Raw genomic sequence first — 114,426 nt, forward strand, 5'->3', positions numbered from 1 at the left:
TACGAGGAGGCGGACTCACGCTCGGGGCGCAGCGCGGTCACGCCGTGGCCCTGCCCACCACCGGGGCGAGCCCCGCCGACCTCGCCACGGCACCCTGGTCGCCGCACTCCACCAGCCAATTGGCCAGCATCCGGTGACCGTGCTCCGTCAGGACCGACTCCGGGTGGAACTGCACGCCCTCGACCGGGAGTTCACGGTGCCTGAGCCCCATGATGATCCCGTCGTGCGTCCGCGCGGTCACCTCCAGCTCGCCCGGCACCGTCTCCGGCTCCGCGGCCAGCGAGTGGTAGCGCGTCGCCGTGAACGGCGAGGGCAGCCCGGCGAAGACGCCCCTGCCCTCGTGCTCGACCAGCGAGGTCTTGCCGTGCAGCAACTCGGGCGCACGGTCCACCACACCGCCGTACGCCACCTGCATCGACTGCATCCCCAGGCAGACACCGAACACCGGGACACCGGTCGCCGCACAGTGCCGCACCATCTCGATGCAGACGCCCGCCTCCTCCGGCGTCCCCGGACCCGGCGACAGCAGCACACCGTCGAAACCGTCCTGGGCATGCGCCGTCGACACCTCGTCGTTGCGCAGCACCTCGCACTCGGCACCCAGCTGGTACAGGTACTGCACCAGGTTGAAGACGAAGCTGTCGTAGTTGTCGACGACGAGAATCCGCGCACTCACTGGTTGTCCACCGTCACATCGTTGAAGGGCAGCAGCGGTTCGGCCCACGGGAAGACGTACTGGAACAGGACATAGACCACGACCAGGACCAGCAGGAGTGAGATCAGCGCCTTCACCCACGCGTTGCCCGGCAGATGCCGCCAGATCCAGCCGTACATGCCGTCCCTTCCGTTCCACCACGGCATCAGACTCACGCCGTACCCGCACCAGACTAACGGCGCAGCGCCTCTGGTTTCCCGGCCTCCACAGGCTGTGTGGAATCCAGATGCGCCCACACGATCAGCCGATGGCTGTGCCCCCACTCCGGATCGCACGTGGTGAGCGTCAGATAGCGGCCCTCACGCGTGTACCCCGACTTACGTGGCACAGGATCGATCACCTCAACGTCCGTCGGAACAGTTTTGTAGGGCCCTTTGTCGATCCGATACGTGAACCAGGTGGTCCCGTCCGTCAGCACCACCGCGTCACCCGGCCTCAGCTCGGGGAAGTCCACGAACGGATCTCCGTACGTCCGCCGGTGCCCCGCCACCGCGAAGTTGCCCTCCTGCCCCAGCTGCGCGGTGTTCGCGTAGTGACCCAGACCCTTCTTCAGCGTGTTCACCGCAGTGTCCTCGAGCACGGGCTTGTTCCACGTGAAACCAAGCCGCGGGATGTACATGATCGCGAAGGGCTTCCCCCCGACATACGGCGCCGGCTTTTGGGGACCGGCCGAAGCCCCGGATGCGACAGGGGCCGCCGGATGCGCCGACTGCTTCGCCCACTGGTCATGCAGCACATCGATCTGGTGGTTCATCGCACCGTCCGCCCGCACACCCGTCCAGAACAGCACATAGACGACGAAAAGCACGATCAGGCTGCCCACGGTGATACAGAGCTCACTGACGGTCCTCACGACGACGCGCACCGGCAGCTCCCGAAACGACTCAGTTCACTCGGCTCAGTTCACTCCACGGGCTGGGCGTAGTGCAGATCCACTGTGCCCGAGTACCCGGGCAGAGTCACCGTCCCGTCGTGGGTCACTTTCCAGCCGAGGCCGTACACATTCACGTAGACCATGTAGTTCTGGATCGCCGTGGAATCCGACAGCGCCTTGTTCAGCTTGTCGGGATCCCCGATCGCCGTGATCTTGTACGGCGGCGAGTAGACGCGCCCCTGAAGGATCAGGGTGTTGCCCACGCAGCGCACGGCACTGGTGGAGATCAGCCGCTGGTCCATCACCTTGATGCCCTTGGCACCGCCCTGCCACAGCGCATTCACCACGGCCTGCAGATCCTGCTGGTGGATCACCAGGTAGTCCGGCTGCGGCTCGGGATAGCCGGGGAGCTTCGCGGTGGCGTCCGGCGGGGCGTCGTTGAGCGTGACGGTGATCGCCTCACCCTTCAGCTTCTGCGTTCCCGCACCCTTCTCCAGTCCCGCGAGCTTCTCGTCCTGCGCCTTGGTGCTGCCGTCGTCACGCTCGGCGAAGGACTCGACCTCACGGCGCAAAGAGCCGTTGGACTGGTCCAGTTCGCCGTTCTTGCGGCTGCGCTCCTGGATGAGGTCGGAAAGCTTCAGCAAGGACGTGTCCGTACGGATATTGGTGCCCTTGGCCGTATTGAAACTGGTGAAGAAAATGAGCCCCGCGAGAGCGAAGACGGCCACCGTGAGCACCCGCACCGGCCGGAAACGGCGCCCGCGGGCAGGACTGGATCCGTCCTGGGGGGAGTCGGCAGAATTGCTCAACGTACCCTTATCTCCTTCGGCGCCGCGGAAGCACTACGCTAACGGACGCCCGGGGGAGCGCTAAGAGTCCCCTTGTACGCTGCTCCGGAGCCAGCCACAGTTCCCTGCGCGGCCACGCAGCGCATCGACAGGAGAGACCCTCGTGCCGAAGTCACGTATCCGCAAGAAGGCCGACTACACGCCGCCGCCGGCGAAGCAGGCGACCAGCATCAAGCTGAACAGCCGCGCCTGGGTCGCGCCCGTCATGCTGGCCATGTTCCTCATCGGCCTGGCCTGGATCGTCGTCTTCTACGTGACCGACGGTTCCCTGCCCATCGATGCGCTGGACAACTGGAACATCGTGGTGGGCTTCGGCTTCATCGCCGCCGGATTCGGCGTCTCCACGCAGTGGAAGTAACGGCCACCTCCCGGTGAACATAGCCCTGCCCACGGCTATCCGCTGAGTTATCCACAGCCTGCAGAAAAATCCACAGCTCCTGGGGAAAAGAACGACCATCTGTGGATAACCAGCCGCCCATTGACGCCGATACGACCATCCCACCCAGCTTCGCAAACCTGTTCGCCCCCTGCCTGACCTGCGGAAACACTGGTCGGTGACAGGGGGCACAGCTGTTCCCGCACGCTATGCACAAGACCGGCCACCCGCTGTGGACAAGTGGGCACGTCAGGTGAGCTGAGCCGTCCTGAGCAGGGTCAAGGCCACTACGACGACCAGGACCAGGGCGCAGGTGCCGTACTGGACGAGGGCGCGGTGTTCGCGTGGGGCGTGGACCATGGCGTAGCCGGTGATGACGCCGGCGACGAGGCCGCCGATGTGGGCCTGCCAGGCGATGTTGCTCCAGCCGAAGGTGAAGATCAGGTTGATCACCAGCAGGGCGATGATCGGCCGCATGTCGTAGTTGAGGCGGCGCATGAGGACGGCGGTGGCGCCGAAGAGGCCGAAGATGGCGCCGGAGGCGCCGAGGGAGGCTTCGGTCGGTGAGGCGAGCAGATAGGTGAGGGCGCTGCCGGCGAGGCCCGAGACGAAGTAGAGGCAGAGGTAGCGGGCGCGGCCGAGGGCTGCTTCGAGGGGGCCGCCGAGCCACCAGAGGCTGAGCATGTTGAAGCCGATGTGCCAGGGTTGCTGGTGCGTGAACATCGCGGTCACCAGGCGGTACCACTCGCCGTCGGCGACGCCCTGGGTGGCTTTGAAGGGCGCCGGGGGCCATTCGCCGATGAGGACGAGGTGGTCGAGGAGCGAGCTCTGGACGTGGACGGCGATGAACACCGCCACGTTGATCCCGAGGAGGATCTTGGTGAGCAGTCGCGGGTCGGCCGTGACGGTGCCGCCGGCGATGGTGCGGGGTCGGGTGGCGGCCGGGTGGTGTCGGGTGCCGGAGTCGCCGCGGGCGCAGTCGGGGCATTGGAAGCCGACGGAGGCGTTGACCATGCATTCGGGGCAGATGGGGCGTTCGCAGCGGGTGCAGCGGATGCCGGTCTCGCGGTCGGGGTGGCGGTAGCAGCCGGGCAGGCTCTGGGCGTGCTGGGGTCCCTGGTCGTCCGGGCCTTGTGGGCTGCCTGGCGCCTGGTCCATGAGATCCCCTAGGTCGTGGTTCGGGTGGTGTGCACAAATGCACCGCCCCGCCCATCTTTACGGATGGGCGGGGCGTTTGGTTCCTGCTGTGCGGGGACTCGACCGTGCGGTGGGGTCCTCGTGGGTCTCAGCCCTCGCGGGTTTCGACGACGACGGACTCGATGACGACGTCGTTGACCGGGCGGTCGGTGCGGGGGTTGGTCTGGGTGGTGGCGATGGCGTCGATCACCTTCTGGCTGGCGGGGTCGGTGACCTCGCCGAAGATGGTGTGCTTGCGGTTCAGCCACGTCGTGGGGGCGACGGTGATGAAGAACTGGGAGCCGTTGGTGCCCGGGCCGGCGTTGGCCATGGCGAGCAGGTAGGGCTTGTTGAAGGAGAGGTCGGGGTGGAATTCGTCCTCGAACTGGTAGCCGGGACCACCGGTGCCGTTGCCCAGCGGGTCTCCGCCCTGGATCATGAATCCGCTGATCACCCGGTGGAAGACCGTGCCGTCGTAGAGCTTGTCCGTGGACTTCTGGCCGGTGGCGGGGTTGGTCCACTCACGCTCGCCGGTGGCGAGTTCGACGAAGTTCCGGACCGTCTTGGGCGCGTGGTTCGGCAGCAGCCGGACCTCGATGTCGCCGTTGTTGGTCTTCAGGGTGGCGTAAAGCTGCTCGGCCACGATCTGCCTTCCGTTGTCTTCCTGTGACTCCCTGATCCTCGCACGGTCTGCGTCGTGCGTCGCCCGGCGCCCGTCTGTGGGGGCTTGTCGGGGGGTGTTGCTTGCAGAAATCCGGTCGAGTGTGTTCGGGCCGGGGGCGCTGGGCGGCGATCCGTGGCATTGTCGACGACAAGCGCCTGTTGCCCCGTATTCATCCTCTATTGGACTTGATCGGCTCTTGATCGGCTCTTGCTGGAGATGGTCGGAGTCGGTGTGCATGACCCGGATGCCCGCCCTCACATGCCCCGGTGTCTGTTGACAGGCATGATCCGTAAAAGGGTGGAAAGTCGAAATACCGTACGCCACCGAGGAGGAGGAACCCGTGACCCGCATCGACAGCGTGCGCGCCGCGACCGGTTCGGCGAAGGACAGCGTGCTGCACGCCGCGGAAGTGGTGGCGCCCTACGCCGACACGGCCAAGGACAGGGCCGCACACTACGCACACGAGGCACGCGTACGGCTCGCGCCGAAGGTGTCCCAAGCCGCGGATCAGGCCCGCGTCCAGTACGACGCGCATGTCGCGCCGCGTCTGGAGCAGGCCCGTACGCATGTGCCGCCGAAGGTTGACCAGGCCGCCCATGAGGCTGCCGTCCGTACCCGGCAGGCGGCCAGGCAGGCCGCCGACTATTCCCGGCCGAGGCTGGAGCAGGCGGTGGCCGTGGCCGGGCCTGTCAGGGACGAGGCCGCCGCGCGCGGTGCTGCCGCATTGGCTGCGCTGCGTGGTCAGGTCTCGCCGAAGGAGATTCAGAAGCTGGTTCGTCGGCATGAGCGTCGGGCGAGGGCCGGGCGTGCCGCGAAGGTTTTGCTGGTGCTCGGCGCTCTGGCGGGCGGTGCTTTTGCTGCCTGGAAGTGGTGGGACAAGCAGGCCAACCCTGACTGGCTGGTCGAGCCGCCTGCTGCGACGGAGGTTCCGGAGTCGAGCCGGTTGTCGTCGGTGGATGGCAGTGGTCAGTCGTTGCTCGACCCCGAGGTGGAGGCCAAGGAGGCCGAGGAGGAGGCCGCTCAGCGCGACGACGGCCGGTGACGTGCTGTGGGCTGAACTATGGCGTGGGGCGGGAGACTTGAGGGTCTTCCGCCCCACGGCTGTGTTTCACGTGAAACACGTCCGGCGGCGCAGTCACCTCGTGGATGGCGGCCGCGGTGTCAGCGCCTTTCGCGCGGGCGGAGGTCACCGAGGGCGCGATGTACTTCCGCTTCCCGCCAGGCAGGGTCGGCCGCGTTAGCGAAAAATCCCCTCCGCACTGCGTTTCCGCAGGTCGGAGGGGATCTGGCGTGGAGCCTAGGGGAGTCGAACCCCTGACATCTGCCATGCAAAGACAGCGCTCTACCAACTGAGCTAAGGCCCCGGAAAGGGGGCATCCCCCGGAAGAACCGCGTACCGGTGGGTGCCGCTGACCAGAGTACCGGGTCACCCCCGGGATCTCGCAAAAAGATTGGGGGTCCCCGTGGACGACCACTCTCCGTAAGATGCTCGGCGTGGTTCGCTACAGCGAACCACAGTACTTGGGGAAGCGATGGGGAGACGCAATGGACGCCGCACAGCAGGAAGCGACCGCAAGAGCGCGGGAACTGCAGCGGAACTGGTACGGGGAGCCGTTGGGGGCGCTCTTCCGTAAGCTCATAGAAGATCTCGGACTCAACCAGGCTCGTCTCGCGGGGGTGCTGGGGCTGTCCGCTCCGATGCTGTCGCAGTTGATGAGCGGGCAGCGGGCGAAGATCGGAAACCCGGCTGTCGTGCAGCGGGTGCAGCTGCTGCAGGACCTGGCGGGGCAGGTCGCGGACGGCAGCGTGAGCGCGGCCGAGGCCACGGAGCGCATGGAAGAGATCAAGAAGTCGCAGGGGGGCTCGGTGCTCAGCAACACCACGACCACGACGAGCAGTTCGGGGGCGCCCACGGTCAAGCGGGTGGTCCGCGAGATCCAGTCGCTGCTGCGTTCGGTGGCGGCTGCGGGGGACATCATCGACGCCGCAGACACGCTCGCCCCCAGTCATCCGGAGCTGGCAGAGTTCCTCCGGGTGTACGGCGCCGGCCGGACTTCCGACGCGGTCACGCATTACCAGTCGCACCAGAGCTGAGTCCGTGGCCCGGTCGCCGAAGGGGGTTCGGCAGCCGGGTCGACGGCCGAGGAGGGGCGCGGGGAGCCCGGGGCTCGTATCGCTCATCACACTCGTCGAGGAACGGCGCTGGGGGGAGTCGTACCACCTGTCGAGGGGCAAGCAAGGGGGGTAGCCGAAGGGGGAGGAGCGACGCACAGCCATGGGTGAGGTCTTCGCCGGCCGGTACGAACTGGTCGACCCGATCGGGCGCGGAGGGGTCGGCGCTGTCTGGCGCGCCTGGGATCACCGCCGGCGCCGCTATGTGGCCGCCAAGGTGCTGCAGCAGCGCGACGCGCACTCTCTGCTGCGTTTCGTCCGCGAGCAGGCTCTGCGTATCGATCATCCCCATGTGCTGGCGCCGGCCAGCTGGGCCGCCGACGACGACAAGGTCCTGTTCACGATGGATCTCGTCGCCGGCGGTTCGCTGGTTCATCTGGTCGGGGACTACGGTCCGCTGCCGCCGGCCTTTGTGTGCACCTTGCTGGACCAGCTGCTTTCGGGGCTGGCCGCGGTGCATGCGGAGGGTGTGGTGCACCGCGACATCAAGCCGGCCAATGTCCTGCTGGAGGCCACCGGCACGGCTCGGCCGCGGCTGCGGTTGTCCGATTTCGGCATCGCGATGCGGCTGGGTGAACCGCGTCTGACGGAGACCAATCTCGTGGTGGGGACGCCGGGTTATCTGGCGCCGGAGCAGATGTTGGGCTCGGAACCGGACTTCCCCGCCGATCTGTTCGCGGTGGGTCTGGTCGCGTTGTATCTGCTGGAGGGGGCCAAGCCGGACGCCAAGGCGCTCATCCAGTACTTCGCGGCGCACGGGACGCCGAGCGCGCCCAAGGGCATTCCCGAGCCGCTGTGGCAGGTTGTGGCGACGTTACTGCAGCCCGACCCGCTCGCCCGGTTCCGTACCGCCACAGGGGCGCGCAAGGCGCTCGCCTCTGCCAGGGAGTTGTTGCCGGAACCCGGCCCCGACGACGAGTTGATCGAGATCTTCGACCAACTCGGCCCGCTCCCACCGGGGTTCGTCCCCTCGGGACCGCTCAAGGCCGCACCGGGAGTGGAGGCGAGGAGGGAGGCCGACACTGACGGAACGGGTGTAAGTGGGGCCTTTTCACGGCCCGTTGAGCGGTCTGTTGAGGCAGAGGCGTCCTCCGTGTCGTCCGCGTCGGACGCTGAAGCCGTGGCGTCCACCGGCGTGACACCGCTGCCCGACCCGCGTCAGCGGCCCGGGCACCAGCCGGAGCCGTCCGTCCCCATGCAGCCGCCCAGCATGTCGGACACCGGCAGCTTCCATCTGCCGCCCCCGCAGGCCTCCGCCTCCTCCACCCGGACTCCCCCTCCACAGCCGCCGACGCCCCCCGCACAGGCGCGCACCGACCAGGACGGCCGGCACCAGCCCGCCTACGCCTCCCCCCATGACCCCACGCATGTACTGCCCTCCCGCCAGTCGTACACGCCGCTGCACCCCGCCCAGGCCCCGACGCCGACACCAACGCCGTACCAGCGCGCTGACGTCTCCACTGTTTCGTACACCGCCCAGGCCCCTCGGGTTCCGCCTCCCGTGCAGGCGATCCCGCAGGAGACGACGCGCCGTAGCCATCGCGCCCGCCCCGCACAGCGTCCCGGCCCGCCCGCCAAGGTGGCGATCCCGCTCCTGTTTCTCGCGCTGGCCTGCTACGCCGTGGGGTTCTGGGCGCTGACCCGTATCTGAACAACCGTCCGCCGGCTCGCGATCCGAGGGCCGCAGGGCCTCACCGGGCCGCTGCCCCGCGCCGGGCCGTGGGCGTCACCAGGTCCGTGCTCTTCGCCGGGCGGCGACCGTCCATGCTCCGAGTACGGCGAGCACGACGGTGCCCGCTCCGATCCCGCCCGCGGCGACGGCCTTCATCGTGGCGTGGGCGTCCGGGGTCGCGCCCTGCGCGGCTGCCTGCCGGTCCTGTGCGGTGACCTCGAAGACGTTCGCCGGCACGGACTGCCCCTCGTAGTCGGGGCCGTCCTGCGCCGCGCCGTCGATCCCGATGCGCAGGGTCAGCCGGAAGGGCCCGTCGCCGAACTTTTGGGCCACTCCCGCGGCGAGGTGCACCACCAGGTAGTACGAGCCGGCGAACCGCATCGCGTTCACGCGGTCGGGGATGGCATAGCGGTTGCTGTAGTCGACGGCAGGCACCGCGGCGAGGGAGGCCGACTTCTGCTTGCCGTCGTAGCCGGTGTTCGCGTCCTCCACGTCGGCGCGGACGGGGTTGTAGAGGGTGAGGGCCAGGGCGTCGATGGCGTAGCCGTGGCCGTCGCCGTTCACGCTGCCGAGTTCGGCCGTGGCGGACGGCTGTTGGCCCCAGCCGACCGGGATCTTGTAGAAGAGCGTCTGCCCGGGCGTGATGCCGGCGCTCCAGACGCCCTGTCCCACGGAGACCGCCCGGGAGAAGCCCGCGCCGCCCTGGCTGTGCTCCACCGGACCCGAGGCAGGGGTGGGTGAGGCGGAGTTCCACACCTTGGGCGGGCTCGTCGCAGCGGCCTGCTTCAGGCGCGGTTCGGTGGTGGTGGTGATCTCCAGGTCCCAGGCGCCGGGCGAGGAGTCCGCCGTACCGGTGCGTTCCACGACGACGTAGTAGGTGCCGGCGCCCCGGCAGAAGGGGGCGGCCGGGGAGGTCGTTCGTGCGCCCCATGCCGTGATGGGGTGCGGGCTCCTGGCGGCGCCGAAGCGGGCGCGTTCGTTGGAGCAGGAGTGGTTGTCGGCGTCCTGCACCGACACCCTGATGCCGTCGGTGATGGAGAGCGTGGCGTCCGCGCGGGGGATGGCGGTGACGGAGACATATGCGTCGGATGCGGCGTCGAGATGCAGGCGGTAGTAGAGCTCCGCGTCTCTGGGGAGGGAGCTGCGGTAGGTCCTGCCGGCTTCGAGCAGTTCGGCGCCCGTGGTTCCTTTCGCGCCGTCCACAGGTTGTGCGTCCTGCGCAAAGGCGTAGGAGGAAGCGGCGGTGCTCTGGGCTTCGGCTGCCACGGCGGCGGCCGGCCGGGGCGCCGCAGCTGTCGTGCACAGCACCGCTGCCACGGCCGCCACGCGCGCGCGTGCCGAGGTACGCCAGCGCCATGCTCTCGCGCGCCACCACGCCGTACGCCGCCCCATCACGCGCCACCCCTCGCCGTCGTCCGGACCGCTGGACCGTGGCCCATCCTGCCCCGCGAGGCCGGGCCTCATCCGGGCAACACAAAACCCCGACCGTAAGGACGGCCGGGGTCTGTTCAGATTCGGTTGTCGATACTCACGAACCCGTGGGCACGGAGTCGGTCGCCTCCGTCCACAGATCCTGCTCGGCGCGATCCGCCTGGATCTGGCGGTACACGAGGAGCCCGCCGATGGCGGCCAGTGCGACCAGGAGAAGCTTCTTCACCGCGCGACCTCGTCTTTCCTTGACGTAGGGGACTTCTGGCGCCCGACTATACACACCGACCGATACCGATCGGTGACCTGCGTGGGCCCTCAACTCCCCTCCGGCACACCGCAGTAGAACCGGAGGTCACCGCTCCGATCTAAGGGTGATCACATCCCCACAGACGGTGACTTTGTTCTTCATTCTCCTATTTACGAGCAGTTTGCGCCCATCCGGGTGTTGTTCATCTGAACATCGCCGCGCCACGGGCGTCGGTCCACCACTTCGCGGCCCCGATACACATCATGAGGAAAGTACGCAAATCGCCCGACCCGAAAGTGAGGGGCCATGGCCCAGAACCAGGTCATGAAGCTGTGGAACGTCCTCGTCACCGCCTTCCTGGCGCTGTGCACGACGCTCGGACTCATCACGACGACCGCCGCCGCGGCGGTACCGCAGACCGAGGCGACCGGCAACTGCAGCGCGCCGGTGACGATCCCGACGGCGTCCCACTGGTCCTGGACCTACGCCAGGGCCCTGCCCCCCACGATGAAGCAGCGCATTCGCGCCGAGGCCCACGGAAAGTCCCCCAGCTGCCGCCACAGCCCCCTCACGGAGACGGAGGCGGGCACGGACCTCTCCGAGCCGGCCACTCCCCTCCAGCTGTGAGGCACCGCACCTGCAACCCGGCGTAACGGCGAACTTGCGTACCCGAACCGCCCATGAAGAAGACCCCCGACCGGAAACGGTCGGGGGTCTTCTTCATGCTGTGGGGCTGACAGGACGGGAAGGACTGCTCGGACCGTCACGGTCCGGCTTGCCCGGCACACCTGCGGCTGAAGTCATCCGGTGATGCCAAAAGACCCCCGATCCGTGTGGACCGGGGGTCTTTTCGCTGGTGGGGCTAACAGGATTTGAACCTGTGGCCTCATCCTTATCAGGGATGCGCTCTAACCAACTGAGCTATAGCCCCGCCGCGCTTTGCGGTGTGTGTCCCGCGCGCTGACCCCTGAAGATTAGCGCACGACGTGGGCAGTCCCAAAATCGGTTGTCTCAGGGACGGGGGCAGGGCCGGCGGCAGAGGTTTTGGGCGACGTTCGCGGTTGGTGTCACTCGTCCTCGGCGAGCGTCAGCTCGATGCCGCCGACGAAACCCGCGGAGAGGTTGTAGATGAACGCGCCGAGAGTCGCGAGAGCCGTCGCGAGGACGACGTCGATGACCGCGATGATCGAGGTGAACATCAGGACGTGCGGGAGCGACAGGAACGACTGCAGGTCGAAGCCATTCGACTCGTTGGAGCCGGTGGCTTCCGAGATCGTCCCGCCGACCGTCGAGAAGACTCCCATCGCGTCCATGACCATCCACAGCACCGCGGACGCGACGATCGTGCAGATGCCCAGCGCGATGGAGAGCAGGAAGCTCACCTTCATGACCGACCACGGATCGGCCTTCGCCACGCGCAGACGTGCCTTACGGATACGGGGCGTGGTGCGCGCGCCGGTGCGCGGCCGCCGTACGGCTCCGGTCGGTGACTGGGCGGGCGCCTGGGCCTGGGTCTGGTAGGCCTGCGGCGGGTGGTAGGGCCCGGCGGGCTGCTGCGGCTGCCGCTCACCGGGGAGCGGAGAGGCCGCCTGGGGCGGTGCGGGCTGGGCCGGAGGCTGCTGCGGCTGGGCGGGAGCCGCCCCGGCCTTCTGCTGCTTCGTCTGCGGGCCTCGGGCTTCCGTCACAGTTCCCCCCTGGGATCCATGAGTCTCCGACGAGGGCGAGTCGGTCTCGGCTGCGTCGATCTTGCGCAGTTGGGTCGTGTGCGGATCCGTCGCACGCGCGGCGGAGCCACGGCCGCCTCCGTCCGATTCCGTACCCGTGGGGGTAGCGGCCGATCCGGCGCCCGTGGCTCCGCTCACGATGACTCACTCCTCGTGCTACTCGGCCGAGGGCGCCTCACCCTCGTCCGTGCCGGTGGTCGCGGCACCTTCGGCGGTCTCGTCGACGGCCACATCGCCGTCGACCTCCTCCGCCTCGCGTCCCGCCTCGGCGTTACGAGCGATACCGACGACGGCATCGCGCTTGCCCAGGTTGATCAGTTGGACGCCCATGGTGTCACGGCCCGTCTCCCTGACCTCGTTGACTCGCGTACGAATCACACCGCCCGACAGCGTGATGGCGAGGATCTCGTCGGTCTCCTCGACCACCAGCGCGCCGACCAGCGAACCGCGGTCCTCCACGATCTTGGCAGCCTTGATACCGAGGCCGCCGCGACCCTGGACGCGGTACTCGTCGACGGCAGTCCGCTTCGCGTACCCACCGTCCGTAGCAGTGAACACGAACGTACCGGGTCGAACAACATTCATCGACAGAAGTTCATCGCCCTCACGGAAACTCATGCCCTTGACACCGGAGGTGGCACGGCCCATGGGCCGCAGGCTCTCGTCCGTGGCGGTGAACCTGATCGACTGTGCCTTCTTGCTGATCAGAAGCAGATCGTCATCGGGCGAAACGAGTTCGGCGCCGATCAGTTCGTCGTCCGAACCGTCCTCCGTCTCCCGGAGGTTGATCGCGATCACACCGCCGGAGCGGGGTGAATCGTAATCCTTCAGCGGCGTCTTCTTGACCAGGCCGCCCTTGGTGGCGAGGACCAGGTACGGCGCCGCCTCGTAGTCGCGGATCGCCAGGATCTCGGCGATCGCCTCGTCCGGCTGGAAGGCGAGCAGGTTCGCCACGTGCTGGCCGCGGGCCTCACGGCCGGCGTCCGGAAGCTCGTAGGCCTTCGCGCGGTAGACGCGGCCCTTGTTGGTGAAGAACAGCAGCCAGTGGTGCGTGGTCGAAACGAAGAAGTGGTCGACGATGTCGTCCTGCTTCAGCTTCGTGCCGCGCACGCCCTTGCCGCCGCGCTTCTGCGAGCGGTAGTCCTCCGTCTTGGTGCGCTTGATGTAGCCGCCGCGCGTGATGGTGACGACGATGTCCTCTTCGGCGATCAGGTCCTCGATGGACATGTCACCGTCGAAGGGCACCAGCATCGTCTTGCGGTCGTCGCCGTACTTCTCGACGATCGCGGCGAGTTCCTCGCTGACGATGCCGCGCTGGCGGACCGGGGAGGCGAGGATCTCGTTGTACTCGGTGATCTTCGCCTGGAGCTCGTCGTGCTCCTGGATGATCTTCCGGCGCTCCAGGGCGGCCAGTCGGCGCAGCTGCATCTCGAGGATGGCGTTCGCCTGGATCTCGTCGATCTCCAGGAGCTCCATCAGGCCCGCGCGCGCGATCTCGACGGTGTCGCTGCGCCGGATCAGGGCGATGACCTCGTCGATGGCGTCCAGGGCCTTCAGCAGGCCGCGCAGGATGTGCGCCCGCTCCTCGGCCTTGCGCAGCCTGAAGCGCGTACGGCGGACGATGACCTCGATCTGGTGCGTCACCCAGTGGCGGATGAACGCGTCCAGGGAGAGCGTGCGCGGGACACCGTCGACCAGCGCCAGCATGTTGGCGCCGAAGTTCGTCTGCAGGTCCGTGTGCTTGTACAGGTTGTTCAGGACGACCTTCGCGACCGCGTCCCGCTTGAGCACGATGACCAGCCGCTGGCCGGTACGCGAGCTCGTCTCGTCGCGGACGTCCGCGATGCCGCCGATCTTGCCGTCCTTCACCAGGTCGGCGATCTTCTGCGCGAGGTTGTCGGGGTTGACCTGGTACGGCAGCTCGGTGACCACCAGGCACTGGCGGTTCTGGATCTCCTCGACCTCGACGACCGCGCGCATGGTGATGGAGCCACGGCCGGTGCGGTATGCCTCCTCGATGCCCTTGCGGCCCACGACCAGGGCGCCGGTCGGGAAGTCCGGGCCCTTGATGCGCTCGATGAGGGCGTCCAGGAGCTCCTCGTGCGAGGCGTCCGGGTTCTCCAGGTACCACTGGGCGCCGGCCGCGACCTCGCGCAGGTTGTGCGGCGGGATGTTCGTCGCCATGCCGACCGCGATACCGGCCGAACCGTTGATCAGCAGGTTCGGGAAGCGGGCCGGCAGGACGGTCGGCTCCTGGGAGCGGCCGTCGTAGTTGTCCGTGAAGTCGACGGTCTCCTCGTCGATGTCACGGACCATCTCCATCGACAGCGGCGCCATCTTGCACTCGGTGTAGCGCATGGCCGCCGCCGGGTCGTTGCCCGGAGAGCCGAAGTTGCCGTTGGAGTCCACCAGCGGCATCCGCATCGACCACGGCTGCGCGAGGCGGACCAGCGCGTCGTAGATCGAGGAGTCGCCGTGCGGGTGGTAGTTGCCCATGACGTCGCCGACGACACGGGCACACTTGTAGAAGCCGCGCTCGGGGCGGTAGCCGCCGTCGTACATGGCGTACAGGACGCGGCGGTGGACGGGCTTGAGGCCGTCCCGGACGTCGGGCAGCGCACGCGAGACGATGACGGACATCGCGTAGTCGAGGTACGAACGCTGCATCTCCGTCTCGAGCCCGACGGGCTCGACACGCTGGGCGATGTCGCCGCCCTCTTCAGGCGTGAGGGGGGTGTTCTCGTCGGCCATTGCTGGTGAAGATCCTTCCTGGTGCGGTCAGCTGAGACCGACTCAGATGTCGAGGAAGCGGACGTCCTTGGCGTTGCGCTGGATGAACTGGCGGCGCGCCTCGACGTCCTCGCCCATCAGGACCGAGAACAGGTCGTCGGCCTGTGCGGCGTCGTCCAGGGTGACCTGGCCCAGCACCCGGTGCTCCTGGTCCATCGTCGTGATGCGCAGCTCCTCGGCGTTCATCTCGCCGAGGCCCTTGAAGCGCTGGATGGAGTCCTCACGCACCCGCTTGCCGCGCTGGCGGCCCAGTTCGAGCAGCGCGTCGCGCTCGCGGTCCGAGTACGCGTACTCGGTGTCGTCCCGGCCCCACTTGATCTTGTAGAGCGGGGGACGCGACAGGAACACGTGCCCGGCCTCGACCAGCGGCCGCATGAAGCGGAACAGGAACGTCAGCAGCAGGGTGTTGATGTGCTGACCGTCGACGTCGGCGTCCGCCATCAGGATGATCTTGTGATAGCGGAGCTTCTCAATGTCGAAGTCCTCGTGCACGCCCGTGCCGAACGCCGAGATCAGCGCCTGGATCTCCTGGTTCTGCAGGATCTTGTCGATCCTGGCCTTCTCGACGTTGAGGATCTTTCCTCGGATCGGGAGGATCGCCTGGTACTGCGGGTTGCGGCCGGACTTGGCCGAGCCGCCGGCGGAGTCACCCTCGACGATGAAGATCTCGCACTTGGTCGGGTCGTTCGACTGGCAGTCGGAGAGCTTGCCCGGCAGGGACGCCGACTCGAGCAGGCCCTTACGGCGCGTCAGGTCACGGGCCTTGCGGGCCGCCACGCGCGCGGTGGCCGCCTGGATGCCCTTGCGGATGATGTCCGCCGCCTCGTTCGGGTTGCGGTCCAGCCAGTCGTTGAGGTGCTCGTAGACCGCCTTCTGGACGAAGGTCTTCGCCTCCGTGTTGCCCAGCTTGGTCTTGGTCTGGCCCTCGAACTGCGGCTCGCTCAGCTTCACCGAGATGATCGCCGTCAGACCCTCGCGGATGTCGTCACCCGTGAGGTTGTCGTCCTTCTCGCGCAGCAGCTTCTTGTCGCGCGCGTACTTGTTGATCAGGTTGGTGAGCGCCGCGCGGAAGCCCTCTTCGTGCGTACCGCCCTCGTGCGTGTGGATGATGTTGGCGAAGGAGTAGACGCCCTCGCTGTAACCGCTGTTCCACTGCATCGCGACTTCGAGGGAGAGGCTCTTCTCCTTGTCCTCCGCCTCGAGGTCGATCACCGTCGGGTGCACCACGTCGCCCTTGCGGGAGTTGAGGTACTTCACGAAGTCGACGATGCCGCCCTCGTAGTGGTACGTGACGTGCTTGACCTCGGCGGTCTCGTCGGCACCCGCCTCGTCCGCCCCGGAGGTGGCCTTCGCCGACTCGCGCTCATCAGTGAGTTTGATCGTCAAACCCTTGTTGAGGAACGCCATCTCCTGGAAGCGCCGCGAGAGCGTCTCGAAGGAGTAGTCGGTGGTCTCGAAGATGTCGGCGTCGGCCCAGAAGGTGACCGACGTGCCGGTCTCCTCGGTGGCCTCGTGCTTGGCGAGCGGCGCCGTGGGGACGCCCATCTTGTAGTCCTGCGTCCAGCGGTGACCGTCGGTCCTGACCTCGACCGCGACCTTCGAGGACAGCGCGTTCACCACGGAGACGCCGACGCCGTGCAGACCACCGGAGACCGCGTAGCCGCCACCGCCGAACTTGCCGCCCGCGTGCAGAACGGTCAGCACGACCTCGAGTGCCGGCTTGCCCTCGGAGGGCACGATGCCCACGGGGATGCCACGGCCGTTGTCGACGACGCGGACGCCGCCGTCGGCGAGGATCGTCACGTCGATGGTGTCCGCGTGGCCGGCCAGTGCCTCGTCGACGGAGTTGTCGACGACCTCGTACACGAGGTGGTGCAGCCCTCGCTCACCGGTCGAGCCGATGTACATACCGGGGCGCTTGCGGACCGCGTCCAGGCCCTCGAGGACGGTGATGGCGCTGGCGTCGTACGAGGCGGTGACCTCGCCGTTCGACGAGGTCACCGCGCCGCTGGCGCCGGCGTCGGTGGACGGGATGTTCTCGTTGGGGTTGCCGGAATCGGCCACGAAGCGCCCTTTCTGGCACAGCACGAGCCGGGCTCGTCGGCGGGTTGCCGGAGCGGCTGCGGCATGTTGCGTTGGTAAGCCTTGTTCAGCGTTGCTCAGCTTTTCCCGGACGTCCCCACGACTGGGGCGGGATTGTCTTCCAGTCTACCGGTAGCGCCGACAGTGATGGGGGTTTGCCGGTACCTGAGTCCTCATGTGGCGCCCTGAACCGGCGTCTGCCGGGTCCCCATATACGGAGCAGGGCTCCAAGAGGCTCACAGAGGCACTCAGCGCTTCCGACTGTCAACCCTTGGCTACTTGGGAGTCAGGTCGCAATTCGCAACCGTGTGCGGTGGCACGACACAGAGGCCGCCGACGCCACGACCGGACCGCCGACGGCCTGCAGATGTGAGGTCTGTCACCCATACGTGTCGCCGGGGCCCGTGCTGCCAGGGGCACGCAGGGGACCGTAGCGACGGGCGGGGCCACCGGGGCCGTTCACCTTGATCATCTTCACCGCGCCGTGCCCGAGGTCCTCGTTGAGCCGGGCCACGAGCGTCGGGGCGAGCAGGCGCAGATTCGTCGCCCAGGCCGTCGAATCGCAGCGCACCACCAGGACACGCTCGTCCTCGTCGTACTTCTCCGGCTCGCAGTGCTTGGCCACGTCCTCGCCCACGATCTGCGGCCAGCGGCCCATCACCCCGCCCACCGCCGCCGGCGTCTCCCAGCCGCGCTCGGTGATGAGCCGGTTGATCGCAGCACCGAGCGCCATGGGGTCGCGCCCGTCAGCGCGCGCGCCGGAGCGCAGACCACCGCGCCGCGCCTGCTTCTTCTGCTGCGCCGCGTCCCCACGCGCGCGTGCCTGCTCCTTCGCCGCCCTCAGCGCCACGCGCGCGAGGTCGACACCGGACGGCTCGGGGGCCGCCTTCCCGGGCGTGGGCTGTTCGTCCGTCATGCGCGCTCCACCGTCCCGTCCGACACGGAGTACCGCGTCCCCGTCAGTACGTGCGGTACGTCGTCGTCGACCGCGGCCGTCACGAGCACCTGCTCACCGGGCGCGACCAGCTCCGCCAGGCGCTCCCGGCGCCGGGTGTCGAGCTCCGCGAAGACATCGTCGAGGACGAGCACCGGCTCGTTGCCCTCGGCCCGCAGCAGGTCGTACGAGGCGAGACGCAAGGCCAGCGCATACGACCACGACTCCCCGTGGGAGGCGTACCCCTTGGCGGGCAGCTGACCGAGTTTGAGAAGCAGATCGTCCCGGTGCGGTCCTACGAGGGTGACGCCCCGCTCGATCTCCTGCTTGCGCGCCTCGGCGAGCGCCCCCATCAGCTGCTCGTAGAGATCCTCGCGGGTATGGGCCTCACCGGGCGCCGACGGCTTGTACTCCAGGCCGACCGGGCCGCCCCCCGGCGCCAGCTGCTCGTATGCCTTGTCGGCCAGCGGCTGGATCGACGCGACCAGATCCAGCCGCTGGGCGAGCAACTCGGCGCCCGCGCGCGCGAGATGCTGGTCCCAGACGTCGAGCGTGGACAGGTCCATGGAGCGGCCGCCGTGCCGGCGGGCCAGCGCGGCCGACTTCAGGAGCGTGTTGCGCTGCTTCAGGACCCGCTCGTAGTCGGAGCGCACGCCGGCCATGCGCGGGGAACGCGCGGTGATCAGCTCGTCGAGGAAACGACGCCGCTCACCGGGGTCCCCCTTGACCAGGGAAAGATCCTCGGGCGCGAACAGCACGGTCCGTACGATGCCCAGCACATCACGCGGCCTGACCTGCGAGGACCTGTTGATGCGGGCGCGGTTGGCCCTGCCGGGGTTCAGCTCCAGCTCGACCAGCTGCTGCCGCTCGCCCTGTTTGACCTGCGCCCGGATGACCGCGCGATCCGCGCCCATGCGCACCAGCGGGGCGTCGGAGGCCACCCGGTGGCTGCCGAGGGTGGCGAGATATCCGACGGCCTCGACGAGGTTCGTCTTGCCCTGGCCGTTCGGGCCGACGAAAGCGGTGACGCCCGGGTCGAGCGGGACTTCGACCCGGGCGTACGAGCGGAAGTCGGCCAGCGACAGGTGCGTGACGTGCATGGTCGGTCGCCGACCTCCCCCAGGTTGCGGGCTGACTTTTCAACAGCCCTGTGGATTACTTTTTCTCGACCGCGTGGCCGCCGAACTGGTTCCGCAGCGCCGCGATCATCTTCATCTGCGGAGAGTCCTCCTGACGCGACGCGAACCGCGCGAAGAGGGAGGCCGTGATCGCGGGCAGCGGCACGGCGTTGTCGATGGCGGCTTCCACAGTCCAGCGTCCCTCACCGGAGTCCTGTGCAAAACCTTTCAGCCTGTCCAGGTGCTCGTCCTCGTCGAGGGCGTTCACCGCGAGGTCCAGCAGCCAGGACCGGATGACCGTGCCCTCCTGCCAGGACCGGAAGACCTCGCGCACATCCGTGACCGAGTCGACCTTCTCCAGCAGCTCCCAGCCCTCGGCATAGGCCTGCATCATCGCGTACTCGATGCCGTTGTGAACCATCTTCGCGAAGTGCCCCGCACCGACCTTGCCGGCGTGCGCCGAGCCGAACTTCCCCTCGGGCTTCAGCGCGTCGAAGACCGGCTGCACCTTGGCGACGTTCTCCGCGTCACCGCCGTACATCAGCGCATAGCCGTTCTCCAGGCCCCAGACGCCGCCGGAGACACCGCAGTCCACGAAGCCGATGCCCTTGGCCGCCAGCTCCTCGGCATGCCTCTCGTCGTCCGTCCAGCGGGAGTTGCCGCCGTCCACGACGACGTCTCCCGGCTCCAGCAGCTCGGCCAGCTCGTCGATCGTCGACTGGGTGGCGGCACCGGCCGGGACCATCACCCAGACCACGCGGGGCCCGCTGAGCTTGCCCACAAGCTCTTCCAGGCTGTGGACATCGGAAAGGTCCGGGTTGCGGTCGAATCCGATCACGGTGTGGCCTGCGCGGCGTATCCGCTCACGCATGTTGCCGCCCATCTTGCCGAGGCCGACGAGACCGAGCTCCATCAGTTGATCCTTAGGTTGCTGTGTGGCGTGTGGGGCACGTTCGTACCTGCGTCCGAGCCTAAACCCGGACGCTCGCGCACACCTGTGGGCATACCCGCTCATAAGTACGCCCCGACCTGCGGATTCTCTGAGGACAGCGATCAGCCGCTGAGCCGCACAGGCATGATCAGGTACTTGTAGGCCTCGTCCGCCTCGGCGTCCAGCGCCGGCTTGCCGCTGAGCAGCGCGGGCTTGGTGGACGTCGTGAACGACAGCTGCGCCACCGGCGAGTCGATGGCGCTCAGGCCGTCCAGGAGGAACGTCGGGTTGAAGGCGATCGAGATGTCGTCGCCTTCCAGCTGCGCGTCCACACGTTCCACAGCCTGTGCATCGTCACTGGAGCCGGCCTCCAGGATCAGCACGCCCTGCTCGAAGCTCAGCCGCACCGGGGTGTTGCGCTCGGCGACCAGGGCCACACGCTTGACGGCCTCCACGAAGGGGGCGGTCTCGATGACGGCGACGGTGTTGAACTCCGTCGGGAACAGCGTGCGGTACTTCGGGAGGTCGCCCTCGAGGAGGCGGGTGGTGGTGCGGCGCCCGGCGCCCTCGAAACCGATCAGCCCCTCGCCCGCGCCCGAGCCGGACAGCGCCAGGATCACGCTGTCGCCGCTCGTGAGGGCCTTGGCGGTGTCCAGGAGCGTCTTGGCGGGCACCAGGGCGACCGCGGAGGCCTCGGGGTTCTCCGGCTTCCACAGGAACTCGCGGACCGCGAAGCGGTAGCGGTCGGTGGAGGCCAGGGTGACGGTGTCGCCCTCGATCTCGATGCGCACACCGGTGAGGACGGGCAGCGTGTCGTCACGGCCGGCCGCGATGGCCACCTGGGCGGCGGCGGAGGCGAAGACCTCACCGGGGACGGTGCCCGTGGCGTTCGGCATCTGCGGCAGCGCCGGGTACTCCTCCACAGGCAGGGTGTGGAGTGTGAATCGGGAGGAACCGCAGACCACGGTCGCCCGTACACCGTCTGTGGAAATCTCTACGGGCCGGTTGGGCAGCGCGCGGGAGATGTCGGCGAGTAGCCGGCCTGAGACGAGGACGGTGCCCTCCTCCTCGACCTCCGCCTCCACGGACACCCGCGCGGAGACCTCGTAGTCGAAGCTGGAGAGGCTCAGAGCACCGTCCTCGGCCTTCAGCAGGAGGCCGGCGAGGACAGGCGCCGGCGGACGGGCCGGGAGGCTGCGCGCCGCCCAGGCAACTGCCTCCGCGAGTACGTCGCGTTCCACCCGGATCTTCACTGTTGCCGCCTCCTGCTGTTGCCGGCGCTTCTCGCCCTGCCTGGCTTCGTCGTCTGTCTCGGTGTCGTCGGTCCCTGCGGTGGGAAGGACACCGGGGAACAGTCTGACGCACGGCACTGACAGTAGGTGCCTCTCGGGGTCAAGTCGTGACGAGGGCCAGCCGGGAGCCGAGCGGCAAGTTGTGCACAGGACCCCCTTCGAAACGAACTTCTCGCTCTCTCTAGTCGGGAGTAGTAGTAGGGGCTGTGGAAACCGTGGATAACCTCGTTTCCCCAGCTCAGAGGCGAGATTTTGTCCACGGCCCCTGTGGGCGGAGACAGTGGACAACTTTGCAGATCTGTGGAGAACGGAAAGTTCTGCACACTCCGTGCACAGCCTGAGGTGAGTTCTCCCCAGCGCCGTCCCCAGCTTTGGCCCCGTTGCCCACAGCCCGCCCCGGCAGCTTTGTGTGACGCCTTTCACTCGACGCGGTGATCAGGCGCGTCACGTTGCCGAACAGTGGACAGCGCTGTGGAGAAGGTGGTGTTTGCTGGGGACAATCAAGCCCAGCCTGTGGGTTGCCGGTGGACAACTTCGTGCACAGCTTGTGGATCAGTTCTCCGTCCACAGTCTGTGGAGATCGTTCGTCCACCGTTCCACAGCCCCTTGAGCTGCTTGGATGGTTGTTCAACAGGCAGGCTGTGGACCGAGCTCTGGACAACTTCGCAGTCCCCAGCATGTGGACAGCAGAAAGTTCACGAATCTGTGGAGAGCGGCCGTAACTCGGCAGGTAATCGAACAGCGGGCATCCCCGGCATGAAGAAGGGCGCCCCGGGAGCGTGTCCCGGAGCGCCCTCGACGAGGTGCGTCTGTGGCTGTCAGCCGTTCTTGATGCGGTTCGTCAGCTCGGTCACCTGGTTGTAGATGGAGCGTCGCTCGGCCATCAGATTGCGGATCTTGCGGTCGGCGTGCATGACCGTGGTGTGGTCGCGGCCTCCGAACAGTGCACCGATCTTCGGCAGGGACAGATCCGTCAGCTCCCGGCACAGGTACATGGCGATCTGGCGGGCCGTCACCAGCGCGCGGCCGCGTGAGGTGCCGCACAGGTCCTCGACGGTGAGGCCGAAGTAGTCGGCGGTCGCGCTCATGATGGCCGTGGAGGTGATCTCGGGTGCCGAGTCCTCACCGCCGGGGATCAGGTCCTTGAGGACGATCTCGGTGAGGCCCAGGTCCACCGGCTGCCGGTTGAGCGACGCGAACGCCGTCACGCGGATCAGCGCGCCCTCCAGTTCGCGGATGTTGCGCGAGATGCGGGAGGCGATGAACTCCAGCACCTCCGGCGGGGCGTTGAGCTGTTCCTGCACGGCCTTCTTGCGCAGGATCGCGATGCGGGTCTCCAGCTCGGGCGGCTGGACGTCGGTGATCAGACCCCACTCGAAACGGTTCCGCAGCCGGTCCTCCAGCGTCACCAGCTGCTTGGGCGGTCGGTCGCTGGAGAGCACGATCTGCTTGTTGGCGTTGTGGAGCGTGTTGAAGGTGTGGAAGAACTCCTCCTGCGTCGACTCCTTGTCCGCGAGGAACTGGATGTCGTCGACGAGCAGGATGTCCATCTCGCGGTAGCGCTTGCGGAAGCTGTCGCCCTTGCCGTCGCGGATGGAGTTGATGAACTCGTTGGTGAACTCCTCCGAGCTCACATAACGCACACGTGTACCCGGGTAGAGGCTGCGCGCGTAGTGCCCGATGGCGTGCAGCAGGTGGGTCTTGCCGAGTCCCGACTCCCCATAGATGAACAGGGGGTTGTACGCCTTCGCCGGTGCCTCGGCGACGGCGACCGCGGCGGCGTGTGCGAAGCGGTTGGAGGCGCCGATGACGAACGTGTCGAAGAGGTACTTCGGGTTGAGGCGTGCGGTGGGCTCGCCGGGACCGGTGGCCGGCGCGGGCTTCGCGGCCAGCGGGCCGGGGGCGCCGCTGGAGGCGGGCAGCGAGGAGCCGACGGGGCCGCCGCGGTGGACGTGCCCGGAGCCGGAGGGCTGCTCGGGCAGTTCCCGGCGGGCGTCGCGCTGGTCGTAGTCGGGGCGCGGCTGGTCGTAGTCCGGGCGCGGCTGGTCGTAGTCCGGGCGCGGCTGGTCGTAGTCGGGTCGCGGCGCTTCGTACGGCGGGCGCTCCATCGACTGCGGACGGTAGTCCTGGGGGGGTGGGGCGTACGAGTCCTGGGCCGGGGAGCCGTAGGAGTCCTGGGGCGGCGATGCGTACGGGTCCCGCTCGGGGAAGCCGAGGCGCTGCTGCTGCCAGCTGTACTCGTCCTGCGAGGGGCGCGGCCAAGCGCCGGGCTCGGGGCGCTGGTACTCCGAGGGGTAGGCCGGGCGGGCGGTGGGCAGCTGGTCGCCCGGGTCGCCGGGGAGTTGCTCGGCGCGGTTCACCCGGTGGTCGTCGGCACGGTGGCGGCCGTAGCCGTCGTACTGCCCGGAGGGGAGTTCGGGTTCCTCGTAGCGCGGCTGGGGGCGGGCCGGGGGTGCCGGCGGGGCGGGGGGTTCGCCCGCGGAGTCGTCGACGGTGATCGCGATGCGGATCGGGCGGCCGCACTCGCGGCTCAGGGTTTCGCTGACGATGGGGGCGAGGCGGCCTTCGAGCACGCCCTTCGCGAACTCGTTGGGGACGGCGAGCAGGGCGGTGTCGGCGACCAGCGCGAGTGGCTGGCAGCGCCGGATCCAGTGCTCGTCCTTGGTCTCTACGCCCTGCCCTCGGCCCTCGCCGAGAAGTTGTTCCAATACTCGTGGCCACACTGCGGCAAGATCGGCAGGTACGTCAGCCACAGGGCACGCTCTCTCACGGGTCCCACGAACGTGTGATTGTGGGACGGGTCGGGATTCAAATGGGGTGGGGCAGGTACAAGGGAACGAATCGGAGTTCAGCCACGGTAGTCAGGGCGACGGGTGCGGTTCAAGTTGTTGTCCCCAGGCTGTGGATAGTGTCTCCCAGTGACCGCTGGTTTGACCGGATGGCGTAGCCCCGCGTACCGTAACCAGGTCGAGTTGTCGATGGCTGCTGCCGCCTGCCTCCGATGGGCACAGATCATTTGGGTGATCGGGAAGCGGTGCACTCGGGCGTTACTGCGAGCTACTCGTGGGCGCACGGTGACAGCCAGGACGGCACCCCGCCACTACCGATTGATTTCTGGAGCCCCCGAGTGAGCAAGCGCACCTTCCAGCCGAACAACCGTCGTCGCGCCAAGACCCACGGCTTCCGGCTGCGTATGCGCACCCGTGCCGGCCGCGCGATTCTCGCGTCCCGCCGTAGCAAGGGTCGCGCCCGCCTTTCCGCCTGATCCCGGTCAGGTCATGCCGTCGTGCTGCCCACCGAGAACCGGCTGAGGCGGCGCGAGGACTTCGCGACCGCGGTACGACGGGGGCGCCGGGCCGGACGCCCGTCCCTCGTCGTCCATCTTCGTAGCGGTGCCACGGACCCGCACGCGCCTGGGGAGAGCGCTCCCCCGACGCGTGCGGGTTTCGTCGTGAGCAAAGCTGTGGGTGGTGCGGTGGTACGCAACAAGGTCAAGCGCAGACTGCGCCACCTGATGCGTGACCGAGTCGCCCTGTTGCCCCCCGGTAGCCTGGTAGTCGTACGAGCGCTGCCCGGTGCGGGCGACGCCGACCATGCACAACTGGCCCGAGACCTGGATGCCGCCATCGAGCGGCTGCTGGGAGGGGGCGCGCGATGAAGTACCCGCTGCTGGCTCTGATCAAGCTGTACCAGTGGACGATCAGTCCGCTGCTCGGGCCGGTGTGCAAGTACTACCCGTCGTGTTCCCACTACGGCTACACGGCCATCGACCGGCATGGTGCGATCAAGGGCACTGCGCTCACCGCGTGGCGCATCCTGCGGTGCAATCCGTGGTCGCTGGGCGGTGTGGATCATGTCCCGCCGCGCAAGCGCCCGCGGTGGCACGAAATGCTGCGTGGCGCCTGGCGTGCACGCAAGGGCGGGCCCTCCGCCGGCGAACCGGCCACCGAGGAGAATCTTCCTTCGAGCCCGGCCGCAGAGACCTCGTCCCATGCCCAAGGAGCATGATTAGTGGACACGATTGCCAGCCTCTTCAGCTTCATCACGACACCCGTTTCATGGGTCATCGTCCAGTTCCACTCGATGTACGGGAAGATCTTCGGTCCCGACACGGGCTGGGCCTGGGGCCTGTCCATCGTGTCCCTGGTGATCCTGATCCGTATCTGCTTGATCCCGCTCTTCGTGAAGCAGATCAAGTCGACCCGGGCCATGCAGACCCTGCAGCCTGAGATGAAGAAGATCCAGGAGCGCTACAAGAGCGACAAGCAGCGCCAGTCCGAAGAGATGATGAAGCTGTACAAGGAGACGGGTACCAACCCGCTCTCCTCGTGCCTTCCCATCCTGGCGCAGTCCCCGTTCTTCTTCGCCCTGTATCACGTGCTCAACGGCATCGCGACGGGCAAGACGATCGGCGTCATCGACGATCAGCTGCTCGCCAGCGCCCGTCACGCGCACATCTTCGGCGCCCCGCTGGCCGCCAAGTTCTTCAGCAGCGAGAGCCAGATCACCGCTCTCGGCGCCTCGCTGACCGACGTCCGTGTCGTCACCGCGATCATGATCGTGCTGATGTCGGCGTCGCAGTTCTACACGCAGCGCCAGCTGATGACGAAGAACGTCGACACCACGGTGAAGACGCCGTTCATGCAGCAGCAGAAGATGCTGATGTACGTCTTCCCGGTCATGTTCGCCGTCTTCGGTGTGAACTTCCCGGTCGGTGTCCTCGTCTACTGGCTGACCACCAACGTGTGGACCATGGGCCAGCAGATGTACGTCATCCACAACAACCCGACCCCGGGTTCCAAGGCCCAGGCCGCTTATCTGGAGCGCCTGACCAAGCACGTCACGCAGCACGGCAAGACCCGCAAGCGGAGCGAGAAGACCATCGTCAAGGCGATCGTCGCCAAGGGCCGGGACCGCAACGAGTTCGAGCGCAAGTTCATCAACGCCTTGAACAAGGCGGGTCTCGTTGCCCAGACCGACGGCACCGTGATGAAGAGCGAGAGCGCTGCCGCCGCCCAGTCCGAGGACGGTACGGCGACCACCGGTGGCGCCGCCGCTCCCAAGCGCCAGCAGCCCAAGCGGCAGAGCAAGGCCCAGCGTCAGTCGGGCACTGCGAAGGTGCCCGGCGACTCCGAGCCGAAGACGTCGCTGAGCAAGTCCGACGAGCCGGAGGACGCCAAGCCCTCCGCCGCTGCGAAGAAGGCCGAGCCGAAGCCCGGCGGCGGTACCCGCAGCAAGGCTCAGTCCGGGCAGCGCAAGGGCCCGCAGCGCCCCAAGTCCCCGTCCAAGAAGTAAGAAGGAGCCCATCCCGTGACGGAAGGCACCACCTCCGCCGCTGCCGAGGGTGCAGACACCCTTACCCGCCTGGAGCAGGAGGGCGAGATCGCGGCGGACTACCTCGAGGGTCTGCTGGACATCGCCGATCTCGACGGCGATATCGACATGGACGTCGAGGCCGACCGCGCCGCTGTCTCGATCATCAGCGACGCGGGCAGCCGAGACCTGCAGAAGCTGGTCGGCCGTGACGGTGAGGTGCTTGAGGCGCTGCAGGAGCTCACGCGCCTGGCCGTGCACCGGGAGACCGGGGATCGCAGTCGGCTGATGCTGGACATCGGCGGCTACCGTGCAAAGAAGCGCGCCGAGCTTTCCGAGCTGGGTGCGAAGGCGGCCGCCGAGGTCAGGAGCACCGGCGAGCCCGTGAAGATGAAGCCGATGACGCCGTTCGAGCGCAAGGTCGTGCACGACGCCGTCAAGGCTGCGGGCCTGCGCAGCGAGTCCGAGGGCGAGGAGCCGCAGCGCTTCGTCGTTGTGCTCCCGGCCTGATCGGTCCGTACGTTCCTCCGGCCCCGTCTGTAGCGCAGGCGGGGCCGAGCTTTGTCAGCCTGATAGTTCTGGTGGTCTCGGCGCTCGGTGCGCTGATGCGGTACGGAAGGACGGTCCCCGTGACGGAGGCAGCGGAGCTTCCCCCTGCGCCCGAGCAGGCGCGCGCGGTGTTCGGTGATCGCTTCGCGGACGCGGTCCGCTATGCGGAGCTGCTCGCTGAGGCGGGTGTGCAGCGCGGTCTGATCGGCCCGCGTGAGGTGCCTCGGCTGTGGGAGCGCCATCTGCTGAACTGCGCGGTGCTTTCCGAGGTCGTGCCCGAGGGCGTGACGGTCTGCGACGTCGGCTCGGGTGCCGGCCTGCCGGGCATTCCGCTGGCACTGGTCCGTGAGGACCTGAAGATCACACTGCTGGAACCGCTGTTGCGGCGTACGAACTTTCTCACCGAGGTCGTGGAGTTGCTCGGGCTGGACCATGTGACGGTTGTCCGCGGCCGTGCCGAGGAGGTCATGGGCAAGGTGCCGTCGGTGCATGTAGTGACGGCGCGGGCCGTGGCTCCGCTGGACCGGCTGGCCACGTGGGGCATTCCGCTGCTGCGGCCGTACGGGGAGATGCTTGCGCTCAAGGGTGACACCGCTGAGGAGGAGCTCAAGAGCGCGGGCACGGCGCTCAGCAAGCTGGGTGCGGTGGAGACGTCCATCTTGCATGTGGGTGAAGGGGTGGTGGATCCTCCGTCCACGGTCGTGCGGGTCGAGGTCGGGGAGAGCCCCGGCGGTGTCCGCTTCGCTGCGAAGAAGGCCAAGGCCGCACGGGCGGGGCGGGCACGCCGGCGCCGCTGATCCGGCCTGACGACGAGACGTACTCCACACAAGCTGCCAAACCTACGCACGCCGGAGTGTCGCGACAGTTCGGCCACCGCTGCTGTGCATCGTGTTTCACGTGAAACGTCGCTCACTGCTCCACGGCATCATCAGTCGCGGCCGCGCCGCTGCCGAACCCCGCGACCGTAAGCCTCTCGGTTCACTCGGAGAGGCACCCGTATCCGACGAGATCCGGTCCCCCGTGAGGGGGGTCGAGTTGTCCACAGAGGTGGATTTCTCCACAGAACAACAGGCCTCACTGGTTCACGACCCCGAAGACATGGGAGGCTCTGTTCATTGCGAGCCTGAAGTCGAGGAGAGTGAATCCTTGCGGTCCGACGCCAACATCGCGGGACCGATGACCGATCCGGTCCCCGGTCCCCGTACCGAGTCGATGGGGGAGGATGTTTCACGTGAAACACCGCCTCCGATGGACGACACTCCGATCGGTCGTGCTGCCCAACTGGCGGTGGAGGCTCTGGGCCGCGCAGGCGAGGGCCTGCCACGGCCCGAGCAGACACGCGTCATGGTGGTCGCCAACCAGAAGGGCGGTGTCGGCAAGACGACGACCACCGTCAATCTTGCCGCCTCCCTGGCCCTGCACGGCGGCCGCGTCCTGGTGATCGACCTCGACCCTCAGGGCAACGCATCCACTGCGCTGGGGATCGACCATCACGCCGAAGTGCCGTCCATCTACGACGTCCTGGTCGAAAGCAAGCCCCTCGCGGAGGTCGTCCAGCCGGTTCCCGATGTCGAGGGTCTCTTCTGTGCCCCCGCCACGATCGATCTCGCCGGTGCGGAGATCGAGCTGGTGTCCCTGGTGGCACGGGAGAGCCGACTGCAGCGAGCCATCCAGGCCTATGAGCAGCCGCTGGACTACATCCTGATTGACTGTCCCCCTTCGCTCGGCCTGCTGACGGTCAACGCGCTGGTGGCCGGCGCGGAGGTCCTCATCCCCATCCAGTGCGAGTACTACGCGCTGGAGGGTCTGGGCCAGCTGCTGCGCAACGTCGACCTGGTGCGGGGGCACCTCAACCCCACACTGCATGTATCGACGATCCTGCTCACCATGTACGACGGCCGGACGCGCCTCGCGTCGCAGGTCGCGGACGAGGTGCGCAGCCACTTCGGCGACGAGGTGCTGCGGACGAGCATTCCCCGCTCGGTCCGTATCTCCGAGGCGCCGAGTTATGGGCAGACGGTGCTGACCTACGATCCGGGATCGAGCGGTGCTCTGTCCTATCTTGAGGCGGCACGAGAAATCGCGCTGAAGGGTGTGGGTGTGTCCTACGACGCGCCGCATGCCCATATCGGCGCCCAGAGTGATCCAAGCATGGTGGAGGGGATTCAGTGAGCGAGCGACGGAGGGGTTTGGGCCGTGGTCTCGGCGCGCTGATCCCTGCTGCCCCGACGGAGAAGACACCGACTCCGGCCGCGATGGGGGGCGCAGGTTCTGCGTCGCCGTCGGCGGTGCCGGTGCTGACCACCGACCGGGGTGTGGCCGCGGCGAAGGTGACAACGCTGCCGCCTGTTTCACATGAAACCGAGGAGCCGTCGCTGAACGGCCTCGCGGAGGCGCCCGCGTCTCCTGTGGGCGCCCACTTCGCGGAGCTTCCTCTCGACGCGATCACGCCGAACCCGCGCCAGCCGCGTGAGGTCTTCGACGAGGACGCGCTGCAGGAACTCGTCACCTCCATCAAGGAGGTGGGCCTCCTCCAGCCGGTCGTCGTACGGCAGCTGGGCCCCGCCCGCTACGAGCTCATCATGGGCGAGCGGCGCTGGCGGGCCTGCCGTGAGGCCGGCCTGGACGCGATCCCGGCGATCGTGCGGGCCACGGAGGACGAGAAGCTTCTCCTGGACGCCCTGCTGGAGAACCTGCACCGGGCGCAGCTGAACCCGCTGGAAGAGGCTGCTGCCTACGACCAGCTTCTGAAGGACTTCAACTGCACGCACGACCAGCTGGCCGACCGGATCGGTCGGTCCCGGCCCCAGGTCTCCAACACGCTGCGGCTGCTGAAGCTCTCGCCGGCGGTCCAGCGCCGGGTGGCTGCCGGGGTCCTGTCCGCCGGTCATGCGAGGGCGCTGCTCTCCGTCGAGGACTCGGAGGAGCAGGACCGGCTGGCCCACCGGATCGTGGCCGAGGGACTGTCCGTGCGAGCCGTCGAGGAGATCGTGACTCTGATGGGGTCGCGGCCGCAGACGGCCCAGCGGTCCAAGGGCCCTCGGGCCGGCGCGCGGGTCTCTCCGGCGCTGACCGACCTCGCGACCCGTCTCTCGGACCGTTTCGAGACGCGCGTGAAGGTCGACCTGGGGCAGAAGAAGGGCAAGATCACCGTCGAGTTCGCCTCCATGGAGGACCTTGAGCGGATCCTGAGCAGCCTTGCTCCCGGCGAGGGACCGGTCCTGCAGAAGAGCCTCCTGGAGGACGATTCCGAGGATCCCGAGGCCTAGGCGGTCTGTGGGCGAGGGGCGGTTTCGCTCGCTGGGCCGTAAGAGTGGGCCGTGTCCGGTGTGTACCGGAACACGGCCCGCTCTTTGCTTTCAGGCAGTATCGATGGAATCGCTTCGTGGATACGATGCGTTCGGGTATGGCGCATCCACCTGGCAGTACCTCTGAGAGGGAGGCAGGGGCCATGCGAACGATGAGCCGCACCGGACTGGTGAGCGCAGGTCTCGGAGTGGGCGCGGTCGGCGGCTTCGTCGGCAGCCTGCTGAGGGAACGGAGCGCTCTGACAGCCGCCCGCGACGCTGCGGGCGAGGGAAGCGAGGAACAGGCTTCATGGGGCGTCGGCTCGTACCGCTCACGCTGGACAACCTTCAGGACCTTCCCAACCGCTGTCGCGCGTGTGTCTTCTGGGAATTGGACCCAGTCAGCGGTGAGGCCGCGGTAAAAGCGGGCACGTCCGCCCTGGAGAAGGAAGCGTGGATTTCCGCGGTCCTGCTGGACTGGGGGTCCTGCGGCCGGGTCGTCTACGTCGACGATGTACCGGTGGGCTTCGTCCTGTACGCCCCTCCGGCCTACGTTCCGCGTTCCACGGCCTTCCCCACGAGTCCCGTTTCGTCCGACGCAGTGCAGCTGATGACCGCGTTCATCATGCCGGGCTATCAGGGGCAGGGGCTCGGGCGGGTCATGGTCCAGACGGTAGCCAAGGATCTGCTGAGGCGGGGCTTCAAGGCGATCGAGGCGTTCGGGGACGCACGGTGGAAGGAGCCCGCGTGCGTCCTGCCGGCCGACCATCTTCTGGCCGTGGGCTTCAAGACGGTCCGTCCTCACCCGACTTACCCGCGTCTGAGGCTGGAGCTGCGGACGACGTTGTCCTGGAAGGAAGACGTGGAGATGGCGCTCGACCGGCTGCTGGGGGCTGTGCAGAAGGAGCCGGTGCTGAGGCCGCTGTGAAGGGGGTCCGGACAAGCGAATGGGCCGACCCTTCCGGGTTGGCCCATTCGTGTTTCACGTGAAACATCCACCGCCGACTCGACGGCTTTGCCGACTACTCGGCGATGAAGTCCTCGAGGTCGCGGACGATCGCGGCCTTCGGCTTCGCACCGACGATGGTCTTGGCGACCTCTCCACCCTGGTAGACGTTCAGCGTCGGGATGGACATGACGCCGTACTTGGCGGCCGTACCCGGGTTCTCATCGATGTTGAGCTTGACGACCTCGATCTTGTCGCCGTACTCGGCGGCAATCGCCTCGAGAGACGGCGCGATCTGGCGGCAGGGGCCGCACCAGGCGGCCCAGAAGTCCACCAGTACGGGCTTGTCGCTCTTGAGGACGTCCTGCTCGAAGGAGTCGTCGGTCACATTCTTCAGGGTGCCGGCCACGGCGGGCTCCTTAACTGGTTGGTGCGTGGGGCGGATGGAGGTCAGACAGAGGTCTTCTCGGGCTCGGCCTGCTCCTCGTCCGCAAGGGCGGCGAGGAAGCGCTCGGCGTCGAGCGCGGCGGAGCAGCCGGTACCGGCGGCGGTGATCGCCTGACGGTAGGTGTGGTCGACCACGTCACCGGCGGCGAAGACACCGGTCAGGTTGGTGCGGGTGGAAGGAGCGGCGACCTTGAGGTAGCCCTCCTCGTCAAGGTCGAGCTGGCCCTTGAAGAGTTCGGTGCGCGGGTCGTGGCCGATCGCGATGAACAGGCCGGTGACCGCCAGATCCGAGAGCTCGCCGGTCTTGATGTTGCGCAGCTTCAGACCCGAGAGCTTCTGCTCGCCCTGGACTTCGGCGACTTCGCTGTCCCACACGAACTTGACCTTCGGGTCGGCGAAGGCGCGCTCCTGCATTGCCTTGGAGGCGCGCAGGGTGTCCCGGCGGTGGACGATCGTCACGGACTTGGCGAAGCGGGAGAGGAAGGTCGCCTCCTCCATCGCGGTGTCGCCGCCGCCGATCACGGCGATGTCCTGGTCCTTGAAGAAGAAGCCGTCACAGGTGGCACACCAGGAGACACCGCGGCCGGAGAGGGCGTCCTCGTTCGGCAGGCCGAGCTTGCGGTGCTGGGAGCCGGTGGTGACGATGACGGCCTTTGCCCTGTGCACGGTGCCGGCGGTGTCGGTGACGGTCTTGATCTCACCGGTCAGATCGACGGAGACGACGTCGTCCGGGACGAGCTCGGCACCGAAGCGCTCGGCCTGGGCACGCATGTTGTCCATGAGCTCCGGGCCCATGATGCCGTCCCGGAAGCCGGGGAAGTTCTCCACGTCGGTGGTGTTCATCAGCGCGCCACCGGCGGTGACGGCGCCCTCGAACACGAGCGGCTTCAGCGACGCGCGCGCGGTGTAGAGCGCCGCCGTGTAGCCGGCGGGCCCGGAGCCGATGATGATCACGTTACGGACGTCGCTCACGGCTTGTTTCCTCGTCTCTGGACTGCGTCGTCGGACCGGGGGAGCTTCTCTCAGAACTCTCACCCCACCCAACGGATCCTAAGGGGCGCGCATTCCCACTGTGTCCGGGCACACGGAGACGCGACACGGTACGGGATACCACGCAATACGGAGACGAAGCGTGTGCGTTCAGGGACGGGTGTAGGAGTGCGTCAGGAGAACCTTCGCCTTGGCGGCGGACGCATGACTCACACAGCTCGCATCCACGATGTATGCGGTCACCTCGTTACTGGCGGAGGCGTCGGACATGACCACGAGCAGGACGTCCGTGCCCTTGTAGGTCCCTTCCTTCGCCGCGAGGGCCGGGTCCGTGCGCCCGATGCCGTTACGGACGCAGTCCGGGATCGTGGGCTCCTTGAAGATCTTGGGCTGGTTGCTCCCGCCCTCCACGCCGAGACTGTGCGGAGCATGCGAGGCGCTGCCCGAACCCTGGCTCTTGAGGAGACCGGCGACCTGGGCCTCCAGCTTGGCCTCCGAGAAGGTGTCCGGAGCGGCGGACTTCCCGCCATGGGCCTCACTAGCGGGTGGTTTCCCGTCGTTCAGCGATGTCAGCAGGACCGAGCCGAAGCCCAGTGCGGCGACGGTGAAGACGGTGCCCAGGATGGCGATCCTGCGGCGGCCGCCCCGCTTGCGCTGCTTGCGACCCGGACCGGTGGTGGAGGCGCGGGAATGTCCCGCGGTACGGTCTGCTGTTGCCGATGTTTCACGTGAAACACCCGCGCTGTCACCGGCGTCGTTCGCGACACGGGACGCACCGACGAGCGCCGGGGCGTCCGTGACACCGGGTGCCGTCGCGTTCAGCAGTGCCTCGGCCGCGAGAGCGGCATCGATCCGGCCTGCGACATCGGCGGGCATGCGGGTCGGACCCGGCACCGAACCGAGCAGTCCTCGAATCTCCTCCAGGGACGCGTAGACGTCCGCGCAGAGCTCGCACTCGTCCAGGTGCCGTCGTACGTCGGCAGCCCGGGACGGCGGAAGCAGCCCCTCGGTGAGGTCGGAGATTTCGGCGACGTCCGGGTGTCCGGCCATGTCCGTCGTGGATGTCACGCTCGCCCACCTCCGCCCTTCACAGCAGCTGAATCGCTTGGCCCGGTATCCGGCCCTCTGCCGCGTGGACCGGCAGTCGGCGGTCCCGCTGCCGGTGGGACGGATGTCCCCTGGGTCCGGTTCCGCCCCTCGCCCTGTTCCTTGGGGCCACCGGCGTTTTCCGGCCGGAGATGGGTGAGGAGCGGCAGAAGTCTGGCTCTGCCACGGGCGCAGCGGCTCTTCACCGTGCCGGTGGGGACTTCGAGCACGCGGGCGGCTTCGGCGACCGGGTACCCCTGCATGTCCACCAGGACGAGGGCGGCGCGCTGGTCGGGCGGCAGGGTGCCGAGTGCCTCCAGCAGCTGCCGGTGCAGATCGTTGCGCTCCGCGGGAGCCGATGCCTCCTCGTGCGGCTCCAGCAGCTGCTCCAGCCGCTCGGTGTCGTCGACCGGGGAGGTCTTGCGTGAGGCGGCCTTGCGGGCGCGGTCGAGGCAGGCGTTCACCGTGATCCGGTGCAGCCACGTCGTGACGGCCGACTGCCCCCGGAAGGTGTGGGCGGCCCGGTAGGCGGACACCAGGGCGTCCTGAACCGCGTCAGCGGCCTCCTCCCGGTCCCCCAGCGTCCGCAGGGCCACCGCCCACAGCCGGTCACGATGACGCCGCACAAGCTCGCCGAAGGCGTCCGGGTCGCCTTCTACATGGCGGGCCAGGAGGTCCTGATCGCTTGCGTCGCCGTATGCGGTGTCATCTGCCATCGGACCCCCTCCCCTGGGATGCGGTGAGCTTTCAGCCGGTGAACTTCAGGTCCGTCACAGCCTGCTTGTAGCCCGGGTCGCTGTATGAGTCCCCCGGCGCGTACGGCAGCGCCGTGAACCACACGAGTACATACCGGCTCTTCACCGGCTTGGCGACTGTCACCTTGGCAGACGTGCCGGAGGTCGTCGTGGATCCCAGTTTCGTCATCGAAGTCAGCGGAACCGACGAACTCATGGAGTCCGTCGCGTAGAGCGTGACTGTCGTGTGGTTGCCGCCGAACAGGAGCCCTATCGAAGCGGCGGAGACCTCCTGCTCCGAGCCGAAGTCGTAGACGATGCCGACACCGGGCTTGAAGGACGGTTTCATGTCCGGGCCGTCCTTGTAGCTGGCGGTGCGCCAGTACGTGGAGCTGTTGTTGTCGTACGTCTTGTCGACGTCGTTGGGGTGTTGGGCGTCACCCGTGGCGACGTACTCCTGGGCCCTCTGGATCTGGAGTGCTTTGGTCGGCTTGGGTGCGGCGCTGTTCTTGTCGCCCCCGTCGTTCGTCTGCGTCTTGTTCGTGTCGTCGGACTTGTTGCTGCTGTCCATGAGCGCGTCCGCGAGTTGCCAGCTGCCGAGGCCCAGGGCCGCGATGAGGAGAGCCGAGACGGCCCACTTCAGGGCCTTGCCGGTGCGGCTCTGCAGCGGGGCCGGGGGAGCCGGCACCGGCTGGGTGGCGCCGGGGTGCGGGGCGGGGCGGCCGTACGTGCCCTGCTGATAGGTGGTGCGCTGGTACTCCGGCGGCGCGGTGAACGCGGGCTCCGGCGGGCGGATGCGGGGCATCTCACCGATCGCCTTCACCAGTTCCTCCGGCGTGGTGCACGGGGATTCGTGGCGGGAGGCGGTCGCCCCGTCGTTGGCGAGTGCGCGCATGGCCAGCTCGGACAGACCGCGGTGGACACCGGCCCGCACCTGGTCGGGTGCGATCAGACCGACGTCCTTGGGCAGCCCCGCCAGACCGTACGCGTCGTTCTCGTACGGCCAGCGCTGGGTGAGCCCCGCATACAGGAGCGCGCCGACGGACTCCGTGTCGGTGCGCTGCGGGGTGTCCGAACTGATGCCACGCAGCGCGGCGTTCACGGCAAGGCCACGGATGCGCCACTGGCCGCTGGAGGTACGCAGCACAGCGTTGGGGTTCAGCCGCAGATGGGCCAGGCCCTCACGGTGCGCTGCAGCCATTGCGGAGGCGATCTGACTGACCATCTGGTAGGCGTCGTGCGGCTCCAGCGGACCGGAGGCGAGCAGCGTGGTCAGCTCGGCGGCGTCGGGCAGCCACTCGTGGACGACGTAGACGAGGTCGTTCTCCTCGACCGCGTCCAGCACCTGGACGAAGCGGGGATCACCGAGCAGCGCCGAGGAGCGGGCCGCGGCCAGCACCGAACGGGCCCGTGCATGGTCCGCGGGCAGGATGTGGACGCCGACGGCGCGGCGAAGCTTCTCGTCCACGGCACGCCAACTGCTGAATCCGTCCAGACGGGTGACGCACTCCTCGAGCCGGTACCGTCTGGCGAGTTTGTGGCCGCTGTGCAGCTCGGGTGGTGAGGCCTTCCCGGGACCTTCCGTCCCGCCACTCCCCTGTGCCTCGTCGATCTCCGTGTCCCGCTCCCGGTTCTGGGCCACCCCGTCGGCCGTGGACTGGTCCGCCTCTGCGGTCAGCGGTTGGTCGCCGCTGTTGTCTGCCACGTCGACGGCAGCCGTGCTCCGTTCCGCCACCGTCGTTCCTGCCTCCCCATTCAATGCGCGCCGGCCAACACCCGTGCGCGCTGTCCGACGCCGAAACCAATTGTGCCCACAGTCCGCCGCTATGCACGACACACGGTGGCGGACGATGGTTGTGCGCGTACCCCCGCGTCAGCGCCCCAGACGCCCGCGGACCATGCCGACCAGTGAGTTCAGTTCCTCGATGCGCATCTTTCGGGCAGCCAGGAAGAAGATCCCGAGCAGCACTGCGCCGCCGGCCAGCAGGGCCGCGAGAGACCCGACGACGCCCTGGCCGAGCGTGTGGCCGATCTCGTAGCAGGCGGCGCCGCTGAGGGCCGCTGCGGGCACCGAGGCGATGCAGAGCCTGGCGTACGTACGCAGGACGCGGGCGCCGTCCAGGTCGCCGCCGAGCCGCTTGCGCAGCCGGTTCCAGGCGACGCCGACTCCGATCGCGTAGGCGAGGCCGTACGAGGCGGCCATGCCGGCCACGGCCCAGCGGGGCGGCAGGGCGACGTAACACAGCGCCGAGGCGCCCGCGTTGACCGCGGCCACGATGACCGTGTTGTAGAAGGGTGTCCGGGTGTCCTCGTAGGCGTAGAACGCGCGCAGGACGACGTACTGCACGGAGTACGGGATCAGGCCGAGGGCGAACGCCATCAGCATGAAGCCCATGTTGGTGGCCTCGCTGACGCCGGAGGAGCCGAAGATCAGCGTGCACATCGGGATACCGAGGGCGAGGAAGCCGAAGGCGATCGGCACGATGGCGACGGCCGTGGTGCGCAGGCCCTGGGAGATGTCGTCGCGGACGGCGCCGCTGTCGTCCTCCGCCGCCGAGCGCGAGATGCGCGGCAGCAGGGCGGCCATCAGGGAGACGGTGATGATGGCCTGCGGCAGGCCCCAGATCAGCTGGGCGTTGGCGTAGGCGGCGAAGCCGGTGCCGTCGACGGGTGAGGCCTTCCCGGCCGAGGTGGACAACTGGGAGACGACGATCGCGCCGGCCTGGTTGGCGAGGACGAACAGGACGGTCCACTTGGCGAGCGTCACGGCCTTGCCGAGGCCGTGGCCCCTCCAGTCGAACCGGAGCCGCAGCCGGAACCCGGTCTCGTGGAGGTACGGGATCATCGCCAGGGCCTGGACGACGAGGCCGAGCAGCACACCGATACCGAGGAGCCGCTGGCCCTCCGGCGGGATGGTCGTGACCTTCATGCCGGAGTCGGCCGCGCTGCCATAGACCCACATGAACATGCCGAGCGTCACGATGATGACGATGTTGTTCAGGACCGGCGTCCACATCATGGCGCCGAACTTCCCACGGGCGTTGAGGATCTGACCCATCACCACATGGACGCCCATGAAGAAGATCGAGGGCAGGAAGTAGCGGACGAAGGTGACGCCCACCGCGTTGGCCGCCGGGTCGCTGGCCACCGAGTCCGACAGCAGGCGGATCAGGAGCGGCGCGCCGAGGACCGCGAGGACCGTGAGGGCGCCCAGCGCCACCATGACCAGGGTCAGCAGACGGTTGGCGTAGGCCTCGCCGCCGTCCTCGTCCTCCTTCATGGCGCGCACGAGCTGCGGCACGAAGACCGAGTTGAGGCCGCCGCCGACGGTCAGGATGTAGATCATCGTGGGCAGCTGGTACGCGACCTGGAAGGTGTCACCGAGCAGACCGACGCCCAGCGCCGAGACGATCAGGGCGGAGCGGATGAAGCCGGTGAGGCGGGAGACCATCGTGCCCGCGGCCATCACGGCGCTCGACTTGAGCAGGCCCCCGCCCTTCTTCGCCGGGGCCACAGGAGCTGCTGGCGGCACCGGCGCCGCGGGCGGCGTGGTGCCGAGGTTCATGGTCTGGTCGCTCGCGGGCGTGGGCGCCGCCGCAGCCTGGTACTGCGGGGTCGGCGAGGACGCGCCCGGCGCGGCCGCCGGTCCGGGCACGGACGGGGTATCCGACGGGGGGTATCCGCCGTTCTGTTGCTGGTCCCGGAAGAGATGCGCGAAGGCGTCCGGCTCGTGGAGCTCCTCGCCCGCCCGGGTGACCAGGTCGTCGACGCCCACGTACTGGGTGGTGCGGGGGTCGTCGCCGTAGGGCAGGTACTGACTCGGGCCGTCCGGCTCCGGCGCCGGTGTCTGGGCCCAGACCCGGGAGTCGGGGGCGTACGGGGACTGAGGCGGCTGGGAGTACAGCGGTTGCTGCGGCTGGTAGGTCCCCGGGGGCGGCGGGGGGTGGGCGGCACGGTCGTAGAGGGCCTCGGCGACCGGGTCCTGCGCCGAGAGGTCCTGCGCCCGGTAGGGGTCCTGGTCGTAGGCGTCCTGGAGGTACATGTCCGCGGGGGGCTGCGGCGGTACCTGGCCGTGCTCGGGCAGCGGGCCCTCGGGGGGGCCCGAGCTGCCCGCGGCCTGGCCGCGGTCACCGTCGTACGGCGCGTTCATGGTTACCCCACCTCATCGTCCCGGGCCCACCGGCCACGACATCCTCAACGGTCCACTCTCTCACCCGTGCCGGACGGGTCGGTGCTTTCCGGTGCGGTGTCCGGTGTCGGGTCACTCGGCTGCTCAGGGTCGTCTGCCCGGGCGTCGGTGCCGGACTCCTCCTTGAGACGGTCTTCGGGGCCCTCGGGGTTCTCCGGGTCCTCGGCGGTCTCGCCGGCCTCGTCGGGACCGCCCTCCTCGGCCTCACGCGCGGCCGCGCGCTTGCGCTGCGTGTACATCCGGAAGCCGGCGAGGACGAGCAGGAGGAAGCCACCGCCGATGACCAGCATCACGGTGGCCGTGAACTCGGTGACCTTGACGTCGAAGGTGACGGCGTGGCCGTATTCCTGGCCGTCCTCCGTGTACAGCTGGGCGACCACCGTGGCCTGGCCGTTGGCCTTGGCCGACGTGGTGAACTTCACCGTCTGGCTGTGCCCGCCGGAGACGGTGACGGGCTGCTCCTGGTACGCGTGACCGCCGATCTGGAGGCGGGTGGGGCTCGTCGAGGTGAGGCGCAGCGTCAGGTGCTGGACACCCTGTACCAGATTGTTCTGGACGGTCACGGGGATGGTGGCGCTGCGTCCGGAGAGCTTGGTGTCGGACTTGTCGATCAGCTTGACCTGGCCGGTCAGATCGGTGAGGTGGTTGTCGACGTCGTCGCGGAAGCTCGCCGCGGCGGCCGCGCTGCCCCGCCACGACGTGGACATCCCGCGGTTCATGGCGCGCCCGAAGGGGGTCACCACGCGGGACTCGTCGCTGAGGATGACCTTGAAGTTGTCGAGTTCGTCCTGTGTGGTCGCGATCTCCTCGAAGGCCGAGCGCGGCAGCTCCTGCTTGCGCAGCGAGGACGGATACGCGGACGTCGACGGCACCTTCGTCGTGGCACCCGGGTCCGGTTTGGCATGCGCGGCCGAGGTGAGCTTCTGGACCTCGGACCAGTTGCCGCCCTCGAGTGCCGACAGTGCGTCGGCCATGGCCTGGGCCTGGTGGGTCGTGGGCATGCGCTGCGGAGCGACGACGATGCTGCGCTGCTGGTTCGTCTGCAGGTTGAGCGCGAGGCTCTGGGCAAGGAACTGCTGCACGGCGAGCGTGCTGTCAGAGGCCGTCGTGAGGTCGCCCTCGAACGCCTGCGACAGGCGGGCGTCCGCGACCACCGCCGTGGTGCCGCCGCCGATCGGGCGGGCTGCGGAGGGGGTGTAGGACAGGCCGCCGGTCTCCTGGAGGCTGTCGCTGCGCGCGATGACCTGGTCGGCGCCGGCGGAGGTGGCGACCTTCACGATCGACGGATCGACGGCACCGTCCACGGGCCAGGCGAAGTCCGTGCTCGGTTTCACGTGGAGGATCGGCTCCACCGTGTTGGCGACGACGTCGGTGGCCTCCTTGAGGTGGCTCAGCGAACCGGTCACGCTCGTGCCGTTGTGGGCGAGGGAGGCGAGGTCCGGGTCGGCGAAGGGCAGCGCGACGACCTCCTTGTCGGCCACCGCCTTCTGCAGTTCGGCGAGCCACTGCTTGGCGACCGCCTGGTGCGTGCCCGCCGTGGTGGTGTTGCCGGCGGCCCGGACCCGATAGCTGCGGGTCATCGCGTCGACCGAGGCCAGCAGATCCGGGTCGATCACCCAGGTGACATCGAGGCTCTCGCCCAGAGACAGCATCTCGTCCAGGCGGCCGCCCGGAGAGATCTCCTTGGCGAGATCATCATTGAGGAAGACCGGTGTCTGCTGCTCGTTCGATCCCGTCTCCGCCGTCATGTGGACGGTGGACACCAGCGGCCACAGAAAGGTCGTCTTCGTCTTGGTGCCGGCCTCGTCGGGCTGCCAGGGCAGGAAGGTCCGCTGGATCCCGAGGACCTGGTCCCACGGCTGAGCGGCGGTCTGGCCGGACAGCGAGACGGCGAACTGGTAGACCCCGTCGTCACCGAGGTTCAGCTTGTCGACCGGCACGGAGATGCTGAAGGGCTCGGCGACGCCCGGAGTGAGCTGGGAGAACTTCTCGACGTACTTGCCGCCGATCTCCGAACCGGTTGCGCCCTGGAGGCTGTCACCGTCCTGGGCGACGTCCGCGACGGCCGAGCGCGTGTTCAGCTGAGGGCCCACGCGCAGTCCCACATGGGCGCCGGTGACCGTCTGCTTGCCGTTGTTGGTCACAGTGCCCGACACGGTCAGCGTGTCCCCGTCCGTGGGGACCTCGGGGCTGAGCGAGTCGAGGGCGACGGCCACCGAACCCGAGCCCGAGGCGTCCTGAGCGACGGTCTGACCAGCCGCGTTCGCTGAAGCCGCGGAGGGCAGCTGGAGGAGACCGGCCAGCAGAGGCGCTCCTGCGAGCAGTGCTCCGGTGCGCCGCAGCCACCGGCGGGCAGGTGAGGGACTCGTCCCCTGGAAGTCTGCCGCCTCGGCCACGCGCTCGCCCGTCCCTCGTCGTCGTCAGTGGTCGTCGGAATGTGCGTCCACGCATGGTAACGATGCGCGCTGAGGGGAAGTGCCGCGGACTGCCGCACAAGATCGGGAGCCAGGGTCCACCTGTCCTCTATCTGTACGTATAAAGAGAAGTGCGACCCGTACGCCCCAAGAGCAGAGTTTGTGCACCTCTTTACTGAAGTGTCCGTGGACGTTTAATGGAGGCGCCTGCGGTCGCCCGGGGCACGTACCCTCTTCTGTTGTGCCGAACGTCAACGAAGCCAACCTCAGTGCCCCGAGCCAGGAGCCGCACCGCGTGCCGAGTGAACCGCTGCGGGTGGATCCTGTCGCCGACGACCTCGCCCGCCGTTTCCAGGAGGCCGGGTTCTCGCTCGCCCTGGTCGGCGGCTCGGTCCGGGACGCGCTGCTGGGCCGGCTCGGCAACGACCTCGACTTCACGACCGACGCCCGTCCCGAGGACGTCCTCAAGATCGTCCGTCCGTGGGCGGATGCCGTCTGGGAGGTGGGCATCGCCTTCGGCACCGTCGGGGCCCAGAAGAATGCCCGCGTCGGAGACGCTGATAAGCACTTTCAGATCGAGGTGACCACTTACCGGTCGGAGGCCTACGACCGCACCTCCCGCAAGCCCGAGGTGTCGTACGGAGACTCCATCGAGGAAGACCTCGTCCGGCGCGACTTCACCGTCAACGCGATGGCCCTCGCGCTCCCGGAGAAGAAGTTCATCGACCCGCACGGCGGACGGGACGACCTCGCTGCGCGTGTCCTGCGTACCCCCGGCACTCCTGAGGCGTCCTTCTCCGACGATCCCCTGCGGATGATGCGGGCCGCACGCTTCGCCGCGCAGCTCGACTTCGAAGTGGCTCCTGAGGTCGTGACGGCCATGAAGGAGATGGCCGGTCGCATCGAGATCGTCTCGGCCGAGCGGGTACGGGACGAGCTGAACAAGCTGATCCTGTCCGCGAACCCGCGCAAGGGTCTGACGCTGTTGGTCGAGACCGGTCTCGCGGACCATGTGCTGCCCGAGCTGCCGGCCCTGCGGCTGGAACGTGACGAGCACCATCGGCACAAGGACGTCTACGAGCACACGCTGATCGTCCTGGAACAGGCGATCGCGCTGGAGGAGAACGGCCCGGACCTGACTCTCCGCCTTGCCGCGCTGCTCCACGACATCGGCAAGCCGCGCACCCGCCGCTTCGAGCAGGACGGCCGGGTCTCGTTCCACCACCACGAGGTGGTCGGCGCGAAGATGACCAAGAAGCGCATGGCGGCTCTCAAGTACTCCAATGAGCTGGTGAAGGACGTCTCGCGCCTGGTCGAACTCCATCTGCGCTTCCACGGGTATGGCACCGGCGAGTGGACGGACTCGGCGGTTCGCCGCTACGTCCGTGACGCCGGCCCGCTCCTCGACCGCCTCCACAAGCTGACCCGCTCGGACTGCACGACGCGGAACAAGCGCAAGGCGGCGGCGCTGTCGCGGGCGTACGACGGTCTGGAGGAGCGCATCGCCCAGCTCCAGGAGCAGGAGGAGCTGGACGCGATCCGTCCCGACCTCGACGGCAACCAGATCATGGACATCCTGGGAATCGGCCCCGGGCCGGCCATCGGCCAGGCGTACAAGTTCCTGCTGGAGCTGCGGCTGGAGAACGGGCCGATGGAGCATGGTGCGGCGGTGGCGGCGCTCAAGGAATGGTGGGCTGAGCAGAGCTGAGGCTGTGAAACGAGGTCATGTTTCACGTGAAACATGACCTCGGGGATGCGCGGTGGGGCGGTGTTTCACGTGAAACACCGCCCCAGGCGTGTGGGTGAGCCCTTACTACTTGGCGGAGTACGGCGTGAGGCAGAGGGTCAAGTCGCTCCTGCCGGTCTCCGTGTACTCGGCGTACTTGGTGCGGTCGCAGCCGGAGTCGTCGCTCTTCTTCTGGGCCACCTTGTACTTGGCCTTCGAGCTGCTGCAGTCCACGACCTTCAGGCCGGGGTCGGTGGTGCTCTCCGGATTGCTGATGCTCATGCAGTCGCCGACCTTGGCGGTGTCGGGGTCATGGCGGCTTGCGAAGTAGCCGACTCCGGCGGCTATGAGGGCGACGATGGCCACCCCGATGCGCAGGTACTGCTTGATGCCGCGCTTCGGCCGCTGCGGAGGAAGCGGCGCGTACGGCGCGGTGGCCTGCTGGGGGAACCCGGGCTGGCCCGGCTGCTGCGGGTAGCCGCCCTGGGGCGGATACGGTGCCTGGCCCTGGGGTGGGTACGGTGCCGAGCCCTGCGGCGGGTACGGTGCCTGGCCCTGGGGCTGGCCGTAGGGCTGTTGACCCTGCGCGAACGGGTTCTGGCCCTGGGGCGGAGTGGTCACTTGAGGGTCCCCCTGAAGAGTTGGTGAGCGGCCGACATAAGAGCCGCATAAGACCCCGGTAAGTTATCGGCTGCCACTGACACTCCTGTAACCCGGAGGGTCTCTGTGGCCTTGATGTGACACTTACCGGCGCTCAAAGCGGGCCATAGCCCCAGCAACCACCGCGTAGACAACGGCGACCGTGACCACCAGCGGGACGGAGCGACCGTCTGGTGGCAGCATCAGCGCTGCCACTGCCGCGGCGCCGACGAAGGCGACGTTGAAGAGGACGTCGTAGACGGAGAAGATCCGGCCCCGGAAGCCGTCGTCCACGGAAGACTGCACGACCGTGTCTGTCGCGATCTTCGCGCCCTGGGTGGTGAGGCCGAGGACGAATGTCGCGACCATCATCGGAGCGGCGGCGAACGGAAGACCGAGGGCAGGTTCCAGGACGGCGGCCGCCGCGGCGCACACCACGATCCAGCGGCCCGGCCCGAGACGTCCCGCACCCCAGGGCGTCACCACGGCCGCCGCGAAGAAGCCGGCGGCGGAAGTCCCCAACGCCAGCCCCAGCAGACGCAGTCCGTCGTCCGTGGTCGAGGCGAAGGTGTACCGGCACAGCATCAACAGCATGACCAGCAGCGCGCCGTAGCAGAACCGCATCAGGGTCATCGTGACGAGTGCCCAGGCGGCCTCCCGGCGCGGCGGTGCGGCGAGGTGTCGTACCCCTGCCGTCAGGTCACGGGCCGTGCCGGTGAGTGCCGTGGCCAGTCTCGGCTGCACCAACTCGTCCTCCGGCCCGAGCAGTTCCGGCGCCAGGCGCAGCGATGCGAGCGCCGCGCACAGGTAGAGGAAGGCGCCCAGCAGGACTACGGCGGCGTCGGAGTCCGCCACCACCAGCCGTACGACGAAGGCGAGACCTCCGCCCGCGGTCGCGGCGAGCGTACCGGCGGTCGGGGAAAGGGAGTTGGCCATCACCAGCCGCTCGGCGTCGATGACGCGCGGCAGCGCGGCGGAGAGTCCCGCGAGGACGAAGCGGTTGACCGCGGTCACGCACAGCGCGGAGGCGTAGAAGAGCCCGTCCGGGGCGTGACTGAGGATCAGGACGGCTGTCGCCGACGCCAGCAGGGCGCGCAGCAGGTTGCCGTAGAGGAAGACCTGGCGGCGGCGCCAGCGGTCCAGGAGGACACCTGCGAAGGGTCCCACCAGGGAGTACGGGAGCAGCAGGACCGCCATGGCGGAGGCGATCGCGGTGGCCGAGGTCTGTTTCTCCGGCGAGAAGACGACGTAGGCGGCGAGTGCGACCTGGTAGACGCCGTCGGCGCCTTGGGAGAGCAGGCGTATGGCGAGCAGGCGCCGGAAGTTCGCGAAGCGCAGAAGAGTGCGCAGATCACGGACGACGGCCATGGGGCACAGCCTCACATACGGGGAGGGTCCCCGGGCGGGCAACCCGGGGACCCTCTACGCCCTGGCAGGAGCAGTTGTGTCAGCGCTTAGCGCTCGACCTCGCCCTTGATGAACTTCTCGACGTTCTCGCGGGCCTCGTCGTCGAAGTACTGGACCGGCGGGGACTTCATGAAGTAGCTGGAGGCCGAGAGGATCGGGCCGCCGATGCCGCGGTCCTTGGCGATCTTCGCGGCGCGCAGGGCGTCGATGATGACACCCGCGGAGTTCGGGGAGTCCCAGACCTCGAGCTTGTACTCCAGGTTCAGCGGGACGTCTCCGAAGGCGCGGCCCTCGAGGCGGACGTAGGCCCACTTGCGGTCGTCCAGCCAGGCGACGTAGTCGGACGGGCCGATGTGGACGTTCTTCTCGCCGAGGTCCCGGTCGGGGATCTGGGAGGTGACGGCCTGTGTCTTGGAGATCTTCTTGGACTCCAGGCGCTCGCGCTCGAGCATGTTCTTGAAGTCCATGTTGCCGCCGACGTTCAGCTGCATCGTGCGGTCCAGGACGACGCCCCGGTCCTCGAACAGCTTCGCCATGACGCGGTGCGTGATGGTGGCGCCGACCTGCGATTTGATGTCGTCACCGACGATCGGGACGCCCGCCTCGGTGAACTTGTCCGCCCACTCCTTGGTGCCGGCGATGAAGACCGGAAGGGCGTTGACGAAGGCGACCTTGGCGTCGATGGCGCACTGGGCGTAGAACTTCGCCGCATCCTCCGAGCCGACGGGGAGGTAGCAGACGAGCACGTCGACCTGCTTGTCCTTGAGGACCTGGACGACGTCGACGGGATCGGCGTCGGACTCCTCGATGGTCTGGCGGTAGTACTTGCCGAGACCGTCGAGGGTGTGGCCGCGCTGGACGGTGACACCGGAGGTGGGCACGTCGCAGATCTTGATGGTGTTGTTCTCGGAGGCGCCGATGGCGTCCGCGAGGTCGAGGCCGACCTTCTTCGCGTCGACGTCGAACGCGGCGACGAACTCGACGTCACGGACGTGGTAGTCGCCGAACTGGACGTGCATCAGGCCGGGGACCTTGGACGCCGGGTCGGCGTCCTTGTAGTACTCGACTCCCTGAACCAGCGACGCGGCGCAGTTGCCCACACCGACGATGGCTACGCGAACCGAACCCATTCCGGTTGCTCCCTGTGTGTACGAGTGAGGCCCTGACTGGACTCTCACGTGGCGGTGTCGTCGGGCGTATCCGTCCCGGGGGTGTCCCCGGGACGGGGCAGGACGCCCGGCGCTCCAGATGTGTTGTTCTGCTGAGCGGACCCCCCGGAGGCGGGACCCTTCAGGTCCCGTCCGGCCCGCTCGCTCTCGATGAGCTCGTTCAGCCAGCGCACTTCGCGCTCCACGGACTCCATCCCGTGGCGCTGGAGCTCAAGCGTGTAGTCGTCGAGGCGCTCCCGGGTGCGCGCGAGGGAGGCGCGCATCTTCTCCAGGCGTTCCTCCAGCCGGCTGCGGCGGCCCTCCAGCACGCGCATGCGTACATCGCGCGACGTCTGCCCGAAGAAGGCGAAGCGGGCGGCGAAGTGCTCGTCCTCGTACGCGTCGGGGCCGGTCTGCGAGAGCAGCTCCTCGAAGTGCTCCTTACCTTCCGCCGTCAACCGGTAGACGATCTTGGCGCGACGCCCGGCGAGCGGCGCCGCGAGGGCGTCCTCGGGGGTGTGTCCCGGCTCTTCGATCAACCAGCCGTTGGCGACCAGCGTCTTGAGGCAGGGATAGAGCGTTCCGTAGCTGAACGCACGGAACACACCCAGTGATGTATTGAGTCGTTTGCGCAGCTCATAGCCGTGCATCGGGGACTCGCGGAGCAGGCCGAGTACGGCGAACTCAAGGATCCCGGAACGCCGGCTCATCCGCTCGCCTCCTTGCCCTATCTCGCTCCGATGTATCGACTCGATACATCACGACGATAGAACGGCCTTCCGGATGCGACAAGTGGGGAGACGGTGAACGGGATCACATCACTTATTCATCCGAGGCAAGTTGCCTGATTTGGGGTGAACTCTGGGGCTCAGTGGGTTTTGGCGGTGCGTAGTCTGTGCGGCATGCAAACCACCGGGAGCCGAGTGACGCCAGGGGGCGTCATCGCTCCCGGCGCGGTACGGGTGAATGCGGGATCGACCACATCCGTACTTCGGGGGGACCGGAAACCAGCCGCCGTTTCCAGGCGCGCAAAGGTGCGCCTGCCCGAGGAGTAGTCGTTCGATGAGCGAGCACCGTCGCAAACCGCCGCAGCCGCAGGGAGGCGGACGTGCCGCGGCCCGACGCGGCCAGTCCGGCTCGTCCTCCGGCCGCCGCGCGGCACCGCGAGGCGCAACCGGGTCCCCGGCCGATTACGGACTGGGCCAGGGGTCGACTGACGAGGAGCGGTCGTACGGCGGCCGCGCCGAAGCCCGCCGCGCGGCACAAAGAAGCGGAGGCGGCCGTCGCAGAGCGGCCGAGCCCGGCCGCGGAGGTCGACCCGGCGGCCCCAGCGGGCCGGGGCGAGGCAGAGGGCGAGCACCCGATCCCGGCAGGAAGCGCCTCATCGACTATCCGCGCGCGGGCAAGTACGGCGTGGCGCGCTGGATGCCGTCCTGGAAACTGGTGACGGGCCTTTTCATCGGCTTCATCGGAAGCCTGGTGGCCGTTGCGGGCATCGGGTACGCCATGGTGAGCGTCCCGAACGTCGCCGACACCGCGAAGGCGCAGAACAACGTCTTCTACTGGTCCGACGGCAGCGAGATGGTCGCTACGGGTGGTGAGACGAACCGGCAGATCGTCAACCTCTCGCAGATCCCCAAGGCAATGCAGTTCGCCGTCGTCTCGCAGGAGAACAAGACCTTCTACACCGACAGCGGCATCGACCCGAAGGGCATCGCCCGCGCCGTGTTCAACATGGCTCGGGGCGGCGAGACGCAGGGTGGTTCCACCATCACCCAGCAGTACGTCAAGAACGCGCGACTGGATGACCAGTCACAGACGATCACGCGTAAGTTCAAGGAGATCTTCATCTCCATAAAGGTGGGTGCCACGGTCTCGAAGGACGAGATCATGAAGGGCTACCTGAACTCCGCGTACTACGGGCGCAACGCCTACGGCATCCAGGCGGCCGCCCGCGCGTACTTCAACAAGGACTCCGTCGAGCTGAACCCGGGCGAGTGCGCGTTCCTGGCGGCGATGCTCAAGGGCGCCACGTACTACGACCCGGCGGGCGCCACTTCCATCGACCCGGCGGCCACGCCGGAGGCCAACAGCAAGCGTGCGCTGCGCCAGATGCAGAACACCCTCGACAAGATGGTCCAGTACCACCACCTGGACGCGGCGACCCGGGCGAAGTACACCACGCTTCCCAACGTGAAGAACCCGCGGTCGAACACCCAACTCGCCGGGCAGGTCGGCTACCTCGTGGACCTGGCGAAGGCGTATCTGATCAACAACACCAACATCACCGCAAACGACCTGCAGCGGGGTGGCTACTCGATCTACACGACCTTCGACAAGAAGAAGGTCAACGAGCTCGAGGCCTCGGTCAAGAACGTCCAGAAGGCCAACATCAAGCCCAAGGAACGTCCCAAGACGGACACACACGTCCAGTTCGGCGGCGCTTCCGTGGATCCGACGACCGGCGCCATCAAGGCCATCTACGGCGGTGAGGACGCGACCAAGCACTTCACCAACAACGCCGACGTCACGGGTGCCCAGGTCGGTTCGACGTTCAAGCCGTTCGTGCTGGCGGCGGCGATGAAGTGGGGGGTGCGGGACAAGAGCCTCGGCCCGGAGCAGGCGCAGGACGAGCGCACCCAGGTCTCCCCGAAGAGCCTGTACAGCGGCCAGAACAAGCTGAAGATCAAGGAGTACGACGGGTCGTTCTGGAAGAACGACAAGGGTGAGGAGTGGCTGCAGACCAACGACGGCAACGAGTCGTACGGCAGTCCGCCCAAGTACCAGATCGACTTGCGTGAGGCGATGCGGGAGTCGGTGAACTCCGCCTATGTGCAGCTCGGCATGGACGTCGGGCTGGACAAGGTGAAGGAGGCGGCCACCGACGCCGGCCTCAAGGACAACAGCCTGGCCGGTACCAGCTATCCGTCGTTCTCGATCGGTATCTCCGACCCGAGTGCGATCCGTATGGCGGGTGCTTACGCCACCTTCGCGGCCAGCGGCCAGCAGCGTGAACCGTTCTCCGTCACGAAGGTCACGAGCCAGGACGGCACGGTCTACACCCACACGGACCAGCCCCACGACGCGTTCACCCCGAAGGTCGCCGACAACGTCACTGACGTGCTCAAGACCGTGGTCGACAAGGGTACGGGTACCGCCGCCCAACTGCCCGGCCGACAGGTGGCCGGCAAGACGGGTACCACCGACGGCAACAAGTCCGCCTGGTTCGTGGGCTACACCCCCCAGCTGTCCACGTCGATCACGATGTTCCGCTACAACGACGACGAGTCGGAGAAGAACCGCACCTTCCTCGAGATGTATGGGACGGGCGGTCAGAAGAAGATCCACGGTGCGTCGTTCCCCGCCGAAATCTGGCACGACTACATGGCGGAGGCCTTGAAGGGGGAGCCGGCGAAGGACTTCCCGACGCCGGAACCCATCGGTGAGGTCATCAACGACGTGCCGAGCGCGTCCCCCGTTCCGACGCCCAGCCAGACACTGACCAGCCCGAGTCCGAGCCCGTCCCCCAGCGAGACGCTGACCAGTCCGTCGCCCTCGGCGAGCCAGTCCTGCAAGTTCGGCTGGCAGTGCACGAACACCGGCGGCACGGACACCGGCGGCACCGACGGAGGCGTGACCTCGTCGCCGACGGCCACGGACACGTCCGGGACCGGAAACAACAGAGGCAACGGCAACGGAGGGCTCTTCGGAGGCCCCGCCGGCTAGTCGCCACAGCACCCGACACGGGCGTTTCACGTGAAACACGTCGATGTTTCACGTGAAACAGGGGCCGCCGCACCTGAGTGGTTGCGGCGGCCCTCGGCATATACCTAGACACGTACGGCAGGATGTGCGGCATGGCCAGCGCAGAATCGACGCAAGCGAGCGTGCACGACCAGGACCCGGTGCGGCCGACCAAGGAGGACGAGGTCGCCGCGTCCGGCAGCGAGCTGATCGGCGGCCCCATTGGGCGACGTGCCCTGCTCGGGACGTCCTGGTGGACTCCGGTGCGGGTGGTCGCGCTCGTGGCGATCGGCATGTTCGCCCTCGGACTGATCCAGAAGGCGCCCTGCTACAACGGCGCCTGGTTCTTCGGCGCCAGCTCGCAGTACACGAAGGCGTGCTACTCGGATATTCCGCATCTGTATCAGGGGCGCGGTTTCGCCGACGGGCTCGTGCCGTACTTCGACAAGCTCTCCGGCGATATGCCGTACCTCGAGTACCCCGTGCTGACCGGCGTGTTCATGGAGGTTGCCTCCTGGCTCACGCCGGGCAGCGGCAGCATCCAGGACCAGGAGCAGTGGTACTGGATGGTCAACGCCGGGATGCTGATGGTGTGCGCGGCCGTGATCGCGGTCTGCGTGACCCGTACGCACGCCCGGCGTCCCTGGGACGGTCTGCTGGTCGCCCTGGCGCCCGCCTTCGCGCTGACCGCCACCATCAACTGGGACCTGCTGGCGGTCGCTCTGACGGCCGCGGCGATGCTGATGTGGTCCCGGAGCCGCCCACTCGCGTTCGGTGTCCTCCTGGGCCTTGCCACGGCGGCCAAGCTCTATCCCGTGTTCCTGCTGGGCCCGCTGCTCCTGCTGTGCTGGCGTGCAGGAAAGTGGCGGGACTTCGGCAAGGCCGTGGCAGGAACAGTCGTCGCCTGGTTCGTCGTGAACCTGCCGGTGATGCTCTTCGCCTGGGACGGCTGGTTGCAGTTCTACAAGTTCAGCCACGACCGGGGGGTGGACTTCGGGTCGTTCTGGCTGATCATGGCTCAGAACTCGACGGACCCGCTCAGCACAGACACCGTCAACAATCTGGCCACGGCGCTGGTGGCGCTGTGTTTCGTGGGTCTCGCCGTGCTCACCATGACGGCTCCGCGTCGCCCGCGCTTCGCCCAGCTCGCTTTCCTGATCGTCGCGGCGTTCATCCTCACCAACAAGGTCTACTCCCCGCAGTACGTCCTGTGGCTGGTCCCGCTCGCTGTGCTGGCCCGGCCGAAGTGGCGGGACTTCCTGATCTGGCAGGCGTGCGAGGTCGCGTACTTCCTCGGTATCTGGATGTATCTCGCGTACACGACCAGCGGGGACGCTCACAAAGGGCTGCCGCAGGACGGCTACCACTGGGCCATCGGCGTGCACCTGCTGGGGACGCTCTACCTGTGCGGTGTCGTCGTGCGCGACATCCTCATGCCGGAGCGGGACCCGGTGCGCCGGGCAGGCGACGACGACCCGTCAGGGGGTGTGCTCGACGGCGCGGAGGACGTCTTCGCTCTTGGCGCTGCGGCCCATCCGCCGCGGCATGCGGCCCACTTCGACGGGCCGCAGGTGGAGTGGGGCAGCCGTGGAGCGGCACCGTCCACGGACGGTTCGCTCTGAGCGAACAGACATCGGCGACGGTGGGTGCCTCGTAGAGGCCGCCTCACTCGATGCGCGAAAAGGCCGTACACGGAGCTCCGTGTACGGCCTTCCGGTTGGCTGACGCCTGTGCTCAGCGGTCGACGATGCGGTCGAACTGCGTGGTGGTGTGCCGCAGGTGGGCCACCAGTTCCTCGCCGACCTTCGGTTCCGGTGCGTCCGCCGGCACGAACAGAATGGAGACCTGCATGTGCGGCGGCTCCGCGAACCAGCGCTGCTTGCCGCCCCAGACGAACGGAGAAAGGTTCCGGTTCACCGTGGCGAGGCCGGCCCGGGCGACGCCCTTGGCACGCGGCATGACGCCGTGCAGCGCCTTCGGGGCCTCCAGACCCACCCCGTGCGACGTGCCGCCCGCCACGACCACCAGGAAGCCGTCGGAGGCGGCCTTCTGCTGGCGATAGCCGAAACGGTCCCCCTTGGAGACCCGCGTGACGTCCAGAACCGCGCCACGGTACTCGGTGGCCTCGTGGTCCCCCAGCCACAGCCGGGTGCCGATGCGGGCACGGAAGCGCGTCTGCGGGAACTGCTGCTGCAGCCGGTGGAGTTCGTCGGCCTTGAGGTGGCTGACGAACATCGTGTGCAGGGGCAGGCGGGCGGCACGCAGGTGGTCCATCCAGCCGATGACCTCCTCGACGGCGTCGGAGCCGTCCGTGCGGTCCAGCGGCAGGTGGATGGCGAAGCCCTCGAGGCGGACGTTCTCAATGGCGGCGTGCAGCTGCGGCAGGTCCTGGGCGCTGATGCCGTGCCGCTTCATCGAGGACATCACCTCGATGACCACACGGGCTCCTACGAGGCCGTACACGCCGTCCACCGACGACACCGAGCGGATGACCCGGTCGGGCAGCGGGACGGGCTCCTCGCCGCGCCGGTACGGCGTCAGCACCAGCAGGTCACCGCCGAAGAAGTCCTTGATGCGCGCGGCCTCGTACGTCGTGCCGACGGCGAGGACGTCCGAGCCCAGCCGCGTTGCCTCCTCCGCCAGCCGCTCGTGCCCGAAGCCGTAGCCGTTGCCCTTGCAGACCGGGACAAGGCCCGGGAACTGGTCCTGCACGTGCTTGTGGTGCGCACGCCAGCGCGCGGTGTCGACGTAGAGCGTGAGCGCCATGGCCGGACCTGGAACCTTTCTCGTGGCTGCGGTGTATCAGAGGTGTGGAAGCGAACGAAGCAGTCGTACGTATCGAAGCAAACAGCCGGGGCCGACCGGGCTCAGCGGCGCGACATGTAGATGTCGAGCGCCTTGTGGAGCAGCTTGTTGAGCGGGAAGTCCCACTCGCCGAGGTACTCGGCAGCCTGGCCGCCCGTGCCCACCTTGAACTGGATCAGGCCGAAGAGGTGGTCGGTCTCGTCCAGTGAGTCGGAGATGCCGCGCAGGTCGTAGACGGTCGCGCCGAGGGCGTATGCGTCGCGCAGCATCCGCCACTGCATCGCGTTCGAGGGCCGGACCTCACGGCCGATGTTGTCGGAGGCGCCGTAGGAGTACCAGACGTGCCCGCCGACGATCAGCATCGTCGCCGCCGACAGATTCACGCCGTTGTGCCGGGCGAAGTACAGCCGCATGCGGTTGGGGTCCTCGGTGTTGAGAGCCGTCCACATGCGCTGGAAGTACGACAGCGGGCGCGGCCGGAAATGGTCACGCACGGCCGTGATCTCGTACAGCCTCTGCCATTCCTCAAGGTCCTGGTAACCGCCCTGGACGACCTCGACGCCGGCCTTCTCGGCCTTCTTGATGTTGCGGCGCCACAGCTGGTTGAAGTTCTTGTGGACCTCTTCCAGGGAGCGGTTGGCCAGCGGCACCTGGAAGACATAGCGGGGCTGTACGTCGCCGAAGCCGGCCCCGCCGTCCTCGCCCTGCTGCCAGCCCATGCGGCGCAGCTTGTCGGCGACCTCGAAGGCGCGCGGCTCGATGAAGTCGGCCTCGATGTCACGCAGCCGCTTCACGTCCGGGCTCTGGATGCCCTGCTTGATGGAGCCGGCCTCCCAGCGTCGGATGATCACCGGCGGGCCCATCTTCACGGAGAAGGCACCCTGCTGCTTGAGGTGCGCGAGCATCGGTTCCAGCCACTCGGTCAGGTTCGGTGCGAACCAGTTGATGACCGGGCCCTCGGGCAGATACGCCAAGTAGCGCTTGATCTTGGGCAGTTGGCGGTAGAGGACGAGGCCCGCGCCGACCATCTCGCCGGTGCGCTCGTCGAACCAGCCGAGGCTCTCGGAGCGCCACTCCGCCTTGACATCGGCCCAGGCCGGAACCTGCATGTGGCTCGCCGAGGGCAGGCTCTGGATGTACGCCAGATGCTGCTCGCGGCTGATCGTCCTCAGGGTCAGGCTCATTCGGGGCGCTCCTCGGGCTGGTGTGTCCCCATGGGTACAGGGGCTCCGGCTCTCGCGCCGAAGCCTACTGCGCCTTGCGAGCGCCTCGACTGGGCGTACGGAACCTGCGCCCCGGCCTGTTGGCCGCCGGGGCGTTCAGTGGTGCTTTGTCTGGGGTTGGAGAGCCGGTGTCCCTGGCTTCAGCCGATGACCCCGCCGAAGAGGCCGCCGTGCGCCATGCCGAGGAAGAAGCCGACCGCCGAGGCTCCGAGACCCAGGATGAGTCCGAAGCGTTCGCGGGTCGTCTCCGAGATCCACTGGCCGTACGCACCGGTGAGGATCCCCACCAGGCCGGCCCAGGAGCTGAGCAGGTGCAGGTGGTGGAAGAAGCCGGTCACGAACGCCGTCACTCCGACCACCAGGGTCACCGCGAGCAGCGTGTCCTGGAGGGGGTGGGGCTTTCCGTCCGTGGCGAAAAGGCCTCCGACGGTGTTGGGTCGCAATGCCTGTGCCATAGGGCACCTCCTGCGGAAGACGGCGCATCGTAGCGCCATGCACACCCGATGTGTACAGATTGACGGTCCTCGGGGCCGGATTTCAACCGGAAGCGGGTGTGCAGGTAGTCTGTAGCGTCTGCACCGGTGTCTGCCCAGGCAGAGCCAGGGAACCGTCCAGGCCAGGCCGGGGATGTCGCTCGCGACCCCCGATTGTCAGTGGCGGCCGATACCGTTGCGTACGCATCACGACCCTCCTGCCACGGAACGACCGTGGCCGCTGAGTCCAAAGGAGGTGGGTTCCACATGCGTCACTACGAGGTGATGGTCATCCTCGACCCCGATCTGGAGGAGCGCGCTGTCGCCCCCCTGATCGAGAACTTCCTCACCGTCGTCCGTGAGGGCAACGGCAAGGTCGAGAAGGTCGACACCTGGGGCCGTCGTCGTCTCTCGTACGAGATCAAGAAGAAGCCCGAGGGCATCTACTCGGTCATCGACCTGCAGGCCGAGCCTGCGGTCGTCAAGGAGCTCGACCGCCAGATGAACCTGAACGAGTCGGTCCTCCGGACCAAGGTCCTCCGCCCCGAGACCCACTGAGCTCTCCGCTCAGCTGATCCCGGGATCCGAGTAGCAGCACCACAAAGCAGCCAGCAGCAAACCCGCCGAGAGGTTCCCCCATGGCAGGCGAGACCGTCATCACGGTCGTCGGCAATCTTGTCGACGACCCCGAGCTGCGCTTCACCCCTTCCGGTGCGGCGGTCGCGAAGTTCCGTGTCGCGTCCACCCCCCGCACCTTCGACCGTCAGACGAACGAGTGGAAGGACGGCGAAAGCCTGTTCCTGACCTGCTCGGTCTGGCGTCAGGCGGCGGAGAACGTCGCCGAGTCGCTCCAGCGAGGCATGCGCGTCATCGTGCAGGGCCGGCTGAAGCAGCGGTCCTACGAGGACCGTGAGGGCGTCAAGCGCACGGTCTACGAACTGGACGTCGAGGAAGTCGGCGCCAGCCTGCGCAATGCCACGGCCAAGGTCACCAAGACCGCCGGCCGCGGTGGGCAGGGTCAGGGCGGTTACGGCGGCGGTGGCGGCCAGGGTGGCGGCGGCTGGGGTGGAAACTCCGGCGGCGGCCAGCAGGGCGGCGGAGCTCCCGCCGACGACCCGTGGGCGACCGGCGCTCCCGCCGGTGGCAACCAGGGCGGCGGCGGTGGCGGCTGGGGTGGAAACTCCGGCGGCGGTGGCGGCGGCTACTCGGACGAGCCCCCCTTCTAGGCCTTTGGCCGGAGGGCGGGTCGTACCCAAACTTCTTGATCACACAGGAGAAACACCATGGCGAAGCCGCCTGTGCGCAAGCCTAAGAAGAAGGTCTGCGCTTTCTGCAAGGACAAGGTCACGTACGTGGACTACAAGGACACGAACATGCTGCGGAAGTTCATTTCCGACCGCGGCAAGATCCGTGCCCGCCGCGTGACCGGCAACTGCACGCAGCACCAGCGTGACGTCGCCACGGCCGTCAAGAACAGCCGTGAGATGGCGCTGCTGCCCTACACCTCCACCGCGCGATAAGGGAAGGGTGACCGAAACATGAAGATCATCCTCACCCACGAGGTCTCCGGCCTCGGTGCCGCGGGCGACGTCGTCGACGTCAAGGACGGTTACGCTCGCAACTACCTGATCCCGCGGAACTTCGCGATCCGCTGGACCAAGGGTGGCGAGAAGGACGTCGAGCAGATCCGTCGTGCTCGCAAGATCCACGAGATCCAGACGATCGAGCAGGCCAACCAGGTCAAGGCCCAGCTCGAGGGCGTCAAGGTCCGTCTGGCCGTTCGCTCCGGCGACGCCGGTCGTCTCTTCGGTTCCGTCACCCCGGCCGACATCGCCTCGGCGATCAAGGCCTCCGGTGGCCCCGAGGTCGACAAGCGTCGCATCGAGCTGAGCGCGCCGATCAAGACGCTGGGCGCTCACGAGACGTCGGTGCGTCTGCACCCCGAGGTTGCCGCCAAGGTCAACATCGAGGTTGTCGCGGCCTGACCGCCGCGCTCGGCTGAACAGCTGGGAGAAGGGGCGGCACCCATACAGGGTGCGGCCCCTTCTTCCTGCTCCGGTTCAATCCGGGACCGCCCATGTTTCACGTGAAACGCCGGTTTCACGTGAAACATGTCAGCGGGTGGCGCCTGTGACGATCCAGCGGCCCGAACGGGTCCGCAGCCAAAGGGTCAGCATGCGCACCGTCATCATCAGCGTCATCGCGGTCCACAGCGCGGTGAGGCCTCCGCCGAGTGCCGGGACCAGCAACGCCAAGGGGGCGAAGACAGCGAGGGTGAGCACCATGGCCCAGGCCAGATAGGGGCCGTCGCCGGCTCCCATCAGGACGCCGTCCAGGACAAAGACGACGCCGCAGATCGGCTGGGAGAGAGCCACTACGAGCAGGGCGGGCAGCGCGGCGTCCTTCACCACGGTGTCGCTGGTGAACAGTGGCAGGAACACCGGCCGGGCGACCACTACCAGGACACTGAGGACGACACCGACCGCGATTCCCCACTGCACCATGCGGCGGCAGGCCTCGCGAGCACCCCGGGTGTCCTCGGCACCCAGATAGCGTCCGATGATGGCCTGACCGGCGATGGCGATGGCATCGAGGGCGAAGGCGAGCAGGCTCCACAGGGACAGGATGATCTGGTGGGCAGCCATGTCGGCGTCGCCGAGGCGGGCGGCGACGGCTGTGGCGATCATCAGGATCGCTCGCAGTGACAGCGTGCGGACCAGGAGGGGAACGCCGGCTTGGGCGGAGGCCCGTATCCCCGCTGCGTCGGGACGCAGCGAGGCGCTGTGTCTGCGGGCTCCGCGGACGACCACGGTGAGGTAGACGGCTGCCATGCCGCACTGCGCCATGACGGTTCCCCAGGCGGAGCCGGCGATGCCGAGGCCCGCGCCGTAGACGAGGCCGGCGTTGAGGGCGCCGTTGGCGACGAAGCCGGCGATGGCGACGCGGAGCGGTGTCCTGGTGTCCTGCAGCCCGCGCAGCACACCGGTTGCAGCGAGAACGACGAGCATCGCCGGGATGCCGAGAGACGAGATGCGCAGATAGGTGGTCGCGTAGGGGGCCGCACTGTCCGAGGCCCCGAAGAGTTCTACAAGGGCCGGTGCCGTGGGCAGCACGGCGGCGATGACGGCGGCGCCGAGCAGAAACGCCAGCCAGATGCCGTCCATGCCCTGCCGGATGGCGGCCTGGAGATCGCCGGCGCCGACCCGTCGGGCCACGGCCGCGGTGGTCGCGTACGCAAGGAAGACGAAGATGCTGACTGCTGTCGTGAGGAGGGCCGAAGCGACGCCCAGGCCGGCGAGTTGTGCCGTTCCGAGGTGACCGACGATTGCGCTGTCGGCCATGACGAAGAGGGGCTCGGCGACGAGTGCACCGAAGGCCGGGACGGCGAGCGCGACGATCTCTCGATCGTGCTGTCGCCGGGTGACCCTGGGGGTCGCAGGAGCCTGTGTCATGAGCACCAATCTAATCGTCCACAGGTAAGAGATGCAAAGCTTTTGCACCCCTTACTTCACTTCAGGCTGCATGGTCTTTCGTGCGCCGTTCGAAGCGATCTTGGCCCGACTGGGGAAGTTTTTCTTCTGCACAGCCGGTGGATGGGAAAAGTGCAGGTCAAGGCGGTCGTGGCGGAAGAGGCTGTTGCTTGTTCACAAGGCTGTCCACCGTGTCGTGCACAGGTTTTGCAGAGTTCTCCACAGCATCCGGGCCGTCGTCCACATGGCCTGTGGATAACCAGATTGGCTGACGGTGCCCGCAGGCCTACCGTGGTCCGGCGCCCACTCCGTTCGTCGGCAGGGAAACCAGCCCAAAACCGACGTGCACCAACCGGAGTTGGGCCTCTCATTTGTCAGTGCCGTGCCGTAGAACAGAGGGCATGGCTAGGTCCGCCCGGCGGCGGACGGGAGGAGGTGGCTCGGTGAGTATTTCCGAGCCCTTGGACGATCCCTGGGCCGACAGCGGTCCAAGCGATCGCCTGCCTGCCTCCCGCCGACGCGGCGACGGGGGCCGGGGCCGTGACGAGCAGCACGACCGTGGCCGGGACAGCGGCGCATGGGACGGCGGAGGTACGTCCTTCGAGCGAGTGCCGCCCCAGGATCTCGATGCCGAGCAGTCCGTCCTCGGCGGCATGCTCCTGTCCAAGGACGCCATCGCCGACGTCGTGGAGATTCTCAAAGGCCACGACTTCTACAAGCCGGCACACGAGACGATCTTCCAGGCGATTCTCGACGTCTACGCCAAGGGCGAGCCGGCCGACCCCATCACGATCGCCGCCGAACTCACCAAGCGCGGTGAGATCAACAAGGTCGGTGGCGCATCGTATCTGCACACGCTCGTGCAGACCGTGCCGACTGCGGCCAACGCCGAGTACTACGCGGAGATCGTCCACGAGCGTGCGGTCCTGCGTCGTCTGGTCGAGGCCGGCACCCGCATCACCCAGATGGGATACGCGGCCGACGACGACGTCGACGAGATCGTCAACCGCGCCCAGGCCGAGATCTATGCGGTCACCGAGCAGCGCACCAGCGAGGACTATCTGCCGCTCGGCGACATCATGGAGGGCGCTCTCGACGAGATCGAGGCGATCGGCTCCCGCAGTGGCGAGATGACCGGTGTGCCCACGGGCTTCACCGACTTCGACTCGCTGACCAACGGCCTGCACCCGGGGCAGATGATCGTCATCGCCGCCCGTCCCGCGATGGGCAAGTCCACGCTCGCGCTGGACTTCGCCCGGGCCGCGTCGATCAAGCACAACCTTCCGAGCGTCATCTTCTCCCTCGAAATGGGGCGCAACGAGATCGCGATGCGTCTGTTGTCCGCCGAGGCCCGTGTGGCCCTGCACCACATGCGCTCGGGCACGATGACCGACGAGGACTGGACGCGGCTGGCCCGCCGGATGCCGGACGTCTCGGCCGCGCCGCTGTTCATCGACGACTCCCCGAACCTGTCGATGATGGAGATCCGCGCCAAGTGCCGCCGTCTCAAGCAGCGCAACGACATCAGACTGGTCGTCATCGACTACCTCCAGCTGATGCAGTCCGGGGGCTCCAAGCGTGCCGAGAACCGACAGCAGGAGGTCTCGGACATGTCCCGTAACCTCAAGCTCCTCGCCAAGGAACTGGAGATTCCGGTCATCGCGCTGTCCCAGCTGAACCGTGGCCCCGAGCAGCGCACGGACAAGAAGCCGATGGTCTCCGACCTGCGTGAGTCCGGCTCCATCGAGCAGGACGCCGACATGGTCATCCTGCTGCACCGCGAGGACGCCTACGAGAAGGAGTCACCGCGTGCGGGCGAGGCCGACCTGATCGTGGCCAAGCACCGCAACGGCCCGACGGCGACGATCACGGTCGCCTTCCAGGGCCACTACTCGCGGTTCGTGGACATGGCGCAGACCTGATCAGACAGATCCCCGTCCCGGACAAATGAACTCGACGGCCGAGTGTCCCGCGGGATGGACTTGGGCCATGACAACACCTCAGGAAGAGCTGCTCCCCGGTACGCGTCGGGCCCTGCTGCACCGGATCGCTGTGGCGCAGTCCGAAGGACGTGCCCCGTCGCTGGTTGCGGCGGTCGTGAGGGGTGGGCGGCCCGTGTGGCACGGTGCGCGTACCTCGGTGGACGGGCATGGTCCGGACGAGACCGTGCAGTACCGCATCGGTTCGATCACCAAGACCTTCACCGCGGTTCTGGTGCTCCGGTTGCGCGATGAGGGCCTGCTCGATCTCGGTGACCCCCTGGAGAAGCATCTGCCGGGAACTGGTGCGGGGGAGGCCACCATCGCCGACCTCCTCGCCCATACGGGCGGGTTGGCGGCGGAGTCGCCCGCCCCGTGGTGGGAGCGCACGCCGGGATCCCTGCGCCCCGAACTCTCCGACGTTCTGGGAGAGCAGCCGCTCCTGCATCCGGTGGGCCGCCGCTTCCATTACTCCAATCCCGGCTACACCGTGCTGGGGGCGCTGGTCGAGAAGCTGCGTGCAGCACCGTGGGAAGAGGTACTTCGGCGTGAAGTGCTCGAACCTCTGGGCCTCGACCGTACGAGTGGTCACCCGCAGGCTCCCCATGCGGGTGGATGGGCCGTGCACCCCTGGGCCGATGTCATGCTGCCCGAACCCGCCGAGGACCTCGGGCGGATGGCTCCTGCGGGTCAACTCTGGTCCACCACGGGTGACTTGGCGCGCTTTGCTGCCTTCCTGGCTCAGGGTGACGACCGAGTACTGAGCGCCGAGACCGTGAGGGAGATGCGGACGCCCGCTGCGCCGGCCGAAGCGGTGGATGTCGTGGACGGAGCCGCCTACGGGCTGGGGCTGCAGATCCAGCACCGGCACGGCCGGCTGCTCGTGGGGCACTCAGGGTCGCTGCCGGGGTTTCTGGCGAACCTCACACTCAGTGTCGAGGACGACGTCGCTGCTGTGGTGCTGGCCAACTGTACGTCCGGCCCGCTGCTGTCCACTGTCGGAGCCGATCTCGTGCGCATCGTTGCCGAGGCCGAGCCCCGCATTCCGGAGCCCTGGCGGCCGCTGCCCGAAGTCGAAGCATCGTTGCTGGAGTTGGCGGGGCCGTGGTACTGGGGAACGCATGCGTTCGCCCTGCGACTGGCGGCCGGGGGTGTCTCACTGGAGCCGCTGTCGGGAAGCGGTCGCCGCTCGCGTTTCAGGGCGAACGGCGACGGTACGTGGACCGGACTGGAGGGCTACTACGCCGGAGAGCTCCTGAAGGCCGTACGGCGCCCGGACGGGACCCTGAGCCATCTGGACCTCGGGTCGTTCGTGTTCACGCGTCAGCCGTACGACGAGGAGGCTTCCGTGCCCGGTGGGGTGGATCCGGACGGCTGGCGGGGGATCGGCTAGACGCAAGGGTCCCGAGACACGCTGTTTCACGTGAAACGCGACCCTTCATGCACGGCCTCACAGGTGGAGCTTGAAGCCCACGTGTGAGGCCGTGAAGCCGAGCCGCTCGTAGAAGCGGTGGGCGTCGCTGCGGGTGTTGTCGGAAGTCAGCTGCACCAACTGGCAGCCCTGTCGCCGGGATTCGTCGATCGCCCACTCGATGAGCTGTGCGCCCAGGCCGCTGCCGCGCTCGTCGGCGTGGATGCGGACTCCCTCGATGATCGATCTGACGGCGCCGCGTCGCGACAGACCGGGGATGACCGTGAGCTGGAGTGTGCCGACGACGCGGCCCTCACGAACGGCGACGACCAGGTGCTGGTTCGGGTCGGACGCAAGACGTTCCAGTGCGGCCAGGTACGGGGCCAGGTCGTCCGGTGACTCGCGCTGGGCGCCCAGAGGGTCGTCGGCGAGCATCGCGACGATCGCGGTCACGTCGTCCGCCGTAGCGGGCCTTATTTCAAGATCTCCCATGCCCCGCACCTTACGCACCGGCACCCCGAAGGCGGGCTCAGCCCGCAGCCACCGTCAGCGGAGCAAATCGTCTGGTCCAGTCGCCGGGCAGTTCCAGGATCCCGTAGGTCATGACCGTGTTGAAAGCGACGGACGCCAGCCCCCGCTCCTTCACCCACGCCAGCAGCTCTTCGTGCCGTACGTCGATGTCCGTGCGCAGGGGGCGGTCGGTGTGGGCGGCGAGAGAGGCGATGAGCGCCTTTGCCGTCTCCGTGTCCCTGGCAATCAGGGGACCCACGACATGGGTCTCCATGTTGGGCCAGGCGGCCGCGTAGCCGATGAGCCGGCCGTCCTCCTCGGCGACGTGCAGTCGGTCGGCGAAGGCGGGCAGCCGCGTGATGACGGGTGTGCGGTCGGCGCCGAACACCTCCTCGTCGAGCCGGAGGATCGAAGGGAGGTCCTCGGCGGTGGCCGCCCGTGTGACCACCTCGGGCTCGGGCCCGCGGGGCATGAAATGCCCGCGCACCATCTCGGCCCGGCCGGTGGCCTTGAAGCCGAGTTCCTCGTAGAGCGGACGGCCGTTCGCAGTCGCGTGCAGCGTCAGAGGGGTCGTGCCCATGGCCGAGACGATGTGTCGCATCAGGTGGCGTCCGATGCCTCGGCGGGCATGCCGTTCGGCGACCAGCACCATGCCGATGGCCGCGAGAGCGGGGTGGTGCTGCGGCCCGTACTCGGTGACGACGCAGGCGCTGACGAGGCCACCGTCGGGGTCGTCGATGCCGTATCCCTTCCCGGCTGTGAGGAGCAGGCCCCACTTGTGCTCCTCGCGTGGCCACCCCCGGTCTTCGGACAGGTCGGCGCAGGCGGTGAGATCGCGAAGCGTCAGACGGCGGACGGCAAGAGGCGGGAGAGAAGGAGTCGGCACGCAGGTCAGGCTGTCCGACGGCTGCCCTCGACGTCCACTTCTTTCCGGTGAGAAGCAGGAGCTTTTGGCCATGTCACGGGCAAGTGCGCAGGGTGCCGACAACCCTTCGGTGTTTCACGTGAAACTCGGGCGAACGCCGGGTATCACGCTCCCTCCGGAGGAGCACGCCACAGGTCCCGTTAGCCTCGGGTCCCATGCCAAGACTTCACCTCTTCGATCTCGACGGCACGCTGCTGCAGGGCACTTCGGCGCCCGTGGAGATCTCGCGGCAGCTGGGGCTGGAAGCCGAGACGGTAGCGCTCGATCAGGCGATCTCGGCGGGACTGATAGGCCCGCCGGAATATGCGGCGCAGGTGTACGAGCTGTGGACGGAACTCACCGAGATGCATGTGTCGGCTGCCTTCGAAGGTGCCCCGTGGCTGGAGCGCATCCGGGAGGTCTGGAAGGAGATCCGGCAGGTGGGTGACTACTGTGCCGTCGTATCGCTCTCGCCCTCCTTCTTCGTGGAGCGGCTCATCGGGTGGGGCGCCCACGCGGCGTTCGGGTCCCGTTTTCCCGCCGTTCCGTTCACCGAGCCCGTCGATCCGTCCGGAGTTCTCACTGCCGCGGCCAAGGTCGAGATCGCCGACCGACTCTGCGGTCAGTTCGGCGTTGCCCGGGAGGACTGCATCGCGTACGGCGACTCGCTGTCGGACACGGAGCTGTTCGCTGCGGTGCCGGTCTCGGTGGCGGTCAATGCGGACCGTCATCTGTCCGGTCTTGCGACACACTCGTACTTGGGAGGGGATCTGTGGGAAGCCTATGAATTGGTGCGTCACGTCCGGTAATTGAAGGAATTGCTGGTTCGCGCGCTCTCCCCTTCGTGGGGGAGGAAGGGGGGACTTGTGATCGGAGCGTTGGCCGGTATGGTCGACTCCGGTTCGCTGCGGGGCGAGACGTACACATCCTGTGCGGACCGAGGGCAGGGCGATGCAGCGTAACGGGACGGAGAGATCGAAGACCCGCATTTGCGGTTATGCGGCCGGAGTGTCCATGCGGGATGGGATGCTGCGGTGAGAGCACTGCGGTCAATGTCACACTCTCGCCTTACTTGTCCGTACAGCACGTGAATCCGGGTTGAATGTGGCCGCATTGGCCGCGGCATGAAACGGGGAAAGCAAGCCGTCTGCGGGGGAAAAGGCACCTTCCGACCGAGGAAGTGCGCAGACCGACCGAAAGATGTTCGAGGCGAGGCACACCATGGACGCTCCGACCACCGCGTCGGCCGACAACGGCACATCCGGCGGCGGGAGCGGCGGCTGGTTCACGCCGCGCAAGCAGCCGGCGGAGGACGCGCCGCAGTCGGCCCCACCCGCCGAACCCGCTCCGGAGGCTGCTGCCCCACAGCCCTCGGCTGCACAGTCCCTCTCGGCAGAGCCCTCTTCCCCCGAGGCACTCCCCGCCGACCTGCGCGTGCCCACCCAGCGCTCCACCGCGCTCGCAGCGCAGCCGCAGGAGCCCGCCGTTCAATCCGGCGCCCAGAGCGCGTCACCGGATGCCCTGCTCATCCGTCGGACCATGGCCGAGGTGGCGCCGATCGCCGACAAGGTCACCTCGTACTTCTACGCGCTGCTCTTCGTCCGACACCCCGATCTGCGGTCGCTGTTCCCGGCCGCGATGGACACCCAGCGCGACCGGCTGCTCAAGGCGCTGCTGACCGCGGCCGAGCACATCGACAACACCGAGGTCCTCGTCGCGTATCTGCGAAATCTCGGCCGTGGTCACCGCAAGTACGGCACCAGGGCCGAGCACTACCCGGCCGTGGGCGAGTGCCTCATCGGCGCGCTGAGCAGGTACGCCTCCGGTAGCTGGGACGCGGAGACGGAGGCGGCCTGGGTCCGGGCGTACACGACCATCTCGCAGGTCATGATCGACGCAGCGGCCGCGGACGAACTGCGTGCCCCGGCCTGGTGGTACGCCGAGATCGTCGCGCACGACCTCAGGACCCCGGACGTGGCGGTCGTCACGGTCCGTCCCGATCAGCCCTATCCGTTCCTCGCCGGACAGTACACGAGCCTGGAGACGCCGTGGTGGCCGCGGATCTGGCGGCATTACTCCTTCGCTTCGGCACCCCGCTCCGACGGTCTGATGTCGTTCCATGTGAAGGCCGTCCCCGCGGGCTGGGTCTCCAACGCGCTGGTGCACCGCGCCCGCCCCGGCGACGTCATCCGCCTCGGCCCGCCGACCGGTTCGATGACGGTCGACCACACCACCGACAGCGGATTGCTGTGCCTGGGCGGCGGCACCGGCATAGCACCCATCAAGGCACTGGTGGAGGACGTCGCCGAGCACGGCGAACGGCGGACGGTCGAGGTGTTCTACGGCGCCCGCACCGACCACGACCTCTACGACATCGACACGATGCTCAGGCTCCAGCAGTCCCACCCGTGGCTCTCGGTCCGTGCGGTCATCGACCAGCAGGCCCATCTCCAGCTCCCGGACGCCATACGCGAGTACGGGCCGTGGAACGAGTTCGACGCCTATCTCTCGGGCCCGCCCGGAATGATCCGCAGCGGGGTGGACGCACTGAGGAACATCGGCATCCCGTCGGAGCGCATACGGCACGACTCGGTGGAGGAGCTCGTCGCCATCGGAGACTGATCCGGCGCCGGGGATCAGCCCAGGTCCGGCGCGTGCATGGCGCGCACGCCCTCGATGTTCCCGTCCAGGTAGTGCCGCAGGGACAGCGGTACGAGATGCACGGAGGCGATCCCGACGCGGGTGAACGGCACCCGCACGATCTCGTACTCGCCGGCGGGCTCGTCCACCTCGGGGCCGTGCCGCAGGGATGTGTCCATCGACTCCAGCCGGCACACGAAGAAGTGCTGCACCTTCACGCCGGTCGCGCCGCCGTCCTCGCCGATGTGTTCCACGGTGTCGACGAAGCAGGGCACCACGTCGGTGATCTTGGCGCCGAGCTCCTCGTACACCTCTCGGTGCAGGGCGTCGACGACGGTCGTGTCGCCGGGCTCGACGCCGCCACCGGGAGTGATCCAGTAGGGATCGACACCGGGCTTGGTGCGCTTGATCAGGATCAGGTTGTCGCCGTCCAGGAGAACGGCACGTGCGGTGCGCTTGACCACGGGTCGGACGGTCATGGGAGAAATGTGGCCCGGTTGGTTCCACGTGAAACATCGCGGGATGTCACCGGTCGAGCTCACCCCGTGACTACCGCAAAAGTGCTGGTCAGCACCAGTCGGCGGCCGCTCGCAGCAGCCATTCGTGAGCCCGCGCGATGTGCGGCATCGCGAGGGTGCCGGTGCGGACCACGAGGAAGTACGTGCGCAGCGGCGGCACCGCGGGTTCGTGGAGGGCAACGATCTCACCGCGCTCCAGGGCGTCCCTGCACAGATAGCGGGGCAGTACCGCGAGCCCTGCGCCCGCGACGGCGCAGGCCAGGACCGCCCGCAGGTCGGGAACGATGACGGTGCCCGGTGCCGCAGGGCGGGAGTCGAAGACGGAGGCCCAGTAGCGGGAGACGAAGGGCAGCGACTCGTGCACTTCGATCACGGGGACGTCCTCCAGGGCGGGCGCTCCCATGCGGCGCGGCTTTCCGGGGCCTATCCGCTCGGCCCACGTCGGGGTGGCGACAAGGACGTGCTCTTCGTCGCAGAGTGGAGTCGCCGTGAGCAGGGCACCGCGTGGGCGGGCCGTACAGATGGCCAGATCGTGATGTCCGGCGGCGAGTCCCTCCAGGGCTTCCTCGGCGTTCCCGAAGGAGGCGCGCAGCGCGAAGCCCTGGCCGTCCTCACCGGTCAGCTCCGTGAGGGCGGGCAGTGCCCGTTCCGCTGTGAACTCCGGAGGGCCGGCGAGATGCAAGGTCCGTAAGGAGGACTCGTCGTCGAGGCCGGTCTCGGCGATCTCCACCAGGGCGTCGAGATGTGGAGCGGCCTTGTGGGCGAGTTCGTCCCCGATGGTCGTAGGGGTCACTCCGCGGGCCTGCCGCAGGAACAGGGGGCGGCCAAGTTGTCGCTCCAGCGTGCGGATCTGCGAGGTCACGGCTGGTTGCGACAGGCCGAGCAGGGCGGCGGCGCGGGTGAAGGAGCCGGCCCGGTGCACGGTCACGAAAGTGCGCAGCAAGGCCAGATCCATGGTTCGCCCTCTCCAGTTCCCTGCCCTTCTCCCGGCCCTCAGGCAGGGCCCAACTATAAATAAGTCGATAGGTCTCTGTCGCTACTGTGATTGGACACTGACACAGAGTCAACTAGCCTTGTTCGCGCGGTTCTTCGCGCGCGGAACCGAGGACGGTCCGAGCCACGAGGGGGGAGGCTCGGACCGTCCGTTGTGCGTAGCCGGGCGTCGGCCCGGCGACCGTAAGGCAGTTGCCGATGTCGTCACTCCGCCGACGCCTCCAGCGCGCGGAGCACATCTGCCACCAGGTCCTCGGGGTCCTCGGCGCCGACCGAGAAGCGAATGAAGCCCTCCGGCACGGCGTCCCCGCCCCAGCGCCCGCGCCGCTCGGCCGTCGACCGCACCCCGCCGAAGCTCGTCGCGTCGTCCACGAGCCGCAGGGCATCGAGGAAACGGTCGGCACGCGCGCGCGTGGGCAGCGTGAAGGAGACCACGCATCCATGGCGTCGCATCTGCTGCGAGGCGATCTTGTGCGAAGGGTCGTCGGGCAGGCCCGGGTAGCGCAGGCCGGTCACCTCGGGCCGCTTCCGCAGCGCCTCGGCGACGGTGAGAGCCGTCGCGCACTGGCGGTCGACGCGCAACTGGAGCGTGGCGATCGAACGGTGCGCGAGCCAGGCCTCCATGGGTCCCGGAATCGCGCCGATGATCTTGCGCCAGCGGCGTACGGCGGCCATGGCCTCGGCGTCGCGGCCCACGACGTAGCCGAGCAGGACGTCCCCGTGCCCGGTGAGCTGTTTGGTGCCGCTGGCCACGGCGAAGTCCGCGCCGAGTTCCAGCGGACGCTGTCCCAGTGGAGTGGCGAGGGTGTTGTCGACGGCGACGAGGGTGCCACGCGCGTGTGCCGCCTCGACGAGTCGGCGGATGTCGCACACGTCGAGCCCGGGGTTGGAGGGCGACTCGATCCACAGCAGCTTCGCACCGTCGAGGACGTCGAGCTGGGCGTCGCCGCCGGTGGGCGCCGTACGCACCTCGATGCCGTACGCCTCCAGCTGCTCGCGCACCATGGGCAGCACCTGGTAGCCGTCGCTGGGCAGGACGACCGTGTCCCCCGCCCGCAGCTGAGAGAAGACCACCGCTGAGATGGCGGCCATCCCGGAGGCGAAGGTGAGCGTCTCGACGCCCTCCTGCCCGGGTGCCTCCAGCTCGCCGATGGCCCGCTCCAGCAGGCTCCAGGTTGGGTTCTGGTCGCGTCCGTAGGTGTACGGGCCGTCGACGTCACCCGGCAGGTGGTAGTGGGCGGCGAACGCCGGTCCGGGCAGGTGCGGCTGGTTCTTGGCCGGCTCGGGCAGCCCGGCCCGCACCGCGCGGGTGCCGTCACCGCTGCTCGTCGACGGACCCGTACCGGAGTCGCTCATACCGCCTCCACCTCCACTTGCCGGCGTACTTCGGCGAGCAGACCCTCGCTCGCCGCTTCAACCATCTCAAGGCACTCCTCGAAGCCGTCCATGCCCCCGTAGTACGGATCCGGTACGTCGAGGTCGTCGCCGGCGGCCGGATCGTAGGAGCGGAGCAGCCGCACCTTCGCCGCGTCCTCCGCAGTGCGGGCGAGGCGGCGCAGGGCCTTGAGATGGCCGGTGTCGAGGGCGATGACGAGGTCCAGACGGGAGAACCACGACGGCTGGAACTGCCGTGCCGTATGGCTGCTGTCGTAGCCGTTCCTCTCCAGGACGGAGACGGTGCGCGGGTCGGCGCCGTCGCCCTCGTGCCAGCCGCCGGTGCCGGCGCTGTCGACCTCGACCAGGGCGTCGAGTCCCGCCTCCGCGATGCGGGCCCGGAAGACGGACTCCACCATCGGGGAGCGGCAGATGTTTCCGGTGCAGACGAAGCAGACGCGATAGCTCATCGCGTGCTCAGTCGTTGTCGGGCAGGACGACGTGCAGCGCCCAGGACACGATGGAGATGATCAGGCCGCCCAGGACCGCCGTCCAGAACCCCTCGACGTGGAAACTCAGGTCGAGCTTGTCGGCCAGCCACGAGGTGAGCAGCAGCATCAGTGCGTTGACCACGAGGGTGATCAGGCCCAGGGTCAGGATGAACAGGGGGAAGGTCAGCACCTTCACGATCGGCTTGACCAGGAAGTTCACCAAGCCGAAGATCAGCGCGACGACGATCAGGGTGCCGGCCTTCTTGCCCGTGCTGTCACCGGTCAGGGTGATCTTGTCGAGCAGCCATACGGCCACCGCCAGGGCACCCGCGTTGGCGATCGTCTTGACTACGAAATTCTTCATGTGTCTGATCGTGGCAGACGAGATCGGTCACGAGCACTGGGACGAGGGCGACTAGGGCGATGAAGGCATTCCGGCTGGACGAACTGGAGGCGGAACGGGCCGCCAACGAGGGTGCCTACCTGCAGTTTCTGCGTGAGCGGCACATGTCCGTCGGTCTGTATGCGCTCAATGCCGGCGAACATGATCCACAGAAGCCCCACAACCAGGACGAGGTCTACTTCGTCGTGAGCGGCCGTGCCTCGATCACCGTCGGTCTGGAGACCACCGAGGTCGCCCGCGGCAGCGTGGTGTACGTGCCGGCCGGCGTCGCCCACAAGTTCCACCACATCAGTGAGGACCTGCGGGTGCTCGTGGTGTTCTCTCCACCGGAGAGCTGACCCGCCGTCTCGGGGTTCCCTAGGGGATCAGTCAGGGGAGGACAAGGGATGCGAGGCCCCCGCCGGGGCCCCTGCCGGCCCTAGCATCGAGTGCAGGACATCAAGGGGCCCCTGCACAGCAGCCGGGCGGAGAGGTAAGGACGAGCGCAATGGGTGAGATCTTCGGCGGACTGCCGTGGTGGGTGAAGTGGATTGCGGTGCCGGTCATCGCCCTCGTCGTCTTCGGCGGGCTGATAGCCAGCGTCGTCGGCTTCGTCATCGGGCTGCTGTTCAAGGTGCTGGTCTTCGTGGCACTGGTCGGCGGACTGATCTACGTCGTGCGGAAGTTCATGTCGAGCTCCTCGTCGCGCAGCGACTGGTGAGGGCGCTGGGACACCGGTGATCGGTAACAGGAATCACCGGTTCCCTCGCGCGAGGGAAGTTTTCCGGACAGGACGCATCAAGGCGCCACCTGGCCATTAGAGTCCGGAATTCGACGCGGGGGCGACCCCGCGAGCGGCGTACACCCCCTCCCGTGTTCCCCACGGCACGGGCAGCCCCCTCGCGCTTCGGGAGTGACCCTTGGCCACGGTAGACACCGCACCCACGGACCCCCACGTACCCCCCACACCGGCCCCCGGACGCCGCATCAGGCCCCCCGAACAGCCGGGTCCCTCCACGCAGGAGCGCGTGACGGCACCACCCGCCTCCTCGCGCCTGACCGCGCCACCGGTGCAGCCGTCCCCGGAAACCGCTCCTCCGCAGCCGCAGTCCGCAACCCTCATCGGATCCGTCCAGCGCGCGATGCGCCTGCTGGAATGCGTCGCCGGGCACGAGCACGGAGCCCCCGCCAAACAGCTCGCCCGCGAGACCGGCCTGGCGCTCCCGACGGCGTACCACCTGTTGCGCACCCTCGTCCACGAGGGCTATCTGCGCCGGGACAAAGGCCTGTTCTTCCTCGGCGAAGCAGCGGTGCGACTGAGCAGCAGCGGAGCCCAGCAGAAACGTCGCAGCACGATCGTCGACGCACTCGCCGGCTGGCGGGACGCGATCGGTGTGCCCGTGTACTACGCCGTCTACCGGGACGGCGAGATCGAGGTCATGTGCGTCTCGGACACCCCGGGCAATCCGGCCGTCGAGGAGTGGGCCGACTTCCGTGAGACCGCGCACGCCCATGCGATCGGCCAGTGCCTGCTCTCCCAGCTGGACGACGCGGCCCGCCGCGACCACCTCGACCGCTACCCCGTGCAGTCCATCACCCCGTACACCGTGCGCGACAGCCACACCCTGCTGCGGCGGCTGGAGCGAACACGGCGGATGGAGCCGGTGACGGAGCGGCAGGAGTACGCGCTCGGGACGGTCTGCGCCGCGATTCCGATCACGGTGGGGACGACGGCCGCGACGATGGCCATTTCTCTGCCCTCCCATCAGGCCGACCGGCTGATGTCCGCGACCCGGCAACTGCAGAGCGAAATCGGAAGGCTGATGGGGTCACTCGCGATCTCTATCAGTATCTGAAAACTCACTCCTTGTGATCTGTCGTGTACGTTCAGCAAGATTCCACCAGTGTCAGGGGATCACTCCCAGCCGGTCGGCTTCACATGACGGGGTAGGCGATGCGCGAGTCCGTACAGGCAGAGGTCATGATGAGCTTTCTCGTGTCCGAGGAGCTCTCCTTCCGCATCCCGGTGGAGCTGCGCTACGAGAGCTGTGATCCCTATGCCGTGAGGCTGACCTTCCACCTGCCGGGTGATGCGCCGGTGACCTGGGCGTTCGGTCGTGAGCTGCTCATCGACGGGGTGTGCCGACCCTGCGGAGAAGGAGATGTACGCGTCTCGCCCGCCGAACCGGACTCCCTGGCAGAGGTGCTGATCCGGCTTCAGGTCGGCCGCGACCAGGCACTGTTCCGTGCGTCCACGGCGTCGCTCATCGCGTTCCTCGACCGCACCGACAAGCTGGTGCCACTCGGCCAGGAGGGCTCCCTCGCCGACTTCGACGCCCACCTCGACGAGGCTCTGGACCGCATCCTTGCGGAGGAGCAGAGCGCCGGCTGAGACGGGACGGCGGGGGATCGGCCGGAACGCTTCTGCGTGGGATGCGGAGGACGCAGTAACGCTTCTCCATGTCTCCGCGCCCCCGTGTGCGCGGCGGCCGGAGTCTGTGCCGCCCCGAGCGTCTGTTCACGCGTGCCCGAGTGGCCCGCGCCTCACCGCTTGCGCCGTCGGCCCCGCCCCGTGCGCGCCGCAGCAGGTGCTGCGCCCGCCGGGCCCGCAGTCTGCTCCGGTCCGGGACGGTCGGCCGCGACCACCAGTGCCGCGAGCAGCGTCGTGACCGGCACCGAGGCGACCAGGCCGATCGAGCCCACCAGCGTGCGCACGATCTCCTCCGCCACCAGTTCGCTGTTGGCGACCGTCCCCACACTGCTCTGCGCGATGGAGAAGAGCAGCAGCAGGGGCAGCGCGGCGCCCGCGTAGGCGAGGACGAGGGTGTTGACGACGGATGCGATGTGGTCGCGGCCGATGCGGATGCCCGCCCGGTACAGCCCCCGCCAGCCCATCGACGGATTCGCCTCGTGCAGCTCCCACACCGCCGAGGTCTGGGTGACCGTCACGTCGTCGAGGACACCGAGCGAGCCGATGATGACGCCGGCCAGCAGCAGGCCGCTCATGTCGATCGACGGGTACAGGCCATGGATCAGGCCGGTGTTGTCGTCCGTGTTGCCGGTCAGGGCGGCCCAGCCGATGAACTCGGAGCCGAGCAGGCCGATCAGGACGAGCGAGAGCAGCGTGCCCAGCACCGCCACGGAGGTACGGGCCGACAGGCCATGGCACATGTAGAGCGCGATCAGCATGATGGCGCTCGATCCGATCACCGCCACGAGCAGTGGGTCCGAGCCCTGCAGGATCGCGGGCAGGATGAAGAAGGTCAGCACCATGAAGCTGACGGCCAGCGCGATCAGGGCCATCAGACCGCGCATCCGGCCCACCACCACGACGGCGAGCGCGAAGATGCCGGCCAGCAGCGCCATGGGGAAGCGGCGGTTCACATCGGCGACCGAGTACTGCAGGTCCTTCGGCGCGGAGGGCTCGTAGGCGGCGACGACCTTCTCGCCCTCGTGCAGTTGCCGTGACTGGTCCGGCTGCACGATCTCGGTGAACGTACGGCCCTTGTCCTTGCCGGTGTCGACGCGGATCGTCGCCTTCTTGCAGGTGCCTTTCGCCTGCTGCTGTGCGGAGGAGCCCTCTGCGCTGGAGGTGTCCCCCGTCGGGGTCTCGCCCGAGGCGTTCACCGACTTGCAGCTCACGCTCACGACCTTGGTGACCGTCGCCTGCTGGGTCTGCCGGTCGAAGCCCACACCGCTGCGCTGGTGCGGCGGGGCGCCACCGGGCCACAGGACCACGAGCCCGACTGCCACGGCCGCGGTGAACGGGATGAGGATGGCGGCGATGACCTTGCGCAGGTGCTTGGAGACGGGGGCCGCAGGACCGTGGCTGTGCGAGTGACCGTGCCCGCCACCGGAACCATGGCCGTGCCCGCGCCCGTGCCCGCCACCGGCCTCGTGACCGTGCCCGGCGCCGGCCCCCGGCCCGTGGTGGTGCCCGGCCCCGGAACCATGGCCGCTGCCGTCTCCGGAGCGGTGGCCGCGGGGCGGCTCCGGAGGGGGGTAGGGGGGCTGATGCGTCGTGGTCACCGCCAGATCATCGCAAGAACGACAGGGGCCCTCTGTTCAGCGCGCCCGAATTGACGCTAGCGTGGAGGCACCTTTGCACACGCGGGAGCTCGGAGCACCGGGCTGAGAGGGCGCTGACCTCCGTCCCAGCGATGTTTCACGTGGAACATCACCGAAGTCGAGTGATGTTCCCCACGAAACGTCGACAGACGGAAACCGCTGCGTCGACCGCCGAACCTGTTACCGGGTAATGCCGGCGTAGGGAGTAGGTCTCATGACCAACAAGGACGCACGCACGCCTGCCTCCAGCCAGGACGAACAGCCCATTCAGGGCGAATCGTCCCAGGAGGCCGGGAAGTCCATCGGCTGGCACAAGGCGTATGTCGAGGGCTCTCGCCCCGATCTGCGGGTGCCGGTTCGTCAGGTGCATCTCACCAACGGGCAGTCGGTCACGCTGTACGACACGTCGGGCCCGTACACCGATCCGCTCATCGACACCGATGTGCGCAGGGGGCTCGCCCCGCTGCGCGAGAACTGGATCATCGCGCGCGGTGACACCGAGGAGTACGCGGGCCGTCCCGCCCGTCCCGAGGACGACGGGATCAAGCACACCTCTCCACGAGGCGGTCTGCGCAACCTCGACGCGGTCTTCCCGGGTCGGCCGCGTCAGCCGCGCCGCAGTCGCGACGGCAAGGCGGTCACGCAGCTCGCGTACGCCCGCCGTGGGGAGATCACGCCGGAGATGGAGTACGTGGCCATTCGGGAGAACGTCTCGCCCGAGGTGGTCCGCCAGGAGATCGAGGCGGGCCGCGCGGTACTGCCGGCCAACGTCAATCACCCGGAGATCGAGCCGATGATCATCGGCAAGCGGTTCCTGGTGAAGGTCAACGCCAACATCGGCAACTCCGCGGTGACGTCCTCCATCGAGGAGGAGGTCGAGAAGATGACCTGGGCGACCCGCTGGGGCGCCGACACGGTCATGGACCTGTCCACCGGCCGCAACATCCACACCACGCGTGAGTGGGTGCTGCGCAACTCCCCCGTCCCCATCGGCACGGTGCCGCTCTATCAGGCCCTGGAGAAGGTGGACGGCCGCGCCGAGGAGCTCACCTGGGAGATCTACAAGGACACCGTCATCGAGCAGGCCGAGCAGGGCGTGGACTACATGACGGTCCACGCGGGCGTCCGTCTGCCGTACGTCCCGCTCACCGCGAACCGCAAGACCGGCATCGTCTCGCGCGGTGGCTCCATCATGGCCGCGTGGTGCCTTGCACACCACAAGGAGTCGTTCCTGTACGAGAACTTCGAGGAACTCTGCGAGATCCTCGCCGCCTACGACGTCACGTACTCGCTGGGCGACGGCCTCAGGCCGGGGTCGATCGCGGACGCCAACGACGAGGCGCAGTTCGCGGAGTTGCGCACGCTCGGGGAACTCAACCGGATCGCCAAGCGTTTCAACGTACAGACCATGATCGAGGGCCCGGGACACGTCCCGATGCACAAGATCAAGGAGAACATCGACCTTCAGCAGGAGATCTGCGATGAAGCTCCGTTCTATACGCTCGGCCCGCTGACCACGGACGTCGCGCCGGCGTACGACCACATCACCTCCGGCATAGGTGCCGCGATGATCGCCTGGTGGGGCACGGCCATGCTCTGCTACGTCACGCCCAAGGAACACCTGGGGCTGCCCAACCGTGACGACGTCAAGACCGGTGTCATCACCTACAAGATCGCCGCCCATGCAGCCGACCTCGCCAAGGGGCATCCCGGGGCGCAGGAATGGGACGACGCGCTGTCCGACGCCCGCTTCGAGTTCCGCTGGGAGGACCAGTTCAACCTCGCCCTGGACCCCGACACGGCACGGGAGTTCCACGACGAGACCCTTCCGGCGGAGCCGGCCAAGACCGCCCACTTCTGCTCGATGTGCGGGCCGAAGTTCTGCTCGATGAAGATCTCCCAAGACATCCGCCGCGAACACGGCGGGAGCCGAGCGGAGATCGAGCAGGGCATGGCCGAGAAGTCGAAGGAGTTCGCGGCCGCGGGCAACAGGGTGTACCTGCCGATCGCGGACTGACGTATCCCGGGGTGAGTCGCTTCCCCGACGTGGAGGACGGTCCCGCTCTTCGGCGTGAGGTGCCGTAAGGCGGAGCCGTCGGCGGGATCGGTGTTCGGCTTGCGCTCCCCCTGCGGGCCCTGACGGGCCTTTCCGATGCGGGGGGCGCAAGCCGACGGTTACTCCGGCTGGTGTTCCGGGCCTCCGAAGTCCGGGCTGGTGTAGTCCGGGCTGGTGAAGCTCGGCCGCGCGCCGGGGATCGAGCCGTCGTCCGGGCTGCTGAAGCCCGGGCGGTCGTAGCCGAGGTGGGGCATGCGGCTGGTCGACGTCGGCGGAGTGGCGGTGTGCAGCGCCGCGGCGGTGCCGGGGTCGGCGAGTGCCTCCCTGAGAAACGGCAGGATGCCGCGCTCCAGGAGTGCTTCGCGCCAGGCTTCCCTGGCCAGGGCCACTTCCTCGCTCAGTTCGCCGTACGGTCCGGACTCGAGCGAGGGCTGGTTGCGCAGGGCGGTGAGCAGCAGCCCGACAGCGGCGACGAGGATCGCGGCCGCGGTCATGGCACCGAACACCCAGCCGGCCGTGATCATGGTCTTGCCGAACACCTGTTTGGGTTCCAGCGACTTGATGATGTACCCGACGAGCAGGAAGATCACCGCGGCCGTTCCGGCGAGAACGGGGGTGAGGACGGCGGCGACGGCGACGGCGCCCGCGCCGGCCGGCTCGGCGGCCTCGCCGAGGGTGGTGGCGAGCCCCACCGCCGCCGCGCCCGGCTCCGCAGAGCCGGATTCACGGGTGGACGGCGGGGTGGACGGCGCCGGCTGGCGCAGTTCCTCGCGAACCTTCACGTAGTGCTGGTACTCGGCCGCCGCTGCCACCGTGATGAGTGCGGTGGCGTTGAGCGCCATCGTGCGCAGCTGTTCGGGGTTGAGCCGCTTGCCGACAGCGGCCAGTTCCGGGCGGTTTGGGGCGGAGCGCAGCGCCTCATCGAGGACCCGCTCGTACTCCTGGCGGTCCTCGCTCAGCAGGTGCTGCGGAACGCTGTTCATGTGCATCCCCCGATGCTCCGTAGGGCTTGGGGCTCGCATGCCAACGAGCCGTCGGGCAGAAACGGAGGGGAGCCTGCTACGGATAAGCCGATGGTAGAGCGGCGACGGCACACGGTGACAGGGGGTTTGAAGAAATTGGGCCCTGGCCTGCGCCGTTTATCGCGATTCCTCCATGGGGGACGCCTGCCCTGTGAACGTTCAGATATCCAGCGGCAGTTGCTGGACCAGCAGCTTTCCGGCCATGGTCACTCCGCCGTCCATCGCGATGGCGAGTCCCTCGGCGTAGACGTGCGGTCCTTCGACCACGGGCCCCGCGCTGTCCTCGCCCTCCTCGGAGCCGACCTCGCCCAGCAGATACGGAATGGGGCTGTGACCGTGAACAATCCGTGTGCCGCCGTACGTATCCAGCAGGGAGCGTACGGCGTCTGCACCGCCCTCGTCGCGAAAGGAGAACCGCTTGGTGAACTTGCGGAACAGATCCCAGCATTCGTCGGCGTCGTTGCGCGTGAGCGTTTCGCGGACGGTGTCGTTGACCGCCTCGATCGAGTCGCCGTAGTCGAGGTAGGCGGTGGTGTCCGAGTGGACGAGCAGATAGCCGTCGACCTCCTCGACGGCGTCGAGGCGGGCCATCCACTGCAGGTGGTGGTCCTGGAGGCGGTCCATGTCGGTCTTCTGGCCGCCGTTGAGCAACCAGGCCGCCTGGAAGGTGGCGGTGCCCGCACCGGAGTTGACGGGGGTGTCGCCGAACCGCTTGGCGCCCAGCAGCAGCAGCTCGTGGTTGCCCATGAGGGCCTTGCAGTAGCCGCCGGCCGCGGCCGCCTCCGCGGACAGCCGCATCACGAGGTCGATGACGCCGATGCCGTCCGGGCCGCGGTCGGTGAAGTCGCCGAGGAACCACAGCCGGGACGTGCCCGCGCACCAGTTGCCCGCGGCGTCGACGAGGCCCTGCTCCTGGAGCGCGGCCACCAACTCGTCGAGGTAGCCGTGCACATCACCGACGACGTACAGCGGGCCCGCGCCGTCCGTCTGCTGCGGGATGGGGAGGGACGCGGGGTCGACGGGCACCTGAAGCGTGTCACCGCGGTTGATGACCGGCAGGTCGCGCTGTGTCGGGGTGTACCCCTCCGGGTGGTCGGCCGGCTCCTCGACGGGTCTGGCGACATCGCCGGGGTATGTGCTGTGGCCGTACGGACCGGTCTCGTGGACATACGCCGGTACCCGGAAGTCGCGCAACGTCGCCGTCCGCTCCGTCTCGGGTCCCTGACCGGCCCCCTGAGTCATCAGACCCCTCCACCATCGCGCCGCATCTGCACCGCTTCGGACTGCCTGGTCGCAGCGGCCCGCGGTGTCGTGGGCCCATCATAGGAATGCCGATCGCGCCATGTGATGACCCAGGGGTGGTGAATCGGAGGAAGAGTCCAGTTCACCGCGGCTTTCGCCCCGATTGGGCAGGGCTTCGACCGCCTGCTGACGGCCCTCGTTCTACTCCTCTTCGGGCGACCGCGGCGCGCTGACGGTCGTACGCGGCGGACGTCGCTGGGACGAGGTACGCACGATCAGCTCCGTCGGTATCACCTGCTCGACCGGTTGGTCCGATTCGACCCCCTCGATCGCGTCGATGAGGAGCTGTACCACGGCCGTGCCGATGCGGCGCGGCTTCAGTGAGAGTGTGGTGATGGGCGGTTCGGTGTTGGCGTACACGGTGGATTCGCTGCAGCAGACCAGAAGCAGGTCGTCCGGCACCCGCAGGCCGTAGCGGCGGGCCGCGGCGAGCAGGTCGGTGCCGTTCGGGTCGAACAGGCCGTAGACGGCGTCGGGCCGGTCGGGCCGGGCGAGCAGCCGGTCGGCGGCGACGGCGCCCGCGCACGGGTCGTGCGCCGGGTAGGCCTCGTACACCGGGTCCTGTCCGACGCGTTCGCACCAGCGCAGATACGCCGTGGTCGACAGGTGGGTGTACGTGTCGGTCGAGGTTCCCGTCAGCAGTCCGATGCGGCGTGCGCCGGCGTCGGCCAGGTGGTCGAGGATGCCGAGTACGGCGGCCTCGTGGTCGTTGTCGACCCAGGCGGTGACCGGGAGCGAGCCGGCGGGGCGGCCGTCGGAGACGACGGGCAGGCCCTGCCGGACCAGTTCGCTGACCACCGGGTCCTGGTCGGAGGGGTCGATGACGACCGTGCCGTCGAGCGCGACGTTCGACCACACGTCGTGGCGGGAGGTCGCGGGCAGGATGACCAGGGCGTAACCGCGGGCGAGCGCGGCCGAGGTGGCGGCGCGCGCCATCTCGGCGAAGTAGGCGAACTCGGTGAAGGTGAAAGGTTCATCCCCGTACGTCGTCACGGTCAGGCCGATGAGGCCCGACTTGCCGGTACGGAGGGTTCGGGCCGCTGCCGACGGGCGATAACCCAGCCGGTCGGCGACCTCTCGGACATGACGCCGGGTGGCGTCCGGGAGCCGGCCCTTGCCGTTGAGGGCGTCGGAGACGGTCGTGATGGAGACTCCGGCGGCGGCGGCAACGTCTCTGATGCCCGCACGGCCCGGCCGGCTGCCTCGGCGTGAGGTTTCCGCGCGGCTCACCTGGTGCTTCCCTGCTGCTGTCATGGCGAGCCGATAGTAGGGCTCATGGAGTGGGGTAGGGCGGACGCATATGCACGCGTTGACAGGCACGTTTCTGCAAGGTCATATACCGTCAACTACCTTTGAAACAAAGTCAGTTGAACGATCCAATGGAACTACGTGACTTGTCGGCGCGCATGGGCCTGCCAAGTACCCGATGTTTCGAAGAGGTCTCAACTCACCTTGATGGGCGATGCGCGCCAGGGCGCGAGCCACCGGCGCATAGATATATGTGGCCGCGCCCCCCGGTTCGTCTGCCTACGGGGCGTGATGCCCCTGATGTGCATGTGACGGATGAGGTCTGTCCTCAGCTGTACGCAGCGGCGCCGAATCCTCATAAGGTGAGCAGTATTGGAAGCCGGTGGTCATGAGGAGGACTGCGGTGAGCGAGACGAGCCCCAAGCTGCGCGCCGAGCTGGAGGGTATCCCCACCTACAAGCCGGGCAAGCCTGCCGCGGCCGGCGGTCCGGTGGCCTACAAGCTGTCCTCCAACGAGAACCCGTATCCGCCGCTGCCCGGTGTGATGGAGACGGTGACGGCCGCGGTCTCGTCCTTCAACCGCTACCCCGACATGGCCTGCACCGGCCTGATGAGCGAGCTGTCGGACCGCTTCGGCGTCCCGCTCTCCCACCTGGCCACCGGCACGGGTTCGGTCGGTGTCGCCCAGCAGCTCATCCAGGCGACCAGCGGCCCCGGTGACGAGGTCATCTACGCCTGGCGGTCCTTCGAGGCGTACCCGATCATCACGCAGATCAGCGGCGCGACCTCGGTGCAGGTGCCGCTGACCCCGGGCGATGTGCACGACCTGGACGCGATGGCGGACGCGATCACCGACCGGACGCGCCTCATCTTCGTCTGCAACCCCAACAACCCGACCGGCACGGTGGTACGGCGCGCCGAGCTGGAGCGGTTCCTCGACCGGGTGCCCGGCGATGTACTGGTCGTGCTGGACGAGGCGTACCGCGAGTTCATCCGCGACACCGAGGTGCCGGACGGCGTGGAGCTGTACCGCGAGCGACCGAACGTCTGCGTGCTGCGGACGTTCTCCAAGGCGTACGGCCTCGCGGGCCTGCGTGTCGGTTTCGCGATCGCCCATGAGCCGGTGGCGGCTGCGCTGCGCAAGACGGCGGTGCCGTTCGGGGTGAGCCAGCTTGCGCAGGAGGCGGCCATTGCCTCGCTCCGCGCCGAGGACGAACTGCTCGGCCGGGTCGGCTCGCTGGTCTGTGAGCGCAACCGCGTGGTCGACGGGCTGCGTGCCCAGGGCTGGACCGTGCCCGAGACCCAGGCCAACTTCGTGTGGCTGCGGCTGGGGGAGAGCACGGTCGCGTTCGCGGCGGCGTGCGAGCAGCACGGCGTGGTGGTCCGGCCGTTCCCGGGCGAGGGTGTGCGGGTGACGGTCGGGGAGACCGAGGCGAACGACATCTTCCTGAAGGTGGCGGAAGGGTTCCGCAAGGAGCTCTGAGCCGGCGTTACTCGTCCACGAGTTCCACGCGCACCGGGTCGCCGTCGCGGACCGTGGCGAGGAGTGCGGGGTCGCCGTCGAGGCGGCCCAGGACGTTGCACGGGCTCGCGAGGCGGCACTCGTCGTTTCGCGAGATCGGGGTGGGCCCATAGGGGAGGGCAAGGGCGTCGCCGTCGGTCCAGAAGGCGACCGTGCCCGGGTCCACGACCTGCCTGGCCGATGTTTCACGTGGAACCGAGACGCCCGTGTCGAAGTAGACCTCCTCGCCCCAGGTACGGGCAGTGGAGGCGAGCGGCAGTGCCTCGGTGAGGGCCTGCGTGGTCGGGGTGTCGTCGAGGGTTGCGGTGAGGTGGCCGGCGGGCCACGAGATCCTTATCTGCACGGCAGGTAATTCAACAAGATGTTGAACTTGCTGCCAAGGGGTTGACGTGACGCAGAAGACAGCACCCCCCTGCTGATCGGCGAAAACGGGTGCGTCATAATTGCTTGTGAATGTGAACGCTTTCACAAGCGGTAAGGAGCGGCGACGTGGACCTGGCTTTGGCGCCGGAGACCCTGGCGCGATGGCAGTTCGGCATCACGACCGTCTACCACTTCCTGTTCGTCCCCCTGACGATCTCGCTGGCCGCTCTCACAGCCGGCCTGCAGACCGCCTGGGTGCGCACGGAGAAGGAGAAGTACCTCAGGGCGACGAAGTTCTGGGGCAAGCTTTTCCTGATCAACATCGCGATGGGTGTGGTCACCGGCATCGTGCAGGAGTTCCAGTTCGGCATGAACTGGTCCGACTACTCGCGCTTCGTCGGTGACGTCTTCGGCGCCCCGCTGGCCTTCGAGGCCCTGATCGCGTTCTTCTTCGAGTCGACCTTCATCGGTCTGTGGATCTTCGGCTGGGACAAGCTGCCCAAGCGGATCCATCTGGCCTGCATCTGGATGGTCTCGATCGGCACGATCCTGTCGGCGTACTTCATCCTCGCGGCCAACTCCTGGATGCAGCACCCCGTCGGCTACCGGATCAACAAGGCGAAGGGGCGTGCCGAGCTCACCGACTTCTGGCATGTGCTGACCCAGAACACCGCCCTCGCCCAGGCGTTCCACACGCTCTCCGCGTCCTTCCTGACCGGCGGCGCGTTCATGGTCGGCATCGCCGCCTTCCACCTGTTCCGCAAGAAGCACATCCGGGTGATGAAGACTTCGCTGCGGCTGGGTCTGGTCACCGTCGTGATCGCCGGTCTGCTCACCGCGATCAGCGGTGACACCCTCGGCAAGGTCATGTTCAAGCAGCAGCCGATGAAGATGGCCGCCGCCGAGGCGCTGTGGGACGGCCAGAGGTCCGCGCCGTTCTCGATCTTCGCGTACGGCGACGTCAGCAAGGGTCACAACACCGTCGAACTGTCGGTTCCCGGCCTGCTGTCGTTCCTCGCCGACGACAACTTCCATTCGTACGTCCCCGGCATCAACGACACCAACAAGGCCGAGCAGGAGAAGTACGGTCCCGGTGACTACCGGCCCATCATCCCGGTCACCTTCTGGGCGTTCCGCTGGATGATCGGCTTCGGCATGGCGTCCTTCGCCATCGGCCTGGCCGGACTCTGGCTGACCCGTAAGAAGTTCATGCTGCCGCAGCATCTGAGGGTCGGCGACGACGAGGTGCCGCATCTGGTCCTCTTCAGGAACAAGGCACTGAGCCCCAAGCTCAGCAGGCTGTACTGGCTGGTGGCGATCTGGACCCTGGGCTTCCCGCTGATCGCCAACTCCTGGGGCTGGATCTTCACCGAGATGGGCCGCCAGCCCTGGGTCGTCTACGGCGTCCTGCAGACCCGGCACGCGGTCTCCCCCGGCGTCTCCCAGGCCGAGGTCCTCACCTCGATGATCGTCTTCACCACGCTCTACGCCATCCTCGCCGTCGTCGAGGTCAGGCTGCTGGTGAAGTACGTCAAGGCAGGCCCGCCCGAGCTCACCGAGGCCGACCTCAACCCGCCCACGAAGATCGGCGGCGACCACCGTGACGCCGACAAGCCGATGGCCTTCTCGTACTAGGCCGAGGGAGATCGAGTCATGGAACTTCACGACGTCTGGTTCGTCCTGATCGCCGTCCTGTGGACCGGCTACTTCTTCCTGGAGGGCTTCGACTTCGGGGTCGGCATCCTCACCAAGCTGCTGGCCCGGAACCGGCCCGAGAAGCGGGTGCTGATCAACACGATCGGTCCCGTGTGGGACGGCAACGAGGTCTGGCTCCTCTCGGCCGGCGGTGCGACCTTCGCCGCCTTCCCCGATTGGTACGCCACGCTCTTCTCCGGCTTCTACCTGCCGTTGCTGATCATTCTGGTCAGCCTGATCGTGCGCGGTGTCGCCTTCGAGTACCGGGCGAAGCGGCCCGAGGAGAACTGGCAGCGCAACTGGGAGACCGCGATCTTCTGGACCTCGCTGATCCCGGCGTTCTTGTGGGGCGTCGCCTTCGGCAACATCGTGCAGGGCGTGAAGATCGACAAGAACTTCGAGTACGTCGGCACCGTGTGGGATCTGCTCAACCCCTACGCGCTGCTCGGTGGGCTCGTGACCCTCACGCTGTTCACCTTCCACGGGGCCGTGTTCACGGCGCTCAAGACGGTCGGGGACATCCGGGAGAGGGCACGGAAGCTGGCGACGGTGGTCGGTCTCGTCACCGCCGTGGTGGCGCTGATCTTCCTGCTGTGGACGCAGGTCGACAGCGGTGACGGCAAAAGCCTGGTCGCGCTCGTCGTGGCCGTGGCTGCGCTGGTCGCCGCCCTGGTGGCGAACCGGGCCGGGCGTGAAGGCTGGTCGTTCGCGCTGTCCGGGATCACGATCGTGGCCGCCGTGGCGATGCTCTTTCTGTCGCTCTTCCCGAACGTCATGCCGTCGTCGCTCAATGGAGACTGGAGCCTCACGGTCACCAACGCCTCGTCGAGCCCCTACACCCTGAAGATCATGACCTGGTGCGCGGCGATCGCCACGCCGATCGTCCTGCTCTACCAGGGGTGGACCTACTGGGTGTTCCGCAAGCGGATCGGTACGCAGCACATCGCTGACGCCGTGCACTGAGTCCGAGGTGGGGCATGTTTCACGTGAAACATGCCCCTTGAGGAAGAGGGTGTGTTTCACGTGAAACCCATCGACCCGCGGCTGCTCCGCTACGCCCGTGCCACCCGCCTCTTCATGGTGGCGGTCGTCGGCCTGGGCGTGGCCGGTGCGGCGCTGGTCATCGCTCAGGCGATGCTCATCGCCGAGGTGGTGGTGGGTGCCTTCCAGCACAGGATGTCGGTGGGCGAACTCTGCACTCCCCTGCTGCTGTTGGCGGCCGTCGCCGGTGGTCGTGCGCTGGTCTCGTGGCTCACCGAGCTCGCGGCGCACCGGGCGAGCGCGGCGGTGAAGTCGGAGCTTCGGGGCCGACTGCTGGAGCGTGCTGTCGAGCTGGGGCCGGGATGGCTGAGCGGGCAGCGGACCGGGTCTCTCGTTGCCCTCGCCACCCGTGGGGTCGACGCCCTCGACGACTATTTCTCGCGTTATCTGCCGCAGCTGGGTCTCGCGGTGGTCGTGCCGGTGGCGGTGCTGGCCCGGATCGTCACCGAGGACTGGGTCTCGGCGGCGATCATCGTGGGGACCCTGCCGCTCATCCCGGTCTTCATGGTCCTGATCGGCTGGGCCACACAGTCTCGGATGGACCGTCAGTGGCGACTGCTGTCCCGGCTGTCCGGACACTTCCTGGATGTCGTCGCGGGGCTTCCGACGCTGAAGGTGTTCGGGCGGGCCAAGGCGCAGGCCGAGTCGATCAAGCGCATCACCGGCGAGTACCGGCAGGCGACCATGCGGACGCTTCGCATCGCCTTCATCTCGTCCTTTGCGCTGGAGCTGCTCTCCACGCTGTCGGTCGCGCTGGTCGCCGTCACAATCGGCATGCGGCTCGTGCACGGCGAGATGGACCTGTACATCGGCCTCGTCATCCTCGTCCTCGCGCCCGAGGCCTATCTGCCCTTGCGGCAGGTCGGGGCGCAGTACCACGCGGCGGCGGAGGGGCTTGCGGCGGCCGAGGAGATCTTCGCGGTCCTGGAGACGCCTGTTCCGGCAGCGGGCAGGGGGCCCGTGCCGACGGGTGGTGTCGCCTTCGAGGGGGTGACGGTCCGGTATCCCGGCAGGTCCGAGGATGCCGTGTCGGATGTGTCCTTCGCCGTCGAGCCCGGGGAGACCGTCGCGCTCGTCGGCCCGAGCGGCGCCGGCAAGTCGACGCTGCTGAACGCCCTGCTGGGGTTCGTGCGGCCGGCCGAGGGGCGGGTGCGGATCGGGGGAGCCGACCTCGCCGAGGTCGATCTCCAGCAGTGGCGGTCGAGGATCGCCTGGGTGCCGCAACGGCCGCATCTGTTCGCCGGGACGATCGCCGAGAACGTACGGCTGGCCCGGCCCGACGCCGCCGACACCGCCGTGCGCAAAGCGTTGGGCGATGCCGGGGCGCTGGAGTTCGTGGACGCGCTGCCGGGGGGCGCCGAGACCGTGCTCGGGGAGGACGGGGCCGGGTTGTCCGCCGGGCAGCGGCAGCGGCTCGCGCTGGCCCGCGCATTCCTCGCGGACCGGCCCGTACTGCTGCTCGACGAGCCGACCGCGGCCCTGGACGGCGCCACCGAGGCCGAGGTCGTGGAGGCGGTACGGCGGCTGGCGGTGGGGCGGACGGTGCTGCTGGTGGTGCACCGGCCGGCGCTGCTGAGGGTGGCGGAGCGGGTGGTACGGCTGGGAACGGCGGACGCGGCAGCGCCGCTGGAGCGACCTGTGTCCCCCGCCGCTTCCGTGCAGTCCGCAGCTGGGCCGTCCGAGGTCCGCCCCGTCGAGGCCGCCGCTCCGGAGGAGATCGGGACAGGCGGTCTCACGACGGGCAGGCACGCTGTCCTCGCCCGCGTCCGGGCCATGTCCGGACCCCGGCGCAGTCGTCTGGCCCTTGCCCTGCTGCTCGGGAGCCTTGCGCTCGGCAGCGCCGTCGGGCTCATGGCCACCTCCGGGTGGCTGATCTCGCGGGCCTCGCAGCAGCCGCCCGTGCTGTACCTGATGGTGGCCGTGACCGCGACGCGGGCCTTCGGCATCGGGCGGGCCGTCTTCCGGTACGCCGAGCGGCTCGTGTCGCACGACGCGGTGCTGCGGATGCTCGCCGACACGCGGGTCGCCGTCTACCGGCGGCTGGAGCGACTGGCACCCGCCGGGCTGCGCCGCACCCGCCGGGGCGACCTGCTCTCGCGGCTCGTCGCCGACGTGGACGCCCTGCAGGACTACTGGCTGCGCTGGTTGCTGCCCGCAGGATCCGCGGCGATCGTGTCCGCCGCCTCCGTCGGCTTCAGCACCTGGCTGCTGCCCGAGGCCGGCCTCGCGCTCGCCGTCGGGCTGGTGGCAGCCGGGGCCGGGGTCCCGCTGGTCACCGGTGCCGTGGCGCGCCGCGCCGAACGCAGGCTGGCCCCTGCGCGAGGGGTGCTCGCAACGCGCGTGACGGATCTGCTCACCGGCACCGCGGAGTTGACCGTCGCCGGCGCCCTGCCGGCTCGTACCGCCGAGGCACGGTGCGCCGACGGCACGCTCACCCGGATCGCCTCGCGTGCCGCCACCGCCACCGCGCTCGGCGACGGACTCACCGCGCTGCTCTCCGGGCTGACGGTCGCCGCCACCGCCCTCGTGGGTGCCCAGGCGGTCGCCGACGGACGGCTGAGCGGCGTGGCGATGGCCGTCGTCGTCCTCACCCCGCTGGCCGCCTTCGAAGCGGTCCTCGGGCTGCCGCTCGCCGTGCAGTACCGGCAACGGGTGCGCAGAAGCGCGGAGCGCGTGTACGAGGTCCTGGACGCGCCCGAACCGGTACGGGAGCCGGAGCAGCCCCGGCAGGCCCCCACGTCCCCCTTCCCGGTCGTCCTGAAGGGTCTGACCGCCCGGTACGAAGGCCAGGATCGGGATGCGCTCGACGGGCTCGACCTCACCCTCCACCAGGGACGCCGGATCGCCGTGGTCGGGCCGTCCGGCTCCGGCAAGACGACGCTGGCGCAGGTGCTGCTGCGCTTCCTGGACCCGGACGCGGGCTCGTACACGCTGGCAGGCGTGGACGCCCGGGCGCTCGACGGTGACGACGTACGACGGCTCGTCGGGCTGTGTGCCCAGGACGCGCACCTCTTCGACAGCTCGGTACGCGAGAACCTGCTGCTGGCGAAGAAGGACGCCACCGAGGGCGAGCTGCGCGACGCGCTGGCCCGGGCCCGGCTGCTGGACTGGGCCGACAGCCTGCCCGAGGGGCTCGACACACTGGTCGGTGAGCACGGGGCCCGGCTGTCGGGCGGACAGCGGCAGCGCCTCGCGCTGGCCCGCGCACTCCTCGCCGACTTCCCGGTTCTCGTGCTCGACGAACCCGCCGAACACCTCGACCTCCCGACGGCCGACGCTCTCACCGCCGACCTGCTGGCCGCCACCGAGGGCCGCACGACGCTGCTGATCACGCATCGGCTGGCCGGTCTGGACGCGGTCGACGAGGTCGTCGTACTGGACGAAGGACGGGTGGCGCAGCGCGGGACGTACGCCGAACTGGCCACCGTGGCGGGGCCGTTGCGGGCGATGCTGCAACGGGAGGCGGAGACGGAGTCGCTCGCCGGAGCGACGTCGTAGCACGAGCCCAGCGCTCACGGTGCGGCGGGCGCCGTACCGACCGTGTCCCGGGCCGTTCGTACTGAGCCATCCGGGGTGCTGTTTTCCCCCAGGCGTAGGACTTGAACATGACCGGTCCCTGCCGGTCGGGTCACGATCGCTGACATGCGCTCATTCCGCCGTCGTCCGCTGCTCCTTCCGGCCCTGTTGTGTGTGCTCGTCATGCTTGTGGCCCGGCCCACGGAGGCGATGGGCGTGGGTGACGGGGATGAGCTCGGCGGCGGCATCAGCGCCCAGGTCGAGCAGCTCTACGAGGATGCGGCACTGGCCACGCAGCAGTACGAGGCGGGTCGCCAGGAGGCCGACGTGCGGCGGGCGCAGGCCGAGCAGGCCCAGGCGCTGCTGGACGGCGAACGGCAGGAGATCGCCCGCCTGCACGAGGACCTCGGCCGGATGGCGCGCGCCCAGTACCGCACCGGCGGCGGTCTCCCGGTGGCCGCGCAGCTGATCCTCGCGGACAGTCCGGACGCGCTGATGCGCGGTCAGCACGTCCTGGTGCAGGCGCATCTGGCCCTGGCCGGGTCGGTCGCCAGGAGCCGCCGGGCCGAGGCACGCTTCGCCGCCGACGAGGCCAAGGCCAAGGCGGCATGGCAGGCGCTGGAGCAACGGAACATCGAGCTCGCCGCCGTGAAGGACACCATCGAACGGAAACTCGAGCAGGCGCGCGGGCAGTTGCAGGGGCAGGCAGCGGCTTCCGTCGCGGCCGGCAGCTGCCGCGGCTCCGTCCGGCTCCACCAGCCGACGACGAAGTCCACGAAGCCATGGGTCGCGCCCGTGGAGACGTACGTACTGTCCGCCGGGTTCGGCAGCGGTGGCGACCGGTGGGTGAACCGGCACACCGGCCAGGACTTCGCGGTACCGATCGGCACGCCGGTGCGGGCGGTCGGCGCGGGACGCGTGGTGAGCGTGTCGTGCGGAGGCGCCTTCGGCATCGAGATCGTGATCCAGCACCCGGGCGGCTACTACACGCAGTACGCCCATCTCGCCGCCGTCGCCGTCGACCAGGGTGAGCGGGTGGACACCGGGCAGTGGATCGGCCAGTCGGGCACCACCGGCAACTCCACCGGCCCGCATCTGCATTTCGAGGTGCGCGTCACCCCGGAGATGGGCTCCGCGGTGGACCCGGTGCCATGGCTCGCGGCACGAGGCGTCCGCCTCACATGACCAGTACGGGCAAGGGCTAACCCCGCTCTGCCAGCATCCGCTCGATGACGAGCGCCACCCCGTCGTCGTTGTTGGCGACCGTGCGGCCCGAGGCCGCGGCGATGACGTCCGGATGCGCGTTGCCCATCGCATAGGACTGGCCCGCCCAGGTGAGCATCTCCACATCGTTCGGCATGTCCCCGAAGGCGACGACCTCCTCGTGCGAGATGCCGCGCTCCGCGCAGCACAGGGCGAGCGTGCTCGCCTTGGAGACCCCGGGGCCGCTGATCTCCAGCAGGGCGCTGGGACTTGAGCGGGTGACGTTGGCCCGGTCGCCGATGGCGAGACGGGCCGTGGTGAGGAAACCGTCCGGATCGAGGGACGGGTGATAGGCGAGGATCTTCAGCACCGGCTCGGCCGCACCGGGCCCGTCCGGCGCCAGCAGGTCCTCGGCCGGCATGAGGTTGTCCGGGATCTCCATGTGCAGCTTCGGATAGTCCGGCTCTTGGTGGAAGCCGTACGTCTGCTCCACCGCGTACACCGTGCCGGGCGCCGCGTCGCGCAGCAGCCGTACGGCGTCCAGGGCGTTGTCCCGGGCCAGCTCCCGCACCTTCACGAACCGGTGGGCGCCCGGGCCGCCGTGCAGGTCGACCACGGCCGCGCCGTTGCCGCAGATCGCCAGGCCGTGGCCGTGGACATGGTCGCTGACGACGTCCATCCAGCGGGCCGGGCGGCCGGTGACGAAGAAGACCTCGATGCCCGCGTCCTCGGCGGCGGCAAGCGCGGCGACCGTGCGCGGGGAGACCGACTTGTCGTCGCGCAGGAGGGTGCCGTCGAGATCGGTGGCTATGAGCCGCGGCGCTGCGGCGGCGGCCGGGGTCTCGGGCTGTCGAGTCGCTGAGGTCACCCGCCCATTCTCCCGCATATGCCTGCACGGCCGTGCGGGAGCCCGCACAGGTGAGTGGTTACCGTTCTCATCAGCGGCGTCACAGGCCGCCCGATCAGTCGAGCTGCGCCCGGGCCTCCATGGCTATCTGCTCGAAGACCTTCTCGTCGGCGGCGAAGTCCGAGTCGGGTATGGGCCAGTGGAGCACGATCTCGGTGAAGCCCAGCTCGCGGTGGCGGCCCGCGAAGTCCACGAACGCGTCGAGCGACTCCAGCGGCCGGCCGCGGTCCGGGGTGAAACCGGTGAGCAGGACCTTGTCGAGCCCGGTCACGTCGCGGCCGATCTCGGCGCAGGCGTCGGCCAGCTTCTCGGCCTGGCCGCAAATGGCTTGAATCGACTGTTCAGACGTGCCGTTCTCGTACAGCTTGGGGTCGCCCGTGGTCACCCACGCCTGCCCGTACCGCGCGGCGAGCCGCAGTCCGCGCGGCCCTGTCGCCGCCACCGCGAAAGGCAGCCGGGGACGCTGCACACAGCCCGGTATGTTGCGCGCCTCGTGCGCCGAGTAGAAGTCGCCCTCGTACGACAGCCCCTCCTTGCCGTCCTCGGTCAGCAGCCGGTCCAGAAGCTGGACGAACTCGGCGAACCGGTCCGCGCGCTCCCGTGGGCTCCAGGGCTCCCGGCCCAGCACCGTGGCGTCGAAGCCGTTGCCACCCGCGCCGACGCCGAGGGTCAGCCGGCCCGAGGAGATGTCGTCGAGGGAGATCAGCTCCTTCGCGAACGGCACCGGGTGGCGGAAGTTCGGCGAGGTCACCAGGGTGCCCAGCCGCATCCGCTCGGTGACGGCCGCTGCCGCGGTCAGGGTCGGTACGGCACCGAACCACGGGCCGTCCCGGAAGCTGCGCCAGGACAGATGGTCATAGGTGTAGGCGGTGTGGAAGCCGAGCTGCTCCGCGCGCTGCCATGCCGAACGGCCGCCCTCGTGCCAGCGGCGGTACGGGAGGATCACAGTGCTCAGACGCAGACTCATGCCCCCGAGACTAAGCGGCCCCACCGACAACGGACGAAACGGTCACCGTGCGCGGTCGCACGGCCACTCAACGGGGCAGACGGAGGCCAGAACGTCAGTGCGTCGCCGGGCGTCAGTGCGTCTGCGGGAAGCGCAGGTACTGAGGCGGTACGGCCTTGGTGAGCCACACGCCGTTCTCACTGACGTGGAAGACGTGCCCGTCGCGGTGCATCGCGGCCGCGTCCACGGACAGCACGACGGGCCGGCCGCGGCGGGCGCCGACACGGGTGGCGGTCTCCCGGTCCGGCGAGAGGTGCACGTCGTGCCGGTGCATGGGCCGCAGTCCCTCGGCGCGGATCGCGTCCAGGTTGCCGGCCACGGTCCCGTGGTAGAGGTACGGCGGTGGGGTGGCCGGGGCGAGCCCGAGATCGATCTCGATGCTGTGGCCCTGGCTGGCGCGGATCCGGGTGCCCTCGACGGCGAAGCGTTTCTTGTCGTTGACGGCGACGACGTGGTCCAGCTCCTCGCGGGTGAAGCGGAAACCGTGCGCGGCGGCCGCGGCGATCAGTGCGTCGATCTCGACCCAGCCGGCCTCGTCGAGCGTCAGCCCGATCCGTTCGGGCTGGTGGCGGAGGTGTTTCGAGAGGTACTTCGACACCTTTACGGTGCGTCTTTCATCCATGCGTCTTTCGTCCATCCGTTCAGCATGACGGGAGAGACGGGGATCACGCAGAATATTTTGGTGGGTAGGTTTGATCCACAACCAACTAGTGTTATCCACAGGCTAGTTGGCCGTTCTGTGGACAACTCTGCATACAAGTCAGTGCTGTTCGTCAAGATCAGCTGGGGGCAGCTCGCTTGGCATGAGCGCATCCAACGCCCTTGCTCGCACCTCCCGTTCAGCCGCCAGACGTAAGAACTCCGCCGCGCCCTCCACACCAACCAGCCCCTCCACCGCCCGCATTGTCTCCGCCGGCAACGACACAGAACGTGACGCAGGACGGTCAGGTGCCGGGCCCCCGGTGCCGAGTCGGTGCCGCAGCTGCCGTACCGCCAACAACCGCATGGCCCGAGCGAGTTCCGCGTCCACCGTCTGCTGCGCGAGGGGTCGCAGTCGCCGTACGAGCGCGGCGGCTTCTGCCGCATCCCCGTCCGTCGGGCGGTGCGGTCCGCCGAGGTAGCGGGCGAAGACATGCTCGGTGGTGAACTCCAGGAAACGGGCGGCGATGTGCTCGATCCGGCCCCTCAACTCCCGCAGGTGGCCCGAGATCGCGGCCAGCGGTACACCGGCGGAATGCAACTCGACGGCCACGGCGAGCTCTTGGGGACTCGGTACGAGGAAGGTGTCCTCGTCGCCGGGAACCGGCTCCAGCACGCCCAGCTCCACGGCGTCGGCGACCGCCGCGTCATCCGGGTCGCCGCCGAAGCGCTCGTCCAGTTCGGCACGCGAGATCCGTACCGCCTCCTCGTCGCTCCACGGGCCTTCGACCTCGGCGACCAGGCCGAGCACCCCGCCCAGGCCGCGGCCCGCGTCCCAGGCCTCCAGGAGCTCCTTGATGGAGGCCAGGGTGTAGCCGCGGTCCAGGAGGTCGGCGATCTGGCGCAGGCGGGCGAGATGAGCGTCCGAATAGAGGTTGGCGCGGCCGCGGCGCTCGGGACGGGGAAGGAGGCCGCGGTCCTGGTAGGCGCGGATGGTGCGGACGGTGGCGCCGCTGTGGTGCGCCAAGTCCTCTATCCGGTACGGCGACTGCATGGCGAGTGCCTCCGTCCGCCGGCGTTCTCGAGCAACTGCCCCCTCACAGCGGTGGTTCCATGCGTGCGATCGCCCGCAACGCGCGTGGGCTGAACCGGGACATGAAGTGGGCGCCCCGGGCCTCCGGAGTGACCGGCACGACCGCCTCGTTGCGCACGACGGCCCGCAGGATCGCGTCGGCGACCTTCTCCGGCGGGTAGTTGCGCAGGCCGTACAGCCGGGCCGCCTTCTTCTGGCGCCGCTTCTCCTCCTCGGCGTCCACGCCCGCGAACCGTGCCGTCGAGGTGATGCTGGTGTTGACGAAGCCCGGGCAGATCGCGCTCACGCCGATTCCCCGGCCCGCCAGTTCCGCGCGCAGGCACTCGCTGAGCATGAGCACGGCCGCTTTGGAGGTGCTGTAGGCGGGCAGCGACTTGGACGGCTGGTACGCGGCCGCCGACGCGGTGTTGACGATGTGACCGCCCTGCCCACGCTCGGCCATCTGCCTGCCGAAGAGCCGGCAGCCGTGGATCACGCCCCACAGGTTGACGTCGAGGACCTTCTTCCAGTCCTCCGGGCTGGTGTCGAAGAAGGACCCGGACAGTCCGATCCCGGCGTTGTTCACCAGGACGTCCACCACTCCGTACTCGGTGGCGACCTTCTCGGCGAGCTTCTCCATGGCGTGTTCGTCACAGACGTCGGCCGTCTCCGCCCAGGCCTCGGGGGCGCCGACCAGACGGGACAGCTCTGCGGTGCGGGCGGCGGCCTCGGCGTCCCGGTCGACGGCCACCACGCGCGCGCCGGCCTCCGCGAAGGCGAACGCCGTGGCCCGCCCGATGCCGCTGCCCGCACCGGTGACCAGGACGAGCTGCCCGCCGAAGCGTTCGGCGTACCTGCCGGTCGCCGCCACCTTGGTCTTTCCGCCCTCGGTGGCCGTCACGAACTCGGTGATCCAGGCCGCCAGTTGGTCGGGTCGGGTGCGCGGTATCCAGTGCTTGGCCGGCAGGGTGCGGCGGGTCAACTGCGGGACCCACAGCTCCAGTTCGTCGTAGAGCTTCTCCGACAGGAACGCGTCCCCCAGGGGTGTGATGAGCTGCACGGGTGCGTGCGCATAGGCGTCCGGGCGGGGCCTGCGCAGTCTGGCGCGGACGTTGTCCCTGTACAGCCAGGCGCCGTGCGCCGCGTCGGTGGGGAGTGAGGAGGTCGGGTAGTCGCCGCCCGGTACCTTCTCGAAGCGCTCCAGGATGCGTGGCCAGCGCTTGCCGAGCGGGCCGCGCCAGGCGAGTTCGGGCAGTACGGGCGTGTGCAGCAGGTACACGTACCAGGACTTGGCGCCCTGGCCGAGGAGCTGGCCGACACGGCGCGGGGTGGGCTTCTTGAGGCGCTTGTTGATCCAGTGCCCGAAGTGGTCGAGGGAGGGGCCGGACATGGAGGTGAAGGAAGCGATGCGTCCTTCGGTGCGCTGGACGGTGACGAACTCCCAGGACTGCACCGAGCCCCAGTCGTGCCCGACCACGTGCACCGGCCGGTCCGGGCTGACGGCGTCGATCACCGCCAGGAAGTCGTCCGTGAGCTTCTCCAGGGTGAAGCCGCCGCGCAGCGGCTTCGGCGCGGTCGACCGGCCGTGTCCGCGGACGTCGTAGAGGACGACATGGAAGCGCTCGGCGAGCCGCGGGGCGACCTCGGACCACACTTCCTTGCTGTCGGGGTATCCGTGCACGAGGACCACCGTCGGCTGCCCGGAGTCCCCGAGCTCCGCCACGCACAGCTCCACGCCGCCGGTGCGCAGCCGGCGCTCCCGCGCGTCCTTCAGCACCGACTGGGAAAAGCCCGTCACTTGTCCTCCGCCCAGCGCCGCACGTGCGGCAGATCGTCGTCCAGCCAGAAGGCGCTCTGCTCGGGGTCCCTGGAGTCGGTGACGACCAGGATCTCCTCGAACTTCGCGCCGGTACCCCGGAAGCCGAGATGGGGTTCCACCGCCCACAGGCCCGGTTGCGGAGGGTGGTCGGAGAAGCGGTAGGGCGACCACAGCGGGGACCAGCCGTCGCGGTGGCCGTGCAGCGCGTCGGAGGCGAGCCCCTTCAGGGACTGTGTGCCGAACCCGAACAGATGCGGTGACCAGCGGCGCTGCTTCACCCGGTCGACCTTGTGCGCGATCACGCCGAAGGGATAGGCGCGGTGCCGGTTGGCGTAGCCCTGGCGGACCATGAGGCGGTCCACGTCCTCGTAGATCGCCCGCAGCGGGCGCCGCTCGCGGACCTCGCGCAGGATCAGCTCGCGGTGCGCCTGGAGGTCGGCCATGAGCTTGTCCTGCACGGGGTTGATCCCGAGGGAGCCCGAGTAGCCGATGTCGGCCGTGTAACCGTCGTAGACGGGCGCCATGTCCAGGATGAACGGCATCCCGGGCTCCAGCCGCCGGTCGGTGGGGAAGAACTGGAGCGGGATGCGGAAGTTCACGAACGCCGTGCGGTCCCCGAACCAGGCGAAGGGGAGATGGAACCAGTCCCGCACGCCCCGCTCACGCAGCCAGGCGCGCTGCATGCGGGCCGCCTCGCGCTCGGTCACCCCTGGCTGCAGCTGTGCGGCGACCGCCTCCGCGCACTCGTAGGCGAGGCGTTGCACCTGCCTGAACCCCCGCAGCTGTGCGGAGAGTTCATCTGTCACTGCCGTCGTCATGCCACCGCCCACCTCGTCCACGCCGACTGCGGTACGTCCCCGTAACTTGACACTGGTGAATGTGACAGTTGTTAGAGGCTGCGTCAATAGGAGAGGTCCGGGCTGTGGATAACTCTGCGTAGCCCTCAGGTAGGGGAATCCCCTACGGACCCGTACGCCTGGAGTCTGATGCCAGGACAGCTCTGCGGTCTGACGACCGGCGTGGCCCGCGTCACTATCGTCTAAGCCGTGACTGTGATCGCGACCGAAAGCCTGAGCAAGCGGTTCCCCCGGGTGACCGCGCTTGACCGGCTCTCCGTCGACGTCGGGCCCGGGGTGACCGGACTCGTCGGAGCGAACGGAGCCGGCAAGTCCACACTGATCAAGATCCTCCTGGGTCTGTCCCCCGCCTCCGAGGGCCGCGCCGAAGTGCTCGGGCTCGACGTCGCGACCAAGGGTGGCGACATCCGTGAGCGGGTCGGCTACATGCCGGAGCACGACTGCCTGCCGCCGGACGTCTCGGCCACCGAGTTCGTCGTCCACATGGCGCGCATGTCCGGGCTGCCGCCCACGGCCGCGCGTGAGCGCACCGCGGACACGCTGCGCCATGTCGGTCTGTACGAGGAGCGCTACCGCCCCATCGGCGGCTACTCGACCGGTATGAAGCAGCGCGTCAAGCTCGCGCAGGCGCTGGTCCACGACCCCCAGCTGGTCTTCCTGGACGAGCCGACCAACGGCCTCGACCCGGTCGGCCGCGACGAGATGCTCGGCCTGATCCGCCGCATCCACACCGACTTCGGCATCTCGGTCCTGGTCACCTCGCACCTGCTGGGCGAGCTCGAGCGCACCTGTGACCACGTGGTGATCATCGACGGCGGCAAGCTCTTGCGCTCCAGCTCCACCACGGACTTCACGCAGACCACCACCACCCTCGCGATCGAGGTCACCGACAGCGACGAGCACCCGGACGGCACGCGCGCGGTGCGCGAATCGCTGCACGCGCGCGGGGTGGACGTCGCCGACGGCAGCGACGGCCTGCCGGGTGCCGGGCACATCCTGCTGCTCACGGCGCAGGGCGATCAGACCTACGACCTCGTACGCGACGTCGTCGCGGATCTCGGCCTCGGCCTGGTGCGCATGGAGCAGCGCAGGCACCACATCTCGGAGGTCTTCAAGAGCGAGGAAGAGCAGCGGAAGGAGGCGGTCGGCCATGGCAGTTGAGCACTCTTCGGCGGCTGCGCCGGGTGACCAGACCCGCATCCACAACATCGGCTACCGCAGCTACGACGGCCCCCGACTGGGCCGCTCCTACGCCACCCGCTCCCTGTACTCGCAGTCCCTGCGCGGCGCCTACGGCCTCGGCCGTTCGATCAAGTCCAAGGTGCTGCCGATGCTGCTGTTCGCGGTGATGTGCGTGCCGGCGGCCATCATGGTGGCCGTCGCCGTCGCCACCAAGGCGCACGCACTGCCGGTCGAGTACACCCGCTACGCGATCATCATGCAGTCCGTCATCTGCCTGTACGTCGCCTCGCAGGCACCCCAGTCCGTCTCGCGCGACCTGCGCTTCAAGACCGTACCGCTGTACTTCTCGCGGCCGATCGAGACCGCCGACTACGTGCGCGCGAAGTACGCGGCGCTGGCCTCGGCGATGTTCATCCTGACCGCGGCCCCGCTGATCGTGCTCTATGTGGGCGCGCTGCTGGCCAAACTCGACTTCGCCGACCAGACCAAGGGATTCGCCGAAGGACTCGTATCCGTGGCACTGCTCTCACTGCTCTTCGCCGGCATCGGCCTGGTCATCGCGTCGGTCACCCCGCGCCGCGGCTTCGGCATCGCGGCCGTGATCGCCGTCCTGATCGTCTCCTACGGCGCCGTCTCGACGCTCCAGGCGATCGCCGACAACCAGGGCAGCACGAGCGCCATCCCCTGGATCGGTCTCTTCTCGCCGGTCACGCTCATCGACGGCGTGCAGTCCGCCTTCCTCGGCGCGACCCCGGCACTCCCGGGAGGCCACGGCCCCTCGACCGGTCAGGGCGTGGTGTACGTCCTGATCACGCTGGGCCTGATCGCCGCCAGCTACGGCCTCCTGATGCGCCGCTACAAGAAGGTGGGACTGTGACCACGCTCCAGATCGACCACGTCTCCCGCTGGTTCGGCAACGTGGTCGCCGTCAACGACATCACCATGACGATCGGCCCCGGGGTCACCGGCCTGCTCGGCCCGAACGGCGCCGGAAAGTCCACCCTGATCAACATGATGGCCGGCTTCCTGGCCCCCTCCACCGGCACCGTCACCCTCGACGGCCGGCAGGTGTGGCGCAACGAGTCGATCTACCGGCACATCGGCATCGTCCCCGAACGGGAGGCGATGTACGACTTCCTCACCGGACGCGAATTCGTCGTCGCCAACGCCGAGTTGCACGGCCTCGGCGCCAAGGCCGCCCAGAAGGCGCTGGCCACGGTCGAGATGGAGTACGCGCAGGACCGCAAGATCTCCACGTACTCCAAGGGCATGCGCCAGCGCGTGAAGATGGCGAGCGCCCTGGTCCACGATCCCTCGCTGCTCCTGCTGGACGAGCCCTTCAACGGCATGGACCCGCGCCAGCGCATGCAGCTCATGGACCTGCTGCGGCGCATGGGCAACGAGGGCCGCACGGTGCTGTTCTCGTCGCACATCCTCGAAGAGGTCGAGCAGCTCGCCTGGCACATCGAGGTCGTCGTCGCCGGACGGCACGCGGCCAGCGGCGACTTCCGCAAGATCCGCCGTCTGATGACCGACCGCCCGCACCGCTACCTGGTGCGTTCCAGCGACGACCGCGCGCTTGCGGCCGCACTGATCGCCGACCCGTCGACATCGGGCATCGAAGTCGACCTCGCCGAGGGCGCGTTGCGCATCCAGGCCGTCGACTTCGGCCGTTTCACGACACTGCTGCCCAGGGTCGCCCGCGACCACGGCATCCGGCTGCTCACGGTCTCGCCGTCCGACGAGTCCCTCGAGTCCGTCTTCTCGTACCTGGTCGCGGCGTAGGAGGCCGAAAGATGTACGACCCCACAGTCGCCCGGCTCACCTACCGGGCCCTGCTCGGCCGTCGCCGGGCCCTCATCCTGGGCGCACTGCCCCTGCTGCTGATCGCGATCTCCGTCGTCGTACGCGCCCTCACCGGCGCCGACGACCAGACGGCCTCCGACCTGCTGGGCAAGCTCGCGCTCGCCACGATGGTGCCGATCATCGGCGTCATCGCCGGCACGGGCGCGATCGGACCGGAGATCGACGACGGCTCGGTGGTGTACCTGCTGTCCAAGCCGGTGAAGCGGCCGACGATCATCTTCACCAAGCTGATCGTGGCGATCGCGGTGACGATGGTGTTCTCCGCGCTGCCCACCCTCATCGCCGGCTTCATCCTCAACGGCAACGGGCAGCAGATCGCCGTCGCCTACACGGTCGCCGCCCTGGTCTCCTCCATCGCCTACGCGGCGCTGTTCCTGCTGCTGGGCACGGTCTCCCGGCACGCAGTGGTCTTCGGGCTCGTGTACGCGCTCGTCTGGGAAGCCCTGTTCGGCTCCCTGGTGCCCGGCGCGCGCACGCTGAGCGTCCAGCAGTGGTCGCTGGCGGTCGCCCACAAGGTCGCCGGCGGCGACCTGGTCACCTCCGATGTCGGCCTGACCACGGCCACGGTGCTCCTGGTCGCGGTGACCGTCCTCGCCACCTGGTACGCCGGGCAGAAGCTCCGCACGCTGAAGCTCGCCGGTGAGGAGTGACAAGTCCTCACCTTGACGGGGACTTCACCTCTGTCCGGGCACACTGGGCACATAGGGATGTACGGCTGACACACCTGGGGACGTACGACTGAGAGGAAAGGGAATGGCGGACGACTGGGACGAACTGGTCCTGGACGAGGACTTCATACGGGGCGCCGAGACCTCCGAGCCGTCTGCCCGTGCCCGCATGCTCGCCGCCCGCTGGCGCAACGAGGAGCCCGAGCCGCAGCCCTGGCGCTCCGACGAGCCGCCCGCGGGCTGGTTCTTCAGCAAGGCGCGTCGGCGCAAGTGGCGGCGGCGCTGATCCCCGTATGACCGTCGTCCGGTCGTTTTATTCAGTGGCGTCCAACTCGTCCGACAGGCACAGTGGTTGTGTCCACGCCGCCGGACGCCCGCACTTTCGGATGCTGCTCCGGCGCCACGTTCTGGGAGAGGAGCCGGGCGATGTCCATGCACGACAGTACGTCCAGCTCCCGACAGGGCAGCCCGCGGCGGGTTCCGGTGTAGTTACCCCACCGTCGAACCCGCTCCGCACGGGGAGCTGCCCGGGGCGGCCGCTTCGAGCACGCGATGTCGCTCTCGCGTGGGCCGCCTTCCCACGTCGCCCCCATGGCAAGGGGGCACCCTCCGCTGGGGCGGCCCGGGTCGGTCGCGCAACTCGGCGCTCATGAGGCGCCGCTGCGCCCACCCGTGCCGCCCCAGCGGCACGACTGCCCGCAGCTACGGACGTCGGACGTCGCTGCTACGGCAGCAACCGCTCCAGCACCACCGCGATCCCGTCCTCCTCATTGGAGGACGTCACCTCGTCCGCCACCGCCCTCAGCTCCTCGTGGGCGTTGGCCATGGCCACGCCCCGTGCCGCCCAGGCGAACATGGGGATGTCGTTGGGCATGTCGCCGAAGGCGATCGTGTCCGCCGCCTTGATGCCCAGACGGCGGGCCGCCAGCGACAGGCCCGTCGCCTTGGACAGACCCAGCGGCAGCAGCTCCACGATGCCCTCGCCCGCCATGGCGACCGTGACGAAGCCGCCCGCGGCCACGCGTGCCGCCTCGGCGAGCTCGTCGTCGGACAGCTCGGGGTGCTGTATGTAGATCTTGTTCAGCGGGGCCGACCAGAGGTCGGACGCCTCCGTGAACGGCGTCACGGGAAGCTCACCGGTGAGCGCGTACCCCGGCCCCACCAGCACGTCGCCGTCCAGTCCGTCGCGGCTCGCCGCCAGGTGCAGCGGGCCGACCTCCGCCTCGATCTTCGCGAGGGCCACGCCCGCCAGCTGCCGGTCCAGGGTCACCGACGTCAGCAGACGGTGCGCCCCGGCGTCGTACACCTGCGCGCCCTGGCCGCAGACCGCGAGGCCCCGGTAGCCGAGGTCGTCGAGGATGTGCCGGGTCCAGGGGACCGCGCGGCCGGTGACGACGATGTGCGCGGCGCCCGCCTCGGTGGCCGAGGCGAGCGCGTCACGGGTGCGCTGCGAGACCGACTCGTCGGAGCGCAGGAGCGTTCCGTCGAGGTCGGTCGCGATGAGCCTGTACGGGAACCCGGGGGCCGCGGACGCGTCGCTCACTTGGCGACCGGCTCCAGGACCTCCCGGCCGCCCAGGAACGGGCGCAGCACCGGCGGCACATACACCGAGCCGTCGGCCTGCTGGTGGTTCTCCAGGATCGCCACGATCGTGCGCGGCACCGCGCACAGCGTGCCGTTGAGCGTCGCGAGCGGCTTGACCTGCTTGCCGTCACGGACGCGGATCGACAGGCGGCGGGACTGGAACTCGGTGCAGTCCGAGGTCGAGGTCAGCTCGCGGTACTTGCCCTGCGTGGGGATCCACGCCTCGCAGTCGAACTTGCGGGCCGCCGAGGAGCCCAGGTCGGCCGAGGCGACGTCGATGACGCGGAACGGCAGCTCCAGCGAGGTCAGCCACTGCTTCTCCCACTGCAGCAGACGCTGGTGCTCGGCCTCCGAGTCCTCCGGGGCGACGTACGAGAACATCTCCACCTTGTCGAACTGGTGGACGCGGAAGATGCCCCGGGTGTCCTTGCCGTGCGAGCCGGCCTCGCGGCGGAAGCAGGGCGAGAAGCCCGCGTAACGCAGGGGCAGGCGGTCGGCGTCGAGGATCTCGTCCATGTGGTACGCGGCGAGGGGGACCTCGGAGGTGCCGACCAGGTAGAGGTCGTCCTTGTCGAGGTGGTAGACGTCCTGGGCCGCCTGGCCGAGGAAGCCCGTGCCCGCCATCGACTGGGGGCGGACCAGGGCGGGCGTCAGCATCGGAGTGAAGCCGGCCGCGGTGGCCTGCGCGATCGCCGCGTTGACCAGGGCGAGCTCGAGCAGGGCGCCGACACCCGTCAGGAAGTAGAAGCGCGAGCCGGAGACCTTCGCGCCGCGCTCCACGTCGATCGCGCCGAGGAGCGTTCCGAGTTCCAGGTGGTCCTTGGGTTCGAAGCCCTCGGCGCCGAAGTCGCGGATCGTGCCGTGCGTCTCGAGGGTGACGAAGTCCTCCTCGCCGCCGACGGGCACATCGGGGTGGACGAGGTTGCCGAGCTGGAGGAGCAGCTCCTGCGTCTCGGTGTCGGCGGCGTCGCGCTCGGCGTCGGCGGCCTTGACGTCGGCGGCGAGCTGGCTCGCCTTCTTCAGCAGCTCCGCCTTCTCGTCCGCGGAGGCCTTGGGGATGAGCTTGCCGAGCTGCTTCTGCTCGGCGCGCAGCTCGTCGAAGCGGACGCCGGACGACCTGCGCCGCTCGTCGGCAGACAGGAGAGCGTCGACGAGCGCGACGTCCTCTCCACGGGCGCGCTGGGACGCGCGCACACGGTCGGGGTCCTCACGGAGCAGGCGAAGGTCAATCACGCGGTCAAGGCTACCGGTGCCGGGATACGGCCCACGACTCACCATTCCCAACAGTCGTCAATTGCGGCTTACGTTGAGTTATGGGCGAATTGCCCACAGTGTCAACAAAAGGCGTCTCACTCCCTGGAACGGGGCAGGCGGTTGGCGCCTGGTTGACCCGATTCCCTTGTGGGGAGCGGGACTTGGGGTTTGGTTGTCCACAGCGATCCACACCCCCGCAGAGAGTTATCCACAGGCTGTGCGGGGGGTCTGTGGATTTCGGAATTGATCACTCCGAAACCGGTGGGTCACGCCGAGGAATCGTGCCCCAGACCCCGATTTACCACCACTTTCGAGTGGAAAGCGGTCGCTCCAAAGGATTGCCTAAAGGAAACAGGTGGACGAACGGTGACATGCGAGCCGATGGACACGAGAGGGCCCCGCAGGCGGATTTGTCGACAGAGTCATGGTTCCGTGTCGACTTGTCCCCAGATCGAGAACCTTGCCTGTGGATAACTTCTGTGGACAACGAAAATCTGCAGGTAGGACCGGCCGGCCGGACCGACTAGAAACGGCCGTCCTGGCAGCGCGCGACCCAGTCCGACGCTGCGAGGAACTCCTCGTCCGAGGTTCCCTGGCGCGGTGCGCGCACGTCCTCGACGCCGATGTCCGCCCGCGGGTACGAGCCCAGGAAGCGCACCTCCAGGCAGATCCGCTTGAGCCCCATGAGGGCCTCGGCCACCCGGCGGTCGGAGATGTGGCCCTCGGCGTCGATGCAGAAGCAGTAGTTGCCGATGCCGGCACCGGTGGGCCGGGACTGCAGCAGCATCAGGTTGATGCCGCGGGTGGCGAACTCGCCCAGCAGGTCGCGCAGACCACCGGGGTGGTCGTCGCGCTGCCACAGCACGACGGACGTCTTGTCCGCGCCGGTGGGGGCCGCGGGCCGGGCGGGCCGGCCGACCAGCACGAACCGGGTCTGCGCGTTCTCGGCGTCGTGGATCCCGGTCTCCAGGGCCTCCAGGCCGTACCGGGCGGCCGCGAACTCGCCCGCGAAGGCGGCGTCGTACTGGCCCTCCTGAACCAGACGGGCGGCGTCCGCGTTCGAGGCGGCGGACTCCCAGTGGGCGTCCGGGAGGTTGTTCTTCAGCCAGTTGCGCACCTGCGGCTGGGCGGCCGGGTGGGCGGAGACGGTCTTGATGTCGGAGAGCTTGGTGCCCGGCCTGACCAGCAGCGCGAAGGTGATCGACAGCAGCACCTCGCGGTAGATCATCAGCGGGGCGCCCGCGACCAGCTCGTCGAGGGTGGTGGTGATGCCGCCCTCGACGGAGTTCTCGATCGGCACGAAGGCGGCCTCGGCCTCGCCCGCGCGGACCGCGTCCAGCGCGGACTGCACCGACACGTATGGGATCAGTTCCCGGGTGGCCGCTTCGGGAAGGGTGCGCAGGGCGACTTCGGTGAAGGTGCCCTCGGGGCCGAGATACGCGTAGCTCGCTGGCATGACCTCACCCTAATGGGCCTTACGCACACGCGGCTCACCCCTCCAGCAGTCGCTGCCCCACGTACTCGCCCTGTGCCGCTCCGCCCGGTACGGCGAACAGGCCGCTCGCCTCGTGGCGGATGTACTTCGACAGGGCGTCGCCGCGGTCGAGCTTGCGCTGGATGGTGACGAAGCCCCGCAGCGGGTCGGCCTGCCAGCAGACGAAGAGGAGCCCGGCGTCGGGGACGCCGTTCGCGTCGAACCCGTCGTGGTACGAGAACGGGCGGCGCAGGATGGCCGCTCCGCCGTTCTGGTCGGGGCGGGAGATACGGGCGTGGGCGTTGCCGGGGACGACGTAGTTGCCCTGTGCGTCCGTCTTCTCCAGGTCCATCGCGGTCGTCTCGGTGCCCCCGGACAGGGGGGCTCCGTCGGACTTGCGGCGCCCGATGACGTTCTCCTGGTCCTTGAGGGAGAGCTTCTCCCAGTTGTCGAGGAGCATGCGGATGCGGCGTACGACGGCGTAGGAGCCGTTCGCCATCCAGGCGGGGTCGTGGGAGCCCGAGGACGGCACGAAGATCCGCTTGTCGAAGTCGGACTCGGTCGGCTTGGGGTTGCGGGTGCCGTCCAGCTGGCCCATGAGGTTGCGGGCCGTCATGGGGTGGGCGGTGGCGCCCGGAGTGCGGTTGAAGCCGTTCATCTGCCAGCGGATACGGGCCGCGCTGCCCGCGTCCTTCTGGATGGCTCGCAGGGCGTGGAAGGCGACCAGGGCGTCGTCGGCGCCGATCTGCACCCACAGGTCGCCGTTGCTGCGGGCCTTGTCGAGCTGGTCGGAGGAGAAGTCGGGCAGCGGGTCGAGGGAGACCGGGCGCTGCTTCTCCAGGCCGGTACGGGAGAAGAAGCTGTGGCCGAAGCCGAAGGTGATCGTCAGGGACGACGGGCCCGCGTCCCGTGCGACATCTGTGTCGTCGCTCGCCGCCGCCTCGCCCGCCATCAGCCGCTCGGCCGTCGCCGACCAGCGGCGCAGCAGGGCGGCAGCCTCCTTGCGGCCCGCGACCGGCGTCAGGTCGAAGGCGACGAGATGGCCGCGGGCCTGGAGGCCCTCGGTGATGCCGGGCTGGTGTTTCACGTGAAACATCACCCGATTGGAGCCGATTGAGCTGAGCGGGGTGGCCGCGGAGGGTGCGGCGGCATACCCCACGGCTCCGCCGGCCGCGCCGAGCACGAGCCCGGTGGCGCCGGCGGTGCCGAGCAGCTTCCGTCGCGAGATGCCGTCTTCGGGGAGCGCGGAAACAGTCTCCTTCGGAGCCGCGTCGGGAGCTGCGTCGGGAGTGCGGGCCTCCCGGATGGACTTGTCAGCCATGGTGCGATTCAGCCGATCTGCGCGTTCTTGGAGACGGTCACCTGGTCGATGTCGGAGGTGCGCACGGTCACGGCGACCTTCCAGTCGCCGGCCATGGGGATCTGCACGCTGCTCGTCGCCCAGTGTCCGGTGGCGATGTGATCGGGGTTGACGGGCAGCGGCCCGATCTTCTTGGCCTCCAGGGTGAAGGCGACCTTCACCTCGGGGATGTCGAAGGCGCGCCCGTTGGGCCGCTGGACGTAGACGTGCATGTCGTTGCCGCCTACGCGTGCGGGGTCGAGGTCCACGGACACGACGCCCTTGCCGTCCGTGCCGCCCGTGTCGAACGGCATGGTCAGGGTCAGCGCGCCGGACGACGCGTCGGCGCCGGCAGAGGAGGACGAGGACGACGAGGTGGCCGCCTTGGCCTCCTGTTCCGTGCGTCCGGGCTCGGTCTGCGTGAGCACGGTGGTGACGGCGAGCAGGACGACGGCGACACCCGCCTCGGCGAGCACGGAGCGCCGTAGGCCGAACCGGTCGGGGTCGGCGTCGCGCTGCCGCTTCTGCCGTGCGGTGGCCATGGCGGCCTGCTGGCGGGCGAGTTGGGCGGCGCGCTCGGAGTCGGCGGGTGCTCCGGAGGCTCGGGACTCGTCGGCGGTCCCGGGCTCGTCAGGCTCCTCGGAGTCGGTCGTGGACGCGGTGCCACCGGCGGCCGTGGAGCCGCGGGCGGCCCGCGGTCCTGCGCCGGCCGCGGAGTCGGCGGACGCCGTCGCCGTCTTCGCCGAGCCTGCTCCGGCCCGGGCGGCGGCCGGCTCCTTGACGTCCAGGTCGTCGCCCTCCGACGTGGTGTCCTGCTCCACCGCTTCCTCGCTTGGCTGCAGGACGGCGGTGTCCGCCAGTCGTGCCGTCCACCGCCGGGAGATCCCCGCGATGCCGACGAGCAGCGCCACGAGCCCGATCTTGACGAGCAGCAGCTGTCCGTACGCGGTGTCGGTGAACGCCGACCAGGAGCCGAGCTGGCGCCAGGACTGGTAGATGCCGGTCGCGACGAGGGCGAGGACGCTGCCGAAGGCGACTCGGGAGAAGCGGCGCACCGCCGCGGCCTCGATCGGGGTGTCGGACCGGTACAGCGCCACGAGGAGCGCGCACAGGCCGCCGAGCCATGCGGCCACGGCCAGCAGATGGACGACGTCGACGGGCATCGCGACGCCCGGCTGGAGCCCGGTGGAGGCGTGCTCCGCCATCGCCCAGCTCGCCGCGAGCCCGGCGGCCACCACGGATCCGCCGATCGCGAGCCCGAACGTCAGATCCCGCTTCTCCTCGGCGTCCCTTGAATCAGGCAGTCGGCGCGAAGCGTCGTCGTTCGGGGTGGTGGTGGGAGACGGGCGGGCGTAGGCACCGAAGAGCACCGCGATGAACAGGGCCGCCGCGGCGAGCAGCAGCAGCCGGGAGATCAGTGCCGCGCCCGACTTGGTCTGCAGCACCTGCCCGAGCAGGCTCAGGTCGAAGATGGCGCCGACCTTGCCGGAGCTGGTGTAGGAGCCGCGCAGGAGCAGCAGCAGGAGGGTGGCCGAGGTGAGCGCGAGCCACCCGGAGACCACCAGCCGCTGCAGCGCCCGTACGCCGGAGCCGCGCCGCCAGCAGGCGAGGACGAACGCGGCGCCGCCGACCAGGACGATGAAGCCGGCGTACGACACATACCGGCCGAAGCCGTACAGCCAGCCGACGGCCCCGCCGCCCACCGTCCGGTCGGTGACCGAGACGGTGGTGGTGGAGGGGGCGCCGATGGAGAAGGTGAAGGCGCCGGCGACGGGGTGGCTGTCCGCGGACACGACCTGCCAGGACACCGTGTAGGTGCCGTCCGACAAGCCGCTGTGCAGCGGCACGGCGTAGGACGTGCCGCTCACGTTGGACGGTTTGCCGGTGTCGACACGCTTGCCCTTGGGGTCGAGGACGCGCAGTGAGTCGTCGGACGTGGCGACCTTCTCGGAGAAGGTGAGCGTGACCTGGCTGGGGGCCTTGTCGACCACCACCCCCTGGGCGGGGTCGCTGCCGGTCAGCGCTGCATGCGCGGAGGCCGGCCCGGCGCCGGCGAGGAGCATGCCGAGGACGGCCAGGAACAGCAGCGCCAGGGTCCGCATACGGCGGGGGGTGATGGTCCGGGTCACGGTGGTCCCTCCCTCAGTGGCCGGTCGCGGGGTTGTACGTGGCCGACTTGACCGGCATCTCAACCTTGATCGGGCCGGACTTGGCGAAGTGCAGTTCGAGGGTCACTTTCTCGCCCTGCTTCGGCTTGCGCTTCAGGTTCTCGAACATCAGGTGATTGCCGCCGCTCTTGAACACGAGTTGACCGTGAGCGGGGACATCCAGGGACTTGACCTCCTCCATGGACTGCCCGACCGTCTCGTGGACGGTCACGCTGCCCGCGGCCTCGCTGGTGACGGAGGTCAGTTCGTCCTTGGTGTCGCCCTTGTTGGCGATGGTGAGGAAGCCCGCGGCCATGTCGGAGACGGGCTGGGGCATGTAGGAGGAGCTGACGGACAGGTCGGCCTTCGCGTCGCCGGAGCCGCCGCAGCCCGCCAGGGCCAGTGCTCCCGCCAGCACCGCGGCGGGGGCGACGAGGTGCCTCACGGGTTCTCCCCCTTGATGATCTTGGGGAGGTCCTTGGTGTAGTCGTCGACGGTGGCGTCCTCGCCGTAGAGGACGTAGCCGCCGTCGGTCTTCGGTGAGAACGCGATGACCTGGGTGCCGTGCACCGAGACGGTCTTGCCGGTCTTCTTGTCCTTGTGGGTCGGCTCGATGGAGATGCCGAGGGTGCGGGCGCCGGCCTGGATGGTGGAGAAGTCGCCGGTCAGACCCACGAACTGGGGGTCGATGCCCTTGAGCCACTTGCCCAGTTCGGCCGGGGTGTCGCGCTGGGGATCGGTGGTGACGAACACCACCCGCAGCTTGTCCTGTTCGGCCTTGGGCAGCTGCTTCTTGGCGACGGCGAGGTTGTTCATCGTCAGCGGGCAGATGTCGGGGCAGTGGGTGTAGCCGAAGTAGATCAGCGTCGGCCGGCCCGCGGTCTCCTTGCGGAAGTCGTACTTCTTGCCCGTGGTGTCGGTGAGGACGAGGTCCGGCTTCTCGAACGGCTTGTCGAGAACGGTCGCGGCCTTCTGCGAGGTGTCCTCGGAGACCACGGCGACGGGCGAGTTGCTGTCGTCACCGCTGCCGCAGGCGGAGAGGGTCAGGGTGGCGGCGGCGAGCAGCGCGGCCGCGGCGAACGTCTTCTTGCGCATAGAAAAATGTCCCAGATGTGAGAGCTCCGGTGTGCACCGGGGGTCGTACGACCCCCGGTGCACCACACGGAAGAACGGGCCTCAGGCGTCGCTGCGACGACGTCCGGCGAGCACGCCGTACGCCACGCCCAGCGCGCCGACGACGATGCCCACGACGGCGAGCACGCGCGCGGTGGTGTCGCTGCCGCCGGAGGCGGCGGAGGTGTCGGCGGCCGTGTTCTCGGCGGTCTTGGTCTCGTCGGAGGCGTCCTTGGCGGTCGAGCCGTGCGAGTGGCCGTCCTCGGAGGCGGCGGACAAGGTGAGCACGGGGGCCGGGTTCTGGGGCTCCTCCGCGCCGTCCTTCTGCACCTCGATCCAGCGCACGACCTCGTTGTCGGAGTACGTCTGGAGGGCCTTGAAGGTCAGTTCGTCGGCGTCCTCGGGCAGGGCGCCGACGGAGACCGGGAACTTCTCGAAGTAGCCGGGTTCGATGCCCTTGCCGTCGGCGGTCCAGGTGATCTTGGAGACGGCCTCGCTGATCTTCTTGCCGTGCACCTCGAGCGGCTTGGCGAGCTTGGACTTGGTGACCTTGATGTTCCAGCCGTTGATCGGCTCCGGCAGGGCGGAGGCCAGCGGGTGGTCGGTCGGGAAGGTCACTTCGAGCTTGGTGGTCGAGGCGTCGTCGCGCTCGTTGGGGACCTTGAAGTCGACGACCGCGTAACCGCCCTTGGCGGCCGTGCCCTCGGGCTGCACGGTGACGTGCGCGAACGCGGGCGCGGACAGGACGACGACGGCACAGGCGGCGAGGGCGCCGGTGGCGACGAGACGGGATGCCTTCATGAACGGATGCACTCCACTTCGGGTTCGAGTGAGTTCCGGTGGTCGGAGGAACGCGTGCGCAGAGATGCCGGAAAAACGCGGGCACGCGCGTGTGCCGCACGACGGCGGCCCCGGTCCCACGGATGTGGAGTGGCGGTCGCGTCGCGTCAGGCGGCGAGGACGAGGGCCGCGGCCGGCGGGCCGCGCCTGATCACCGTGTGCTGGAGTGCGGTGGTACGGGGCTTCGGCGTCGCGAGCAGCGCGGTGCGCGGCGGTCGCGGGCCTGCCTCGGGCGCGGCCGGGAGTCCGGCACGCAGGGCGCGCACCAGCGCGAGCGCCGCGCGCAGGGACCGTACGAATGCGCCCTCGGCCATCGAGTGGGCCGAGAGTTCCATGAGCCGCAGCAGGGCCAGGTCGCCGCGGCGCAGCAGCCAGCCGGCGGCGATCGCCGCGAGGACGTGGCAGAGCAGCATCGGCAGGGACGGCAGCAGCGAGGCCGGGGAGGCGGAGGACATTGCGTCCGCCGGATGGTGCATGGAGCTCATGTCCATGCTCATCGCGGTGTCCGGGGAGATCCGGGCGTCGGAGAGGAGCCTGCGGGCCTGGGCGGGGCTGATCGCCGCAGCCGTCGTTCCGCACACGAGCCGCGCCGCCCGCTCCACCAGCGAGGCGTCGGACGTCGACGTCATGGAGGGCATCGACATCGCGCCCGAGGAGACCGTCTGCTGCCCCAGCCCGAACAGCGTGTGCAGCAGGGTCTGTCCGGCCGCGAGCAGGGCCGTGATCCCGGTCAGCGAGCGCACCCGCCCGGCGAGCGGTGCCGCGACCAGGACGGCCCCCAGGAAGCCCGCGCCCAGCGTCCACAGCGGAACCGTGGCGCAGGAGGCGAGGGTGTGACCGCCTGCGGCCAGCACGACGCAGACCGCGGCGAACACCGCGGCCCGCAGTATCCGGAGATCGTTTCCGGAGCGCACCGTGTGCTGGTGGGGGGCAGTCATGGCGGGCTCATCATCGCACTGGGCCCCGGGCCGCCGTACGGCAGGTCCGCAAGGTTCCCTGCCGACCGGAAGATCACTTTCTGCTACGACCGGCCCGCACATACACCGATTCCGTTTCGGACGCATCGCCCATATGGGCGGCATCACGTCAACTCCGTGCTTACGCACGGCTGCGCGCGGCAATAAGAAACGGTATGTCGAGCCGCGGCCGGGAGGCTGGAGCATGAGCATCTGGTGGTCACTCCACTTGCGGCGTGAAGCTGCGAGCGTTCCGCTCGCCCGACGCCTCCTGCTCGGCACGATGGAGACGGCGGGCGTCGACCCCGACGTCTCCTACGACCTCTCCGTCGCCCTCACCGAGGCCTGTGCGAACGCCGTCGAGCACGGCGGTGACGCGGTGCACGGCGCCTCCTCGGAGGCGTACCGGGTCACCGCCTACCTCGACGGCGAGAAGTGCCGTATCGAAGTCACCGACTCCGGCCCGGGGTTCGCCTTCTCCGCGACCCCCCGCCCCGCCCGCCCCGACGCCGAGCACGGCCGGGGCCTCGGGCTGATCAGGGAGCTGGCCGACCACGTCCACATCGGCCACAAGCCGGGGCGTACGGGCACGGTGGTGAGCTTCGACAAGATCCTCAAGTGGCGGGACGACTCACCGCTGATGGCGGTGTGAGGGACGCGGGTCCTCGCGGCGCCCTGTGGGCTCTCGGTTTCCTCGTCGCGGCGGCCGGACGGATCGCGGCCTTCAACGACAGGGGCCCCGCGGCCCCCCTCTGCGGGTCGTCGGTCTCCGCGAGTACGGCACCTCGGGGCCACAGGAACGGCCGGCCGCCCTGCTCACCGTGATGTCCACGCTCCGGGACGCGAAACTTCCGTACACGGCGGGCCCGTTGGGCCTCGGACATGTGCAGGCGGGTGCCCTGGCGATCTCCACGCGCGCGTGGAGCGCACGGGGGAGGGCGGGTCTCCTGGCGGGCCCGCTGCTCCTGGACGCGCTCCGGTCAGGGGGCCGGCGGCCGAGACCGCCGGGGCCGGTGGCCCAGCGGCACGTTCAGCCGTCTCCCAGCACCTTCACCAACACCTCCAGCGCCTCCGGGTACGCGCGCTCCCGAGGCGTCCCGTAGCCGACCACGAGTCCTTGCGGCCGCCCCTCGCCGGGCGTGTGCCAGTGGTCTCCCAGGTGCCCGACGGCGAGCCCCTCGGCCTCGGCCCGCTTCAGCGCCGCTTCCTCGTCGGCGACCTCCACGAGCGCGTGCAGCCCGGCGGCGATCCCACGCACGTCGTGCTTTCCGCCGAGCCGGTCCAGGAGCTGGTCCCTGCGTCTGCGGTATCTGAGCCGGCACGCGCGCACATGCCGGTCGTAGGCATGGCTGTCGATGAGTTCGGCGAGCGCCAACTGGCCGATGGACTCGGTGTGGTGGTCGCTGTGCAGCTTGGCGTCGGCGACCGCGTCGACCAGGTGCGGCGGCAGCACCATCCAGCCGAGCCTGAGCGCGGGCCCGAGCGTCTTCGAGGCGGTGCCCAGGTAGACGACCCGCCCCGGCGCCATTCCCTGGAGCGCGCCCACGGGCTGCCGGTCGTAGCGGAACTCCCCGTCGTAGTCGTCCTCGACGATCAGCCCGCCACGCGCGCGTGCCCAGTCCGTGAGCGCCCGCCGCCGCTCGGGGTGCAGCGTCACACCGGTCGGGTACTGGTGCGCCGGTGTGACGACGACCGCCTTGAGGTCCCCCAACTGCTCGGCGCACAGGCCCCGTTCGTCCACCGGCACCGGCACCACACGTCCCCCGTTGCGCCGCACCACCTCCCGGTGGAACGGCAGCCCCGGGTCCTCCATGGCGATGTCGGCACCGTCCAGCACCCGCGTGAGCAGCGCCAGCCCCTGCACATACCCAGAGGTGATCACGATCCGCTCGGGCGGCGCGATCACCCCGCGCGCCCGTCCCAGATACCCCGACAGCGCGGACCGCAGCTCGATACGGCCGCGCGGATCCCCGTAGTCGTACGCCAGCAGCGGCGCCGTCGCGATGGCCCGCCGCAGCGCCCGCAGCCAGGCCGCCGCCGGAAACGCCCCGACGTCCGGACTGCCGGGCCGCAGATCGAAACGCGGGGTACGCGCGCGTGCGGCCGCCTCCGGCGCATCGGCGTCCAGGGAGGGCAACGAGGCGACCTGGGTACCGGAGCCCTGCCGGGCCGTCAGATACCCCTCGGCCACCAGCTGGTCGTAGGCGGCCTTGGCGGTCCCCCGCGAGACACCGAGCTCGGAGGCGAGCCGCCGGGTGGCGGGCAGCCGCGTCCCGGGCGCGAGCCGTCCGTCCCGCACGGCGTCGCGGAGCGCCCGCTCGAGCCCGACCCGCCGCCCGTCACCGGAATCGGGCTCCAGATGCAGGTCGACTCCGACGCCGGACCAGAAGTCGTCCACGACGACGCTCCCCCCCCAAGGTTGGTGATTCCAGGCACGTCAATGGCCGGGCACCTCCCTGGTACCCGGCCATCCGTCTCGTATCAGCTCTTGAGCGAGGCCATCCACGCCTCGACCTCGTCGGACCGGCGCGGCAGCCCGTCCGACAGGTTCCGGTTGCCGTCGGCCGTCACGAGGATGTCGTCCTCGATCCGGACGCCGATGCCCCGGTACTCCTCCGGCACCGTCAGGTCGTCGGCCTGGAAGTACAGCCCCGGCTCGACCGTGAGCACCATCCCGGGCTCCAGCGTCCCGTCGACGTACGACTCCACGCGCGCGGCAGCGCAGTCGTGCACGTCCATGCCGAGCATGTGCCCGGTGCCGTGCAGCGTCCACCGCCGCTGCAGCCCGAGCTCCAGCACCCGCTCCACGGGCCCCTCGACGAGCCCCCACTCGACGAGCCGCTCGGCGAGCACCCGCTGCGCGGCATCGTGGAAGTCGCGGTACTTGCCGCCCGGCTGCACCGCCGCGATACCGGCTTCCTGGGCGTCGTACACGGCGTCGTAGATCTTCTTCTGGATCTCGCTGAAGCGCCCGCTGATCGGCAGGGTGCGGGTGACGTCGGCCGTGTAGTACGTGTGCGTCTCGACGCCCGCGTCCAGGAGCAGCAGGTCGCCCGAGCGCACCGGCCCGTCGTTGCGCACCCAGTGCAGCGTGCAGGCGTGCGGCCCGGCGGCGGCGATCGTGCCGTAGCCGACGTCGTTGCCCTCGACGCGCGCGCGGAGGAAGAACGTGCCCTCGATGTACCGCTCGGAGGTCGCCTCAGCCTTGTCCAGAACGCGTACGACGTCCTCGAAGCCGCGGACCGTCGAGTCGACGGCCTTCTGCAGCTCGCCGATCTCGAACTCGTCCTTGACCAGCCGCGCCTCGGAGAGGAAGACCCGCAGCTCCTCGTCGCGCTCGGCGGTGACCTTGTCGGTCAGCGCGGCCTCGATCCCGGCGTCGTACCCGCGCACGACCCGCACCGGACCGGTGGCCTCACGCAAAGCGTCGGCCAGTTCGCGCACGTCGGAGGCGGGGATGCCGTACAGCTTCTCCGCCTCGGTGAGGGAGTGCCGGCGGCCGACCCACAGCTCGCCCTGGCCGGAGAGCCAGAACTCGCCGTTCTCCCGGTCGGAGCGCGGCAGGAGGTAGATCGTCTCCTGGTGACCGTCCGCGGTCGGCTCCAGGACCAGCACGCCGTCCTCGGTCTGGTTGCCGGTGAGGTACGCGTACTCGACGGACGCGCGGAAGGCGTAGTCCGTGTCGTTCGAACGGGTCTTCAGGTTGCCCGCCGGGATCACCAGACGCTCGCCCGGGAAACGCGCCGACAGCGCGGCGCGCCGCGCGGCGGTCTCGGCGGCCTGGGCGATCGGCTCCAGTTCGTGCAGCTCCGTGTCGGCCCAGCCGGACTTCATGTTCTCGGCCAGCTCGTCGGACACACCCGGGTACAGGCCGTTCTTGCGCTGCTTGATCGGCTCTTCAGACTCAGTCTCCGGGGTCTCCGGGGTGAGTTCCTCGGCCACGGTCATCCTCCTCGATACGGCACTGGACCGCCTCCATCGTACGGTCGTACGGAAGGGGGCCCGGGCCCGGAAGATCCTTACCGACTGCTACTCGAAGCGGGCCGCCAGCAGCACCACGTCCTCATCGCTCTCGGCCGCGTCCAGCCCGTCCGGCAGCACCGTCCGCAGTACGTGGTCGGCGATCGCGTCCGGGTCGTGCCGCAGCGCCCTGGGGACGCCGGCCGCCGCCGCGTGCAGCCGGGCGAAGGCGCGGTCGGTGGGGTCGCCGGTGCGGTGCAGCAGACCGTCGGTGTAGAGCAGCACCGTCTCGCCGCGTTCCGCCTGGAACTCCATGCTCGGCGCCTCCCAGCAGGCGAGCATCCCGAGCGGCGCGGACACGGACGTCTCCACGAACTCCGTGCGCCGCTCGCCGACCAGCAGCGGCGGGCAGTGCCCGGCACCTGCCAGCGTGATCTTGCGCAGGGAGGGCTCGCAGTAGGCGAACAGGGCGGTCGCGGAGCGGGCGGGCTCGGTGAGGCGGAGCAGCAGCTCCAGGTCGGACAGGACCGCCACCGGGTCCTCGCCCTCCATCACGGCGTACGCACGCAGGGACGCCCGCAGCCGCCCCATCGCGGCCACCGCGCTCGGCCCGGAACCGGTGACCGAGCCGACTGCGAGACCCAGCGCGGCGTCGGGCAGCGGCAGCGCGTCGAACCAGTCGCCGCCGCCGCGCGGACCGGTGCGGTGGCGGGCGGCCAGCTGGACGCCCGCCACCCGGGGGAGCCGGGACGGCAGCAGCTCCTCGGCCATCGTCGTCATGCACGCGCGTGTGCGCTCCACCTCCACCAGCCGGGCCAGGTGCTCGCCGGCGTAGCGGGCGTAGAGCCCGACGAGGTGGCGCTGCCGCTCCAGCGGTTCGGCGGGCTCGTCGTAGAGCCAGACGGCGGCGCCGAGACGGCCCGAGCGCTCGCCGGCCAGGGGCAGGGCGTAGCAGGCGGCATAGCCGAGACGGGCGGCCACCTCGCGATGGCGGGGGTCGAGCCCGTCCTCGGCGAAGAGGTCCGGCTGGGCGATCTCGCCGTCCCCGCCCGGCAGCCCCTCGAGGATGCGGCCGTACGACATGGCACTGCGCGGCACCGTCTCGATGTGCCCGAGGTCGGCGCGGGCGAGGCCGAGGCCGATGGTGGTGTCCGGTCCGAGGCCGTCGACCGGTTCCAGCACGACAAGACCGCGCCGGGCGCCGACGAGGGCGGCTCCGGCGCGCAGCAGTTCCGTCAGGGCGTCCGCGAGTGAGTCCGTGCGGTTCAGGCGTTCGGTGAGTTCATGGAGGGTCGTGAGGTCCGAGACCCAGCCGGCCAGCCGGTCGGTGAGCAGCGCCCCCGGGGGATTGGGCGGCGGGACCGGTGAGGTACCCGGGACTGCGGGCGCGGGCGCGACAGTGTGTGCGGGCGACGGAACCGTTGAATCGATTCCGGCCACTTTCGGAGGGTGAGGGGCGTTCATGTCGTCCGGCTTCCCGACCGGTGCGTATTGCTCAAAAGCATCGCAAACCCCCATGTCATTCTGCGCCGCTAGCAGTGTCTCCACATGTACACGCACTCGTAAGGGGATGTCCAGCATTGTCCTGCTGGGATTCCTGGTGTCCATGGGCACCGAGTGATCCCCTTGTCTAAAAGCAAATTTGGCTTAAAACTGACTCGGGTAACGGGGTATTGCGGTCGACTGGGCTTGCTCGACGGAGCGTCACAGCGGTCGTGATGGGTACGTACTCGGAGAAGGCCAGGGGTGGTGGACCGCCACCCGGAACCTGGTGACCTACTCCGGGCGTCTTAGCCACCGACGACCGAGCCCCATCCTCCCGTGGCGGAGGCGAAGAGAAATACGCGGAACGGCAAACGCCAGACTTCG

At 68.7% G+C, this 114,426-nt stretch carries 103 protein-coding genes and 2 tRNA genes (1 of these 105 only partly in view); 41 read left to right on the forward strand and 64 right to left on the reverse strand.

All coding sequences use genetic code 11. The annotated features are described in order from the left end of the window. The 5 genes in view from ABD355_RS26445 to ABD355_RS26465 are tightly spaced (at most 38 nt apart) and all read right to left on the reverse strand, a layout consistent with a single transcriptional unit that may run on beyond the window. Positions 1-41 carry the beginning of a class E sortase gene (locus ABD355_RS26445; RefSeq protein WP_344403163.1) on the reverse strand. It extends 1,174 nt beyond the left edge of the window, so the window shows 41 of its 1,215 coding nt (coding positions 1-41); it begins with the start codon at positions 39-41; the stop codon falls past the left edge of the window. Further along, positions 38-676, reverse strand: coding sequence for an aminodeoxychorismate/anthranilate synthase component II (locus ABD355_RS26450; RefSeq protein ID WP_344403164.1), 639 nt, complete (start codon positions 674-676; stop codon positions 38-40). Before ABD355_RS26450 ends, ABD355_RS26445 begins: the two co-directional genes overlap by 4 nt. Then, on the reverse strand, positions 673-861 hold the full coding sequence (locus ABD355_RS26455) for a hypothetical protein (RefSeq protein WP_344403466.1): 189 nt from the start codon (positions 859-861) through the stop codon (positions 673-675). Before ABD355_RS26455 ends, ABD355_RS26450 begins: the two co-directional genes overlap by 4 nt. 26 nt (positions 862-887) lie before the next feature. Then, positions 888-1,580, reverse strand: a complete 693-nt coding sequence (locus tag ABD355_RS26460) for a class E sortase (protein WP_344403165.1) — start codon at positions 1,578-1,580, stop codon at positions 888-890. 38 nt (positions 1,581-1,618) lie between these two features. Then, a complete protein-coding gene (locus ABD355_RS26465; protein WP_344403166.1) occupies positions 1,619-2,398 on the reverse strand; it encodes a DUF881 domain-containing protein in 780 nt (259 codons plus the stop codon). A gap of 142 nt (positions 2,399-2,540) precedes the next feature. On the opposite strand from ABD355_RS26465, the gene crgA reads away from it, so the two are divergent. Continuing rightward, the gene (crgA, locus tag ABD355_RS26470; protein WP_030939008.1) at positions 2,541-2,795 is read left to right on the forward strand and encodes a cell division protein CrgA; all 255 of its coding nucleotides are present in this window, start codon (positions 2,541-2,543) and stop codon (positions 2,793-2,795) included. Between the two features lie 267 nt (positions 2,796-3,062). Here crgA and ABD355_RS26475 read toward each other — a convergent pair whose 3' ends face one another. Together ABD355_RS26475 and ABD355_RS26480 are read right to left on the reverse strand one after the other, a co-directional pair. Beyond that, positions 3,063-3,971, reverse strand: a complete 909-nt coding sequence (locus tag ABD355_RS26475; protein ID WP_344403167.1) for a rhomboid family intramembrane serine protease — start codon at positions 3,969-3,971, stop codon at positions 3,063-3,065. 127 nt (positions 3,972-4,098) lie between these two features. After that, entirely contained in the window at positions 4,099-4,632 is a 534-nt protein-coding gene (locus ABD355_RS26480; protein ID WP_344403169.1) for a peptidylprolyl isomerase, read from the reverse strand. Positions 4,633-4,993: 361 nt separating this feature from the next. Here ABD355_RS26480 and ABD355_RS26485 point away from each other — a divergent pair, with 361 nt between their 5' ends. Then, positions 4,994-5,695: a DUF5324 family protein gene (locus ABD355_RS26485; RefSeq protein WP_344403170.1), complete on the forward strand. Its 702-nt coding sequence runs from the start codon at positions 4,994-4,996 to the stop codon at positions 5,693-5,695. A gap of 249 nt (positions 5,696-5,944) precedes the next feature. On the opposite strand, the gene ABD355_RS26490 is transcribed toward ABD355_RS26485, so the two are convergent. Continuing rightward, positions 5,945-6,017: transfer RNA gene (locus tag ABD355_RS26490), tRNA-Ala, on the reverse strand. Between the two features lie 181 nt (positions 6,018-6,198). Between ABD355_RS26490 and ABD355_RS26495 the strand changes: the two genes are divergently transcribed. Then, a complete protein-coding gene (locus ABD355_RS26495; protein WP_030938997.1) occupies positions 6,199-6,747 on the forward strand; it encodes a helix-turn-helix domain-containing protein in 549 nt (182 codons plus the stop codon). A gap of 181 nt (positions 6,748-6,928) precedes the next feature. Next, positions 6,929-8,476 carry a serine/threonine-protein kinase gene (locus tag ABD355_RS26500; RefSeq protein WP_344403172.1) on the forward strand — a complete coding sequence of 516 codons (1,548 nt, stop codon included), beginning with the start codon at positions 6,929-6,931 and terminating at the stop codon, positions 8,474-8,476. Positions 8,477-8,551: 75 nt separating this feature from the next. Here the strand turns inward: ABD355_RS26500 and ABD355_RS26505 are convergent, their stop codons facing one another. Both ABD355_RS26505 and ABD355_RS26510 read right to left on the reverse strand, forming a co-directional pair. Continuing rightward, entirely contained in the window at positions 8,552-9,889 is a 1,338-nt protein-coding gene (locus ABD355_RS26505) for a hypothetical protein (protein WP_344403173.1), read from the reverse strand. Positions 9,890-10,025: 136 nt separating this feature from the next. Then, positions 10,026-10,154 (reverse strand): DLW-39 family protein, encoded by a 129-nt coding sequence (locus ABD355_RS26510; RefSeq protein WP_003999697.1) that lies wholly within the window; start codon positions 10,152-10,154, stop codon positions 10,026-10,028. Between the two features lie 327 nt (positions 10,155-10,481). Here ABD355_RS26510 and ABD355_RS26515 point away from each other — a divergent pair, with 327 nt between their 5' ends. Beyond that, complete coding sequence (locus ABD355_RS26515; protein WP_344403174.1) at positions 10,482-10,802, forward strand: DUF6344 domain-containing protein; 321 nt, start codon at positions 10,482-10,484, stop codon at positions 10,800-10,802. A 227-nt stretch (positions 10,803-11,029) separates the two neighbouring features. Here the strand turns inward: ABD355_RS26515 and ABD355_RS26520 are convergent. The 9 genes from ABD355_RS26520 to dnaA form a co-directional block, all read right to left on the reverse strand. Next, positions 11,030-11,106: transfer RNA gene (locus tag ABD355_RS26520), tRNA-Ile, on the reverse strand. Between the two features lie 136 nt (positions 11,107-11,242). Beyond that, a complete protein-coding gene (locus ABD355_RS26525; RefSeq protein ID WP_344403175.1) occupies positions 11,243-12,037 on the reverse strand; it encodes a DUF3566 domain-containing protein in 795 nt (264 codons plus the stop codon). Between the two features lie 18 nt (positions 12,038-12,055). Continuing rightward, positions 12,056-14,650, reverse strand: a complete 2,595-nt coding sequence (gene gyrA / locus ABD355_RS26530; RefSeq protein ID WP_344403176.1) for a DNA gyrase subunit A — start codon at positions 14,648-14,650, stop codon at positions 12,056-12,058. A gap of 42 nt (positions 14,651-14,692) precedes the next feature. Next, on the reverse strand, positions 14,693-16,777 hold the full coding sequence (gene gyrB, locus ABD355_RS26535; RefSeq protein WP_344403177.1) for a DNA topoisomerase (ATP-hydrolyzing) subunit B: 2,085 nt from the start codon (positions 16,775-16,777) through the stop codon (positions 14,693-14,695). A gap of 373 nt (positions 16,778-17,150) precedes the next feature. Next, complete coding sequence (locus tag ABD355_RS26540; RefSeq protein ID WP_344403179.1) at positions 17,151-17,687, reverse strand: DciA family protein; 537 nt, start codon at positions 17,685-17,687, stop codon at positions 17,151-17,153. After that, positions 17,684-18,805 carry a DNA replication/repair protein RecF gene (gene recF, locus ABD355_RS26545; protein ID WP_344403180.1) on the reverse strand — a complete coding sequence of 374 codons (1,122 nt, stop codon included), beginning with the start codon at positions 18,803-18,805 and terminating at the stop codon, positions 17,684-17,686. Before recF ends, ABD355_RS26540 begins: the two co-directional genes overlap by 4 nt. Before the next feature lie 55 nt (positions 18,806-18,860). Continuing rightward, on the reverse strand, positions 18,861-19,736 hold the full coding sequence (gene gnd, locus ABD355_RS26550; RefSeq protein WP_344403181.1) for a phosphogluconate dehydrogenase (NAD(+)-dependent, decarboxylating): 876 nt from the start codon (positions 19,734-19,736) through the stop codon (positions 18,861-18,863). Positions 19,737-19,876: 140 nt separating this feature from the next. Then, positions 19,877-21,007: a DNA polymerase III subunit beta gene (gene dnaN / locus ABD355_RS26555; protein ID WP_030938963.1), complete on the reverse strand. Its 1,131-nt coding sequence runs from the start codon at positions 21,005-21,007 to the stop codon at positions 19,877-19,879. Between the two features lie 857 nt (positions 21,008-21,864). Next, positions 21,865-23,799: a chromosomal replication initiator protein DnaA gene (dnaA, locus tag ABD355_RS26560; protein WP_344403182.1), complete on the reverse strand. Its 1,935-nt coding sequence runs from the start codon at positions 23,797-23,799 to the stop codon at positions 21,865-21,867. A gap of 374 nt (positions 23,800-24,173) precedes the next feature. On the opposite strand from dnaA, the gene rpmH reads away from it, so the two are divergent. The 9 genes from rpmH to ABD355_RS26605 all read left to right on the forward strand — a co-directional run bounded on the left by rpmH (position 24,174) and on the right by ABD355_RS26605 (position 31,123). Further along, complete coding sequence (gene rpmH, locus ABD355_RS26565; RefSeq protein ID WP_003956500.1) at positions 24,174-24,311, forward strand: 50S ribosomal protein L34; 138 nt, start codon at positions 24,174-24,176, stop codon at positions 24,309-24,311. Between the two features lie 21 nt (positions 24,312-24,332). After that, on the forward strand, positions 24,333-24,704 hold the full coding sequence (gene rnpA, locus ABD355_RS26570) for a ribonuclease P protein component (protein ID WP_078912589.1): 372 nt from the start codon (positions 24,333-24,335) through the stop codon (positions 24,702-24,704). After that, complete coding sequence (yidD, locus tag ABD355_RS26575) at positions 24,701-25,054, forward strand: membrane protein insertion efficiency factor YidD (protein WP_266957591.1); 354 nt, start codon at positions 24,701-24,703, stop codon at positions 25,052-25,054. The genes rnpA and yidD overlap by 4 nt, the downstream gene beginning before the upstream one ends. A 3-nt stretch (positions 25,055-25,057) precedes the next feature. Then, complete coding sequence (gene yidC / locus ABD355_RS26580; protein ID WP_344403183.1) at positions 25,058-26,341, forward strand: membrane protein insertase YidC; 1,284 nt, start codon at positions 25,058-25,060, stop codon at positions 26,339-26,341. 15 nt (positions 26,342-26,356) lie between these two features. Then, a complete protein-coding gene (locus ABD355_RS26585; protein ID WP_266957587.1) occupies positions 26,357-26,869 on the forward strand; it encodes a R3H domain-containing nucleic acid-binding protein in 513 nt (170 codons plus the stop codon). Between the two features lie 119 nt (positions 26,870-26,988). Beyond that, positions 26,989-27,705 (forward strand): 16S rRNA (guanine(527)-N(7))-methyltransferase RsmG, encoded by a 717-nt coding sequence (gene rsmG / locus ABD355_RS26590; RefSeq protein WP_344403185.1) that lies wholly within the window; start codon positions 26,989-26,991, stop codon positions 27,703-27,705. A 301-nt stretch (positions 27,706-28,006) separates the two neighbouring features. Further along, a complete protein-coding gene (locus tag ABD355_RS26595) occupies positions 28,007-29,080 on the forward strand; it encodes an AAA family ATPase (RefSeq protein ID WP_115907067.1) in 1,074 nt (357 codons plus the stop codon). Continuing rightward, positions 29,077-30,177, forward strand: coding sequence for a ParB/RepB/Spo0J family partition protein (locus ABD355_RS26600; protein WP_344403186.1), 1,101 nt, complete (start codon positions 29,077-29,079; stop codon positions 30,175-30,177). Before ABD355_RS26595 ends, ABD355_RS26600 begins: the two co-directional genes overlap by 4 nt. A 328-nt stretch (positions 30,178-30,505) precedes the next feature. Then, positions 30,506-31,123 carry a GNAT family N-acetyltransferase gene (locus ABD355_RS26605; protein WP_344403187.1) on the forward strand — a complete coding sequence of 206 codons (618 nt, stop codon included), beginning with the start codon at positions 30,506-30,508 and terminating at the stop codon, positions 31,121-31,123. A gap of 94 nt (positions 31,124-31,217) precedes the next feature. Here ABD355_RS26605 and trxA read toward each other — a convergent pair whose 3' ends face one another. The 7 genes from trxA to ABD355_RS26640 form a co-directional block, all read right to left on the reverse strand. Then, positions 31,218-31,550, reverse strand: a complete 333-nt coding sequence (gene trxA, locus ABD355_RS26610) for a thioredoxin (protein WP_003991504.1) — start codon at positions 31,548-31,550, stop codon at positions 31,218-31,220. 41 nt (positions 31,551-31,591) lie between these two features. After that, entirely contained in the window at positions 31,592-32,560 is a 969-nt protein-coding gene (trxB, locus tag ABD355_RS26615) for a thioredoxin-disulfide reductase (RefSeq protein ID WP_344403188.1), read from the reverse strand. A gap of 168 nt (positions 32,561-32,728) precedes the next feature. After that, positions 32,729-33,646: an anti-sigma factor family protein gene (locus ABD355_RS26620; protein ID WP_344403190.1), complete on the reverse strand. Its 918-nt coding sequence runs from the start codon at positions 33,644-33,646 to the stop codon at positions 32,729-32,731. Further along, a complete protein-coding gene (gene sigM / locus ABD355_RS26625; RefSeq protein WP_344403192.1) occupies positions 33,643-34,380 on the reverse strand; it encodes an RNA polymerase sigma factor SigM in 738 nt (245 codons plus the stop codon). Before sigM ends, ABD355_RS26620 begins: the two co-directional genes overlap by 4 nt. A gap of 31 nt (positions 34,381-34,411) precedes the next feature. Next, positions 34,412-36,133 (reverse strand): serine/threonine protein kinase, encoded by a 1,722-nt coding sequence (locus ABD355_RS26630; protein WP_344403193.1) that lies wholly within the window; start codon positions 36,131-36,133, stop codon positions 34,412-34,414. A 138-nt stretch (positions 36,134-36,271) separates the two neighbouring features. Continuing rightward, positions 36,272-38,548, reverse strand: a complete 2,277-nt coding sequence (gene murJ, locus ABD355_RS26635) for a murein biosynthesis integral membrane protein MurJ (protein WP_344403195.1) — start codon at positions 38,546-38,548, stop codon at positions 36,272-36,274. 44 nt (positions 38,549-38,592) lie between these two features. Beyond that, positions 38,593-40,983: a DUF6049 family protein gene (locus ABD355_RS26640; protein ID WP_344403197.1), complete on the reverse strand. Its 2,391-nt coding sequence runs from the start codon at positions 40,981-40,983 to the stop codon at positions 38,593-38,595. Between the two features lie 259 nt (positions 40,984-41,242). Here ABD355_RS26640 and ABD355_RS26645 point away from each other — a divergent pair, with 259 nt between their 5' ends. Beyond that, entirely contained in the window at positions 41,243-42,709 is a 1,467-nt protein-coding gene (locus ABD355_RS26645; RefSeq protein WP_344403198.1) for a CCA tRNA nucleotidyltransferase, read from the forward strand. A 105-nt stretch (positions 42,710-42,814) separates the two neighbouring features. Here ABD355_RS26645 and ABD355_RS26650 read toward each other — a convergent pair whose 3' ends face one another. The 4 genes from ABD355_RS26650 to ABD355_RS26665 all read right to left on the reverse strand — a co-directional run bounded on the left by ABD355_RS26650 (position 42,815) and on the right by ABD355_RS26665 (position 46,631). Then, complete coding sequence (locus tag ABD355_RS26650; protein ID WP_344403199.1) at positions 42,815-43,348, reverse strand: LppU/SCO3897 family protein; 534 nt, start codon at positions 43,346-43,348, stop codon at positions 42,815-42,817. A gap of 123 nt (positions 43,349-43,471) precedes the next feature. Then, positions 43,472-44,734 (reverse strand): MFS transporter, encoded by a 1,263-nt coding sequence (locus ABD355_RS26655; protein ID WP_344403200.1) that lies wholly within the window; start codon positions 44,732-44,734, stop codon positions 43,472-43,474. A gap of 86 nt (positions 44,735-44,820) precedes the next feature. After that, positions 44,821-45,903, reverse strand: coding sequence for an inositol-3-phosphate synthase (locus ABD355_RS26660; protein ID WP_115907078.1), 1,083 nt, complete (start codon positions 45,901-45,903; stop codon positions 44,821-44,823). A 44-nt stretch (positions 45,904-45,947) separates the two neighbouring features. Then, positions 45,948-46,631, reverse strand: a complete 684-nt coding sequence (locus tag ABD355_RS26665; RefSeq protein ID WP_099930059.1) for a helix-turn-helix transcriptional regulator — start codon at positions 46,629-46,631, stop codon at positions 45,948-45,950. A 352-nt stretch (positions 46,632-46,983) separates the two neighbouring features. On the opposite strand from ABD355_RS26665, the gene ABD355_RS26670 reads away from it, so the two are divergent. Both ABD355_RS26670 and ABD355_RS26675 read left to right on the forward strand, forming a co-directional pair. Further along, the gene (locus tag ABD355_RS26670; RefSeq protein WP_344403203.1) at positions 46,984-49,647 is read left to right on the forward strand and encodes a transglycosylase domain-containing protein; all 2,664 of its coding nucleotides are present in this window, start codon (positions 46,984-46,986) and stop codon (positions 49,645-49,647) included. 131 nt (positions 49,648-49,778) lie between these two features. Then, on the forward strand, positions 49,779-51,287 hold the full coding sequence (locus ABD355_RS26675) for a glycosyltransferase family 87 protein (protein ID WP_344403204.1): 1,509 nt from the start codon (positions 49,779-49,781) through the stop codon (positions 51,285-51,287). Positions 51,288-51,399: 112 nt separating this feature from the next. Here ABD355_RS26675 and ABD355_RS26680 read toward each other — a convergent pair whose 3' ends face one another. From ABD355_RS26680 to ABD355_RS26690, 3 genes are all read right to left on the reverse strand, one after another. Beyond that, positions 51,400-52,431, reverse strand: a complete 1,032-nt coding sequence (locus tag ABD355_RS26680) for an alanine racemase (protein WP_344403205.1) — start codon at positions 52,429-52,431, stop codon at positions 51,400-51,402. Between the two features lie 101 nt (positions 52,432-52,532). Continuing rightward, a complete protein-coding gene (gene femX / locus ABD355_RS26685; RefSeq protein WP_115907084.1) occupies positions 52,533-53,654 on the reverse strand; it encodes a peptidoglycan bridge formation glycyltransferase FemX in 1,122 nt (373 codons plus the stop codon). Positions 53,655-53,833: 179 nt separating this feature from the next. Beyond that, complete coding sequence (locus ABD355_RS26690) at positions 53,834-54,148, reverse strand: hypothetical protein (RefSeq protein WP_115907085.1); 315 nt, start codon at positions 54,146-54,148, stop codon at positions 53,834-53,836. 285 nt (positions 54,149-54,433) lie between these two features. On the opposite strand from ABD355_RS26690, the gene rpsF reads away from it, so the two are divergent. The 4 genes from rpsF to rplI all read left to right on the forward strand — a co-directional run bounded on the left by rpsF (position 54,434) and on the right by rplI (position 56,151). Beyond that, on the forward strand, positions 54,434-54,724 hold the full coding sequence (gene rpsF, locus ABD355_RS26695) for a 30S ribosomal protein S6 (protein WP_115907086.1): 291 nt from the start codon (positions 54,434-54,436) through the stop codon (positions 54,722-54,724). Positions 54,725-54,804: 80 nt separating this feature from the next. After that, the gene (locus ABD355_RS26700) at positions 54,805-55,392 is read left to right on the forward strand and encodes a single-stranded DNA-binding protein (RefSeq protein ID WP_344403207.1); all 588 of its coding nucleotides are present in this window, start codon (positions 54,805-54,807) and stop codon (positions 55,390-55,392) included. A gap of 57 nt (positions 55,393-55,449) precedes the next feature. Next, the gene (rpsR, locus tag ABD355_RS26705; protein ID WP_003949403.1) at positions 55,450-55,686 is read left to right on the forward strand and encodes a 30S ribosomal protein S18; all 237 of its coding nucleotides are present in this window, start codon (positions 55,450-55,452) and stop codon (positions 55,684-55,686) included. A gap of 18 nt (positions 55,687-55,704) precedes the next feature. After that, complete coding sequence (gene rplI / locus ABD355_RS26710) at positions 55,705-56,151, forward strand: 50S ribosomal protein L9 (RefSeq protein WP_344403208.1); 447 nt, start codon at positions 55,705-55,707, stop codon at positions 56,149-56,151. Between the two features lie 129 nt (positions 56,152-56,280). Here rplI and ABD355_RS26715 read toward each other — a convergent pair whose 3' ends face one another. Next, positions 56,281-57,618, reverse strand: coding sequence for an MATE family efflux transporter (locus ABD355_RS26715; protein WP_344403209.1), 1,338 nt, complete (start codon positions 57,616-57,618; stop codon positions 56,281-56,283). A 461-nt stretch (positions 57,619-58,079) separates the two neighbouring features. On the opposite strand from ABD355_RS26715, the gene dnaB reads away from it, so the two are divergent. Then, complete coding sequence (gene dnaB / locus ABD355_RS26720) at positions 58,080-59,558, forward strand: replicative DNA helicase (RefSeq protein WP_344403210.1); 1,479 nt, start codon at positions 58,080-58,082, stop codon at positions 59,556-59,558. A 67-nt stretch (positions 59,559-59,625) separates the two neighbouring features. Further along, the gene (locus ABD355_RS26725; RefSeq protein ID WP_344403211.1) at positions 59,626-61,008 is read left to right on the forward strand and encodes a serine hydrolase domain-containing protein; all 1,383 of its coding nucleotides are present in this window, start codon (positions 59,626-59,628) and stop codon (positions 61,006-61,008) included. Positions 61,009-61,065: 57 nt separating this feature from the next. Here the strand turns inward: ABD355_RS26725 and ABD355_RS26730 are convergent, their stop codons facing one another. Next, positions 61,066-61,518 (reverse strand): GNAT family N-acetyltransferase, encoded by a 453-nt coding sequence (locus tag ABD355_RS26730; protein ID WP_344403213.1) that lies wholly within the window; start codon positions 61,516-61,518, stop codon positions 61,066-61,068. Positions 61,519-61,555: 37 nt separating this feature from the next. Continuing rightward, on the reverse strand, positions 61,556-62,422 hold the full coding sequence (locus ABD355_RS26735) for a GNAT family N-acetyltransferase (RefSeq protein WP_344403215.1): 867 nt from the start codon (positions 62,420-62,422) through the stop codon (positions 61,556-61,558). A gap of 194 nt (positions 62,423-62,616) precedes the next feature. On the opposite strand from ABD355_RS26735, the gene ABD355_RS26740 reads away from it, so the two are divergent. Continuing rightward, on the forward strand, positions 62,617-63,249 hold the full coding sequence (locus ABD355_RS26740; protein WP_344403216.1) for an HAD family hydrolase: 633 nt from the start codon (positions 62,617-62,619) through the stop codon (positions 63,247-63,249). 391 nt (positions 63,250-63,640) lie between these two features. Next, positions 63,641-65,062, forward strand: a complete 1,422-nt coding sequence (locus tag ABD355_RS26745) for a globin domain-containing protein (RefSeq protein ID WP_344403217.1) — start codon at positions 63,641-63,643, stop codon at positions 65,060-65,062. A gap of 14 nt (positions 65,063-65,076) precedes the next feature. Here the strand turns inward: ABD355_RS26745 and ABD355_RS26750 are convergent, their stop codons facing one another. The 5 genes from ABD355_RS26750 to ABD355_RS26770 form a co-directional block, all read right to left on the reverse strand. Continuing rightward, positions 65,077-65,559, reverse strand: a complete 483-nt coding sequence (locus ABD355_RS26750; protein ID WP_344403218.1) for an NUDIX domain-containing protein — start codon at positions 65,557-65,559, stop codon at positions 65,077-65,079. 88 nt (positions 65,560-65,647) lie between these two features. Beyond that, positions 65,648-66,553 carry a LysR family transcriptional regulator gene (locus tag ABD355_RS26755; protein WP_344403219.1) on the reverse strand — a complete coding sequence of 302 codons (906 nt, stop codon included), beginning with the start codon at positions 66,551-66,553 and terminating at the stop codon, positions 65,648-65,650. Between the two features lie 242 nt (positions 66,554-66,795). After that, on the reverse strand, positions 66,796-67,947 hold the full coding sequence (locus tag ABD355_RS26760) for a cystathionine gamma-lyase (protein WP_344403220.1): 1,152 nt from the start codon (positions 67,945-67,947) through the stop codon (positions 66,796-66,798). Beyond that, positions 67,944-68,435, reverse strand: coding sequence for a low molecular weight protein-tyrosine-phosphatase (locus ABD355_RS26765; RefSeq protein WP_344403222.1), 492 nt, complete (start codon positions 68,433-68,435; stop codon positions 67,944-67,946). The genes ABD355_RS26760 and ABD355_RS26765 overlap by 4 nt, the downstream gene beginning before the upstream one ends. Before the next feature lie 7 nt (positions 68,436-68,442). Next, entirely contained in the window at positions 68,443-68,820 is a 378-nt protein-coding gene (locus ABD355_RS26770) for a phage holin family protein (RefSeq protein WP_344403223.1), read from the reverse strand. Between the two features lie 59 nt (positions 68,821-68,879). On the opposite strand from ABD355_RS26770, the gene ABD355_RS26775 reads away from it, so the two are divergent. The 4 genes from ABD355_RS26775 (at position 68,880) to ABD355_RS26790 (ending at position 71,230) form a co-directional block, all read left to right on the forward strand. Further along, a complete protein-coding gene (locus ABD355_RS26775) occupies positions 68,880-69,197 on the forward strand; it encodes a cupin domain-containing protein (RefSeq protein WP_099930040.1) in 318 nt (105 codons plus the stop codon). Positions 69,198-69,346: 149 nt separating this feature from the next. Then, entirely contained in the window at positions 69,347-69,559 is a 213-nt protein-coding gene (locus ABD355_RS26780) for a DUF5326 family protein (protein ID WP_344403224.1), read from the forward strand. A gap of 307 nt (positions 69,560-69,866) precedes the next feature. Continuing rightward, on the forward strand, positions 69,867-70,694 hold the full coding sequence (locus tag ABD355_RS26785; protein ID WP_425585789.1) for an IclR family transcriptional regulator: 828 nt from the start codon (positions 69,867-69,869) through the stop codon (positions 70,692-70,694). Positions 70,695-70,792: 98 nt separating this feature from the next. Further along, on the forward strand, positions 70,793-71,230 hold the full coding sequence (locus tag ABD355_RS26790) for an SsgA family sporulation/cell division regulator (RefSeq protein WP_266957524.1): 438 nt from the start codon (positions 70,793-70,795) through the stop codon (positions 71,228-71,230). A 152-nt stretch (positions 71,231-71,382) separates the two neighbouring features. Here ABD355_RS26790 and ABD355_RS26795 read toward each other — a convergent pair whose 3' ends face one another. Further along, positions 71,383-72,867: a YibE/F family protein gene (locus tag ABD355_RS26795; protein ID WP_344403226.1), complete on the reverse strand. Its 1,485-nt coding sequence runs from the start codon at positions 72,865-72,867 to the stop codon at positions 71,383-71,385. Positions 72,868-73,120: 253 nt separating this feature from the next. Between ABD355_RS26795 and thiC the strand changes: the two genes are divergently transcribed. Further along, positions 73,121-74,923, forward strand: a complete 1,803-nt coding sequence (gene thiC, locus ABD355_RS26800; RefSeq protein WP_344403227.1) for a phosphomethylpyrimidine synthase ThiC — start codon at positions 73,121-73,123, stop codon at positions 74,921-74,923. A 158-nt stretch (positions 74,924-75,081) separates the two neighbouring features. Here the strand turns inward: thiC and ABD355_RS26805 are convergent, their stop codons facing one another. The 3 genes from ABD355_RS26805 to ABD355_RS26815 form a co-directional block, all read right to left on the reverse strand. Next, positions 75,082-75,951, reverse strand: coding sequence for a hypothetical protein (locus tag ABD355_RS26805; protein ID WP_344403228.1), 870 nt, complete (start codon positions 75,949-75,951; stop codon positions 75,082-75,084). A gap of 192 nt (positions 75,952-76,143) precedes the next feature. Further along, positions 76,144-77,226 (reverse strand): metallophosphoesterase, encoded by a 1,083-nt coding sequence (locus ABD355_RS26810; protein ID WP_344403229.1) that lies wholly within the window; start codon positions 77,224-77,226, stop codon positions 76,144-76,146. A gap of 201 nt (positions 77,227-77,427) precedes the next feature. Then, positions 77,428-78,540, reverse strand: coding sequence for a LacI family DNA-binding transcriptional regulator (locus ABD355_RS26815; protein WP_030938801.1), 1,113 nt, complete (start codon positions 78,538-78,540; stop codon positions 77,428-77,430). Between the two features lie 397 nt (positions 78,541-78,937). Here ABD355_RS26815 and hisC point away from each other — a divergent pair, with 397 nt between their 5' ends. Next, entirely contained in the window at positions 78,938-80,017 is a 1,080-nt protein-coding gene (gene hisC / locus ABD355_RS26820) for a histidinol-phosphate transaminase (RefSeq protein ID WP_344403230.1), read from the forward strand. Between the two features lie 7 nt (positions 80,018-80,024). Here the strand turns inward: hisC and ABD355_RS26825 are convergent, their stop codons facing one another. Beyond that, entirely contained in the window at positions 80,025-80,399 is a 375-nt protein-coding gene (locus tag ABD355_RS26825) for a cyclophilin-like fold protein (protein WP_344403231.1), read from the reverse strand. A 146-nt stretch (positions 80,400-80,545) separates the two neighbouring features. On the opposite strand from ABD355_RS26825, the gene ABD355_RS26830 reads away from it, so the two are divergent. The 4 genes from ABD355_RS26830 to ABD355_RS26845 all read left to right on the forward strand — a co-directional run bounded on the left by ABD355_RS26830 (position 80,546) and on the right by ABD355_RS26845 (position 87,856). After that, positions 80,546-82,054, forward strand: coding sequence for a cytochrome ubiquinol oxidase subunit I (locus ABD355_RS26830; RefSeq protein ID WP_344403232.1), 1,509 nt, complete (start codon positions 80,546-80,548; stop codon positions 82,052-82,054). Positions 82,055-82,072: 18 nt separating this feature from the next. Further along, positions 82,073-83,077, forward strand: coding sequence for a cytochrome d ubiquinol oxidase subunit II (cydB, locus tag ABD355_RS26835; RefSeq protein WP_344403233.1), 1,005 nt, complete (start codon positions 82,073-82,075; stop codon positions 83,075-83,077). Between the two features lie 60 nt (positions 83,078-83,137). Continuing rightward, entirely contained in the window at positions 83,138-86,653 is a 3,516-nt protein-coding gene (gene cydD / locus ABD355_RS26840) for a thiol reductant ABC exporter subunit CydD (RefSeq protein ID WP_344403235.1), read from the forward strand. Between the two features lie 144 nt (positions 86,654-86,797). Continuing rightward, entirely contained in the window at positions 86,798-87,856 is a 1,059-nt protein-coding gene (locus ABD355_RS26845) for a M23 family metallopeptidase (RefSeq protein ID WP_344403236.1), read from the forward strand. A 16-nt stretch (positions 87,857-87,872) separates the two neighbouring features. On the opposite strand, the gene ABD355_RS26850 is transcribed toward ABD355_RS26845, so the two are convergent. From ABD355_RS26850 to ABD355_RS26875, 6 genes are all read right to left on the reverse strand, one after another. Beyond that, positions 87,873-88,760: an HAD hydrolase family protein gene (locus ABD355_RS26850; RefSeq protein WP_344403237.1), complete on the reverse strand. Its 888-nt coding sequence runs from the start codon at positions 88,758-88,760 to the stop codon at positions 87,873-87,875. 76 nt (positions 88,761-88,836) lie between these two features. Next, positions 88,837-89,748 carry an LLM class flavin-dependent oxidoreductase gene (locus ABD355_RS26855; protein ID WP_344403238.1) on the reverse strand — a complete coding sequence of 304 codons (912 nt, stop codon included), beginning with the start codon at positions 89,746-89,748 and terminating at the stop codon, positions 88,837-88,839. Between the two features lie 112 nt (positions 89,749-89,860). Next, positions 89,861-90,409: an RNA 2'-phosphotransferase gene (locus tag ABD355_RS26860; RefSeq protein WP_425585790.1), complete on the reverse strand. Its 549-nt coding sequence runs from the start codon at positions 90,407-90,409 to the stop codon at positions 89,861-89,863. A gap of 138 nt (positions 90,410-90,547) precedes the next feature. Beyond that, positions 90,548-91,480 (reverse strand): MerR family transcriptional regulator, encoded by a 933-nt coding sequence (locus tag ABD355_RS26865; protein ID WP_344403241.1) that lies wholly within the window; start codon positions 91,478-91,480, stop codon positions 90,548-90,550. 43 nt (positions 91,481-91,523) lie between these two features. After that, positions 91,524-93,296: an SDR family oxidoreductase gene (locus ABD355_RS26870; protein ID WP_344403243.1), complete on the reverse strand. Its 1,773-nt coding sequence runs from the start codon at positions 93,294-93,296 to the stop codon at positions 91,524-91,526. Continuing rightward, entirely contained in the window at positions 93,293-94,135 is an 843-nt protein-coding gene (locus tag ABD355_RS26875; RefSeq protein WP_344403245.1) for a M24 family metallopeptidase, read from the reverse strand. Before ABD355_RS26875 ends, ABD355_RS26870 begins: the two co-directional genes overlap by 4 nt. A 234-nt stretch (positions 94,136-94,369) precedes the next feature. On the opposite strand from ABD355_RS26875, the gene ABD355_RS26880 reads away from it, so the two are divergent. The 5 genes from ABD355_RS26880 to ABD355_RS26900 all read left to right on the forward strand — a co-directional run bounded on the left by ABD355_RS26880 (position 94,370) and on the right by ABD355_RS26900 (position 98,176). Next, the gene (locus ABD355_RS26880; RefSeq protein WP_344403469.1) at positions 94,370-95,335 is read left to right on the forward strand and encodes an ABC transporter ATP-binding protein; all 966 of its coding nucleotides are present in this window, start codon (positions 94,370-94,372) and stop codon (positions 95,333-95,335) included. Further along, entirely contained in the window at positions 95,325-96,233 is a 909-nt protein-coding gene (locus ABD355_RS26885) for an ABC transporter permease subunit (protein ID WP_344403246.1), read from the forward strand. Before ABD355_RS26880 ends, ABD355_RS26885 begins: the two co-directional genes overlap by 11 nt. After that, on the forward strand, positions 96,230-97,141 hold the full coding sequence (locus tag ABD355_RS26890; protein ID WP_344403247.1) for an ABC transporter ATP-binding protein: 912 nt from the start codon (positions 96,230-96,232) through the stop codon (positions 97,139-97,141). Before ABD355_RS26885 ends, ABD355_RS26890 begins: the two co-directional genes overlap by 4 nt. 11 nt (positions 97,142-97,152) lie before the next feature. Continuing rightward, positions 97,153-97,872 carry an ABC transporter permease subunit gene (locus ABD355_RS26895; RefSeq protein WP_344403249.1) on the forward strand — a complete coding sequence of 240 codons (720 nt, stop codon included), beginning with the start codon at positions 97,153-97,155 and terminating at the stop codon, positions 97,870-97,872. 103 nt (positions 97,873-97,975) lie between these two features. Further along, the gene (locus tag ABD355_RS26900; RefSeq protein ID WP_344403250.1) at positions 97,976-98,176 is read left to right on the forward strand and encodes an SGM_3592 family protein; all 201 of its coding nucleotides are present in this window, start codon (positions 97,976-97,978) and stop codon (positions 98,174-98,176) included. A 438-nt stretch (positions 98,177-98,614) separates the two neighbouring features. Here ABD355_RS26900 and ABD355_RS26905 read toward each other — a convergent pair whose 3' ends face one another. The 9 genes from ABD355_RS26905 to ABD355_RS26945 form a co-directional block, all read right to left on the reverse strand. Then, complete coding sequence (locus tag ABD355_RS26905; protein ID WP_344403251.1) at positions 98,615-99,433, reverse strand: HAD family hydrolase; 819 nt, start codon at positions 99,431-99,433, stop codon at positions 98,615-98,617. After that, positions 99,430-100,707, reverse strand: coding sequence for a serine--tRNA ligase (gene serS, locus ABD355_RS26910; RefSeq protein ID WP_344403253.1), 1,278 nt, complete (start codon positions 100,705-100,707; stop codon positions 99,430-99,432). Before serS ends, ABD355_RS26905 begins: the two co-directional genes overlap by 4 nt. A 544-nt stretch (positions 100,708-101,251) precedes the next feature. Beyond that, the gene (pheA, locus tag ABD355_RS26915; protein WP_344403254.1) at positions 101,252-102,184 is read right to left on the reverse strand and encodes a prephenate dehydratase; all 933 of its coding nucleotides are present in this window, start codon (positions 102,182-102,184) and stop codon (positions 101,252-101,254) included. A gap of 34 nt (positions 102,185-102,218) precedes the next feature. Next, entirely contained in the window at positions 102,219-103,523 is a 1,305-nt protein-coding gene (gene efeB / locus ABD355_RS26920) for an iron uptake transporter deferrochelatase/peroxidase subunit (RefSeq protein WP_344403255.1), read from the reverse strand. 8 nt (positions 103,524-103,531) lie between these two features. After that, entirely contained in the window at positions 103,532-105,670 is a 2,139-nt protein-coding gene (locus tag ABD355_RS26925) for a copper resistance CopC/CopD family protein (protein WP_344403257.1), read from the reverse strand. Between the two features lie 13 nt (positions 105,671-105,683). Next, positions 105,684-106,133 (reverse strand): copper chaperone PCu(A)C, encoded by a 450-nt coding sequence (locus ABD355_RS26930; protein WP_344403258.1) that lies wholly within the window; start codon positions 106,131-106,133, stop codon positions 105,684-105,686. Next, positions 106,130-106,783: an SCO family protein gene (locus ABD355_RS26935; protein WP_344403259.1), complete on the reverse strand. Its 654-nt coding sequence runs from the start codon at positions 106,781-106,783 to the stop codon at positions 106,130-106,132. Before ABD355_RS26935 ends, ABD355_RS26930 begins: the two co-directional genes overlap by 4 nt. An 81-nt stretch (positions 106,784-106,864) precedes the next feature. Then, on the reverse strand, positions 106,865-107,602 hold the full coding sequence (locus tag ABD355_RS26940; protein ID WP_344403260.1) for a YcnI family copper-binding membrane protein: 738 nt from the start codon (positions 107,600-107,602) through the stop codon (positions 106,865-106,867). Positions 107,603-107,748: 146 nt separating this feature from the next. Further along, the gene (locus ABD355_RS26945; RefSeq protein ID WP_344403262.1) at positions 107,749-108,579 is read right to left on the reverse strand and encodes a hypothetical protein; all 831 of its coding nucleotides are present in this window, start codon (positions 108,577-108,579) and stop codon (positions 107,749-107,751) included. Positions 108,580-108,802: 223 nt separating this feature from the next. Here ABD355_RS26945 and ABD355_RS26950 point away from each other — a divergent pair, with 223 nt between their 5' ends. Continuing rightward, positions 108,803-109,249 carry an ATP-binding protein gene (locus ABD355_RS26950; RefSeq protein ID WP_344403263.1) on the forward strand — a complete coding sequence of 149 codons (447 nt, stop codon included), beginning with the start codon at positions 108,803-108,805 and terminating at the stop codon, positions 109,247-109,249. A 378-nt stretch (positions 109,250-109,627) separates the two neighbouring features. Here ABD355_RS26950 and pdxR read toward each other — a convergent pair whose 3' ends face one another. The 3 genes from pdxR to ABD355_RS26970 all read right to left on the reverse strand — a co-directional run bounded on the left by pdxR (position 109,628) and on the right by ABD355_RS26970 (position 114,138). Then, the gene (gene pdxR / locus ABD355_RS26960; protein WP_344403264.1) at positions 109,628-110,995 is read right to left on the reverse strand and encodes a MocR-like pyridoxine biosynthesis transcription factor PdxR; all 1,368 of its coding nucleotides are present in this window, start codon (positions 110,993-110,995) and stop codon (positions 109,628-109,630) included. Positions 110,996-111,078: 83 nt separating this feature from the next. Then, the gene (locus ABD355_RS26965) at positions 111,079-112,539 is read right to left on the reverse strand and encodes an aminopeptidase P family protein (RefSeq protein ID WP_344403265.1); all 1,461 of its coding nucleotides are present in this window, start codon (positions 112,537-112,539) and stop codon (positions 111,079-111,081) included. An 87-nt stretch (positions 112,540-112,626) separates the two neighbouring features. After that, complete coding sequence (locus ABD355_RS26970) at positions 112,627-114,138, reverse strand: PP2C family protein-serine/threonine phosphatase (protein ID WP_344403471.1); 1,512 nt, start codon at positions 114,136-114,138, stop codon at positions 112,627-112,629. Positions 114,139-114,426: the final 288 nt, after the last annotated feature.

This window comes from Streptomyces longisporus (assembly GCF_039532765.1).
Classification (GTDB): Bacteria; Actinomycetota; Actinomycetes; order Streptomycetales; family Streptomycetaceae; genus Streptomyces; species Streptomyces longisporus.

Bases quoted from the DNA above. Each gene is read 5' to 3' on its own strand.
- ABD355_RS26455 (WP_344403466.1), bottom strand. From the start codon at position 861: ATGCCGTGGTGGAACGGAAGGGACGGCATGTACGGCTGGATCTGGCGG.
- ABD355_RS26475 (WP_344403167.1), bottom strand. From the start codon at position 3,971: ATGGACCAGGCGCCAGGCAGCCCACAAGGCCCGGACGACCAGGGACCC.
- ABD355_RS26495 (WP_030938997.1), top strand. From the start codon at position 6,199: ATGGACGCCGCACAGCAGGAAGCGACCGCAAGAGCGCGGGAACTGCAG.
- ABD355_RS26500 (WP_344403172.1), top strand. From the start codon at position 6,929: ATGGGTGAGGTCTTCGCCGGCCGGTACGAACTGGTCGACCCGATCGGG.
- ABD355_RS26505 (WP_344403173.1), bottom strand. From the start codon at position 9,889: ATGGGGCGGCGTACGGCGTGGTGGCGCGCGAGAGCATGGCGCTGGCGT.
- ABD355_RS26515 (WP_344403174.1), top strand. From the start codon at position 10,482: ATGGCCCAGAACCAGGTCATGAAGCTGTGGAACGTCCTCGTCACCGCC.
- gyrA (WP_344403176.1), bottom strand. From the start codon at position 14,650: ATGGCCGACGAGAACACCCCCCTCACGCCTGAAGAGGGCGGCGACATC.
- ABD355_RS26540 (WP_344403179.1), bottom strand. From the start codon at position 17,687: ATGACGGACGAACAGCCCACGCCCGGGAAGGCGGCCCCCGAGCCGTCC.
- recF (WP_344403180.1), bottom strand. From the start codon at position 18,805: ATGCACGTCACGCACCTGTCGCTGGCCGACTTCCGCTCGTACGCCCGG.
- gnd (WP_344403181.1), bottom strand. From the start codon at position 19,736: ATGGAGCTCGGTCTCGTCGGCCTCGGCAAGATGGGCGGCAACATGCGT.
- yidD (WP_266957591.1), top strand. From the start codon at position 24,701: ATGAAGTACCCGCTGCTGGCTCTGATCAAGCTGTACCAGTGGACGATC.
- ABD355_RS26595 (WP_115907067.1), top strand. From the start codon at position 28,007: ATGGGAGGCTCTGTTCATTGCGAGCCTGAAGTCGAGGAGAGTGAATCC.
- ABD355_RS26605 (WP_344403187.1), top strand. From the start codon at position 30,506: ATGGGGCGTCGGCTCGTACCGCTCACGCTGGACAACCTTCAGGACCTT.
- sigM (WP_344403192.1), bottom strand. From the start codon at position 34,380: ATGGCAGATGACACCGCATACGGCGACGCAAGCGATCAGGACCTCCTG.
- murJ (WP_344403195.1), bottom strand. From the start codon at position 38,548: ATGAACGCGCCGTACGACGGTGACCGCGGCCAGGCCGCGGGCAGCTCG.
- ABD355_RS26655 (WP_344403200.1), bottom strand. From the start codon at position 44,734: ATGGCCGTCGTCCGTGATCTGCGCACTCTTCTGCGCTTCGCGAACTTC.
- ABD355_RS26660 (WP_115907078.1), bottom strand. From the start codon at position 45,903: ATGGGTTCGGTTCGCGTAGCCATCGTCGGTGTGGGCAACTGCGCCGCG.
- ABD355_RS26665 (WP_099930059.1), bottom strand. From the start codon at position 46,631: ATGAGCCGGCGTTCCGGGATCCTTGAGTTCGCCGTACTCGGCCTGCTC.
- ABD355_RS26670 (WP_344403203.1), top strand. From the start codon at position 46,984: ATGAGCGAGCACCGTCGCAAACCGCCGCAGCCGCAGGGAGGCGGACGT.
- ABD355_RS26675 (WP_344403204.1), top strand. From the start codon at position 49,779: ATGGCCAGCGCAGAATCGACGCAAGCGAGCGTGCACGACCAGGACCCG.
- ABD355_RS26680 (WP_344403205.1), bottom strand. From the start codon at position 52,431: ATGGCGCTCACGCTCTACGTCGACACCGCGCGCTGGCGTGCGCACCAC.
- femX (WP_115907084.1), bottom strand. From the start codon at position 53,654: ATGAGCCTGACCCTGAGGACGATCAGCCGCGAGCAGCATCTGGCGTAC.
- ABD355_RS26690 (WP_115907085.1), bottom strand. From the start codon at position 54,148: ATGGCACAGGCATTGCGACCCAACACCGTCGGAGGCCTTTTCGCCACG.
- rpsF (WP_115907086.1), top strand. From the start codon at position 54,434: ATGCGTCACTACGAGGTGATGGTCATCCTCGACCCCGATCTGGAGGAG.
- ABD355_RS26700 (WP_344403207.1), top strand. From the start codon at position 54,805: ATGGCAGGCGAGACCGTCATCACGGTCGTCGGCAATCTTGTCGACGAC.
- rpsR (WP_003949403.1), top strand. From the start codon at position 55,450: ATGGCGAAGCCGCCTGTGCGCAAGCCTAAGAAGAAGGTCTGCGCTTTC.
- rplI (WP_344403208.1), top strand. From the start codon at position 55,705: ATGAAGATCATCCTCACCCACGAGGTCTCCGGCCTCGGTGCCGCGGGC.
- ABD355_RS26715 (WP_344403209.1), bottom strand. From the start codon at position 57,618: ATGACACAGGCTCCTGCGACCCCCAGGGTCACCCGGCGACAGCACGAT.
- ABD355_RS26725 (WP_344403211.1), top strand. From the start codon at position 59,626: ATGACAACACCTCAGGAAGAGCTGCTCCCCGGTACGCGTCGGGCCCTG.
- ABD355_RS26730 (WP_344403213.1), bottom strand. From the start codon at position 61,518: ATGGGAGATCTTGAAATAAGGCCCGCTACGGCGGACGACGTGACCGCG.
- ABD355_RS26740 (WP_344403216.1), top strand. From the start codon at position 62,617: ATGCCAAGACTTCACCTCTTCGATCTCGACGGCACGCTGCTGCAGGGC.
- ABD355_RS26745 (WP_344403217.1), top strand. From the start codon at position 63,641: ATGTTCGAGGCGAGGCACACCATGGACGCTCCGACCACCGCGTCGGCC.
- ABD355_RS26750 (WP_344403218.1), bottom strand. From the start codon at position 65,559: ATGACCGTCCGACCCGTGGTCAAGCGCACCGCACGTGCCGTTCTCCTG.
- ABD355_RS26755 (WP_344403219.1), bottom strand. From the start codon at position 66,553: ATGGATCTGGCCTTGCTGCGCACTTTCGTGACCGTGCACCGGGCCGGC.
- ABD355_RS26760 (WP_344403220.1), bottom strand. From the start codon at position 67,947: ATGAGCGACTCCGGTACGGGTCCGTCGACGAGCAGCGGTGACGGCACC.
- ABD355_RS26765 (WP_344403222.1), bottom strand. From the start codon at position 68,435: ATGAGCTATCGCGTCTGCTTCGTCTGCACCGGAAACATCTGCCGCTCC.
- ABD355_RS26770 (WP_344403223.1), bottom strand. From the start codon at position 68,820: ATGAAGAATTTCGTAGTCAAGACGATCGCCAACGCGGGTGCCCTGGCG.
- ABD355_RS26775 (WP_099930040.1), top strand. From the start codon at position 68,880: ATGAAGGCATTCCGGCTGGACGAACTGGAGGCGGAACGGGCCGCCAAC.
- ABD355_RS26780 (WP_344403224.1), top strand. From the start codon at position 69,347: ATGGGTGAGATCTTCGGCGGACTGCCGTGGTGGGTGAAGTGGATTGCG.
- ABD355_RS26790 (WP_266957524.1), top strand. From the start codon at position 70,793: ATGCGCGAGTCCGTACAGGCAGAGGTCATGATGAGCTTTCTCGTGTCC.
- thiC (WP_344403227.1), top strand. From the start codon at position 73,121: ATGACCAACAAGGACGCACGCACGCCTGCCTCCAGCCAGGACGAACAG.
- ABD355_RS26805 (WP_344403228.1), bottom strand. From the start codon at position 75,951: ATGCACATGAACAGCGTTCCGCAGCACCTGCTGAGCGAGGACCGCCAG.
- ABD355_RS26810 (WP_344403229.1), bottom strand. From the start codon at position 77,226: ATGACTCAGGGGGCCGGTCAGGGACCCGAGACGGAGCGGACGGCGACG.
- ABD355_RS26815 (WP_030938801.1), bottom strand. From the start codon at position 78,540: ATGACAGCAGCAGGGAAGCACCAGGTGAGCCGCGCGGAAACCTCACGC.
- cydB (WP_344403233.1), top strand. From the start codon at position 82,073: ATGGAACTTCACGACGTCTGGTTCGTCCTGATCGCCGTCCTGTGGACC.
- ABD355_RS26845 (WP_344403236.1), top strand. From the start codon at position 86,798: ATGCGCTCATTCCGCCGTCGTCCGCTGCTCCTTCCGGCCCTGTTGTGT.
- ABD355_RS26850 (WP_344403237.1), bottom strand. From the start codon at position 88,760: ATGCGGGAGAATGGGCGGGTGACCTCAGCGACTCGACAGCCCGAGACC.
- ABD355_RS26855 (WP_344403238.1), bottom strand. From the start codon at position 89,748: ATGAGTCTGCGTCTGAGCACTGTGATCCTCCCGTACCGCCGCTGGCAC.
- ABD355_RS26860 (WP_425585790.1), bottom strand. From the start codon at position 90,409: ATGGATGAAAGACGCACCGTAAAGGTGTCGAAGTACCTCTCGAAACAC.
- ABD355_RS26865 (WP_344403241.1), bottom strand. From the start codon at position 91,480: ATGCAGTCGCCGTACCGGATAGAGGACTTGGCGCACCACAGCGGCGCC.
- ABD355_RS26875 (WP_344403245.1), bottom strand. From the start codon at position 94,135: ATGACGACGGCAGTGACAGATGAACTCTCCGCACAGCTGCGGGGGTTC.
- ABD355_RS26885 (WP_344403246.1), top strand. From the start codon at position 95,325: ATGGCAGTTGAGCACTCTTCGGCGGCTGCGCCGGGTGACCAGACCCGC.
- ABD355_RS26895 (WP_344403249.1), top strand. From the start codon at position 97,153: ATGTACGACCCCACAGTCGCCCGGCTCACCTACCGGGCCCTGCTCGGC.
- ABD355_RS26900 (WP_344403250.1), top strand. From the start codon at position 97,976: ATGGCGGACGACTGGGACGAACTGGTCCTGGACGAGGACTTCATACGG.
- pheA (WP_344403254.1), bottom strand. From the start codon at position 102,184: ATGCCAGCGAGCTACGCGTATCTCGGCCCCGAGGGCACCTTCACCGAA.
- efeB (WP_344403255.1), bottom strand. From the start codon at position 103,523: ATGGCTGACAAGTCCATCCGGGAGGCCCGCACTCCCGACGCAGCTCCC.
- ABD355_RS26935 (WP_344403259.1), bottom strand. From the start codon at position 106,783: ATGCGCAAGAAGACGTTCGCCGCGGCCGCGCTGCTCGCCGCCGCCACC.
- ABD355_RS26940 (WP_344403260.1), bottom strand. From the start codon at position 107,602: ATGAAGGCATCCCGTCTCGTCGCCACCGGCGCCCTCGCCGCCTGTGCC.
- ABD355_RS26945 (WP_344403262.1), bottom strand. From the start codon at position 108,579: ATGACTGCCCCCCACCAGCACACGGTGCGCTCCGGAAACGATCTCCGG.
- ABD355_RS26950 (WP_344403263.1), top strand. From the start codon at position 108,803: ATGAGCATCTGGTGGTCACTCCACTTGCGGCGTGAAGCTGCGAGCGTT.
- ABD355_RS26970 (WP_344403471.1), bottom strand. From the start codon at position 114,138: ATGCTGGACATCCCCTTACGAGTGCGTGTACATGTGGAGACACTGCTA.